The 115,343-nt window shown below is 54.8% G+C and carries 97 protein-coding genes, 9 tRNA genes, 3 rRNA genes and 2 pseudogenes (2 of these 111 running past the window's edge); 70 read left to right on the top strand and 41 right to left on the bottom strand.

Going from position 1 to position 115,343, the window contains the following annotated elements:
- The 5 genes in view from AC4PCC_RS21560 to cysE are tightly spaced (at most 50 nt apart) and all read left to right on the top strand, a layout consistent with a single transcriptional unit that may run on beyond the window.
- Positions 1 to 341, top strand: partial view of a rhodanese-like domain-containing protein gene (locus AC4PCC_RS21560; RefSeq protein ID WP_067709328.1) — the 3' portion only. It extends 91 nt beyond the left edge of the window; 341 of the gene's 432 nt are visible here — the last part of the coding sequence; its start codon lies off the left edge, out of view; it ends in the stop codon at positions 339 to 341.
- Positions 342 to 356: 15 nt separating this feature from the next.
- Positions 357 to 608 carry a glutaredoxin 3 gene (gene grxC / locus AC4PCC_RS21555; RefSeq protein WP_067709331.1) on the top strand — a complete coding sequence of 84 codons (252 nt, stop codon included), beginning with the start codon at positions 357 to 359 and terminating at the stop codon, positions 606 to 608.
- Between the two features lie 50 nt (positions 609 to 658).
- Positions 659 to 1,123 carry a protein-export chaperone SecB gene (gene secB, locus AC4PCC_RS21550; protein ID WP_067709333.1) on the top strand — a complete coding sequence of 155 codons (465 nt, stop codon included), beginning with the start codon at positions 659 to 661 and terminating at the stop codon, positions 1,121 to 1,123.
- Complete coding sequence (gene gpsA / locus AC4PCC_RS21545; RefSeq protein WP_492125891.1) at positions 1,123 to 2,163, top strand: NAD(P)H-dependent glycerol-3-phosphate dehydrogenase; 1,041 nt, start codon at positions 1,123 to 1,125, stop codon at positions 2,161 to 2,163. The genes secB and gpsA overlap by 1 nt, the downstream gene beginning before the upstream one ends.
- A 37-nt stretch (positions 2,164 to 2,200) precedes the next feature.
- Positions 2,201 to 3,022 (top strand): serine O-acetyltransferase, encoded by an 822-nt coding sequence (gene cysE, locus AC4PCC_RS21540; RefSeq protein ID WP_345829670.1) that lies wholly within the window; start codon positions 2,201 to 2,203, stop codon positions 3,020 to 3,022.
- Between the two features lie 124 nt (positions 3,023 to 3,146).
- On the opposite strand, the gene trmL is transcribed toward cysE, so the two are convergent.
- The 3 genes from trmL to cpxR are packed head-to-tail and all read right to left on the bottom strand — an operon-like array spanning position 3,147 to position 5,746.
- Positions 3,147 to 3,620 carry a tRNA (uridine(34)/cytosine(34)/5-carboxymethylaminomethyluridine(34)-2'-O)-methyltransferase TrmL gene (trmL, locus tag AC4PCC_RS21535; protein ID WP_345829672.1) on the bottom strand — a complete coding sequence of 158 codons (474 nt, stop codon included), beginning with the start codon at positions 3,618 to 3,620 and terminating at the stop codon, positions 3,147 to 3,149.
- Positions 3,621 to 3,674: 54 nt separating this feature from the next.
- Positions 3,675 to 5,051 (bottom strand): envelope stress sensor histidine kinase CpxA, encoded by a 1,377-nt coding sequence (gene cpxA / locus AC4PCC_RS21530; protein WP_067709337.1) that lies wholly within the window; start codon positions 5,049 to 5,051, stop codon positions 3,675 to 3,677.
- Complete coding sequence (gene cpxR, locus AC4PCC_RS21525) at positions 5,048 to 5,746, bottom strand: envelope stress response regulator transcription factor CpxR (protein ID WP_067709339.1); 699 nt, start codon at positions 5,744 to 5,746, stop codon at positions 5,048 to 5,050. Before cpxR ends, cpxA begins: the two co-directional genes overlap by 4 nt.
- A 151-nt stretch (positions 5,747 to 5,897) precedes the next feature.
- Here cpxR and cpxP point away from each other — a divergent pair, with 151 nt between their 5' ends.
- From cpxP to AC4PCC_RS21480, 9 genes and pseudogenes are all read left to right on the top strand, one after another.
- Complete coding sequence (cpxP, locus tag AC4PCC_RS21520; protein WP_492125890.1) at positions 5,898 to 6,395, top strand: cell-envelope stress modulator CpxP; 498 nt, start codon at positions 5,898 to 5,900, stop codon at positions 6,393 to 6,395.
- 305 nt (positions 6,396 to 6,700) lie between these two features.
- Positions 6,701 to 6,789 (top strand): annotated as a pseudogene (locus AC4PCC_RS21515) (type II toxin-antitoxin system HicA family toxin); the annotation flags it as partial.
- A gap of 26 nt (positions 6,790 to 6,815) precedes the next feature.
- Positions 6,816 to 7,061: pseudogene (locus AC4PCC_RS21510) on the top strand (type II toxin-antitoxin system HicB family antitoxin); the annotation flags it as partial.
- 493 nt (positions 7,062 to 7,554) lie between these two features.
- The gene (gene katB, locus AC4PCC_RS21505; RefSeq protein ID WP_492127591.1) at positions 7,555 to 9,015 is read left to right on the top strand and encodes a catalase KatB; all 1,461 of its coding nucleotides are present in this window, start codon (positions 7,555 to 7,557) and stop codon (positions 9,013 to 9,015) included.
- 65 nt (positions 9,016 to 9,080) lie between these two features.
- Complete coding sequence (locus AC4PCC_RS21500; protein ID WP_492125889.1) at positions 9,081 to 9,632, top strand: ankyrin repeat domain-containing protein; 552 nt, start codon at positions 9,081 to 9,083, stop codon at positions 9,630 to 9,632.
- A 111-nt stretch (positions 9,633 to 9,743) separates the two neighbouring features.
- A complete protein-coding gene (gene fieF / locus AC4PCC_RS21495; RefSeq protein WP_345829679.1) occupies positions 9,744 to 10,646 on the top strand; it encodes a CDF family cation-efflux transporter FieF in 903 nt (300 codons plus the stop codon).
- A 211-nt stretch (positions 10,647 to 10,857) separates the two neighbouring features.
- A complete protein-coding gene (pfkA, locus tag AC4PCC_RS21490; protein ID WP_067709351.1) occupies positions 10,858 to 11,820 on the top strand; it encodes a 6-phosphofructokinase in 963 nt (320 codons plus the stop codon).
- Positions 11,821 to 11,962: 142 nt separating this feature from the next.
- Entirely contained in the window at positions 11,963 to 12,955 is a 993-nt protein-coding gene (locus AC4PCC_RS21485) for a sulfate ABC transporter substrate-binding protein (protein ID WP_492125888.1), read from the top strand.
- Between the two features lie 92 nt (positions 12,956 to 13,047).
- Positions 13,048 to 13,824 carry a CDP-diacylglycerol diphosphatase gene (locus AC4PCC_RS21480; RefSeq protein WP_492125887.1) on the top strand — a complete coding sequence of 259 codons (777 nt, stop codon included), beginning with the start codon at positions 13,048 to 13,050 and terminating at the stop codon, positions 13,822 to 13,824.
- A 70-nt stretch (positions 13,825 to 13,894) separates the two neighbouring features.
- On the opposite strand, the gene yhjD is transcribed toward AC4PCC_RS21480, so the two are convergent.
- Positions 13,895 to 14,899 carry an inner membrane protein YhjD gene (gene yhjD, locus AC4PCC_RS21475; RefSeq protein ID WP_067709358.1) on the bottom strand — a complete coding sequence of 335 codons (1,005 nt, stop codon included), beginning with the start codon at positions 14,897 to 14,899 and terminating at the stop codon, positions 13,895 to 13,897.
- 59 nt (positions 14,900 to 14,958) lie between these two features.
- A complete protein-coding gene (locus tag AC4PCC_RS21470; protein WP_492125886.1) occupies positions 14,959 to 15,858 on the bottom strand; it encodes a LysR family transcriptional regulator in 900 nt (299 codons plus the stop codon).
- Positions 15,859 to 15,973: 115 nt separating this feature from the next.
- On the opposite strand from AC4PCC_RS21470, the gene AC4PCC_RS21465 reads away from it, so the two are divergent.
- Both AC4PCC_RS21465 and AC4PCC_RS21460 read left to right on the top strand, forming a co-directional pair.
- Positions 15,974 to 16,732, top strand: a complete 759-nt coding sequence (locus AC4PCC_RS21465) for an SDR family NAD(P)-dependent oxidoreductase (RefSeq protein WP_492125885.1) — start codon at positions 15,974 to 15,976, stop codon at positions 16,730 to 16,732.
- 97 nt (positions 16,733 to 16,829) lie between these two features.
- Positions 16,830 to 17,453, top strand: a complete 624-nt coding sequence (locus tag AC4PCC_RS21460) for a glutathione S-transferase family protein (protein ID WP_492125884.1) — start codon at positions 16,830 to 16,832, stop codon at positions 17,451 to 17,453.
- A gap of 33 nt (positions 17,454 to 17,486) precedes the next feature.
- On the opposite strand, the gene AC4PCC_RS21455 is transcribed toward AC4PCC_RS21460, so the two are convergent.
- The 3 genes from AC4PCC_RS21455 to AC4PCC_RS21445 form a co-directional block, all read right to left on the bottom strand.
- Complete coding sequence (locus AC4PCC_RS21455) at positions 17,487 to 17,744, bottom strand: bacteriocin immunity protein (RefSeq protein WP_345829695.1); 258 nt, start codon at positions 17,742 to 17,744, stop codon at positions 17,487 to 17,489.
- A gap of 1 nt (position 17,745) precedes the next feature.
- Positions 17,746 to 18,306 (bottom strand): HNH endonuclease signature motif containing protein, encoded by a 561-nt coding sequence (locus AC4PCC_RS21450; RefSeq protein WP_492127590.1) that lies wholly within the window; start codon positions 18,304 to 18,306, stop codon positions 17,746 to 17,748.
- A 162-nt stretch (positions 18,307 to 18,468) separates the two neighbouring features.
- Entirely contained in the window at positions 18,469 to 19,905 is a 1,437-nt protein-coding gene (locus tag AC4PCC_RS21445; RefSeq protein ID WP_492127589.1) for an aminotransferase-like domain-containing protein, read from the bottom strand.
- Positions 19,906 to 20,056: 151 nt separating this feature from the next.
- Here AC4PCC_RS21445 and AC4PCC_RS21440 point away from each other — a divergent pair, with 151 nt between their 5' ends.
- Positions 20,057 to 20,641 carry a LysE family translocator gene (locus AC4PCC_RS21440; RefSeq protein WP_492127588.1) on the top strand — a complete coding sequence of 195 codons (585 nt, stop codon included), beginning with the start codon at positions 20,057 to 20,059 and terminating at the stop codon, positions 20,639 to 20,641.
- Between the two features lie 36 nt (positions 20,642 to 20,677).
- Here the strand turns inward: AC4PCC_RS21440 and AC4PCC_RS21435 are convergent, their stop codons facing one another.
- The 4 genes from AC4PCC_RS21435 to AC4PCC_RS21420 form a co-directional block, all read right to left on the bottom strand.
- Positions 20,678 to 23,077 (bottom strand): phosphoketolase family protein, encoded by a 2,400-nt coding sequence (locus AC4PCC_RS21435; protein ID WP_492125883.1) that lies wholly within the window; start codon positions 23,075 to 23,077, stop codon positions 20,678 to 20,680.
- Positions 23,078 to 23,247: 170 nt separating this feature from the next.
- Positions 23,248 to 24,867 (bottom strand): malate dehydrogenase (quinone), encoded by a 1,620-nt coding sequence (mqo, locus tag AC4PCC_RS21430; protein WP_492125882.1) that lies wholly within the window; start codon positions 24,865 to 24,867, stop codon positions 23,248 to 23,250.
- Between the two features lie 439 nt (positions 24,868 to 25,306).
- Positions 25,307 to 26,074 (bottom strand): triose-phosphate isomerase, encoded by a 768-nt coding sequence (tpiA, locus tag AC4PCC_RS21425; RefSeq protein ID WP_067709380.1) that lies wholly within the window; start codon positions 26,072 to 26,074, stop codon positions 25,307 to 25,309.
- A 115-nt stretch (positions 26,075 to 26,189) separates the two neighbouring features.
- On the bottom strand, positions 26,190 to 26,792 hold the full coding sequence (locus AC4PCC_RS21420; protein WP_492125881.1) for a DUF1454 family protein: 603 nt from the start codon (positions 26,790 to 26,792) through the stop codon (positions 26,190 to 26,192).
- A gap of 81 nt (positions 26,793 to 26,873) precedes the next feature.
- Here AC4PCC_RS21420 and AC4PCC_RS21415 point away from each other — a divergent pair, with 81 nt between their 5' ends.
- Positions 26,874 to 27,317: a DUF805 domain-containing protein gene (locus tag AC4PCC_RS21415; RefSeq protein ID WP_492125880.1), complete on the top strand. Its 444-nt coding sequence runs from the start codon at positions 26,874 to 26,876 to the stop codon at positions 27,315 to 27,317.
- On the opposite strand, the gene fpr is transcribed toward AC4PCC_RS21415, so the two are convergent.
- Positions 27,308 to 28,054 carry a ferredoxin--NADP(+) reductase gene (gene fpr / locus AC4PCC_RS21410; RefSeq protein ID WP_067709386.1) on the bottom strand — a complete coding sequence of 249 codons (747 nt, stop codon included), beginning with the start codon at positions 28,052 to 28,054 and terminating at the stop codon, positions 27,308 to 27,310. The two genes, AC4PCC_RS21415 and fpr, sit on opposite strands and share 10 nt — an antisense overlap.
- 307 nt (positions 28,055 to 28,361) lie before the next feature.
- Here fpr and emrD point away from each other — a divergent pair, with 307 nt between their 5' ends.
- Complete coding sequence (gene emrD, locus AC4PCC_RS21405) at positions 28,362 to 29,546, top strand: multidrug efflux MFS transporter EmrD (RefSeq protein ID WP_067709388.1); 1,185 nt, start codon at positions 28,362 to 28,364, stop codon at positions 29,544 to 29,546.
- A 47-nt stretch (positions 29,547 to 29,593) separates the two neighbouring features.
- Here the strand turns inward: emrD and glpX are convergent, their stop codons facing one another.
- From glpX to AC4PCC_RS21390, 3 genes are all read right to left on the bottom strand, one after another.
- Positions 29,594 to 30,604: a class II fructose-bisphosphatase gene (gene glpX, locus AC4PCC_RS21400; protein WP_492125879.1), complete on the bottom strand. Its 1,011-nt coding sequence runs from the start codon at positions 30,602 to 30,604 to the stop codon at positions 29,594 to 29,596.
- 106 nt (positions 30,605 to 30,710) lie between these two features.
- Positions 30,711 to 32,225, bottom strand: coding sequence for a glycerol kinase GlpK (gene glpK / locus AC4PCC_RS21395; protein ID WP_067709393.1), 1,515 nt, complete (start codon positions 32,223 to 32,225; stop codon positions 30,711 to 30,713).
- 32 nt (positions 32,226 to 32,257) lie between these two features.
- Positions 32,258 to 33,103, bottom strand: a complete 846-nt coding sequence (locus tag AC4PCC_RS21390) for an MIP/aquaporin family protein (protein WP_492125878.1) — start codon at positions 33,101 to 33,103, stop codon at positions 32,258 to 32,260.
- A 448-nt stretch (positions 33,104 to 33,551) separates the two neighbouring features.
- On the opposite strand from AC4PCC_RS21390, the gene zapB reads away from it, so the two are divergent.
- The gene (gene zapB, locus AC4PCC_RS21385) at positions 33,552 to 33,791 is read left to right on the top strand and encodes a cell division protein ZapB (RefSeq protein WP_067709398.1); all 240 of its coding nucleotides are present in this window, start codon (positions 33,552 to 33,554) and stop codon (positions 33,789 to 33,791) included.
- Positions 33,792 to 33,866: 75 nt separating this feature from the next.
- On the opposite strand, the gene rraA is transcribed toward zapB, so the two are convergent.
- The 7 genes from rraA to priA form a co-directional block, all read right to left on the bottom strand.
- Positions 33,867 to 34,352: a ribonuclease E activity regulator RraA gene (rraA, locus tag AC4PCC_RS21380; protein ID WP_067709461.1), complete on the bottom strand. Its 486-nt coding sequence runs from the start codon at positions 34,350 to 34,352 to the stop codon at positions 33,867 to 33,869.
- A gap of 106 nt (positions 34,353 to 34,458) precedes the next feature.
- On the bottom strand, positions 34,459 to 35,388 hold the full coding sequence (locus AC4PCC_RS21375) for a 1,4-dihydroxy-2-naphthoate polyprenyltransferase (protein ID WP_492125877.1): 930 nt from the start codon (positions 35,386 to 35,388) through the stop codon (positions 34,459 to 34,461).
- A gap of 199 nt (positions 35,389 to 35,587) precedes the next feature.
- A complete protein-coding gene (gene hslU / locus AC4PCC_RS21370) occupies positions 35,588 to 36,919 on the bottom strand; it encodes an ATP-dependent protease ATPase subunit HslU (protein ID WP_492125876.1) in 1,332 nt (443 codons plus the stop codon).
- A gap of 12 nt (positions 36,920 to 36,931) precedes the next feature.
- Entirely contained in the window at positions 36,932 to 37,462 is a 531-nt protein-coding gene (gene hslV / locus AC4PCC_RS21365; RefSeq protein ID WP_067709404.1) for an ATP-dependent protease subunit HslV, read from the bottom strand.
- A gap of 89 nt (positions 37,463 to 37,551) precedes the next feature.
- Positions 37,552 to 38,586 (bottom strand): cell division protein FtsN, encoded by a 1,035-nt coding sequence (gene ftsN, locus AC4PCC_RS21360; RefSeq protein ID WP_492125875.1) that lies wholly within the window; start codon positions 38,584 to 38,586, stop codon positions 37,552 to 37,554.
- 167 nt (positions 38,587 to 38,753) lie between these two features.
- Complete coding sequence (gene cytR, locus AC4PCC_RS21355) at positions 38,754 to 39,758, bottom strand: DNA-binding transcriptional regulator CytR (protein ID WP_492127587.1); 1,005 nt, start codon at positions 39,756 to 39,758, stop codon at positions 38,754 to 38,756.
- Positions 39,759 to 39,983: 225 nt separating this feature from the next.
- The gene (gene priA / locus AC4PCC_RS21350) at positions 39,984 to 42,182 is read right to left on the bottom strand and encodes a primosomal protein N' (protein ID WP_492125874.1); all 2,199 of its coding nucleotides are present in this window, start codon (positions 42,180 to 42,182) and stop codon (positions 39,984 to 39,986) included.
- A 213-nt stretch (positions 42,183 to 42,395) separates the two neighbouring features.
- On the opposite strand from priA, the gene rpmE reads away from it, so the two are divergent.
- On the top strand, positions 42,396 to 42,608 hold the full coding sequence (gene rpmE / locus AC4PCC_RS21345) for a 50S ribosomal protein L31 (RefSeq protein ID WP_024966154.1): 213 nt from the start codon (positions 42,396 to 42,398) through the stop codon (positions 42,606 to 42,608).
- Between the two features lie 126 nt (positions 42,609 to 42,734).
- On the opposite strand, the gene AC4PCC_RS21340 is transcribed toward rpmE, so the two are convergent.
- From AC4PCC_RS21340 to metJ, 3 genes are all read right to left on the bottom strand, one after another.
- Complete coding sequence (locus AC4PCC_RS21340; protein ID WP_492125873.1) at positions 42,735 to 44,222, bottom strand: filamentous hemagglutinin N-terminal domain-containing protein; 1,488 nt, start codon at positions 44,220 to 44,222, stop codon at positions 42,735 to 42,737.
- A gap of 88 nt (positions 44,223 to 44,310) precedes the next feature.
- Positions 44,311 to 46,026, bottom strand: coding sequence for a ShlB/FhaC/HecB family hemolysin secretion/activation protein (locus AC4PCC_RS21335; protein ID WP_492125872.1), 1,716 nt, complete (start codon positions 46,024 to 46,026; stop codon positions 44,311 to 44,313).
- Between the two features lie 686 nt (positions 46,027 to 46,712).
- Positions 46,713 to 47,030, bottom strand: a complete 318-nt coding sequence (gene metJ, locus AC4PCC_RS21330) for a met regulon transcriptional regulator MetJ (RefSeq protein WP_067709414.1) — start codon at positions 47,028 to 47,030, stop codon at positions 46,713 to 46,715.
- A 248-nt stretch (positions 47,031 to 47,278) separates the two neighbouring features.
- Here metJ and metB point away from each other — a divergent pair, with 248 nt between their 5' ends.
- From metB to metF, 3 genes are all read left to right on the top strand, one after another.
- Entirely contained in the window at positions 47,279 to 48,439 is a 1,161-nt protein-coding gene (gene metB, locus AC4PCC_RS21325) for a cystathionine gamma-synthase (protein WP_492125871.1), read from the top strand.
- A gap of 2 nt (positions 48,440 to 48,441) precedes the next feature.
- Positions 48,442 to 50,871: a bifunctional aspartate kinase/homoserine dehydrogenase II gene (locus AC4PCC_RS21320; RefSeq protein ID WP_492125870.1), complete on the top strand. Its 2,430-nt coding sequence runs from the start codon at positions 48,442 to 48,444 to the stop codon at positions 50,869 to 50,871.
- 306 nt (positions 50,872 to 51,177) lie between these two features.
- Positions 51,178 to 52,077, top strand: coding sequence for a methylenetetrahydrofolate reductase (gene metF / locus AC4PCC_RS21315; protein ID WP_492125869.1), 900 nt, complete (start codon positions 51,178 to 51,180; stop codon positions 52,075 to 52,077).
- A 4-nt stretch (positions 52,078 to 52,081) separates the two neighbouring features.
- Here metF and ppc read toward each other — a convergent pair whose 3' ends face one another.
- Both ppc and argE read right to left on the bottom strand, forming a co-directional pair.
- Positions 52,082 to 54,733: a phosphoenolpyruvate carboxylase gene (ppc, locus tag AC4PCC_RS21310; protein ID WP_492125868.1), complete on the bottom strand. Its 2,652-nt coding sequence runs from the start codon at positions 54,731 to 54,733 to the stop codon at positions 52,082 to 52,084.
- Positions 54,734 to 54,878: 145 nt separating this feature from the next.
- The gene (argE, locus tag AC4PCC_RS21305) at positions 54,879 to 56,033 is read right to left on the bottom strand and encodes an acetylornithine deacetylase (protein ID WP_492125867.1); all 1,155 of its coding nucleotides are present in this window, start codon (positions 56,031 to 56,033) and stop codon (positions 54,879 to 54,881) included.
- Positions 56,034 to 56,213: 180 nt separating this feature from the next.
- Between argE and argC the strand changes: the two genes are divergently transcribed.
- The 6 genes from argC (at position 56,214) to AC4PCC_RS21275 (ending at position 61,749) form a co-directional block, all read left to right on the top strand.
- Entirely contained in the window at positions 56,214 to 57,218 is a 1,005-nt protein-coding gene (gene argC, locus AC4PCC_RS21300; RefSeq protein ID WP_492125866.1) for an N-acetyl-gamma-glutamyl-phosphate reductase, read from the top strand.
- Positions 57,219 to 57,233: 15 nt separating this feature from the next.
- Positions 57,234 to 58,010 (top strand): acetylglutamate kinase, encoded by a 777-nt coding sequence (argB, locus tag AC4PCC_RS21295; protein WP_492125865.1) that lies wholly within the window; start codon positions 57,234 to 57,236, stop codon positions 58,008 to 58,010.
- A 22-nt stretch (positions 58,011 to 58,032) separates the two neighbouring features.
- A complete protein-coding gene (locus tag AC4PCC_RS21290; protein WP_345829744.1) occupies positions 58,033 to 59,247 on the top strand; it encodes an argininosuccinate synthase in 1,215 nt (404 codons plus the stop codon).
- 102 nt (positions 59,248 to 59,349) lie between these two features.
- Positions 59,350 to 60,723, top strand: coding sequence for an argininosuccinate lyase (argH, locus tag AC4PCC_RS21285; protein WP_492125864.1), 1,374 nt, complete (start codon positions 59,350 to 59,352; stop codon positions 60,721 to 60,723).
- Between the two features lie 320 nt (positions 60,724 to 61,043).
- On the top strand, positions 61,044 to 61,373 hold the full coding sequence (locus tag AC4PCC_RS21280) for a hypothetical protein (protein WP_492125863.1): 330 nt from the start codon (positions 61,044 to 61,046) through the stop codon (positions 61,371 to 61,373).
- A 46-nt stretch (positions 61,374 to 61,419) separates the two neighbouring features.
- A complete protein-coding gene (locus tag AC4PCC_RS21275) occupies positions 61,420 to 61,749 on the top strand; it encodes a hypothetical protein (protein WP_492125862.1) in 330 nt (109 codons plus the stop codon).
- A 115-nt stretch (positions 61,750 to 61,864) separates the two neighbouring features.
- Here the strand turns inward: AC4PCC_RS21275 and AC4PCC_RS21270 are convergent, their stop codons facing one another.
- Positions 61,865 to 62,599 carry a glutathione peroxidase gene (locus tag AC4PCC_RS21270; RefSeq protein WP_492125861.1) on the bottom strand — a complete coding sequence of 245 codons (735 nt, stop codon included), beginning with the start codon at positions 62,597 to 62,599 and terminating at the stop codon, positions 61,865 to 61,867.
- 135 nt (positions 62,600 to 62,734) lie between these two features.
- Between AC4PCC_RS21270 and oxyR the strand changes: the two genes are divergently transcribed.
- The gene (gene oxyR, locus AC4PCC_RS21265) at positions 62,735 to 63,652 is read left to right on the top strand and encodes a DNA-binding transcriptional regulator OxyR (protein WP_492127586.1); all 918 of its coding nucleotides are present in this window, start codon (positions 62,735 to 62,737) and stop codon (positions 63,650 to 63,652) included.
- Here oxyR and sthA read toward each other — a convergent pair.
- On the bottom strand, positions 63,635 to 65,035 hold the full coding sequence (gene sthA, locus AC4PCC_RS21260) for a Si-specific NAD(P)(+) transhydrogenase (protein WP_067709468.1): 1,401 nt from the start codon (positions 65,033 to 65,035) through the stop codon (positions 63,635 to 63,637). The genes oxyR and sthA overlap by 18 nt on opposite strands.
- A gap of 193 nt (positions 65,036 to 65,228) precedes the next feature.
- On the opposite strand from sthA, the gene fabR reads away from it, so the two are divergent.
- The 3 genes from fabR (at position 65,229) to AC4PCC_RS21245 (ending at position 66,961) form a co-directional block, all read left to right on the top strand.
- The gene (gene fabR, locus AC4PCC_RS21255) at positions 65,229 to 65,870 is read left to right on the top strand and encodes an HTH-type transcriptional repressor FabR (protein WP_067709437.1); all 642 of its coding nucleotides are present in this window, start codon (positions 65,229 to 65,231) and stop codon (positions 65,868 to 65,870) included.
- A 10-nt stretch (positions 65,871 to 65,880) separates the two neighbouring features.
- Complete coding sequence (locus AC4PCC_RS21250; RefSeq protein WP_492125860.1) at positions 65,881 to 66,228, top strand: YijD family membrane protein; 348 nt, start codon at positions 65,881 to 65,883, stop codon at positions 66,226 to 66,228.
- Between the two features lie 136 nt (positions 66,229 to 66,364).
- Entirely contained in the window at positions 66,365 to 66,961 is a 597-nt protein-coding gene (locus AC4PCC_RS21245; protein ID WP_492125859.1) for a DUF2975 domain-containing protein, read from the top strand.
- 155 nt (positions 66,962 to 67,116) lie between these two features.
- Here AC4PCC_RS21245 and trmA read toward each other — a convergent pair whose 3' ends face one another.
- Complete coding sequence (gene trmA, locus AC4PCC_RS21240) at positions 67,117 to 68,223, bottom strand: tRNA (uridine(54)-C5)-methyltransferase TrmA (protein WP_067709441.1); 1,107 nt, start codon at positions 68,221 to 68,223, stop codon at positions 67,117 to 67,119.
- A gap of 223 nt (positions 68,224 to 68,446) precedes the next feature.
- Here trmA and btuB point away from each other — a divergent pair, with 223 nt between their 5' ends.
- The 9 genes from btuB (at position 68,447) to AC4PCC_RS21195 (ending at position 77,314) form a co-directional block, all read left to right on the top strand.
- Positions 68,447 to 70,321, top strand: a complete 1,875-nt coding sequence (btuB, locus tag AC4PCC_RS21235) for a TonB-dependent vitamin B12 receptor BtuB (protein ID WP_492125858.1) — start codon at positions 68,447 to 68,449, stop codon at positions 70,319 to 70,321.
- On the top strand, positions 70,266 to 71,132 hold the full coding sequence (murI, locus tag AC4PCC_RS21230) for a glutamate racemase (RefSeq protein ID WP_492125857.1): 867 nt from the start codon (positions 70,266 to 70,268) through the stop codon (positions 71,130 to 71,132). Before btuB ends, murI begins: the two co-directional genes overlap by 56 nt.
- 359 nt (positions 71,133 to 71,491) lie before the next feature.
- Positions 71,492 to 73,033: ribosomal RNA gene (locus AC4PCC_RS21225) — 16S ribosomal RNA — on the top strand.
- A gap of 74 nt (positions 73,034 to 73,107) precedes the next feature.
- Positions 73,108 to 73,184, top strand: a tRNA-Ile gene (locus tag AC4PCC_RS21220).
- A 155-nt stretch (positions 73,185 to 73,339) separates the two neighbouring features.
- A tRNA-Ala gene (locus tag AC4PCC_RS21215) sits at positions 73,340 to 73,415 on the top strand.
- A 319-nt stretch (positions 73,416 to 73,734) separates the two neighbouring features.
- Positions 73,735 to 76,639 (top strand): 23S ribosomal RNA (locus AC4PCC_RS21210).
- 296 nt (positions 76,640 to 76,935) lie between these two features.
- A 5S ribosomal RNA gene (rrf, locus tag AC4PCC_RS21205) occupies positions 76,936 to 77,051 on the top strand.
- Together the 16S, 23S and 5S rRNA genes with 4 tRNA genes alongside form the textbook arrangement of a ribosomal RNA operon.
- Before the next feature lie 102 nt (positions 77,052 to 77,153).
- Positions 77,154 to 77,230: transfer RNA gene (locus AC4PCC_RS21200), tRNA-Asp, on the top strand.
- An 8-nt stretch (positions 77,231 to 77,238) separates the two neighbouring features.
- Positions 77,239 to 77,314 (top strand) — tRNA-Trp (locus AC4PCC_RS21195).
- 398 nt (positions 77,315 to 77,712) lie between these two features.
- On the opposite strand, the gene hdfR is transcribed toward AC4PCC_RS21195, so the two are convergent.
- Positions 77,713 to 78,537 carry an HTH-type transcriptional regulator HdfR gene (gene hdfR / locus AC4PCC_RS21190; protein ID WP_492125856.1) on the bottom strand — a complete coding sequence of 275 codons (825 nt, stop codon included), beginning with the start codon at positions 78,535 to 78,537 and terminating at the stop codon, positions 77,713 to 77,715.
- 121 nt (positions 78,538 to 78,658) lie between these two features.
- On the opposite strand from hdfR, the gene AC4PCC_RS21185 reads away from it, so the two are divergent.
- Positions 78,659 to 78,997, top strand: a complete 339-nt coding sequence (locus tag AC4PCC_RS21185; protein ID WP_067709670.1) for a MaoP family protein — start codon at positions 78,659 to 78,661, stop codon at positions 78,995 to 78,997.
- 149 nt (positions 78,998 to 79,146) lie between these two features.
- On the opposite strand, the gene AC4PCC_RS21180 is transcribed toward AC4PCC_RS21185, so the two are convergent.
- Positions 79,147 to 80,667 (bottom strand): YifB family Mg chelatase-like AAA ATPase, encoded by a 1,521-nt coding sequence (locus tag AC4PCC_RS21180; RefSeq protein WP_492125855.1) that lies wholly within the window; start codon positions 80,665 to 80,667, stop codon positions 79,147 to 79,149.
- Between the two features lie 347 nt (positions 80,668 to 81,014).
- On the opposite strand from AC4PCC_RS21180, the gene AC4PCC_RS21175 reads away from it, so the two are divergent.
- From AC4PCC_RS21175 to ilvA, 6 genes are all read left to right on the top strand, one after another.
- Positions 81,015 to 81,113: an IlvGEDA operon leader peptide gene (locus AC4PCC_RS21175; RefSeq protein WP_125290746.1), complete on the top strand. Its 99-nt coding sequence runs from the start codon at positions 81,015 to 81,017 to the stop codon at positions 81,111 to 81,113.
- Positions 81,114 to 81,253: 140 nt separating this feature from the next.
- Positions 81,254 to 82,900 (top strand): acetolactate synthase 2 catalytic subunit, encoded by a 1,647-nt coding sequence (ilvG, locus tag AC4PCC_RS21170; RefSeq protein ID WP_492125854.1) that lies wholly within the window; start codon positions 81,254 to 81,256, stop codon positions 82,898 to 82,900.
- Positions 82,897 to 83,154, top strand: coding sequence for an acetolactate synthase 2 small subunit (gene ilvM / locus AC4PCC_RS21165; RefSeq protein ID WP_492125853.1), 258 nt, complete (start codon positions 82,897 to 82,899; stop codon positions 83,152 to 83,154). The genes ilvG and ilvM overlap by 4 nt, the downstream gene beginning before the upstream one ends.
- Before the next feature lie 17 nt (positions 83,155 to 83,171).
- Positions 83,172 to 84,098: a branched-chain amino acid transaminase gene (locus AC4PCC_RS21160; protein ID WP_067709679.1), complete on the top strand. Its 927-nt coding sequence runs from the start codon at positions 83,172 to 83,174 to the stop codon at positions 84,096 to 84,098.
- 63 nt (positions 84,099 to 84,161) lie between these two features.
- Positions 84,162 to 86,012: a dihydroxy-acid dehydratase gene (ilvD, locus tag AC4PCC_RS21155; protein ID WP_492125852.1), complete on the top strand. Its 1,851-nt coding sequence runs from the start codon at positions 84,162 to 84,164 to the stop codon at positions 86,010 to 86,012.
- A gap of 5 nt (positions 86,013 to 86,017) precedes the next feature.
- On the top strand, positions 86,018 to 87,562 hold the full coding sequence (gene ilvA / locus AC4PCC_RS21150) for a threonine ammonia-lyase, biosynthetic (RefSeq protein ID WP_492125851.1): 1,545 nt from the start codon (positions 86,018 to 86,020) through the stop codon (positions 87,560 to 87,562).
- A gap of 2 nt (positions 87,563 to 87,564) precedes the next feature.
- Here the strand turns inward: ilvA and ilvY are convergent, their stop codons facing one another.
- The gene (gene ilvY, locus AC4PCC_RS21145) at positions 87,565 to 88,446 is read right to left on the bottom strand and encodes an HTH-type transcriptional activator IlvY (protein WP_492125850.1); all 882 of its coding nucleotides are present in this window, start codon (positions 88,444 to 88,446) and stop codon (positions 87,565 to 87,567) included.
- Positions 88,447 to 88,612: 166 nt separating this feature from the next.
- Here ilvY and ilvC point away from each other — a divergent pair, with 166 nt between their 5' ends.
- Positions 88,613 to 90,091 carry a ketol-acid reductoisomerase gene (gene ilvC / locus AC4PCC_RS21140; RefSeq protein ID WP_345829765.1) on the top strand — a complete coding sequence of 493 codons (1,479 nt, stop codon included), beginning with the start codon at positions 88,613 to 88,615 and terminating at the stop codon, positions 90,089 to 90,091.
- A 160-nt stretch (positions 90,092 to 90,251) separates the two neighbouring features.
- Here ilvC and ppiC read toward each other — a convergent pair whose 3' ends face one another.
- On the bottom strand, positions 90,252 to 90,533 hold the full coding sequence (gene ppiC / locus AC4PCC_RS21135; protein WP_034938966.1) for a peptidylprolyl isomerase PpiC: 282 nt from the start codon (positions 90,531 to 90,533) through the stop codon (positions 90,252 to 90,254).
- Positions 90,534 to 90,621: 88 nt separating this feature from the next.
- Between ppiC and rep the strand changes: the two genes are divergently transcribed.
- Positions 90,622 to 92,652, top strand: coding sequence for a DNA helicase Rep (gene rep / locus AC4PCC_RS21130; RefSeq protein WP_492125849.1), 2,031 nt, complete (start codon positions 90,622 to 90,624; stop codon positions 92,650 to 92,652).
- A 5-nt stretch (positions 92,653 to 92,657) separates the two neighbouring features.
- Here the strand turns inward: rep and gppA are convergent, their stop codons facing one another.
- Both gppA and rhlB read right to left on the bottom strand, forming a co-directional pair.
- Positions 92,658 to 94,142, bottom strand: a complete 1,485-nt coding sequence (gppA, locus tag AC4PCC_RS21125) for a guanosine-5'-triphosphate,3'-diphosphate diphosphatase (protein ID WP_492125848.1) — start codon at positions 94,140 to 94,142, stop codon at positions 92,658 to 92,660.
- A 7-nt stretch (positions 94,143 to 94,149) separates the two neighbouring features.
- The gene (gene rhlB, locus AC4PCC_RS21120) at positions 94,150 to 95,442 is read right to left on the bottom strand and encodes an ATP-dependent RNA helicase RhlB (RefSeq protein WP_492125847.1); all 1,293 of its coding nucleotides are present in this window, start codon (positions 95,440 to 95,442) and stop codon (positions 94,150 to 94,152) included.
- 117 nt (positions 95,443 to 95,559) lie between these two features.
- On the opposite strand from rhlB, the gene trxA reads away from it, so the two are divergent.
- From trxA to AC4PCC_RS21035, 17 genes are all read left to right on the top strand, one after another.
- Complete coding sequence (trxA, locus tag AC4PCC_RS21115) at positions 95,560 to 95,892, top strand: thioredoxin TrxA (protein ID WP_067709696.1); 333 nt, start codon at positions 95,560 to 95,562, stop codon at positions 95,890 to 95,892.
- Between the two features lie 356 nt (positions 95,893 to 96,248).
- Positions 96,249 to 97,508: a transcription termination factor Rho gene (gene rho / locus AC4PCC_RS21110; RefSeq protein ID WP_067709698.1), complete on the top strand. Its 1,260-nt coding sequence runs from the start codon at positions 96,249 to 96,251 to the stop codon at positions 97,506 to 97,508.
- A 307-nt stretch (positions 97,509 to 97,815) separates the two neighbouring features.
- Entirely contained in the window at positions 97,816 to 98,895 is a 1,080-nt protein-coding gene (wecA, locus tag AC4PCC_RS21105; RefSeq protein ID WP_492125846.1) for a UDP-N-acetylglucosamine--undecaprenyl-phosphate N-acetylglucosaminephosphotransferase, read from the top strand.
- A 58-nt stretch (positions 98,896 to 98,953) separates the two neighbouring features.
- Positions 98,954 to 100,009, top strand: a complete 1,056-nt coding sequence (gene wzzE, locus AC4PCC_RS21100) for an ECA polysaccharide chain length modulation protein (protein WP_492125845.1) — start codon at positions 98,954 to 98,956, stop codon at positions 100,007 to 100,009.
- A gap of 22 nt (positions 100,010 to 100,031) precedes the next feature.
- Positions 100,032 to 101,162, top strand: coding sequence for a non-hydrolyzing UDP-N-acetylglucosamine 2-epimerase (wecB, locus tag AC4PCC_RS21095; protein ID WP_156485040.1), 1,131 nt, complete (start codon positions 100,032 to 100,034; stop codon positions 101,160 to 101,162).
- Complete coding sequence (gene wecC / locus AC4PCC_RS21090; protein WP_492125844.1) at positions 101,159 to 102,421, top strand: UDP-N-acetyl-D-mannosamine dehydrogenase; 1,263 nt, start codon at positions 101,159 to 101,161, stop codon at positions 102,419 to 102,421. Before wecB ends, wecC begins: the two co-directional genes overlap by 4 nt.
- Positions 102,418 to 103,119: a dTDP-4-amino-4,6-dideoxy-D-galactose acyltransferase gene (gene rffC / locus AC4PCC_RS21085; protein WP_492125843.1), complete on the top strand. Its 702-nt coding sequence runs from the start codon at positions 102,418 to 102,420 to the stop codon at positions 103,117 to 103,119. Before wecC ends, rffC begins: the two co-directional genes overlap by 4 nt.
- Before the next feature lie 50 nt (positions 103,120 to 103,169).
- Positions 103,170 to 104,300 (top strand): dTDP-4-amino-4,6-dideoxygalactose transaminase, encoded by a 1,131-nt coding sequence (gene rffA / locus AC4PCC_RS21080; RefSeq protein ID WP_492127585.1) that lies wholly within the window; start codon positions 103,170 to 103,172, stop codon positions 104,298 to 104,300.
- A gap of 1 nt (position 104,301) precedes the next feature.
- A complete protein-coding gene (gene wzxE / locus AC4PCC_RS21075) occupies positions 104,302 to 105,552 on the top strand; it encodes a lipid III flippase WzxE (RefSeq protein ID WP_492125842.1) in 1,251 nt (416 codons plus the stop codon).
- Positions 105,549 to 106,625 carry a TDP-N-acetylfucosamine:lipid II N-acetylfucosaminyltransferase gene (locus tag AC4PCC_RS21070; RefSeq protein WP_492125841.1) on the top strand — a complete coding sequence of 359 codons (1,077 nt, stop codon included), beginning with the start codon at positions 105,549 to 105,551 and terminating at the stop codon, positions 106,623 to 106,625. Before wzxE ends, AC4PCC_RS21070 begins: the two co-directional genes overlap by 4 nt.
- A complete protein-coding gene (gene wzyE, locus AC4PCC_RS21065; protein ID WP_492125840.1) occupies positions 106,622 to 107,965 on the top strand; it encodes an ECA oligosaccharide polymerase in 1,344 nt (447 codons plus the stop codon). The genes AC4PCC_RS21070 and wzyE overlap by 4 nt, the downstream gene beginning before the upstream one ends.
- 53 nt (positions 107,966 to 108,018) lie before the next feature.
- Complete coding sequence (gene wecG / locus AC4PCC_RS21060; protein ID WP_492125839.1) at positions 108,019 to 108,759, top strand: lipopolysaccharide N-acetylmannosaminouronosyltransferase; 741 nt, start codon at positions 108,019 to 108,021, stop codon at positions 108,757 to 108,759.
- Positions 108,760 to 108,936: 177 nt separating this feature from the next.
- Positions 108,937 to 109,013, top strand: a tRNA-Arg gene (locus AC4PCC_RS21055).
- A gap of 80 nt (positions 109,014 to 109,093) precedes the next feature.
- Positions 109,094 to 109,169, top strand: a tRNA-His gene (locus AC4PCC_RS21050).
- Positions 109,170 to 109,184: 15 nt separating this feature from the next.
- Positions 109,185 to 109,271 (top strand) — tRNA-Leu (locus tag AC4PCC_RS21045).
- A gap of 34 nt (positions 109,272 to 109,305) precedes the next feature.
- Positions 109,306 to 109,382, top strand: a tRNA-Pro gene (locus tag AC4PCC_RS21040).
- Between the two features lie 75 nt (positions 109,383 to 109,457).
- A tRNA-Pro gene (locus AC4PCC_RS21035) sits at positions 109,458 to 109,534 on the top strand.
- A 799-nt stretch (positions 109,535 to 110,333) separates the two neighbouring features.
- Here the strand turns inward: AC4PCC_RS21035 and hemY are convergent.
- The 4 genes from hemY to hemC are packed head-to-tail and all read right to left on the bottom strand — an operon-like array spanning position 110,334 to position 114,358.
- Complete coding sequence (gene hemY, locus AC4PCC_RS21030) at positions 110,334 to 111,524, bottom strand: protoheme IX biogenesis protein HemY (protein WP_492125838.1); 1,191 nt, start codon at positions 111,522 to 111,524, stop codon at positions 110,334 to 110,336.
- Positions 111,525 to 111,526: 2 nt separating this feature from the next.
- On the bottom strand, positions 111,527 to 112,657 hold the full coding sequence (gene hemX / locus AC4PCC_RS21025; protein WP_492125837.1) for a uroporphyrinogen-III C-methyltransferase: 1,131 nt from the start codon (positions 112,655 to 112,657) through the stop codon (positions 111,527 to 111,529).
- Between the two features lie 22 nt (positions 112,658 to 112,679).
- On the bottom strand, positions 112,680 to 113,420 hold the full coding sequence (gene hemD / locus AC4PCC_RS21020; RefSeq protein WP_492125836.1) for a uroporphyrinogen-III synthase: 741 nt from the start codon (positions 113,418 to 113,420) through the stop codon (positions 112,680 to 112,682).
- Positions 113,417 to 114,358, bottom strand: coding sequence for a hydroxymethylbilane synthase (gene hemC / locus AC4PCC_RS21015; protein ID WP_492125835.1), 942 nt, complete (start codon positions 114,356 to 114,358; stop codon positions 113,417 to 113,419). The genes hemD and hemC overlap by 4 nt, the downstream gene beginning before the upstream one ends.
- Positions 114,359 to 114,647: 289 nt before the next feature.
- Between hemC and AC4PCC_RS21010 the strand changes: the two genes are divergently transcribed.
- Positions 114,648 to 115,343, top strand: partial view of a class I adenylate cyclase gene (locus AC4PCC_RS21010; RefSeq protein ID WP_492125834.1) — the 5' end (the start) only. The gene runs 1,860 nt beyond the window's last position; the window shows 696 of its 2,556 coding nt (coding positions 1-696); the start codon lies at positions 114,648 to 114,650; the stop codon falls past the right edge of the window.

Genomic DNA, 115,343 nt, shown 5'->3' with positions numbered 1-115,343 from the left:
AGGGCATGTTCTCCAAGGTAAAAACAGTTAGCCGTGGTGAAGCAACCCGATTAATCAATAAAGAAGAAGCCGTTGTCATTGATGTCCGTTCTCGCGATGACTACCGTAAAGGCCATATTTCTAACGCAATTAACATCCTGGCGGCCGATATCAAAAAAGGCAGCTTTGGCGAACTGGAAAAACATAAAGCGCAGCCGATTATTGTCGTCTGTGCTAATGGCACCACTGCGGCCGAGCCGGCTTCTCAGCTCAATGCCGCGGGTTTTGAACGGGTCTTCGTACTGAAAGATGGCGTTTCCGGCTGGAGTGGTGAAAACCTGCCGCTGGTTCGCGGTAAATAATATTTGGAGAGTGGTATGGCGAACGTAGAGATCTACACCAAAGCAACCTGTCCTTTCTGCCATCGCGCAAAAGCGCTGTTAAGCCAGAAGGGCGTGAATTATCAGGAAATTGCCATTGATGGGGATGCCGATAAGCGCGAAGAGATGATCAAACGTAGCGGTCGTACCACCGTTCCACAGATTTTCATTGATGCGCAGCACATCGGCGGCTGCGACGACCTGTTTGCGCTCGATGGCCGCCACGGCCTCGACCCGCTGATAAAGTAAGACGGGCGAGTGGCGCAATAACGGATTATTAACCCATAGGATCACGTACCATGTCAGAACAAAACAACACCGAGATGTCATTCCAGATCCAGCGTATTTATACCAAGGATATTTCTTTTGAAGCGCCAAACGCGCCACAGGTTTTCCAGAAAGAGTGGGAGCCAGACGTAAAGCTGGACCTGGATACCGCCTCCAGCCAGCTGGCTGACGACGTTTACGAAGTCGTGCTGCGCGTCACCGTGACGGCAACTGTGGGTGAAGAGTCGGCGTTTCTGTGTGAAGTGCAGCAGGCGGGTATTTTCTCTATCTCCGGTATTGATGGTAACCAGATGGCTCACTGCCTTGGCGCCTACTGCCCTAACATTCTGTTCCCGTATGCGCGCGAATGCATCACCAGCCTGGTTTCCCGCGGTACGTTCCCGCAGCTTAACCTTGCACCGGTCAACTTTGATGCGCTGTTTATGAACTACCTGCAGCAGTCAAATGAAGGTGCCGCTCCTCAGCAGGACGCATAATGCCTCAAGCAAATGCTTCTATGAGCGTTATCGGTGCCGGTTCGTACGGCACCGCTTTAGCCATTACCCTGGCCCGTAATGGCCACCCGGTTGTAATGTGGGGCCATAACGCCGCGCATCAGGCACAGCTTCAGGCCGATCGCTGCAATGCGGCTTTTCTGCCTGACGTCCCTTTTCCCGACACCCTCAGCCTTGAAAGTGATTTAGCCGCAGCGATTGCGGCCAGCCGCGATCTGCTGGTGGTGGTCCCAAGCCACGTATTTGGCGATGTCCTTAAGCAAATCAAACCCCACCTTCGCACAGATTCCCGCATTGTCTGGGCGACCAAAGGTCTCGAAAAAGAGACCGGCAGGCTGCTACAGGATGTCGCACGGGAAATAGTGGGTGACGAGGTCCCTCTGGCGGTCATTTCCGGGCCAACCTTCGCTAAAGAGCTGGCAGCTGGCTTGCCCACGGCCATTGCGCTGGCGGCAACGGAGGCGGAATTTGCTGACGATCTGCAACGCCTGCTGCACTGTGGTAAAAGCTTTCGCGTCTATAACAACCCGGATTTTATCGGGGTTCAGCTTGGCGGGGCGGTAAAAAACGTGATTGCCATCGGTGCGGGGATCTCAGACGGCATTGGCTTTGGTGCGAATGCGCGTACGGCGCTGATTACGCGTGGACTGGCCGAAATGACCCGCCTGGGAACGGCGCTGGGCGCCGATCCCACCACCTTTATGGGCATGGCCGGGCTGGGCGATTTAGTTCTCACCTGCACCGATAATCAGTCGCGTAACCGTCGCTTTGGCATGATGCTCGGGCAGGGTAGTGATGTGGAGACAGCGCAAAATACCATCGGTCAGGTGGTAGAAGGATTCCGAAATACAAAAGAAGTAAAGGCGCTGGCCGCGCGCTGTGGTGTGGAAATGCCAATAACTGAGCAAATTTATCAGGTACTGTATTGTGAAAAGAGTGCGCGCGAGGCAGCATTAAGTCTGCTAGGGCGAACAAGGAAGGATGAGAACAGTCCAGCTGAAAAGGGAAGCTCAGCGCATTAACGTCCTGCCGGACGTTATATTCGATGGGGAGAGAGCAATGCCGAGCGCAGAACCTGAACAGGTGTGGGACTTTATCAGAGCAGAAGCGCGGGCGCTGGCCGAATGCGAACCAATGCTGGCCAGCTTTTATCACGCTACGCTGCTAAAGCACGACGATCTCGGCAGTGCGCTGAGCTATATGCTGGCTAACAAGCTGGCAAATCCGATTATGCCTGCGATGGCCATCCGTGAAATCGTGCAGGAAGGCTACAAGCAGGATCCCTCGATGATTCAGTCCGCTGCCTGCGATATACGGGCGGTGCGCCAGCGGGATCCGGCGATTGATAAATACTCCACGCCATTGCTTTACCTCAAAGGCTTCCATGCTCTCCAGGCCTACCGTATCGGACACTGGTTATGGAATCAGGGGCGGCGGGCACTGGCCATTTACCTGCAAAATGAGGTCTCCGTTTCTTTCGCCGTGGACATACATCCTGCGGCGAAAATTGGGCGCGGTATCATGCTGGACCATGCAACGGGCATTGTTGTCGGGGAGACGGCGGTAATCGAAGATGATGTGTCGATTCTGCAGTCCGTTACGCTAGGCGGGACGGGTAAAACCAGCGGCGATCGTCATCCCAAAATCCGTGAAGGGGTGATGATAGGGGCGGGTGCAAAAATTCTTGGTAATATCGAAGTGGGGCGCGGAGCCAAAATCGGTGCCGGTTCGGTCGTCCTGCAGCCTGTGCCCCCCCACACCACAGCCGCTGGCGTGCCTGCGCGTATCGTGGGTAAACCCAGCAGTGACAAGCCGTCGATGGAGATGGATCAGCACTTCAACGGTATGGTGCCGGGCTTTGAATTTGGCGACGGCATCTGACGAGCAGGTAGCCGGTCTTGAAGTTAGTGACGGCATCTGACGCAGCAGGTGCCCGATTTTGAAGTTGCTGACGGCATTCCCTGCATCAGGGCGCTGCATAGTTCATGCGCCCATCCCCCATCCCCTATGCTTTAATCACGGCACCGCAGTAGTCCAGCTGCCGCCAGGCCTCATACACGACTACCGACACAGCGTTTGAAAGGTTCATGCTGCGGCTGTCGGGCTGCATAGGGATACGGATCTTTTGCTGGGCCGGTAGCGCATCCAGGATATCAGCGGGCAGGCCGCGCGTTTCGGGGCCGAAAAGCAGATAGTCGCCCGCCTGATAGCTGACCGCACTGTGCGCTGGGGTACCTTTGGTGGTCAGTGCAAACAGGCGCGCAGGCGCTTCAGCGGCCAGAAAAGCCGCATAGCTGCCGTGACGTTTCACTGCGGTGAATTCATGGTAGTCCAGACCAGCGCGACGTAAACGCTTGTCATCCCAGGCGAAGCCCAGAGGTTCAATCAGATGCAGGCGAAAGCCGGTATTAGCACAAAGCCGGATAATATTGCCCGTATTGGGCGGGATCTCAGGTTCAAATAAAACGATATTCAGCATCGGCTTCGGCCCCATTAAACGAGGGCCGAAGCATAGCAAATTATTCCGGGACGATCAGGTTTTGCTGCTATAAAGCGGCAGCCAGAGGGTAAGGCGCAGGCCGCCTAACGGGCTGTCATCGGCCTTAACCCAACCACGATGCTGCTGGATAGCCGTGTCAACAATTGCCAGCCCCAGTCCCGTTCCGCCTGACTCCCTGTCGCGCGCCTCGTCAGTACGATAGAAGGGCCGGAAAATCTGCTCGCGATCGCCCTCGCTGACGCCCGGCCCATCATCGTCTACGTTAACGGTAATCCCCTGTTTATCAACGGAAAAACCCACGCAGATTTTGGAGTGAGAGTAGCGCAGCGCGTTACGAACAATATTCTCCAGAGCGCTTTCCAGTGCGTTCGGATTGCCATACAGAGGCCAGGGACCCGGTGGATAAGGTACCTCAAGCGTTTTCCCCATCTGTTCGGCTTCAAATTTGGCATCATCCAGTACGCCAGCCCAAAGATGGTTAGCCTTCATCGCCTCGCTGACCAGCGCATTTTTATGCTGAGTACGGGATAACACCAGCAGATCGTTGATCATGCCGTCCAGTCGCTGGGCTTCCATTTCAATACGCTGTAGCTCTTTGCTCTCTCCCTGCCGACGGCGCATCAGCGCAGTACCCAGCTGTAAACGGGTAAGCGGCGTCCTAAGCTCATGCGAAATATCTGACAGCAGACGCTGCTGCCCGGTCATCATCCTTTCCAGCGCGCTGACCATCTGGTTAAAACTGGCGCCGGCCGCCAGGAACTCCTGCGGGCCCGCCTCCAGTTCAGGGCGTTGACGCAGATTACCGGCGGCGACATCATCGGCCGCATGTTTCAGCTTACGTGCGGGTTTCGCCAGGCTCCAGGCCAGCCAGAGCAGCAGCGGTGTGCTGATTAACATCGTCACCATCAGCAGCAGCAGGGGACGGTCAAACAGCAGGTTGATAAAGTCCAGCTGCGAGCTGCCAGCGGGACGGATCAGGTAGAGCTGGTAGCTATCCTCGCCGTCGCGGACGGTGAAGGGACCAACCATCTCCACCCGACCATATTTTTTCTTCTGTGGACGGTTTGCATTATCGGACTGGCCGATAAAATTACGGATAACCTGCATTTCGTTATGCTGCGCGCCGATCACCCGCCCTTCGCTGGTAACCAGCAGCAGCCGCTGTCCGGGCGGTGCCCACTTGTCCGTTGCGCGAAACAGCCTTCTCCACCACATCAGATCGTTAGGGGGATCCTGCATCAGCTCCGCTTCGACGTGCTGCTCAATCATGGTTCCCTGCCGCTGCTCACTGTCGAGCAGCGGGGTCATCTGGCGGGTATCAAGCTTGGGCACCATCAGTACCAGCATCAACACCAGCGCCAGCGTCAGCCAGAAAATGGCGAAGATACGGGTAGTCAGGCTGGATATCATGTCGCGGAAACCATCAGATAACCGCGGCCACGCAGGGTTTTGAACCAGGGGTGACCATCTTTGCGGTCCGGCAGCTTCCTGCGCAGGTTTGAGATATGCATATCAATCGCGCGGTCAAACGGGGTGAGGCGTTTACCCAGAACCTCCTGGCTCAGGTGCTCACGGGAAACGACCTGCCCCAGATGCTGCGCGAGTAAATAGAGCAGGGTGAACTCTGTTCCGGTCAGGTCGAGCGCCTCGCTGTCGAAGCGGGCCTCCTGGCGGCCTGGATTCAGGCGCAGGTGGTCCACTTCCAGCGTCGGGGAGCTGCTGTCGTGCTGCTGTTGCTGTTCGCTCCAGACGGAACGGCGCAGGATTGCACGTATACGGGCCACCAGTTCCCGATCGTTAAAGGGCTTAGGAAGATAGTCATCCGCGCCCAGTTCCAGCCCCAGAACGCGGTCAAGCTCGCTACCGCGTGCGGTTAGCATAATGACCGGCGTCTGGTGCTGCTGGCGCAGCTCTTTAAGGGTATCAATGCCGTTTTTCCTTGGCATCATCACATCAAGCAAAAGCAGATCGATAGAGTTATCCAACAGGGCCAGTGCCTGTTCGCCATCACCGGCGACCACCACTTCGAACCCTTCCATCTCAAGTAATTCTTTCAGCAGCGAAGTCAATTCGCGGTCATCGTCAACTAACAGGATCTTATTCATTTTTATTGCCCTCCGCAGGCAAAATACCGTGAACGAATGCAGTCATTCCATGACTTTACTTAGTTTTACAACCTCTGACGCATGTTTGCAGCTGGCCCCGTAGACTGAATTTTATCGAATCGAGACAGGCAAACCAATCTGGGAGTTAACGATGCGCAATGTTACCGCCGTCGTTGCGGTTCCGGCGCTGATACTCAGCTTCTCCGCCGCGTGGGCTGCAGATGTGACGACGACTGACGAGATGCATCAGGAAGACGCGGCGCCACGTAGTATGACGCAGGTTCCGCAGACTCACATGTTTGATGGCATCAATCTTACAGAGCAGCAACGCCAGCAGATGCGGGATTTAATGCAGCAGGCGCGTCACGAGCGTTCTCCCATAAGTATTAACGATTTAGAGCAGCTGCACGAACTGATTATTGCAGAAAAATTTGATGAAACGGCCTATAGGGCAAAGCTGGACAGTATTGCGCAGGCGGAAGTCGCGCGGCAGGTTGATATGGCGAGAGTGCGCAACCAGATGTATCACCTGTTAACCCCAGGCCAGCAGGGCGTTTTAAACCAGAAACATCAGCAGCGTATGAACCAAATGCGCCAGCTAACGGATATGCAGCCATCTTCATCGTTGCATGCTGTAAGCAGTAAATGAAGTGAGTAACACCCTGGGCGCATGCGTTGTACCTTACCCAGAGTAAGTTTTACCCGAAGTAAGCTTTATCGTCAGTATCAGTACCCGTAGTAAGAGTAATCAGTAACGTAGTAACCCGCATCAAACGCAGTAACCAGTATCATAGTACCCCTGTTTTCCTTGCCATAGACACCATCCCTGTCTTCCCCCTCATGATGAGGGGGTTTTTTTTATCAATTCCTTTTAATTTAATAAAAACTCTAATGATATCTAACAGTTGAGAGCCCTTTGAGCGTATAAATATTATTACGTGGAGCTGCTTGAGTTCAAAGCCGGGGTTGGTGACGATACCTCATCCTAAAAAAGATTTACCGGTTGGTACGGTAAAAGAATCAGAAAACAGGCGGGCATTTAACCCCGCTTTCTCGAAGAGGGTTAAATATGTTTTATCCAATTGCGATCGAGCCAGGCGACGACCAGCACGCTTATGGCGTGACAGTGCCTGATTTACCAGGCTGTTTTTCCGCAGGCGATACCCTGGACGAAGCGATAGCAAAAGCAAAAGAGGCCATCACAGGCCATATTGAATTAATGGTCGAGCTGGGGCAGGACATTCCGGCTGTGTCTACGGTGGGGGCGCTGGCTGAAAAGTCCGGGTTTGCAGGTTACACGTGGGCACTGGTTGATGCGGTCAATGCGTAAGGCTGTAAAAAGCGCTGAATATCAAGAGCGTAGACAACTTTTTCATAATGATGATCCACCGCCCAGCGGGAAGAACATCACCCTTCATTACCAACCGGTAATACCCTGGCGATAAAACCGCCTGTCATCCCCATTTTCTTTTCCATAATGCTGAAAGTCGCGTAAGTGTGATCGGGATCGCATATTGGTAATGTATTTTCACATCATGTAACAGGCTTCTAACTGCGTTAAAGCGCGACCTGACTGTCTTTTTGAGTGGTACTAATTTGAGTTATAAGCCCCAGCCTATTAATGCAATAGCGGCGCGACCCTCATCATTTAACGCTATGAAGGTTAGAGTCATTTCCCACGGTTACTTTGCGGGTTAGCGACATATGATGAGGAAGAGATGATGAGACGAAAGAGTCATTCAGGTTTTTGTAGCCAGCGTAAGGCACTCTGCGTGGTGATTTCTTCGCTGCTGGTAAGCTCAGCTGCGATGGCAGAGACTCTGACGCGGGATAACGGTGCGCCAGTAGGCGATAACCAAAATTCACAAACCGCGGGAGCATCCGGGCCGGTGTTATTACAGGACGTTCAGCTGCTGCAAAAATTACAGCGTTTCGACCGCGAGCGTATTCCTGAACGTGTCGTCCATGCCCGGGGAACCGGGGCCTTTGGTGAATTTAGCGCAACGGCAGATATTTCTGACCTGACCACGGCTGCGGTATTTACTAAAGGCGAACAGACTCCAGTGTTTGTCCGTTTTTCCAGTGTGGTTCACGGCAATCATTCGCCCGAAACGCTGCGTGACCCGCATGGCTTCGCCACTAAGTTTTATACCAAAGAGGGTAACTGGGACCTGGTTGGCAACAACTTCCCGACGTTCTTTATACGCGATGCGATTAAATTCCCCGATATGGTCCATGCGTTCAAGCCCGATCCACGCACCAACCTTGATGATGATTCACGTCGTTTTGATTTCTTCTCCCACGTTCCCGAAGCAACCCGTACGCTAACGGAGCTCTATTCCAATGAAGGAACGCCAGCCTCTTTCCGCAACATGGACGGGAACAGCGTTCATGCCTACAAATTCGTGAATGCGAAGGGTGAAATCCACTACGTTAAATTCCACTGGAAAACGCTACAGGGCATCAAAAATCTCGACCCGAAACAGGTTGAGGCGGTACAGGGTAAAGATTACAGCCACCTGACACACGATCTGGTCTCAGCCATTAATCGCGGTGATTTTCCCAGGTGGGATCTCTATATCCAGGTGCTGAAGCCTGAGGATCTGAAGAAGTTTGACTTCGATCCTCTCGACGCCACCAAGATCTGGCCTGACGTGCCCGAACGTAAAATTGGTCAGCTGGTGTTGAATAAAAACCCCGATAACGTCTTCCAGCAAACGGAGCAGGTAGCGATGGCCCCCTCTAACCTGGTACCGGGTATCGAAGCATCAGAGGATAAACTGTTGCAGGGCAGACTCTTTGCTTACGCCGACACGCAGATGTACCGCATCGGCGCGAACGGTTTTAGCCTGCCCATCAACCAGGCCCGGACGCCGGTGAATAACGCCAGTCAGGATGGCAGCCTTAACGCCGGACACACTCAGGATAAGGGCGTTAATTACCAGCCCAGCCGACTTTACCCGCGTGAGGAGCTCTCTTCTGCGCGCTACAGCCGGCTGCCGGTGGAAGGCACCACGCAGCAGACTAAGATCCAGCGCGAGCAGAATTTTGAGCAGGCCGGCGATCTCTACCGCTCTTACAGCAAAAAAGATCGGGATGACCTGATCGCCAGCCTGGGCAGCGCGCTGGCGATCACCGATACGGAGAGCAAAAACATCATGCTTTCCTATTTCTACAAGGCAGACAAAGAGTACGGTACCCGTCTGACAACGGTCGCTAAAGGTGATTTAGCCACGGTGCAGAAGCTGGCGGATAAATTATCTGACTGACAGCGTCTTTTCCCCTGCCCGGTTAAACCTGCCCGGGCAGGAGAAGCCCTGAAGGAGATCGCGAAATGAAAGCATTAAGCGTCCAGCTATGGCTGATAGCGTTTTTGCTGCTGTCCGTGACGGCAAAAGCGGCAACGACGCATACCGATGATCGTCAGGTAAGAGCAGAGCTGAATAATTATCTTTGGGATGCGGCACGACGCGGAGATAACACCCTGATCAAAACGCTCGTTGAGGCGAAATACAATCTCAATGCGGCCGATGAAAAAGGGTACACCGCCATTATCCTTGCGGCCTATCACGGCCATGATGATACGGTGAAAATGCTGATTGATGGCGGTGCCGACCCCTGCCAGCGCGATCGGCGCGGCAACAGTGCGCTGATGGGGGCCATCTTTAAGGGTGAACTAAAGGTGGCGCGCCGTTTGATCGACGCCCATTGCCAGCCCGATATGCGTAACAATGCCGGTCAGACCGCGGCAATGTATGCTTCGCTGTTTCAGCGACAGTCACTGCTCCAGGCGCTGCGTGAAAAAGGGGCCGATATGCACGCCGTCGACGCCAAAGGAAACTCCGCCGAAAGCCTGGCATCAGGGAGAATTAACGGCATCCCGTAACGCCCGGAAACGCGCAATTAACCGGCCGATCTCAGCCCCGCTATTACTGGCGGGGCTTTTTTTTGCTCAGGATCCAGTATACTTACGCCACTAACCTGAACGGAGTAAGGCATGGAACATCACTACGCCCGGCTGGTAAACTCTGCTGCGCTGGCGGCAACTTCACTGGCTTCGATTCTGCTGTTGGTGAAGATTTTTGCCTGGTGGTACACCGGATCGGTAAGCCTGCTGGCTGCCCTGGTCGACTCGCTGGTGGATATTGCCGCCTCGCTCACTAACCTCTTCGTTGTCCGCTACTCCCTACAACCTGCTGATGCTGAACACACGTTTGGACATGGCAAAGCAGAGTCACTGGCCGCGCTGGCGCAAAGTATGTTTATCTCAGGATCCGCGCTGTTTCTTTTTCTGACGGGTTTACAACATCTTGCTTCGCCAAACGACATGCGCGCCCCGCTGGTAGGGATCGTGGTGACGCTGGTTGCACTGGTGTCTACGCTGGTGCTGGTTACGTTCCAGCGATGGGTTGTGCGGCGAACCCGCAGCCTGGCGATTCGTGCCGATATGCTTCACTACCAGTCTGATGTGGTAATGAACGGTGCCATTCTGCTGGCGCTGGGCCTGAGCTGGTATGGTTTTAAGCGCGCCGATGCGCTTTTTGCCCTCGGGATAGGCGTGTGGATCCTTTATAGTGCATTACGGATGGGCTATGAAGCGGTCCAGGCGTTGCTTGACCGTGCACTGCCCGATGAGGATCGCCAGGCGATTGTTGATATTGCCTCCCGCTGGCCCGGGGTGAGTGGGGCGCATGATATTCGTACCCGACAGTCGGGGCCGACCCGTTTTATACAGCTCCATCTTGAGATGGACGACAATCTGCCGTTATATGAGGCACACCGGGTCGCCGATCAGGTTGAACAGGCGCTGTTAAAAAAATTCCCGGGTTCTGACGTCATTATTCATCAGGATCCCTGTTCGGCAGTGCCTTCATCAGACAGAAGCAGCAGTGAACGATGATTCTTGTGTTAAATAAATTACTTAGCCCTCTTAACCGCCAAAACGTGACGCCGCTCAAAAAAATTAGCGGGACGATGACTGACCTGAATCAATTCAGCTCACAGGCTTTGATATACTATGGCGATTATCAGTTGGCAGATACGCCCGCGTTCGTCGAGTCATCCCGGCGTTAAGAGTTTAAAAATTTGCATTAACAAGTTCAGAGGTTGTCATGATCAAAAAAATCGGTGTACTGACAAGTGGCGGAGATGCGCCGGGTATGAACGCGGCCATCCGGGGCGTTGTGCGCGCTGCCCTGAGTGAAGGACTGGAAGTAGCGGGGATTTATGATGGCTACCTGGGCTTGTATGAAGATCGTATGGTCAATCTGGACCGCTACAGCGTATCCGACATGATTAACCGCGGCGGCACCTTTCTTGGCTCAGCGCGTTTCCCTGAGTTCCGTGAAGAGTCCGTGCGGACTGTCGCTATCGAAAATATGAAAAAACGCGGGATTGACGCGCTGGTGGTTATCGGGGGCGATGGCTCTTACATGGGGGCTAAGCGTCTGACCGAAATGGGATTCCCCTGCATTGGCTTGCCGGGCACCATTGATAACGATGTGGCGGGCACCGACTATACCATCGGCTACTTCACCGCGCTCGAAACGGTGGTGGAGGCGATTGACCGCCTGCGCGATACCTCATCGTCTCACCAGCGTATCTCTATTGTCGAAGTGATGGGCCGCTACTGTGGCGACCTGACACTGGCGGCGGCCATTGCCGGCGGCTGCGAGTTTATCGTGCTGCCGGAAATTCCCTATACGCGTGAAGAGCTGGTAGAAGAGATTAAAGCCGGTATTGCTAAAGGGAAAAAGCATGCCATTGTGGCGATCACCGAGCATATCTGCGATATCGACGAACTGGCGAAATACATCGAGTCTGAAACGAAGCGTGAAACCCGCTCAACGGTGCTGGGACATATTCAGCGTGGTGGCGCGCCGGTCGCCTATGACCGTATTCTCGCTTCGCGCATGGGCGCTTACTCTATCGAACTGCTGTTACAGGGCTACGGTGGACGCTGCGTCGGTATTCAGAATGAGAAGATGGTCCATCACGATATTATTGATGCGATTGAAAATATGAAGCGTCCCTTCAAGGGCGACTGGCTGGAAACGGCGAAAAAACTTTACTGAGATAAATCAAGGCGCTGATCGACAGCGCCTTTTTTATGCAGAGCCATATTCCATCCAGTTATTAAGGCTTCATTTTAATTCTTTAATTCAACCTGTGCTTTGTGTCACGCTCTCTGCGATAAAACCTTTGGGAGAGCATAGAATGAATAAGTGGAGTATTGGGTTTACCCTGCTGCTGGCCTCGACCAGCGTGCTGGCGAAAGATATCCAGCTGCTGAACGTTTCCTATGATCCAACGCGTGAATTATACGAACAGTATAATAAAGCCTTTAGCGCGCACTATAAGCAGGAAACCGGCGACAACGTGGTGATCCGTCAGTCGCACGGCGGCTCAGGCAAGCAGGCGACCTCTGTGATTAATGGTATTCGTGCCGACGTCGTGACCCTGGCGCTGGCTTCCGATGTGGATGCCATCGCCGATCGTGGCCGTATTGATAAAAACTGGATCAAGCGCCTGCCGGATAACTCCGCTCCCTATACCTCCACCATCGTTTTCCTGGTGCGCAAAGGCAATCCTAAGAAAATCCACGACTGGCAGGATTTAACCAAACCTGGCGTCTCGGTGATTACCCCTAACCCTAAAACGTCCGGCGGGGCGCGCTGGAACTATCTGGCGGCCTGGGGCTGGGCGTTAGACCATAACAACGGTGATAAGGCAAAAGCACAGGACTACATCAAAGCACTGTTTAAAAACGTTGAGGTGCAGGATTCCGGTGCGCGCGGTGCCACCAATACTTTCGTTGAACGCGGCATTGGTGACGTGCTGATTGCGTGGGAAAACGAAGCTTACCTGGCCGTGAATAAACTGGGCAAAGACCAGTTTGAAATCGTGACCCCCGGCGAGTCTATTCTTGCAGAACCCACGGTTTCCGTCGTTGATAAAGTGGTGGATGAGCGCGGCACCCGCAAGGTCGCCGAAGATTATCTGAAATACCTCTATTCGCCGGAAGGTCAGGAAATCGCTGCGCAAAATTACTATCGTCCACGCGATCCCGCCGTGGCGAAAAAGTATGCTGATAAGTTCGCACCGGTGAAACTTTTCACCATTGACGATGCAAAATTCGGCGGTTGGGCGGCTGCTCAGAAGACTCACTTCGCCGATGGCGGCACTTACGATCAAGCCATGAAGCGTTGAAAGAAAAATAGTTAAGTAGGTGAATTATTTAACATGATCTTTGTCGCCTGTTCGTTTACATTATGAACAGGCGATAATCAGAGGTTTAGATCATGAAGGGGCGAAAGCGACTCCTGACAGGCGTTGTAGTAGCAGGGGTAGTTTCGACGGCTGGTTTCGCCTCTATTGCATTTAAATATAAGCATAATTCTGCCGTGCTCTGGGCAATTGTCAGCCAGAAATGCGTGCCCGGAGAGCGGGAAAATAACGATCCCACGCCCTGCCGACAGGTGGATGTCCATAATGGCTTTGTGGTACTAAAAGATCGCAATGGCCCGCTGCAATTTTTACTTCTTCCAACCAAAAAAATCGCCGGTATCGAAAGTCCTGAGCTGCTCAATCCCGCGACCCCCAATTTTTTTGCTGAAGCCTGGCACTCCCGCCACTTTATGGACGAGCGCTACGGCGCACACGTCGATGACAGCGCTATCGCGCTCAGCATTAATTCCCCCACGGGCAGAACGCAAAATCAGCTTCACATTCATATCTCCTGTCTGAGGCCGGATATCCGACAGAAGCTGAACGCGCTGGATGCCACGCTGACTCCCCGCTGGCAGTCGCTACAGCTGGTAGGGCATGATTATCAGGTGCGCACCGTCACGCGGGACGAATTCAAGAGAACCAGTCCCTTTATTCGCCTTGCGGCCGACCTGCCGGGTGCACGGGAAGAAATGGGTAAATACAGCATCGCCGTGGCGGCGCTATCGGATGGACGTCGCGCGTTGCTGGTGGTTAAGCGTAATCTGTTGGTACTGAATCGGGCCTCTGCCGAGGAGCTACAGGATCACAGCTGCCAGATACTGCATTCCCGGGGCGCTGTTAAGTCGTGATCCTGAAATCGGTTGTCAGTCACTACAGGCGCAACGCTGGGGCTACGGGCGCGGCCCCAGCGCAGGTTCATTACGGCTTAACCGGTTTCGTCCCGACCGGCTCATCATCCTTATACTTCGCCGTGGCTATCCACGCCGCGCAGAACAGCGTCAGTCGGGCAAAGAAGTAGAAAAACGCCATCAGCCCCAGTACGGAACCAAAGGCAGCGCCTGACGGGGAGGACGCCAGCTTAGGCAGCGTCAGGGTCATAATAAATTTAATCACTTCAAAACCTATCGCGGCTAAAAGCGTACCGCGAAACAGCGCCTTTTTGCGTGGTTTATGGCGGGGCAAAATCCAGAAAATCCACAGAAAGAGCAGATAGTTAGCCATGATTGAAATGGAAAGCGCAATCAGCGTCATGGCCGGACGAAGCCAGTCGATCCCATCCAGGCCTAACGCATGCACGATGGCTTCCTGTGCCGAACCGGCAATGGAGGTGAGGGACAGGGTGATAATCAGCGCGACCACCAGACCCATCAGAGAGATAAAGTCACGCGTGTACTTGAACCAGATCTTCTCTTTATCCTGTTTGTTACGCTCCCAGACGTCTCTCGACTGGGCCAGAATCGCTTCACGCAGGTTCCCCATCCAGCTAATCCCGGAATAGAGGGCGATCAGTAATCCCGTCAGGCCGACGGTAGTGCGCTGCTGGACGGCGGTGTTGACCGTATTTTGCAGGGTTGATGCCAGGGTGGCATCGCTGATATTACTCACAATTTTATTAATAAGCTGGGTAAGCAGATCCTGGTTGGACGCGAGCACGAATCCGATGGCGGCAAAAGAGACCATCAAAATAGGGATCAGGGAAAGGAACGAAAAGTAGGTGATTGCCGCGCCAAACTGGCTGCCCAATCGGTCATTAAAGCGTTCCCCGGCTCTTAAGAAGTGTGCGACGGCTGGAATGGCCTGAAACCAGCTGACAAAGCGCGACACGCGCGTAATGGAGTGATCAACGGTCGCGTTGCCGGTTTTGATGTTGATCAGCGGCTTTTCTTCGTCATGCTGACGCTCTGATGAGTGATTTTCCTTCATGAAATGTTCTTCTGTTGCCCTTAAAAGTGAGTTATCTGTATGAAATTATAGACGGTCGATCAGCTAACGTAGTTTTTCATTGTCCGCGTCAGCCACTCCATAAAGACGTGCACCCGACGCGCCAGGTGACGTCGATGTGGATACAGCAGCGATATCGGCATCGGCTTCGCGCGGTAATACGGCAGAATTTCTACCAGCTTCTTCGCCTTCAGCGCCGGCCGCATGGCGCATTCGGGTGCCTGGATAATGCCCAGTCCGTTCAGGCAGGCGGCACGGTAGGTTACCGTGCTGTTGACCGTCAGCGCCCCGCCCGTTTTGATAAACCGGCTATTTTCGCCGTCAAAAAACTCAAAGCCTGGGGTCTGCGTGCCCAACTGCTGGCCGTAATGCACCATGGCATGTTGGGAGAGTTCTTCCAGCGTCTGCGGCGTACCAAATCGCGCCAGGTAGTCGGGGCTGGCGCAGTTGATCAGGGTCAGCGCGCCCAGCGGGCGGGCGATCAGCCCGGAGTCTTCCAGCGCGCCGACGCGCACCACACAGTCAAACCCCTCGCGAATCACGTCAACCCGACGGTCATTGCTGCTCAGTTCCAGCTCAATGGCGGGATACTGTTGAAGAAATTCCGGGAGCCGGGGCAGAACATAGTCGCTGGCGAGGTTGACGGGCATATCCACTCGCAGGCGACCGCTCAGGGTCGCGGGATCGTTCTGAAATAGCCCATCCATTTCTTCCAGCGTGGCCAGCACATCCTGACAGCGATCGAAGTAGACCAGGCCATCCTGAGTCAGCTGCACCCGCCGCGTGGTGCGGTGCAGAAGACGGGTGCCAAGGGTATTCTCCAGCGCCTGTAACTGTCGTGAAAGGCTGCCTTTCGGGACGCCCAGACTCTCTGCGGCGCGGGTAAAGCTGCGAAGCTCTGCTACTCTGACAAAAGCCCGCATTGTGTGAATTTTGTCCATAGGATATGCCGATTGTTGTTTTCTGTGAAACAGTAAAGCGCATTTGAGATTATTTATAGTTCAGGATTTACATAATATCCTGCAAATATCCATGACAGATGAACCGGAGAAGAAAATGAACGCTAAAATCGCACTGATTACCGGCGGAAGCCGGGGATTAGGTAGAAATGCTGCCTTAAAACTCGCTAAAAAGGGTGTTGATATCATCCTGACCTGGCGGAGCGGTGAACAGGACGCGCAGCGGGTGGTGGATGAAATCACCGCGCTGGGTGGGCGTGCAGCGGCTATCCAGCTGGATGTGGCCGACAGCAGTCGCTTCGACGACTTCACAGAGAGTGTACAAAATAAACTCAGCGAGGTGTGGCAGCGCGTAACCTTTGATTATTTAATCAACAACGCCGGAACGGGCCTGCATGTAGCCTTTGTTGAAACCAGCGAAGCGCAGTTCGATGAGATGGTTAACGTCCATTTCAAAGGCCCATTCTTTCTCACGCAGAAGCTGCTGCCGCTTATTGCGGACGGCGGACGTATTTTGAATATCTCCAGCGGTTTGGCCCGTTTCAGTCAGCCCGGTTCCAGCGCCTACGCGGCAGTTAAAGGCGCCATGGAGGTCCTGACCCGCTATCAGGCGAAAGAGCTGGGTGTACGCGGCATTACTGTGAATATCCTGGCCCCTGGGGCGATTGAAACGGATTTCGGCGGCGGCAGGGTACGTGATAATCCTGAGGTTAACGGCTTTATCGCGGCACAGACGGCTCTGGGCAGGGTGGGACTGCCGGATGATATTGGCAATGCAATAGCACACATTCTGAGCGACGAATGTGGCTGGATCAACGGACAGCGTATTGAAGCTTCCGGCGGCATGTTTCTCTGATACAGCAACGTCGCCTTACAGCCCGATTTGGTTAAATGCCCGGGTTTGCGCCATAGTAAAAGTTCTTTGGGATGTCATAACCTGGGAGTATCACACTATGTTGAAAATACTGGGGCGCGCCTCATCGATTAACGTCAGAAAAGTGCTGTGGGTTTGCGATGAGCTGGATATCGCTTTTAATCGCGAGGAGTGGGGCGACGGTTTTAAGTCGCTTCAGGACCCGGCATTCAGAAAGATGAATCCTAATGGGCTGATCCCGGTGATTCAGGAAGGGGATTTGATTATGTGGGAGTCCAACGCCATAATTCGCTACCTGGCTAACAGCCGGGGCGGTGACTGGCTCTATCCGCAGGATCCCCGCGCGCGCGCGCCAGTCGACCAGTGGATCGACTGGCAGGCCACCGAACTCAGTACCGCCTGGCGATACGCATTTATGTCGCTGGTTCGTCACTCTCCGGCACATCAGGATGCGCGCTTGCTTGCCGCCGCCTGTAAGGGCTGGTCGCATACCATGGGGATCCTGAATCAGCAGCTGGAACGTACCCAGGCCTGGGTGGCCGGCAGCGCATTTTCACTGGCCGATATACCGGTTGGGCTATCCGTCAACCGCTGGTATGAAACCCCGTTAGACCACCCAGAACTGCCCGCCGTTAGGGCCTATTATGAGCGGCTGACTCAGCGAAAAGGCTATGCCAAATGGGGACGTAACGGCACGCCTTAACGTGAGGGCTGCACTTTTGAAACCCTGGCGGAGTCAGCCTGGTTTAAATCCCGGTTTGCCGTTAGCTGCACGCCATTCCTTCACCTCTTTTACGATACCTTCGGGACTATCTTCCCTGCTATCATCAGGGTAATAGATTAGGTCAGATCCCGAAGGGTGCTCGCTTAACCGCTTAAACTCCAGGATATTGTTTATATCTTCTCCTTCTGTCGTATTCTGGACGTTAATTATTTTTTCCACAAAAGCCAAAAACTCGGCTTCGGTGTAGTCAGATAACGTTTTCTTTTCCATCTTATTTACTCCCTTTATGGTTCTCAATATGACACTTCGGAGTCGTTACACGAATATTGTCAATATTATATATCTCACCATTATCTTTAATCGGTTTTACATGGTGTAACTCATATTTAACACGCCGCCCCTTTTGTTCACTCTCTTTAGGTGCGGGTGCTTTGCCAGCCCGGATATTACCCAGGTTACCTGCCTTGAACTGTTTACTTAACTCAGGATCTTTCCCTACTTCCAGCCAGAAGGCCTTACGGAACGCATCAAAGCTGCTGAATTCTCGCCCCAGCAATCTCTCCGCTATCTGGCCTGGGATTGGTGCGCCAGGCCCCTGCCCGGCTTTATTCAGCCAATCTGTGCCGACATTTTCTCCTTTCCCACTGACCCGGCCTGGCCTGTCGCGGGGGCTACTTATTACGACATAAATGGGCACGACGCCCGTACCGGACGCATCTGGCCGCCAATAAATAAAGTCCTGCAGCTGCTGCGTATTTCCCACAGGCGGTGACAGGGTGATATTACCCACCGGTTTCACATCCGTGCCAGTGTGCACCGGTGTGCCCGGCATTGCCGGAAGTCTGATGATATCCAGCCCGCTCACCGCATCGCGCACCGCATTTAGCACCGGCACCGCGGCGGGTACATTATCCCCGGTTTTCAGCAGCTCCAGGACTCAGCGAAAAGGCTATGCCAAATGGGGACGTAACGGCACGCCTTAGCGTAAGGCCGGCTACGGTGGGGCAATGCCGCTCATTTCACAGGCCAGCGCGCCGGTCCGCTTCAACGCATAGGTGTAGCGCTCATCAAAGGGGTAACAGCAGGAGAGACGCAGCGCACTGTTGCAGCGATCGCTCAGGGTGTAGAGCGCGCCGGGGGTCAGGCATATTTTCTCCTGTAGAAGCCGGTGAAACAGCTGCACGCTATCGACGTGACCCGGCAGCTCAACCCAGAAGACAAAGCCGCCGCTGGGCAGCGTTGCCCGCGTTCCCTGCGGAAAGTGCCGGGCGATGATGCCCCGAGCCTCATCAAGCTGTGCGGCATAGCGGCGGCGCAGCGTGCGCAGATGGTGGTCGTAGCCACCTGATTCCAGAAAATGGCCCAGCGTTTCTGAAAGCAGGCGCGATTCCGTCAGGGAAGATACCGATTTCAGCCGGGCCAGCTTTCCGGTAAAGCGTCCTGCGGCAATCCATCCAACGTGGAAATCGGGTGCAACCGTTTTAGTGAAGCTGGTGCAGTAGAGAACCCACCCCTCCCGATCGAAGGCTTTTACCGCGGGTGATAGCGGCCAGCAGAATTGCAGTTCGCCGTAAAGGCCATCCTCAATCAGCGGCACCTGATAGCGGTTGACCATCTCCGCCAGACGCTTTTTCTCCTCCAGTTTCATGCTGCATCCCAGCGGATTTTGCACGGTCGGCATGGCGACGATAGCCTGAATGCGCCGCTCCTGGAGTAGCAGCTCCAGTGCATCCAGCGACAGGCCGAACTGGGGGTCAGTGGGGATCTCGATGACCCTCAGACCCAGGCTGGCCAGCAGGGGAAAGAGATAAAAATAGGTGGGGGTTTCAATGCCCACGCAGTCGCCGGGCTGAGTGACCGTTCGTAATGCCAGCTGGAGGGCTTCCATGCAGCCATGCGTCAGCGTGATATCTTCCAGGGTAAGGCGGATACCCAGATCCATCGATCGGCGTGCCACTTCGCGCCTCAGGCGCTCGCTTCCGGGCGGCAGCGCGTAGCGCCCAATCAGCGCCGGTTCGCGACGTAGCAGCGAGGCCATGATGCGGCTGATTTTTGCCGTAGGAAAAAAATCGCTGTTTTGCGGGCAGGCGAGCGAGATGTTGGTGTAGTCCGGGTGGTTTTGCGCGGCAAAAACGGCATCAATCAGATCCAGTTTCTCACTGCTGGGAGAGCGCACCTGTGCCTGGCGGTCACCCGAGGATTTTACTGACGGTAGTACGCTACGGACGTAATAGCCTGACTGAGGACGCGCTTCGATAAGTCCGCGATCTTCCAGAATCCGGTAGGCAGCCAATACGGTATTCACGCTGAGCTGGTGATTGCTGGCACAGCGGCGAATAGCGGGCAGACGGCTGCCAGGGGGATAGGTGCCAACGTGGATCGCTTCCGCCAGCGTCTGCGCCAGCTGCTGATACAGCGTACTTTCCTGCATATCAATAATGGACACAGTTAATGCTCCCTCAAAGGGGTACAGATGGGATAATTTACAGATTGTACTCATTACAATAGTGTAATTGTGAGTCTGTTACCATTAGCGTGCGACTTTTACTATGGTCATCTCATTCATCTGTCGGATAGCCACTATGCTCGATCCCTCCTTTTTCAGCTATGTTACCGTGATGTCGATTACCCCAGGGCCGAATAACCTTCTGCTCGCCACCTCCGGCGTCAATTTTGGCATACGACGTACCCTGCCGATGATGCTGGGCATTATGGTCGGATGCGCAATCCAGACGGCGATCACCGGGCTGCTGCTGGAGGGACTCCTTCAGTGGATGGGAACTGTCAGAATGCCACTGACGCTGATAGGGTGTGCCTACCTGTTCTGGCTGTCATGGAAGATATTTCGCGCAGGTGTGCCTGAACTGCACGAAAAGGCCCGTCCGATGACGCTACTGGGCGGTGCGCTTTTTCAGGCGGTCAATCCCAAAGCCTGGCTGATGGCGACGAACGTCGCCCTGATGTATACCGCCAACAGCGGCATACTGGTGGTCATGATTGGGTTTATGGCGCTGAATCTGCCCTGTATTCTGGTGTGGGCCGCGCTGGGCGACAGGCTGGGAAAACACTTACAGGTGGCGTGGAAGCTGCGGTTATTCAATACCATTATGGGGCTGTCGCTGGTGATCACCACGCTGTGGATGCTGACCGAAGTCATTCATCTCTGAGCATCAGCAGGGGCGGCACACTCGCCGCCCCTGTTATTAATCGGGCGCGCCGCCCTTATCTTCGTGCGAAGGCCACTTCCAGTTGTGCACCTCCGGGATATCCTCGCCATACTCCCTTACCCAGGCATGGTGTGCCGCGAGTTTTTCCTGTAGCGCATCCAGTACGCTCCCCGCTTCTTCCTGCAATCCTGGTACGCGCAGAATGGCGTTTTGCGCCAGATGATAGCGATCCAGCTCGTTTAACACCGTCATATCGAAAGGCGTGGTGGTGGTGCCTTCCTCATTAAAGCCGTGAACGTGAATATTACGATGATTATTTCGTTGCCAGGTCAGGCGGTGGATCAGCGCCGGATAACCGTGGAAGGCGAAAATCACCGGCTTATCCGCGGTGAAGATAGTCTCCCATTCCTGCTCATCCAGCCCGTGCGGATGCTGCTCTTTCGTCTGCATCGCCAGCAGATCCACGACATTCACCACTCTGACGCGCAGGCCGGGAAGGTACTGGCGCAGCAAATCTACGGCGGCAAGCGTTTCGAGGGTGGGAACGTCACCTGCGCAGGCCATCACGACGTCGGCAGGCTCGTCCACCGTTTCATTACCGGCCCAGGGCCAGATACCCATGCCTTTTTCACAGTGTCTGATGGCCTGATCCATGGTCAGCCACTGCGGCTCAGGCTGCTTTCCGGCAACGATCACGTTGATCCTGTCCCAGGTGCGCAGACAGTGATCCCCCACCCACAGCAGCGTATTGGCATCCGGCGGCAGATAGATGCGGGCGATATCGGCCTTCTTATTGGCAACATGGTCCATAAAGCCCGGATCCTGATGGCTATAGCCATTGTGGTCCTGACGCCAGACATGGGATGAGAGCAGATAGTTGAGCGAGGAGATCGGTTTGCGCCAGGGCAGCTTACGGGAAACTTTTAGCCATTTCGCATGCTGATTAAACATTGAGTCGATAATGTGAATAAAGGCTTCGTAGCAGTTAAACAGGCCGTGCCTGCCCGTCAGCAAATAGCCTTCAAGCCAGCCCTGACACTGGTGTTCACTGAGGATTTCCATGACTCGTCCATCCTGCGCCAGCTGTTCGTCCCAGGGAAGGATCGCCTCCATCCAGCTGCGATTGGTCACATCAAACACCTTACCCAGCCGGTTAGAGGCCGTCTCATCCGGGCCAAACAGGCGGAAATTGTCCGGGTTGCGGGTAAAAATCTCGCTCAGGTAGCTGGCCAGCACCGCGGTTGACTGCGCCAGCGTCTCACCCGGCCTGTTAACCTCCACCGCATACTGACGGATATCAGGCACCTCCAACAGGTTGCGCAGTCGTCCACCGTTGGCATAAGGGGTGGAACCCATACGTTTATCCCCGGTTGGCGCCAGCGCCTGCAACTCCGGCATCAACCGGCCCGCATCGTCGAACAGCTCATCAGGACGATAGCCTGCCATCCACTGCTGGAGGATCTCCCGGTGCGCCTCGTTTTCCCGACATTCTGCCACCGGCACCTGGTGCGCACGCCAGAACCCCTCTACTTTTTTGCCGTCCACGGTTTTTGGCCCGGTCCAGCCTTTTGGGCTGCGCAAAATAATCATCGGCCAGCGGGGGACGCGCTTCTGTGCTTCACCGCGGCGTGCCGACTGCTGAATCTGCTGAATGCGGTCGAAAGCGTTATCCAACACGTCGGCCATATGACGATGCATCAGCTGGGGATCATCGCCGACTACGAACAGAGGTTCATATCCGTAACCGTTGAAAAGCTGTGCCAAATCGCCGTCGTCGGTGCGGCCCAGAATTGTGGGGTTGGCGATTTTATACCCGTTGAGGTGCAGAATGGGTAATACGGCCCCGTCACGAACGGGATTGAGGAATTTCGTGCCGTGCCAGCTGGCGGCCAGCGGCCCGGTTTCCGCCTCGCCGTCGCCGATAACGCAGGGGACGATCAGATTGGGATTGTCGAAGGCGGCACCAAAAGCATGAACCAGTGAATAACCCAGTTCGCCCCCTTCATGAATCGATCCCGGCGTTTCAGGCGCAGCATGGCTGGGAATGCCGCCGGGGAACGAAAACTGCCGGAATAGCTTACGCATACCTTCAGCATCCTGGCTGATATCAGGGTAAATTTCGCTGTAGCTCCCCTCCAGCCAGGTGTTCGCTACCATGCCGGGGCCACCGTGTCCCGGGCCACAGATGTAGAGCAGGTCGGTATCCCGCTGGCGAATAATTCGGTTCAGGTGAGCGTAAATGAAATTCAGGCCGGGCGTGGTTCCCCAGTGGCCCAGCAGGCGAGACTTTATATGGTCCGCCTCCAGGGGCTGCCGCAACAGCGGGTTGTCCAGCAGATAGATCTGCCCGACCGACAGGTAGTTAGCGGCGCGCCAGTAGCGATCCAGAAGCGTTAAATCAGGGTCTGAGACTGGCGGGTGTAAAGGCGTATCCATTTGTTTTCTCCTCGTTAGCGCATCAGATCAAAGCATAGACGCCTGCGTCGGCCATGCAGAGAAAGGGCGCAGAAGCGGGAGCGTTATGACATAAACAGGCCGGGTGTGGCAGAGGAGAGGGGGATTATGCTGCCCGGCGGGCACATGTTGCCACCGGGCGTTTCGGGGAATTACTTACCCATTGCCGTCGAGCCGGCCTGCTGCGCTTCATCGTTGGCCGCCACGGGTGGCGTATAGGCCAGCTGAAGAATCCGGCTGGTTTCTGCCAGCACCTTCTCCGTTGCAGCGACGTTACCGTTCAGGCTCTGCCCGAGGGACGGGATCATCGTTTTCAGCGTCGACTGCCATGCCGGGGTAGCCATCTTTTCTGCGAAGACCTTTTTCATCAGCTCCAGCATAATATGCGCCGCCGTTGAAGCGCCCGGCGATGCACCCAGCAGGGCAGAAATCGTACCATCCTGCGAAGTCACCACCTCGGTACCCAGTTTAAGTACGCCGCCTTTACCCGCCTCTTTTTTGATGATTTGCACGCGCTGCCCCGCTTTTACGCGACGCCAGTCCTCTTTTTTCGCCTGCGGTAAATAGGCCTGTAGCGCCCGATGGCGATCGTCATCGGTCAGCATCACCTGGCCTACCAGGTATTTCACCAGATTGAAGTTATTCAGCCCAACCTGCGCCATCGGTAAAACGTTCGATGAGGTCATTGAACCAAACATATCCCATAGCGAACCCTGCTTCAGATACCGCGTAGAAAACGAGGCGAAGGGGCCAAATAGCAGAACCTGCTTACCATCCAGCGTCCGGGTATCCAGATGCGGCACGGACATCGGCGGCGCGCCCACCTCGGCTTTACCATAAACTTTGGCCAGGTGGCGGTTCACCACCTCTGGATTATCAGTGACGAGGAATTCACCGCCCACCGGAAATCCCGCATAATCTTTCGCTTCCGGGATGCCGGAGGCCTGTAGCAGCGTCAGCGCCGCCCCGCCCGCACCGATAAAGATGTACCTGGCGCGAAGGGTTTGTTTACGTCCGCTGTTTTTCAGATCGGACAGGGTAACGCGCCACATTCCGTCCCGGTCGCGCTTGATATCGCGCACCTCATGGTGATTTTGCAGGCTGAATCCGGCGCTTTTTTTTAGCGAGGCAATCAGCTGGCGCGTGATTTCACCGAAGTTAACGTCGGTCCCCATCTCGCTGCGGGTTGCGGCAACGCGCTGATGTGCATCACGCCCTTCCATAATCAACGGGATCCATTTCTTGATCTGTTCAGGGTTTTCCGAGTATTCCATATCGCGAAACAGCGTATTTTTTTGCAGCGCGGCATAGCGTTTTTTCAGAAAGTTAACGTGTTCTTCCCCCCAAACGAAGCTCATATGAGGCACGCTGGTGATAAAGCTGCGGGGCTGACTCAGCACGCCCCGCTGAACCTGATAAGCCCAGAACTGTCGGGAGATCTGAAATGCCTCGTTGATCTCAACCGCCTTCCCGATAGCCACCGTACCGTCGCTGTTCATCGGGGTGTAGTTCATCTCAGCAAGCGCAGCATGTCCCGTGCCCGCATTATTCCAGCCATTTGAACTCTCTTCCGCGACGTCATCCAGGCGCTCGACCATGCCGATGTGCCAGTCTGGCTCAAGCTGCTGGAGGTAGGTGCCCAGCGTCGCGCTCATAATGCCGCCGCCAATCATTAATACATCGACGTCGCCCCTATTTTTCTCATCAGAGGTCGCATTTGATTTGCCTGGGGCAGTATGACAAATAGACTGGCGTTGTGCTGATTTCCGCATGATGCGACATCTCCATATGCTGAATTTTCAACATGTTATGCAGGTAATACAGGGCTGTTTCCCGGCTCAGTCTGGTCATCTGGCTGGATCCGGGGGGACGTCTTATAAAACCCACATGAATAAAATGGATTATTTAACAAGCAGTTAATGCTCTGGAAATATACCATTGTTACGAGGGAATTAAAAAATTGTTTAAAGATTAAAAGTGATAATGAAAATTCAAACAAAATTAGTAACATTTATGGGCGTTGAGAGTGTGGGCCTTGGGGACCGCCAGCAGGCGTCCAGGGGAGTGGGGATAGCGCATCGGGAAACCAGGATAACCCAGGGGAGCAGAAGAGGGCCGCGGGTGATGTGTGGCTAAAGCATGAACAGGGAGACAAAACCGGGGGACAGAAAATCAGGCACCCTGCTCCGTGGCCGGAGCAGGGGACGGTTATCAGGCGTTTTTCGCCGCTGCCGCTGCTTTCACAATGGCCGCAAAGGCATCTGCCTTCAGCGATGCGCCGCCAACCAGCGCGCCGTCAATATCCGGCTGGGCAAACAGCTCGGCCGCATTTTTATCATTCACGGAGCCGCCGTACTGGAGGATGACCTGGGCCGCTACAGCATGGTTTTCTTTTGCAATATGATCGCGGATAAATTTGTGTACTGCCTGAGCCTGCGCAGGCGTAGCAGATTTGCCCGTGCCGATAGCCCAGACTGGCTCGTAGGCAATGACCACGCCGTTGAACGCTTCAGCACCCTGGGTTTTTAACACCGCGTCAATCTGACGTGCGCACACTTCTTCGGTTTTGCCTGCTTCATTTTCGGCTTCGGTTTCGCCGATACACAGTACCGGGATCAGACCTGCCGCTTTCAGTAAGGCGAACTTCTTCGCGATAAGCTCATCGCTCTCTTTATGGTAGGTACGACGCTCAGAGTGACCGATGATAATGTACTGTGCACCGACGTCTTTCAGCATGTCCGCGGAGACTTCACCCGTGAAAGCACCGGAAAGGTTAACGTCCACGTTCTGCGCGCCGAGCACAATCTGGCTGCCAGAAAGGGCGTGTTTAGCCTGATCCAGATACATCACTGGCGGGGCGATAGCGACACCGCAACCGTCAACGCTGCTCAGCTCGTTTCGCAGGCCTGCAATCAGCTCTTTAACCACTGTTTTGCTGCCGTTCAGTTTCCAGTTACCCATAACTAATGGATGTCGCATCATATCCTCCGCGTCGCGAAATACGTTAAATTACCCTGCCGGAGCAGCGTTGTCTGCCAGACAGTATAGAGATGAAAACTATGAAAGGCTTTGCTTTTCGTCATCTTTGCCCGCGTCAGTTGGGGGTCATGGCCAGTTTTATTGGCTCGATAGCAAAGGTCAGCCCCTTATCACCGTTATCCGCAATAACATAGCGTAATGCCCCTTCGCTCTGTTCAAAGTAGCGCGATCCTTTACCCCTGTTTAGCAGGTCATCCAGACGTTTCAGGCTCAGCGCTTCGGTCAGCGTGGGCTCAAAAAAGCGCGCCAGGGCGGCCATATAAGCGCGGGCTTTATCACGTGCCGCCTTCTCATCAGGGCCTGGCACCGGCAGCCAGGTAATTTGCAGGGTTTTGACCTTACCCGTGCCCTGTTCAATGGCGGTAGAGCTATAGAGATTTTCATTGATCTTGCTGGCGGCACGGGTCAAATTACTTTTGTCCCCGCGATTGTCGATTGCCCGATACTCCGGGATCGTTAATGCTGGATTAATCGCATTATACTTTTCCCGAAACTGGCCGATAGTAAAATCAAATGTTGGCGCCCCCGCCATAAGATAGGGAGCAGTCGGCATATGCTCGGTACGATCCTGTGGCACAGGATCAGCCCAAAGCGGAGGCGTCGCCAGCGTAACGAAAAGTGTAATGCTCGTGATGAGCGCTTTATTCATGTTGTCCATCCTGAACCTTTCATTCAGACAAGATTAGAACGGACAATGGTCGGCAAAGTCAAAGCCTGACGCTGTTCCAGGGGATTAAAAATGACCTTACAAGCGTGGTGTTTCTCCTGGCGGGGAAGGCTGGGACGGCGGGACTTCTGGATCTGGCTGACGCTCTGGCTGGCGATGATGGTGCTACTGTTTACCCTGACGGCCCGGAACTGGTTAAGTTCGCAAACCGCTGCCTTTTGTCTGGTATGCCTGCTGTGGCCGACCAGCGCGGTGGTGGTTAAGCGTCTGCATGACCGCAATAAGCCGGGATACTGGGGACTGTTGTTGATCCTGGCCTGGATGCTGCTGGCCGGAAACTGGGAATCACTGCCCGCCAGCGGGCAGTGGGTGCTGAGCCGCTTTATTCCGACGCTGATCCTGGTGACCATGACGCTGGAGCTGGGGAGCTTTCGCGGCAGCGCTGGCGCAAACCGCTTCGGAAAAGCGGCGTTGCCGGTTAACTACAGAGGACGCCGTGCGGCCAATTACCAGTAGTGTTCGCTGGTAATATGGCCAGGCTTGCGCTTCAGATGCTTGCGCATATCCCGGCTATCTTTCAGCAGCTGCTGAGTATCACGTACCATTTGCGGGTTACCGCACAGCATAATATGGCTGCTTTCAGCATCCATCTGAATGCCGACGGCGGCCTCAAGCTCGCCGTTATTAATCAGCGCCGGTACGCGGCCAGTAAGCGAACCCGCTACCGCTTCGCGGCTGACCACGGTCTGTATCTGTAGCTGGCCGCTGTAGCGTTGCTGAAGCTGCTGCATCAGCGGGAGATAGCTCAGGTCCTGCGCATAGCGCACGGCATGGACCAGGACGATATTTTTAAATCGTTCCAGACCCTGGCCTTCCTGCAATATTGACAGATAAGGGCCAAGGGCGGTTCCCGTCGCCAGCATCCACAGCGTCTCGCAGGGCGGGATCTCATCCACCACAAAGAAACCCGCTGACTCTTTGGTGATCATCACCTCCTGACCCGGCTCAAGCGCGTGCAGGCGAGGACTGAGTTTGCCCTCTGGCACTGTCACCAGATAAAACTCCAGGTTTTTATCGCTGGGTGCATTCACAAAGGAATAGGCGCGCTGAACGCGTTCGCCGTCAATTTCCAGCGCCAGTTTGGCAAACTGACCGGCGATAAAGGGGTCGATGGGGGCGGTCACGGTGATACTGAATAAGCTATCTGTCCAGTCAGTCACCTTTTCGATACTGGCGTTTACCCATTCGGCCATAAAACAGCTCCTTAGTCGGTGTGGGGCACATTAGCCCTTTAGCCAATATCTTCGCTACTGAGCGGCCATTTTTCCAGTGGCAACGGCTGGCAAAGCTCATATCGACAAATTGAGAGGCGGCGCAGAGGGCAATAACGTACCGTTTATTTTACACTTCCGCGCGGATTCACTGACAGCTGCCGTCCAGCCATTTGCGCCACTCCGCTCGCTTTATTATGAAATCCTGATATTTTCCACGCCAATACCTTCTTAATCCTGATGAATACCCTTTTTACACTGGGTTATTCCGATAATCGTCCTGACTAAAATGAAAAAAATTGAAAACAGACAGCTGCTGATCATGCTGATTGCGCTGGTTGCCGTCGGTCAGATGGCACAAACAATTTATGTCCCCGCGATGGTCAACATTGCGGAGGCGTTTAATGTGCGTGACGGCGCGGTGCAGCGCGTCATGGCGGGCTATCTGATGACCTATGGCGGATCGCAGCTGCTGTACGGGCCGCTTTCTGACAAAATTGGTCGCCGTCCGGTGATTCTGGCAGGTCTGTGCATCTTTATTATGGGTACGCTGGTGGCGCTGACGGCAGCAAACCTGACAATGCTGATAGCAGGCAGCGCCATTCAGGGAATGGGGACCGGCGTGGCGGGCGTGATGGCCAGAACGATGCCGCGCGATCTCTACGCCGGCAGTGCGCTACGTTATGCTAACAGCCTGCTGAATATGGGCATTCTGGTCAGTCCGCTGGTCGCGCCCGTGATTGGAGCAGTACTGACTCACTGGCTGGGCTGGCATGCCTGTTTTGCGTTTCTGCTGCTGCTTTGTATCGCTGTGGGCTTCGCGATGCTGCGCTGGCTACCGGAAACGCGCCCGCTGCCGGTTGAAACGCGCAGGCTCTTTTCACGCTATCGTCCCTTGCTGGCTGACGGCACCTTTATCCGCTATCTGATCATGCTTATGGGCGCGCTGGGTGGGATAGCCGTGTTCGAGGCCAGCTGTGGCGTACTGATGGGCGGGGTGCTGGGGCTGAATACGCTGATGGTCAGCCTGCTGTTCATTGTGCCTTTGCCCGCGGCATTTTTTGGCGCATGGTTTGCAGGCCGTGACAACCGCCCCTTTACCCAGCTGATGTGGTGGGCGGTTAACAGCTGTCTGCTTGCCGGTGCGATGATGTGGATCCCCGCCTGGTTCGGCATTATGACTATCTGGACGCTGGTGGTGCCCGCCGCGCTGTTTTTCTTTGGTGCGGGTATGCTCTTTCCGCTGGCGACAACCGGAGCCATGGAGCCCTGGCCCTATATGGCCGGGACGGCAGGTGCGCTACTGGGAGGATTACAGAATCTGGGATCGGGACTGACCGCGTGGCTGTCAGCCCTGCTGCCGCAGAACGGCCAGTTTAGCCTGGGCATGCTGATGTTCGCCATGGCGCTGCTGATCCTGCTGTGCTGGCTCCCGCTCTCCAGGAGGCCAGAAGGTCAGGCCGTAGCGCAATGATGGTTCAGGGGCGGGCAGATGTCCGCCCCTGGCAAGCGGCGAGGGGGCTAAAGGATGTACGGATGCAGGCTCTCATCTTTTCGATCCAGATAGTGAATCGACTGGATGCGCCGGATGGTACGGGATTTGCCGCGCACCAGCAGCGTTTCGCTGGTTGCCATATTCCCCTGACGGGTAATGCCTTTCAGCAGGTCACCGCTGGTGATACCGGTTGCGGAGAAGATCACGTTATCATTACGCGCCATCTCAGCCAGCTGTAGCACCCTGCCAGCCTCAATGCCCATATCGCGACAGCGCGCCAGTTCCTGCTCACCTATCCGACGGTTTTCCGGCGTGTCACCCTTGACGGTGTGGCGGGGCAGCAGCCGCGCCTGCATGTCCCCATCCATCGCGCGGATCACCGCAGCGGAAACGACGCCTTCCGGTGCGCCGCCGATACCGTACAGCACGTCAACTTCGCTATCGGGCAGGCAGGTAAGAATGGACGCGGCAACATCGCCGTCGGGAATGGAGAATACGCGAACCCCAAGCTCTTGCAGAGAGGCAACCACCGCGTCGTGGCGTGGCTTAGCCAGAATCGTCACGGTCAGCGCGCTGAGCGGTTTACCCAGCGCCTGCGCTACACGATTAAGGTTCTCTGCCAGCGGCGCGTTAAGGTCTATTACGCCTTTTGCACCCGGCCCGACGATCAGCTTTTCCATATACATATCGGGCGCGTTAAGGAAGGTGCCTTTATCCCCGACGGCCAGCACTGCCAGCGCATTGGCCTGGCCCATTGCCGTCATGCGGGTGCCTTCGATAGGATCGACGGCGATATCGACGGCATCGCCGTGACCGGTGCCCACCTTCTCGCCGATATAAAGCATTGGGGCTTCATCAATCTCCCCCTCGCCAATCACGATTTCACCCGCAATGTTCACCTTATTGAGCATGATACGCATCGCATGAACTGCTGCGCCATCGGCCGCATTTTTGTCACCGCGTCCCAGCCATTTATAGCCTGCCAGCGCGGCTGCTTCGGTTACGCGTGAAAATTCTATGGCGAGTTCTCGTTTCATGATTTGCCCCGGGAAGAAAAAGAGGCGAAAAGTTTATCACAGGCGGGGGAAAGGCGGGAAATACCCGCGATTACAGCAATCGCGGGCAGCAGAGGCGGGCTGGGGGTTATGAATCGTCCTGGTCTTCCCACGCCTGGGCGCGGGCAACCGCTTTTTTCCAGCCTGCGTAGCGATAGTTACGCTCGGAGGTTTCAATACCGGGGCGGAACTCGCGCTCAATAACCGACTTGGCGCGAACCTCGTCCAGATCCTTCCAGAAGCCTACCGCCAGCCCAGCCAGATAGGCCGATCCCAGCGCGGTGACTTCCCGCACCTCAGGCCGCTCAACGCGTGCGCCAAGAATATCGGACTGGAACTGCATCAGGAAGTTGTTCGCCACGGCACCGCCGTCCACCCGCAAGGACTGCAGGCGAGTATTGGCATCCTGCTGCATCGCTTCCAGTACGTCACGCGTCTGGTAAGCGATAGATTCCAGCGTGGCGCGAATAATGTGGTTGGCATTCGCCCCACGGGTCAGGCCGAAAATCGCGCCGCGGGCATAGGGGTCCCAGTAGGGCGCGCCTAAACCGGTAAAGGCCGGCACCATATAGACGCCGTTGCTGTCTTTTACCTTGGTGGCAAAGTATTCCGAGTCGGTGGCGTCGCCAATGAGTTTCATCTCATCGCGCAGCCACTGAATGGAGGCACCGCCGATAAACACGGCCCCTTCGAGCGCGTAGTTCACCTCGCCACGTGGACCGCAGGCGATGGTCGTCAGCAGGCCATGGGTGGAGGTAACCGCTTCGGTACCGGTATTCATCAGCATAAAGCAGCCGGTGCCATAGGTGTTTTTAGCCATCCCCGGCTGTACGCAAAGCTGACCGTAGAGCGCAGCCTGCTGGTCACCGGCAATACCGGCGATAGGAATACGCGTCCCGCCTTTACCACCGATATTGGTCTGGCCGTAAACCTCCGAGGATGATTTCACCTCAGGCAGCATTTCACGCGGAATATCCAGGATGTCCAGCATGCGCTGGTCCCATTCCAGCTTGTGAATGTCGAACATCATGGTACGGGAGGCGTTGGTGTAATCGGTAATATGCACCCGTCCCTGCGTCATTTTCCATACCAGCCAGGCATCGACGTTACCAAACAGCAGCTCGCCGCGCTTCGCACGCTCACGCGAGCCCTCTACGTGATCGAGGATCCACTTAACCTTGGTTCCCGAGAAGTAGGGGTTAATCACCAGACCGGTGGTATGCTGGATGTACTCTTCCAGCCCCTCTCTTTTCAGCTTTGCACAATAGTCCGCGGTGCGGGGATCCTGCCAGACAATAGCATTGTAAATCGGCTTGCCGGTCTCTTTATCCCAGACAATAGCCGTTTCACGCTGGTTAGTGATGCCGATAGCGGCAATCTCATCGGAGCGAATATCAGCATGAGCCAGCACTTCGACCAGCGTTGAGCTTTGTGACGCCCAGATATCCATCGGGTCGTGTTCAACCCAGCCCGGTTTGGGGTATATCTGCTGAAACTCGCGCTGGGATACCGCCACAATATTGGCATCGTGATCGAGAATAACGGCGCGGGAGCTGGTGGTCCCCTGGTCGAGGGCGACAATATATTTTTTATCAGTGGTCATAATTCATTCCTGATGTGTAAAGGGTTAACAACTTACGCTTTACGCTGCTCAGCACGCGCTATCGGCTTATCTTGTTTTTTTTCCACCGCCTTCCCAGGCAGGTTACAGGCGATCAACGAGCGATAGCCAAATGCACCGATAATGGCACCCACAATCGGACCGAAAATCGGCACCAGGAAGTAAGGAATATCGCGGCCGCCGGTAAAGGCAACGTTACCCCAGCCGGCCAGCCAGGCAAAGAGCTTAGGTCCGAAATCACGAGCCGGGTTCAGGGCGAAGCCGGTCAGTGGGCCCATCGCTCCGCCAATCACCGCAATCAGCAGACCAATCAGTAAAGGTGCCATCGGGCCGCGAGGCAGGCCGTTGCCATCGTCGGTCAGCGCCATAATCAGCCCCATCATCACGGCGGTAATTACGGCTTCAACAAGGAAAGCCTGGCCAACGCTGATATGCGGGTTTGGATAGGTGGAAAAGACGCCTGCGAGGTCGAGGCTGGCAACCGTGCCGCGCACCATATGGTGCGTTTGCTCAAAGTCCAGGAACAGGTTGTAATAAAGGCCGTAGACCAGCGCCGCTGAGCAAAAGGCGCCAGCGATTTGCGCAAGAATGTAGGGTGCAACCTTACGACGGTCAAAGCTGGCAAACAGACAGAGGGCGATAGTGACCGCCGGATTAAGGTGCGCACCGGAGATCGCGGCGCTCAGGTAGACCGCCATGGCTACGGCGATACCCCAGATGATACTGATTTCCCACTGGCCAAAACTGGCACCGGCAAGCTTCATGGCGGCGACACAGCCTGCACCAAAGAAAATAATGGTGGCCACACCAAGAAATTCTGCGATGCACTGTCCTTTGAGCGTGCTTGTTGAATGACTCATAATGGTATTTCCTGAAGGCGAGGTTAAATGTTGTACAGCTCAATTTTTCTCATTCCCTGAGGCACCCAAATCTAATGTAGGGCTGATGTGAATTTATCGTTAACGCGCATAAACGAGAAATAGCGAAATCAAAACTTGTGCTCCAGGTCAAAAAAATGAGCGTTTTCGCGTGTTCCTGCTTTCCCTGCGCACTATTGCAATAGCGATATTCTGTTTTTTTTTCGCAATTTGTTAACGAGCGTCTTACTTTAAACGTCGCTTATGTTGTTAACGCCAGGTATAGACTGAAAATTGTTACATACTTCGCCCTGCGCGGGTTCGCTGCTGGACTTGACGGACCTGTCTACTTACAATCAGAACAACGTTGTTATCCGCGGGAATTCTGGCTTAACCATATGAGCTGCGGCTGGCAACTTCAACGCCCTGCGATTAGGAGAGGTCATTTACAATGTCATTTGAAGTGTTCGAGAAACTGGAAGCGAAAGTACAGCAGGCGATTGATACTATCACCCTGCTGCAAATGGAAATTGAAGAGTTAAAAGATCAGAATAACAACCTGAATCAGCAGGTTCAGCAGGCAGCTGGCAACAGCGACTCGCTGGTACGGGAAAATCAGCACCTTAAGGAAGAGCAGCTGGTCTGGCAGGAGCGTCTGCGCGCCCTGCTTGGCAAAATGGAAGAAGTCTGAGGTTACGGCCTGAAAAAGAGAAGGGTGCCACAGGCACCCTTTTTGCTGTCCGGGGTATGACAGAACCCGAAAGGGTCACTCGATATCGAGCGGGTCTTCGGAGAGGATGATACCGGTGTTGTCGGCATAAAGATGATCGCCGGAGAAGAAGGTCACGCCACCGAAATTGACGCGGATGTCGCTTTCACCGATACCTTCGCCAGCCGCACCTACCGGGATGGCGGCAATAGCCTGAATGCCGATATCCAGCTCTTCAAGGTCATCTACCTGACGAACTGAACCGTAGACCACGATGCCTTCCCATTCATTCTGTAGGGCCAGTCGCGCCAGCGCGGCGTCCACCAGGGCACGGCGCACCGAGCCGCCACCGTCTACCAGCAGTACGCGACCCCGGCCATTTTCCTCGAGCAAATCATAGAGTAGCCCGTTGTCTTCGAAACATTTTACCGTGATGATTTGCCCGCCAAACGAGGAGCGACCCCCGAAGTTGGAGAAAAGCGGTTCAACGACGTTCACATCTTCATGATAGATGTCGCAGAGTTCAGAAGTATCATATTTCATAAGGGTTTCGTCTGTTTGCCACAGGGAGCGTAAGTATATCGCTTTCTCACCGCCATTGGCAAAATCATCAGTGGATAAAAATTGCGCCAGGTCAGGCACATCGCAGTTAATTCAGGGCCAGGCCCAGCGAGAAAAGCACGTTGATCAGCAGGGACATTTTCACCGTTTTTTCAAGCTGAGGCCTCATGGCGAGGGCCGACGTCTGGGTTATAATTGCCCGCGCCTGCCTGAACAGTAGCGGTGCGGCGAGCAGAAAGAGCCATGCGGCCGCACCGGGCGCGGAAATAATATTGAACAGCGCGAAGCACAGCAGGGCACCAGCCAGCAGAACGGCATGATAGCGGCGAGCGTTAATGGCGCCCAGCCGCACCGCAAGGGTAAACTTCCCCTGCTGGCGGTCGGTGTCGATATCGCGCATATTATTGACGTTAAGCACCGCGACCGCCAGCAGGCCACAGGCCGTAGCGGGCAGAAACAGTACGCTGTGAAAGCTGTGTGCCTGTAGGTAATAGCTGCCGATAACGCCCAGCCAGCCGAAGAAAATCAGCACGGAGGCATCGCCAAGCCCCAGATAGCCATAGGGTTTTTTACCCACCGTATAGGCAATAGCCGCGACGATGGCGAGCGCGCCCAGCACGATAAACCCCAGAATATCGCTCACCGACTGGCAGGATGTCACGACCAGCGCGACCCCTGCAATAATGGTCATACCCACCGTTATCGCCAGCGCCCTGCGCATCTGCCGTGGGGTTATCACACCTTTTTGCATACCGCGCAGCGGCCCAATGCGCTCTGGCGTGTCGCTGCCCTTCACGGCATCGCCATAGTCGTTCGCCAGATTAGAGAGTATCTGTAGCAGCGCGGTGGTGAGGAGGGCAAGGCAGGCAATCAACAGATTAAACTGCCCGTGCCACCATGCCAGGGCTGAACCGGTGATGATCGAGGCGCACGCCAGCGGTAACGTTCGTAAACGCAGGCTCTCCAGCCATGCATGCGTGTGATTGTAGCCAGGAGCCGGATGAATATTTTCCGTCATAGGAGGAAACCTCTGCTGGGCAGAACGGTACGAGTCGTTAGTATGGTCAGTTTACCGTCAGCCAGCCGCGTGGGACTTAATCCTTATCAAGGATATCGCCTGTATTGCCCTTATTTCTGCGCTTTTCCCTGGTGTATCGGCCAGTACCAGCCATAAAAAAAGGAGGCCGGAGCCTCCCTCTGTTTTCTATCAACCCTTCTCAGAGAATAAAGCGGCTGAGATCTTCATCGGCCACCAGCTCATCCAGGTGCTTACCAACGTAGTCGGCATCAATGGTAAAGGATTGTCCGTTCAGGTCGCTTGCCTCAAAGGAGATATCCTCCATCAGACGTTCCAGCACGGTATGCAGACGGCGTGCGCCGATGTTTTCGGCGGTTTCGTTAACCTGCCAGGCCGCGGCAGCAATGCGACTGATCCCGTCGTCGGTGAAGTGAATATCCACACCTTCGGTATTCATCAGTGCCTTATATTGCACCGTCACGGAGGCGCTCGGCTCGGTGAGGATCCGCTCGAAATCGTGGGTGGTCAGCGCCTGTAGCTCAACGCGAATCGGCAGACGGCCCTGTAGTTCAGGGATCAGATCCGACGGGCTGGCTACCTGGAAGGCCCCTGACGCGATAAAGAGGATATGATCGGTTTTCACCATGCCGTGCTTCGTCGAGACGGTACAGCCTTCGACCAGCGGCAGCAGATCGCGCTGAACCCCTTCGCGTGAGACGTCCGGGCCGGAGCTTTCTCCACGCTTACAGACCTTGTCGATCTCATCAATAAACACGATGCCATGCTGCTCAACGGCGTCAATCGCTTCCTGCTTCAGCTCTTCCGGATTGACGAGCTTGGCGGCTTCTTCTTCCACCAGCAGCTTCATGGCGTCTTTGATTTTCAGCTTACGCGGCTTCTGCTTCTGACCGCCGATATTCTGGAACATCGACTGTAGCTGGCTGGTCATCTCTTCCATGCCTGGAGGGGCCATAATTTCCACGCCCGCCGAAGAGGCCGCCAGATCAATTTCTATTTCTTTGTCGTCAAGCTCGCCTTCACGCAGTTTTTTACGGAAAGACTGGCGTGCAGCAGAGGGCTCAGCGGCCGATTCAGACTGCCCCCAGTTATTCTTCGCCGGGGGGATCAGCACATCGAGGATGCGGTCTTCCGCCATCTCTTCCGCACGATAGCGGTTTTTCTCAATCGACTGAGATCGCACCATCTTAATCGCAGAATCGGTCAGATCGCGGATAATCGAGTCAACCTCTTTACCCACATAGCCCACTTCGGTGAATTTGGTCGCTTCTACCTTGATGAAAGGCGCATTAGCCAGCTTAGCAAGACGACGGGCAATTTCCGTTTTCCCGACGCCAGTCGGGCCAATCATCAGGATATTTTTGGGCGTGACTTCATGACGCAGCTCTTCGTTAAGCTGCATACGGCGCCAGCGATTACGCAGGGCGATGGCGACAGCGCGTTTAGCGTCGTCCTGGCCAATGATAAATCTGTTCAGTTCGCTGACGATTTCGCGTGGGGTCATTTCAGACATAGTTGGGGGTCCTTACGCTTTAGACGCTAATTCTTCGATGGTGTGATTGTGGTTGGTATAGATGCAGATATCCCCTGCAATACCCAGCGCTTTTTCCACGATATCGCGCGCACCGATGTCGGTGTTTTCTAACAGGGCGCGAGCCGCCGCCTGCGCATAAGGACCGCCGGAACCAATCGCAATCAAATCGTTTTCGGGCTGAATGACGTCGCCGTTACCCGTAATAATCAGCGAGGCATTCTCGTCAGCCACGGCCAGAAGCGCTTCCAGCTTGCGCAGCATTCTGTCGGTGCGCCAGTCTTTGGCCAGTTCCACGGCCGCCTTCACCAGATGACCCTGATGCAGTTCAAGTTTGCGTTCAAAGAGTTCAAACAGGGTAAAGGCGTCTGCGGTACCGCCAGCAAAACCGGCAATGACTTTGTCATTATAAAGACGGCGCACTTTTTTGACGTTGCCTTTCATAACGGTGTTGCCGAGAGTAGCCTGGCCATCACCGCCAATCACTACCTGGCCGTTGCGTCGTACACTTACAATTGTTGTCACGGGCAGACCCCTTGTTGCAGTAAAAGATAACCCCGCAGCTCAACTGCGGGGCATTGATGCAATCAGATATGGGGTGGCTTTAAGCGCTTTCAACCCCCCAGAGCGAGAGGGATACAATTTGTATGGCCTGAACTACGCAGGCTTTTCAGCGTGCTGTCAGCGCCTGAACGGCTGTTATAAGGGCCAATAACCACGCGATTCCAACCGCCGCCGGTGGTAACGCGACTTTCGAAACCTTCAAAAGCGAGCTGCGCGCGGATAGACTCAGCCTGATCGCTGCCTTTAAACGATCCGCACTGTACCATCCAGCGCTGAGTTTTCGCTTTCTCAACCTCTTTCGGCTTAGTTTCTGCCTTTGGCTGCTGCGCCGTCTGAACCGGGGCCTGATGGGTCGGCTCGTGGCTTACTGGCGCGGCGGGCTGGGTATGATGCGGGGCAGACTGCGGTAACATATGCGTCTGCTGCTGCTGAACCTGCTGCTGAGTGTGAGGCTGCTGCTGATTTTGCTGCTGCTGGGCGCGGATCTGTTGCTGCTGTTGGATCTGCGACTGCTGCGTTTTTATCTGCTGCTGTGCGCGAGCCTGCTGCTGCTGAATTTGCTGCTCCTGCTGCATTCGCGACTGCTGCTGCAACTGCGTCTGCTGCCGCTGTAGCGTTTGCTGGCGCTGTGCAGGCGTCTGTTCATTCCATGGTACTTCATTCAGCTGCGTGGGCTGCTGGCGCATGTCGGCCTGCATCTGCTCCAGTAGCTGACGCTGCTCATCGGTTAGCTGAGTCTGAGAGTGGACTTCGCCTCCTGCGGTAGGCTCGGTAGGCGTGGGAACGCTCATCTGGCGATTCTCCAGCTCCTTGATATAGCGCCAGCGCTCCTCGGGCTTGGGCGGCAGGCCATTACCCACGGCTTTACGGTCGGGAATAATAGGCGTTTCATCTTTTTTATGATGGGCGATAAACCAGAGCCCGCCAGCAAAAGTCACCAGTACCGCGACGGCAAGTCCGACCATTATCTTCGATACGCCTGAACCACCACTACGCTTTTTACTACTACGGCTGTTACGGCTGTTGGTCTTCTTGCGACGCGTCCCTGTCGAACGCCCGCGGCCTACATAATCTTTTTGTGCCACTATCGTTCCACTAATTTTCAATAAAAGGTGTGGTCGGGCGAAGTCGTTGCAGGTGCGCCCGGCTATTAGCCCGTCATGTTACTTAAGGGCCGCAAGTTTGACCAGCGTCGATACTGTTTTGAGCCCGCCGATCGCTGATTAAAGGCGGATAATGTGCTTTTTCCAGATTATTCTTTCTCCCTCAACGAGGGCGCGGTACTACCCCGTATTTTTAACTCAAAATCCAGCAGCCTGGAGCCGCTGTTAACGGGCTTACCCTTTAGCTGGGCAAGAAGCAGATTCATGGCTTCACGGCCAATATTAAAGCGCGGCTGTGCAACCGTTGTGAGCTGTGGGTCGCTGTAGCGGGACAATTCGATATCATCAAAACCAATTAGTGAGATCTCCTGCGGCACGCGCAGCCCCAGGATTTTTGCCTCGGACATGGCACCCAGCGCCATAATGTCGCTGTGGCAAAATATCGCGTCAGGGCGCCTGGGCAGTGCCATCAAATATTTCATTGCCCGGCTGCCTGCATCGAAGGTGAAATCACCTGGAACAATATAGTGGGGATCAACAGCAATGTCGTTACGCTTTAGCGCCTGAATATAGCCCTGTAACCGATACTGGCACAGCGGCATATCCTGAGGCCCGGTGATACAGGCAATGCGGCTGTGCCCCAGCTTCAGCAGATGGCTGACCGCTTCAAAGGCGGCCGTCAGGTTATCAATGTGTACGGTAGGCAGTTCCCGCGCGGGCGCAAACTCGTTGGCCATCACCATCGGCGGCAGGTTAGGCTGTTCCTCCACGCTGATATCAAAGGGAAGCTGGGAACCCAGCAGCACCATCCCGTCAATCTGACGGGTTAGCATCAGGTTAAGAAAGGATTTCTCCTGCTGGCTTTGATGCGCGCAGTCGCCGATCAGCACCAAATAGCCCTGGGCGGCTGCCACCACTTCCACGCCGCGAATGATTTCGCTGAAAAAGGGGTCACAGATATCCGGCACGATAACCAAAATGGTGTGGGATTCACTGCGCTTACTGCTGCGGGCCATAGTATGAGGGGAGTAGCCCGTGGCGACCACCGCCTCTTCAACCTTCAGGCGCGTGGCGGCCGAGACTTTTTCAGGGTTCATCAGGGCGCGCGAAACCGTCGCCGTGGATACGCCAGCTTTTTCAGCGACATCCTTCATCGTCGCCCCCGCTGCCTCTTTCGTGTGTTCCAACGCTATTCTCCTTGCCCGAGTCGGCCTGTCGCGGGTCGCACCGACCTGTAAGGTAAATTAATGAGTCCCTCTGACCCTTGCCACATTTCTAACAGATGTTAGCGGACGCCGTTACCTAATTTGCATAAAAAATGTGACATAGTCGGCTTTTTTCGAGCCTGCTCGCAAAGCAGACGAAAAGCAGCCTGTATTTCAACCTTCCGTTGGATCAATATCCAGCGTCCATTTGACTTTACGCGCCTGGGGTAGCGTGCCGATCAGCGGGAGCGTGTTCTTTATCAACCGCTGCAGGAGCCCCCGGGAAGGGTGTTGCAGCAAAAGCTGCCAGCGATAGCGCCCACCACGTTTGGGTTGCAGCGCCGGTACCGGACCCATCACCCAGAACGCCTCATCCTTTAACGGACTGGCTTCCAGAAGATTACGTAGCTGCTGTAAAAATAGCGCGGACTGCTGGTTATCATGATCGTCTGACCGAAACAGCGCATGGCTGGTGAAGGGTGGCAGGAAGACGGTTTTGCGCTCATTCAGGGCACGAAACGCAAAGGCATCGTAGCCTTCATGCAGAAGCGTTTGCAGTAAAGGGTGCTCGGGATGGTGAGTCTGTAAAACGACCTCTCCCTGCTTACCGGCGCGCCCGGCGCGTCCGGCCACCTGAGTGTACAGCTGGGCGAAACGCTCGGCAGAGCGAAAATCTGCTGAGAACAGTGCCCCGTCCACGTCCAGCAGCGAAACCAGCGTGACGTCGGGGAAGTGGTGGCCTTTCGCCAGCATCTGTGTACCGACCAGAATACGGGCACCGCCGCGATGAACGTCGGCGAGGTGCTGTTCCAGCGCACCTTTTCGGCTGGTGGTATCGCGATCGATACGGGACAACGGCACGTTGGGGAAAAGAGCGGTGAGATTATGCTCGAGCTGCTCTGTACCCAGCCCCACGGGAACCAACTGCGTTGAACCACATTGTGGACACTGATTAGGCACCGGGCGCTGGCTGTCACAGTGGTGGCAGCGGAGCTGGTGATGATGCTGATGTAGCGTGTAGTAACGGTCACAGCGCTGACATTCAGCAATCCAGCCGCATTCATGGCAGAGCATGGCAGGTGAGAATCCCCGGCGGTTCAGGAACAGCAGTACCTGGTTATCGGCGCTGAGATGCTGACCTATTTTCTTAATCAGCATCGGGGAGAGTCCCCCCTCCAGTCTGACCCCTTTCAGGTCCAGCAGCTGCTGGGTGGCCTGTCTGGCATTTCCCGCGCGTTTGCTGAGATTGAGCTGGCGATATTTGCCCATTTGCACATTATGTAGCGTTTCCAGCGCCGGGGTAGCGGAGCCCATCACTACGGGAATATCTTCCTGTCGGGCGCGAAAGACAGCCATATCGCGCGCCTGGTAGCGCCAGCCTTCCTGCTGCTTGTAAGAGCTGTCGTGCTCTTCATCAATGATGATGACGCCGAGGCGGGCAAACGGGGTGAACAGGGCAGAGCGTGTGCCGATCACGATTGCCGTCTCACCGCTGCGCGCGCGCAGCCATACCGCCAGCCGCTCACTGTCATTCAAGCCGGAGTGGAGAACGTCTACCGGCGCGTTAAAGCGCTCGCGGAAGCGGGCGATCGTTTGCGGCGTCAGGCCAATTTCGGGTACCAGCACCAGCGCCTGGGCACCGCTTGCCAGGATGTTTTCCAGTATGCTCAGGTAGACTTCAGTTTTGCCCGAGCCGGTGATCCCGGCCAGCAGCCAGGCAACGAAATGGTCATCTTCGCCACGTATAGCACCCACTGCCATAGCCTGTTCGGTATTAAGGCGTAACCGCTCACCAATCACCGCATAACCGCTGCGCCAGTCTTCCCGCTGGCGGATTAGCGACTGCAAATCGCAGAGGCCTTTTGCCCGCAGCGCCTGTAGCGTGGCATCGGTAATGTCATGCTGACTGATTTCATGGCGGTAAAGGCTGCGCTGTCGCAGGGCGGAAAGGGCCTGCTGCTGCTTCGGGGCGCGTTTCAATGCTTCCGGAGGCGTTGCGCGACCGGTTTCGCTAATGACCCACTGGAAAAGCGGGGCCTCGGCGGCCATTTTCCCCTGACGCAGCAAAACGGGCATCGCATGAAACAGCACTTCACCGAGCGGATAATGGTAATAATCCGCCGCCCACAGGAGGATATGCCACAGCGAAGGCGGGTAAAGTGAAACGTCGTCCAGCACCTCGTTGACCGCTTTGAGCTGATCGAGAGGAAAATCGCTGGTTTCGCTCAGCCCCACCACCACGCCCACGGCTTTCCGCTTGCCGAAGGGGACGCTGACGCGACCACCAACCACTGCCGCAGGCAGGTGTGAAGGCAACAGATAATCAAAGTTACGGGCAAGGGGAACGGGAAGCGCGACCTGAACAACGGGCATGAATTCATCCGGATGAAATTATCAGCGGGATAGTGTACACTGTGTCTTCTGAAATGTGCGGATCCGATTGCAGCGGGTGGTTAATTTCTGTATAGTCCGCCGCCGTGATACGGCATTTTGGTATCATAACACCTGAATTTTTAATCTTCGTGTGGTGCCGGTGCAGGATAATCCTGGCACGGGAGAGCGACACGGCCTTAACTGAGGTTTCCCATGAAAAAAGGTATTCACCCAAATTACGCTGAAGTTACTGCTAAATGCTCTTGCGGTAACGAAATCAAAACCCGCTCAACCGTGGGTCACGACCTGAACCTGGACGTGTGTGGTAAATGCCACCCGTTCTACACCGGTAAGCAGCGTGACGTTGCCAGCGGTGGTCGTGTTGACCGCTTCAACAAGCGTTTCAGCATCCCAGGTAGCAAATAAGCTATCTGAACGAAACGGTTTCCGTTTCGGATGCGACAAAAAGCCTGGCAACGCCAGGCTTTTTAAACGCTCATTAACACCCTGTCGGGCGGTTTGCTGGCAGGGTGTTTTTTTTGTAGTTAAGAATTACTTTCTGATAGGGTTAACCGGGACATTAAACGAAATTTGTGAAGCAGAAATATTGCCACCAATTTGATTAATACTGGTGAGTTTAGGAGCCTGGATGATCAGATTACTTGCAGCAAGCGTACCTTTTCCGGTGAAAGGGATCAGTGAACACTTGCTATTCACCAGCGAGCCACTGGTGCTCAACGCCAGCGTGTCAGCCGTTAGGGTACCATAATTAGCAATGCTGTTCTGGCCAATAATGCCCATCTGTGCGGAAGCCTGCATTACGCCTGTATTTTCAAAAGCCTTTGAAATAACATTTATTTGCTTCCCCTTAATAGCGGTCGCATTATTGACGCTATCACTCGCAATATAGACAAGATTACCCGCATTAAGCGTTCCCTTATTCAGCTTCACTTTTTTGGTAGAAGAGAGCTGGATATTTTTCCCGCTACTTAATGTACCACTGTTAGTAATATTGCCAGATGAGATGAAGAGGTTAGATATGAGCCCGCTCAGGGTATTGTCACTCGATGAGGAACCCGATTTCATATCAATAGTCCCAGATTGTGAACTCATGGAGCCCTTATTAGTAATATCGGTCGCTGAGCCAACAATCATATTCGCATTACTGATTATCTTCCCGCTTGTATCATTAGTGAAATCGCCTGAACTATTGAATAAGGCGGAGGAAGCTGATTCCATTGTGCCAGAGTTGGTAATTTTACCGTTGCTGTTGATTTGGAGCGTCTGTGCATTCAACGTTCCCTTATTGTTAACGCCTGCGCCCGTGTTGGTGGAGGCCAGGAAGATCGTTCCTGCGGTAATCCCGCCCAGCGCACTCACATCTATGCCCTTTGAGGCAGATTTAGTAATGACTTCCAGCTCTTCGTTGGTCGGATTATAAATGTAATTTCCTGCTATAGCGTACACGGAGTTTGCTTGTATTTTACCATTAATATTCATTGAGTCAGCGAGTAATGTCGTATAATCTGCCGTCAAGGATTTGTTAATGGTGATGTTACCTTTGGTGACTTTAAAACCCGATAGTACACCATCCCTGTCCATCACCGGGATCCCTGTCGTCAGCGTGGTGCGGTTAGTGTTGATAAAGCTACAGCCTGAGCAGGTAATGCCGTTAGGGTTGGAAATAATCACATCTGCCTTAAGACCACCCACTTCAATAAATCCGTTCAGGGCACTCGATTTCTTTGAAATGACTTCGTTCAGTATCACTTTAGCTGATGAGGTAAGGTTACCATTTTTAGCAATGTCACCTTTTTCCCGAATGAGATCGGTCATGCTGTTATTCAGAATCATGCCTTTATGGCTCACATTAAAATCTTTCCACATATTATGAGAAAGCCCATTGCGGTCAGCATTGTTGATGTCTACAACGGTAGCCCCACTGGCGTGTATGTAACTGGAAGGGTCTGCGTATACTGACTGCGCAAAGAGAGCAAGAGAGGTAGCCAGAAAAATCGTTTTAAATTTATAGTTTTTCATTTTATTAGTCCGTTAATGAATGCTGCTGAGATAATGACAGGTCGTGTTACAGATAGCGTATTTCATCGTTCTTTATAGGGTCCTGATTTTAATACCTCCATTGAATTGAAAAACCGAGAGTGAGTGAATCCGTATGAAAGCCATCTGGACGTGCAAGAGGCATACCGGCAAAAAGATCGAAACCGGTATTCCACTGCCATCCACGCAGTCCAACGACGCTGCCGGCAAGCATTTTTCCTGAGTAGTTGGCACGCTCTCCTCCGCCAATACCCTGGCCTATGTCTAATCCCGCATAAGGCTGGAAAGCCATGCCTGGTATTATCCAGCTGAGATCGTTGCGCCAGTACCATCCCTGGTTTTGCTGTAGGTTTAACTCGCCATCAAAACCGCGTACGGTCCATCGATTGCCGATAGCGAAGCGATCTAATGTAGAAAGTCTGTCTGGTGTGAGCTGTAGATTAAAATGGGGGGAATAGTTAAAGTAATGCCCCTGGAGGATAAAGTTGGTCGATGACTGAAGGTCTATTCCTACGATTCTTCCCTGCTTGTCGATCAGATCAATTTGCCTGTCCGGGGTATTGCTACTGCCGAACCAGGGCATTTTATGCTGGTAGCTCAGGCGGGTGTTGATCGTAGTATTATTAAACTTGTACTGATTCTCTAAAATAGCTTTCCAGCCAGAATTTTTTTTATTCATGCTTTCCAGTTCTATTTCATTAAAAGCGTAGCTTGCCCCCATATTGAAGATTTGCAGTCCAAAGGTATATTTTTGACTAACCGTTTGGGAGATAAGGTAGTTAAGCTGCGCGCTGAGATAATGGTTCTTGTTATTTAACATCCAGCTAGACCAGTTTCCCTGAACGTGCTGCTGGTAGCTGCTCTGGCTGGCGTATAAGTCCAGCCACCAAAAGCCCCATGGAACCGAATAGCCTACCGAGCGGTTAGTGTTCCCCTGGGCCTTATGACTGAAATCAATATCGCGACCATAAGAGAAATAGAGCGTATCGCTTAACGACGTAATATTGTTCAGATAGAGCGTCGCACCTCCCTGATAGCGGCCGCTGGTCGCGCTACCTGCGTCGTTCATCCACGCGCCGAGCTGCCAGTATTTATCCTGTCGCCGTTGAATATAGAGATCGCTCTCACCTTGACTCTTGCCGGGCACCAGGTTGATTTTTACAGATGAACCCGGCACGCGCTGTAGGTTTGCGCTTCCCTGTTCCAGCTCTCTCAGACTAAGGATGTCTCCCGCGCTAAAAGGCAGGGTGCTTTTGAGATTAATAAAGTTTGCTCCCCCCTTCTCCAGCTTTATGTCACCCACCTTTCCTGCGAGGATCGCAAAGTGAAGTTTTCCCTCATTAATATCCTGTTCCGGAAGGTTAATACGGGTAGTGATATACCCCATACGAATGATTTCATTTTGCAGCGTTCGGGCTAATAATCGAATACCCTCAATACCGAGACATTTCCCCTCGGCCTGCTGTGTTATCCAGGAAACTTCACCAATATTAAGTCTTTTGTCGTCCTGTATAAGATTTATTTCACTGATATTAAAACAGTTTTTCTCATTGGGAAAAGTAATCTTCTCCCTGATGAGGTTCTGTTTCTCCGAACGGACCGATTTTGTTTCAGGTACAACGGCCTCTCTCCTGGCTTTATCTTGTTCAATTGGGTTGATCGTTTTATTACTGATTTGTTTTTCAATGCCTGCTTGCTGATAAATTCCAGTATCTGCTGATGCAGGGGCCACTGAAATTATAAGCAAAAGGGATAGAGGATGAATATAACGTAAAGGAAAAAGCATGAGGTCCATTATTTTTAACTAATAATCCATTATTAAATATAATCTTATTTTTTTAGACATGTTAAGGCAATAGTAAAAGTTTTGGTTTTATCAGGCAGAGTGGACGGCGCCCCACAAGAGGAAGGTTTTTACGTTATCAGGGCGTGTTCTATATTTAAACTAAGTGTGGCATATGTAAACAACCACAGGGTTTTCCTATGAATGTATTCATCACGAAACTGAATTTAATATCAACGTAATCATAAGTCATATTAAATATAATTAAGACTTAATCTACATCTTAAGGTGATGTTTGGTTATTGTAAAAAGCATGATGAAATAAGGATAAATCATGCAGAAAAAGACAAAAATAGATCCATTTCAGGCAGGAATATGAATGTGGATGCGACTCATTTTACGGTGGCGGCTTTACAATTATAACTTAATGCAGAGGCAGAGGTAATTTCGGAAACAGGTGCCGAATTATCCGTGATCCTTCTGAGTCGGATGTGAACTAGCAGGTGTGGCTGAACGCGACTCTGACCGACGAGTTCGCCCAAGACCCAGGTACCCTAAGGACAGAGGTAAAAAGAACGTGTTTTAAGGAGATATCGGGCGCACAGGTAAGCGGGCTGGGTTATCAGAAGAGCAGGCAGATCCCTCTTACAAAGGATCTGCCTGCGTTGCAGGGGAGCGTAAATGCTGGGTTAGTATTCCCAGGTGTCTGGATCAACGCCCATTTCCCGCATGATCGCTTTCGCGTCTTCCGGGATCTCATCACTGCGTTCCTTACGAAGATCAACATCATCCGGTAAAGGCTGGCCGGTGAAAGCATGTAAAAAAGCTTCACACAGCAACTCGCTGTTAGTGGCATGACGCAAGTTGTTGACCTGGCGGCGGGTACGTTCATCGGTCAGAATTTTCAGAACTTTTAACGGAATTGAGACCGTTATTTTTTTTACCTGCTCGCTCTTTTTACCGTGTTCAGCGTAAGGGCTGATATATTCGCCGTTCCATTCAGCCATGGGGTACCTTAGTCATCATTAAAATTTTTTGAAAGTGCCGAAATTCGGCTAATTATGCCCGAAGTTGGTGCCCACCACACTGCTACCAAGCAATTTTTATGCAGGCTATAACGACATAATCTTAACGGGTATTGGCATTTTGCTCAATCTATACGCAAAGACATTTAGATGTCCAGATGTATTGACGTCTAAATATGCGCTGTTATGCTAGGCACTCTTCTTATTCTCCTTTCAGGAATTTATGCACCATGACGCGTAAACAGGCAACCATCGCAGTGCGTAGCGGTTTGAATGATGATGAGCAATATGGCTGCGTTGTGCCCCCCATCCATCTTTCCAGCACCTATAACTTTACGGATTTCAATCAGCCAAGAGCCCACGACTATTCGCGTCGCGGTAATCCCACGCGGGACGTGGTTCAGCGTGCGTTGGCCGAACTGGAGGGTGGAGCCGGGGCGGTGATGACTAATACCGGCATGTCTGCTATTTTTCTGGTTTGTACCGTTTTCCTGAAACCCGGCGACCTGCTGATTGCCCCTCACGACTGTTACGGCGGCAGCTACAGGCTTTTTGACAGCCTGAGTAAGCGTGGTGCCTGGCGCGTGAAGTTTGTCGATCAGGGTGACGAGGTGGCGCTAAAGGCTGCTCTGGCAGAGCAACCTAAGCTGGTACTGATAGAAAGCCCCAGCAACCCGCTGCTGCGCGTGGTCGATATCGCCGCTATTGCAAAAGCGGCGCGTGAGGCGGGCGCCGTCAGCGTGGTTGATAACACCTTCCTCAGCCCCGCACTGCAAAACCCGCTGGCGCTGGGCGCCGATCTGGTCCTTCATTCGTGTACCAAATATTTAAATGGCCACTCCGATGTTGTCGCCGGCGTGGTGATTGCCAAAGATCCGGCCCTGGTGACCGAACTGGCCTGGTGGGCCAACAATATTGGCGTCACCGGCGCGGCTTTTGACAGCTATCTGCTGCTGCGTGGGTTACGCACGCTGGCACCGCGCATGGCGGCGGCGCAGCGTAATGCGCAGGCCATCGTTGACTATCTGAAACAACAACCGCTGGTTAAAAAGTTGTATCATCCATCCCTGCCGGAAAACGCAGGCCATCAGATTGCGGTAAAACAGCAAAAAGGCTTTGGCGCTATGTTAAGTTTTGAGCTGGATGGTGACGAGAATACCCTGCGTACTTTCCTTAAAGCGCTAGAACTTTTTACCCTGGCAGAGTCGCTGGGCGGCGTGGAAAGCCTTATTTCCCACACCGCTACCATGACCCATGCAGGAATGTCCGCTGAGGCTCGTGCGGCAGCAGGTATTTCTGAGACGCTGCTCCGCGTGTCAGTCGGTATTGAAGACCACGAAGATTTAATCGCCGATTTGGATAATGCCTTCCAGATAGCGGCCAAGAGGTAAGCATGAGTCAGTCAGCAGTGGCAGCCGGCACGCGCCAGTTGCACAAATTTGGTGGCAGCAGTCTCGCCGACGCCAGGTGTTATCAGCGAGTGGCCGGGATAATGGCTGAATACGGCTCTGCCGGGGATGTAATGGTGGTATCTGCCGCGGGCAGTACAACCAATCAGCTAATCAGCTGGCTTAAGCTGAGTCATACCGACCGGCTTTCTGCCCATCAGGTACAGCAGGCCCTGCGTCGCTATCAGAGTGAGCTGATAAACGGGTTGCTCCCTCCCGAGCAGGCCGAGCCGCTGTTGAACGATTTTATTCACGATCTTGAAAAACTTGCCGGGCTGCTTGACGGAAAAATTACCGAGGCGATTTATGCCGAAGTCGTCGGGCACGGTGAAATCTGGTCTGCCCGTTTGATGGCTGCCGTTCTCAACCAGCGCGATATTGACGCCGACTGGCTGGATGCCCGTGATTTTCTTCGCGCTGAACGCGCGGCTCAGCCGCAGGTCGATGAGGGCAAATCATGGCCGCTATTGCAGCAGCTGCTGGCGCAGCACCCACATCAAAGGCTGGTGATTACCGGGTTTATCAGCCGCAACGATGCAGGCGAAACCGTACTGCTTGGCCGTAACGGCAGCGACTATTCCGCGACCCAAATCGGCGCACTGGCTGGGGTTTCACGCGTGACCATCTGGAGCGACGTAGCCGGGGTGTACAGTGCTGACCCGCGTAAGGTGAAGGATGCCTGCCTGCTGCCGCTGCTGCGGCTTGATGAAGCCAGCGAGCTGGCGCGCCTGGCGGCACCCGTTCTGCATACCCGCACGCTGCAACCCGTTTCCGCCAGCGATATTGACCTTCAATTGCGCTGTAGCTATCAGCCAGAGCAGGGGTCCACGCGGATTGAGCGGGTGCTGGCCTCAGGTACGGGCGCACGTATTGTGACCAGCCATGATGACGTGTGTCTGATTGAGTTCCAGATCCCGCCACAGCATGATTTTGCCTCGCAGTATAAAGAGATCGATCACCTGCTGAAACGCGCACAGCTTCGTCCCCTGGCAACGGGTATTCATCCCGATCGCAATCTTATACAGCTTTGCTACACGTCTGAAGTGGTGAGCAGCGCCCTGGCACTTTTACAGGATGCCGCGATACCGGGACGCCTGCAGCTGCGTGAGGGGATGGCGCTGGTTGCGCTGGTCGGGGCTGGCGTTTGTCGTAATCCGCTGCACAGCCACCGCTTCTGGCAGGAGCTGAAGGACCAGCCCGTCGAGTTTATCTGGCAGTCGGAAGAGGGGATCAGCCTGGTTGCGGTCTTGCGCGTCGGCCCCACCGAAAATCTGATCCGCGGTCTGCATCAGTCGCTTTTCCGCGCTGAAAAGCAGGTGGGTCTGATGCTGTTTGGCAAGGGTAATATCGGCTCCCGCTGGCTGGAGCTGTTTGGCCGTGAGCAGGAGACGCTGTCGGCCCGTACGGGCTTCGAGTTCGTGCTGGCCGGTGTGGTAGATAGCCGCCGCAGCCTGCTGAACTATGGCGGACTGGATGCCCGCCGCGCGCTGGCCTTTTTCGAAGATGAAGCAGTCGAGCAGGATGAGGAGTCGCTGTTTTTGTGGATGCGCGCTCACCCGTATGACGATCTGGTTGTGCTGGATGTCACCGCCAGCGAGCCGCTTGCTGAACAGTATCTGGACTTTGCCAGCCACGGCTTTCACGTTATCAGCGCCAATAAGGTCGCCGGAGCCTCAAGCAGCGACCGCTATCGTCAGATACGCGATGCGTTTGCCAAAACTGGCCGGCACTGGCTGTACAACGCCACGGTCGGCGCGGGCCTGCCGGTTAACCATACCGTGCGCGACCTGCGAGAGAGCGGCGACAGCATTCTTTCCATCAGCGGTATTTTCTCCGGCACGCTCTCATGGCTGTTTCTGCAGTATGACGGTACGGTGCCCTTTACCGATCTGGTCGATCAGGCCTGGCAGCAGGGGCTGACCGAACCCGACCCCCGGGTTGATCTGTCAGGCCAGGACGTCAGGCGCAAGCTGGTTATTCTGGCGCGTGAAGCGGGATATGACATCGAACCCGATCAGGTGCGCGTCGAGTCACTGGTGCCAAAAAGCTGTGAGGACGAATCCGTTGACCATTTCTTTGAGAATGGCGAGGTGCTGAACGACCAGATGAAGCAGCGACTTGAAGCTGCCCAGGAACTGGGGCTGGTGCTACGCTATGTGGCGCGCTTTGACGCGAACGGTAAAGCCCGCGTGGGCGTGGAAGCCGTCAGGGACGATCATCCTCTTGCCTCGCTGCTGCCCTGCGATAACGTCTTCGCCATTGAAAGCCGCTGGTATCGCGATAATCCGCTGGTGATCCGTGGTCCGGGTGCAGGACGCGACGTGACAGCCGGTGCGATTCAGTCCGATATCAACAGGCTGGCGCAGCTGCTATAAACGCCCAGAGCCAGACATTTTGTCTGGCTCTGGGCTGTTTTACGGCCTGGCTCCGGCCTGTTCAGCCGTTTTATTCCTGTTTGCTCAGCACCGTTTTTCCTGTCCCTTCAGCCGTCTCCTTACGCGCTCCTGCCTTTTTTCCGCAACGTGAATTTTCCTCAATTTTGGTGAGAATTTGTCACGGCCAAAATCCCTTTATCTGTTGACGAAATAGCCAGTTTGATTCAATTTGAATGTCTGGACGTCTAAACGTATGGATGTTCAACCGGGCGATTCATTCATCAGCAGCGATCGAAGAGGTAAGCCATGAGCTTTTTCCACGCCAATCAGCGCGAGGCGCTGAACCAGAGTCTGGCCGAGATAAACGGGAAAATTAACGTCTCCTTTGAGTTTTTCCCGCCGCGCACCAGTGAAATGGAAGAGACGTTGTGGAGCTCCATCGATCGCCTGAGCAGCCTGAAACCTAAGTTTGTGTCAGTGACCTACGGCGCAAACTCCGGTGAACGTGACCGTACCCATAGCATTATCAAAGGGATTAAAGATCGCACCGGGCTGGAGGCCGCGCCGCATCTCACCTGCGTAGATGCAAGCCGTGCCGACCTGCGCGCCATCGCCGAGGATTACTGGAATAACGGCATTCGTCATATCGTCGCTCTGCGCGGCGACCTTCCGCCCGGCGGCGGCAAGCCGGAGATGTACGGCGCCGATCTGGTTGGGCTCCTCAGAGAGGTGGGGGATTTCGATATTTCTGTTGCGGCCTATCCGGAGGTGCACCCGGAAGCGAAAAGCGCGCAGGCCGATCTGATTAACCTGAAGCGCAAAATAGAGGCCGGTGCGAACAGTGCCATCACGCAGTTTTTCTTTGATGTGGAAAGCTATCTGCGCTTTCGCGATCGCTGCGCCGCAGCCGGTATTGACGTGGAGATTGTGCCGGGCATCCTGCCGGTCTCGAACTTTAAGCAGCTGCAGCGTTTTGCGGCCATAACCAACGTGCGCGTGCCGGGCTGGATGACCCGCATGTTTGAAGGGCTGGAAGACGATCCCGAAACGCGCAAAATGGTCGGTGCCAACGTGGCCATGGATATGGTTAAAATCCTCAGCCACGAAGGGGTGAAAGACTTCCATTTCTACACGCTGAATCGTGCGGAAATGAGCTACGCCATCTGCCATACGCTCGGGGTTCGCCCGGCGCTGGCAGCGGTCTGATGGCTTAACCGGTATTACGCATTCCCGCCGCAACGCCGGCAATGGTCACCATCAGCGCCTGCTCGACGCGCGCATCCGGTTCCTGACCGAGTTCTTCCTGCTGACGTGAACGATGAAGCAGTTCGGCCTGTAGCACATTGAGCGGATCGGTATAGACGTTACGCAGCGCAATCGACTCGGCAATCCATGGCTGATCGGCCATCAGGTGCGCATCGTTGGCAATGGTGAGAATAGTTTTGATATCGGCAGCAAGCTGTTCGCGCAGCTGTTGACCCAATGGCCAGAGCGATGCGGTGACCAGACGCTGATCGTAATACTCCGCCAGCCACAGGTCAGCCTTAGAAAATACCATCTCCAGCATTCCCAGGCGGGTCGAGAAGAACGGCCAGTCGCGGCACATCGCTTCCAGCTGATCCTGATTACCGGCCTCCATCGCTTTCTGTAATGCAGCACCTGCGCCCAGCCAGGCGGGCAGCATCAGGCGGTTCTGCGTCCAGGCAAAAATCCACGGGATCGCGCGGAGTGATTCGACGCCGCCGGTAGGACGGCGTTTCGCCGGGCGGGAGCCCAGCGGCAGCTTGCCCAGTTCCTGCTCAGGAGTAGCCTGGCGGAAGTAGGGGACGAAGTCCTCGTTTTCACGCACATAGCCCCGGTACATGGAACAGGAGTCGGCGGAGAGCTGGTCCATAATATCGCGCCATTTGGGCTCCGGCTCCGGTGGGGGCATCAGGTTAGCCTCCAGAATGGCACCGGTATAGAGAGAAAGGCTGCTAATGGTGACTTCCGGCAGGCCGTATTTGAAGCGAATCATTTCGCCCTGTTCCGTTACGCGCAGGCCGCCTTTCAGGCTGCCAGGCGGCTGGGAGAGCAGTGCAGCGTGAGCCGGCGCGCCGCCGCGGCCAATGGTGCCGCCGCGTCCGTGGAACAGCGTCAGGGCAATACCGGCTTTTTCACAGGTTTTGATCAGTGCATCCTGCGCCTGATACTGCGCCCAGCTTGCCGCCATGACACCGGCATCTTTCGCCGAGTCGGAGTAACCGATCATCACCATCTGCCTGCCCTGAATAAAGCCGCGATACCAGTCGATGCTGAGTAGCTGGCTCATCACGTCGTTGGCATTATTCAGGTCATCGAGCGTTTCAAACAGCGGTGCTACCGGCATTGCAAACGGGATGCCCGCTTCTTTCAGCAGCAGATGGACGGCCAGCACGTCAGACGGCGTTTTCGCCATCGAAATCACGTAGGCGGCAATAGAGCCTTTCGGCGCTTCGGCGGCGACGCGGCAGGTATCCAGCACTTCGCGGGTCTCGTCGCCAGGCGCCCAGTTACGCGGCAGCAGCGGGCGTTTGGAGTTGAGCTCGCGGATCAAAAAGGCCTGCTTGTCAGCCTCAGACCAACTTTCATAATCCCCCAGGCCCAGGTAACGGGTGATTTCCGCAATCGCTTCGGTGTGGCGGGTGCTTTCCTGACGGATGTCGATACGCACCAGCGGCACGCCGAAACATTTCACGCGGCGTAGCGTATCCAGCAGCTGTCCATTGGCGATAATGCCCATACCGCATGCCTGGAGCGATTGATAGCAGGTATAAAGCGGGTCCCATAGCTGCTCGTTGGCGATCAGCAGGTCGGCAGGGCGCGGCGGCTCTTCACCCTTCAGACGCCGTTCCAGCCACTCCTGGGTGCTCATCAGCTGGCCGCGCAGCTTTTTCATGATTTCGCGATAGGGTTCAAGCGCCTCAGGATTGCCGCACAGGGTACGGACCTCCGACGAGCACTCGGACATCGACAGCTCAGAAACCAGTACTGCGATATCGCGCAGGAACAGGTCGGTGGCTTTCCAGCGGCTGAGTAGCAACACGTGTCGGGTAATATCCGCGGTGACGTTAGGGTTACCGTCGCGGTCGCCGCCCATCCATGAGGTAAACTGCACGGGAACGAAGTCCACTGGTAGCCGGACGCCGAAGGAGGCTTCCACCTGTTCGTTCAGCTCGCGCAGGAAGTGGGGAACGCCCTCCCACAGGCTGTTCTCGACCACCGCGAAGCCCCATTTCGCCTCATCCACCGGGGAGGGACGATATTTTCGGATCTCATCGGTATGCCAGGCCTGCGCAACCAGCTGGCGCAGACGGCGCATAATCTGTGCGCGGTCATAATCGGATAAATCGTTATGATCCAGCTGTTTCAGGCAGTTGTTGACCTCCACCAGCTTATGGATCAGGGTGCGGCGGGTAATTTCCGTTGGATGTGCGGTAAGCACCAGCTCCAGCGACAGGGATTCAATGGCTTCACGAATGGCGGCATCGGTCAGGTCGGGCTGCTGCTTGAGGCGATCGAAGACCTTTGCCAGCATCTCCGGGTGATTAGCTCCTTCGCCCTGCGGGGAGATGGTGTGATATTGCTCGGCAACGTTGGTTAAATTCAAAAACTGGCTGAAGGCGCGGGCGACGGGCAGCAATTCATCATTAGAGAGGTTTTGCAGCGTGGAAAGCAGCGCCTGGCGGTGGGCATCATTGCCCGCACGTGATGACTTAGAGAGCTTACGGATGGTTTCCACCCGTTCAAGGATGTTTTCGCCCAGCGCATCCTTAATGGTATCGCCGAGCAGTTTGCCGAGCATACTGACATTACTTCGCATTGCGGAATATTGTTCGTTCATATCACCCCTGACGCCCTTCTGGTTTTTGTCATTATCTTTCACCGTTGCCGGCATAACGTTGATGTTTATCTAGCCACGTTCGCTGCCATTCGTCAATTGGCTTAAAAATGTCCTGTGGTGGCTAAATCACAGGAATTTATGAATTTTATTGCGGGTGGCAGAAATGCTGCACCACCTGAGCAATCAGCTCCCGGGTTGGCTTGATAAAGGCGGTATCAATATATTCATCCGGCTGATGTGCCTGATTGATAGAGCCAGGCCCCAGCACCAGCGTCGGGCATATTTCCTGAATAAACGGCGCTTCTGTACAGTAGTTGACCACTTCCGTTTCCGTCCCCAGCAGTTTTTCTACCACCTGAACCAGCTGATGATCGCGTGGGCATTCGTATCCCGGAATAGGAGGGTGCAGTTCACTTACCGTTACCCGACCAGGCCAGCGCTCGCTCACGGGTGCCAGGGCTTCATTGAGCAATCCGTCAAGCTCCTTCAGCGACAGGCCAGGCAGCGGGCGGATATCCATATGCAGTTCGCAGCAGGCGCAGATACGGTTTGCCGCATCGCCGCCGTTAATATGGCCAAAGTTCATGGTCGGATAAGGGATAGCGAAACCGTCATGATGGTAGCGCGCCTTCAGCGTCTTACGCAGTCCCATCAGGTGGGTAATGGACTCATGCATCAGTTCAATCGCATTGACGCCGCGTGCGGGATCGCTGGAGTGGCCTGACTGTCCCTGAATGCGGATCGCCTGGGAGAGATGGCCCTTGTGGGCGCGCACCGGCTTCAGCGAGGTTGGCTCGCCGATAATTGCGCAGTCAGGGCGGATCGCGGTGGTTTCCGAGAAGTATTTCGCGCCAGCCATGGTGGTTTCTTCATCCGCCGTCGCCAGGATATAGAGCGGTTTTTCCAGCGTGTTGAGATCAATGTCGCGCAGCGCATCTAAAATGAAAGCAAAGAAGCCTTTCATATCGGCGGTTCCCAGTCCGTACAGCTTATTGTCGTGTTCGGTCAGGGTGAAGGGATCGCGGGTCCAGCGGCCATCATCAAAGGGAACGGTGTCGGTATGGCCCGCTAACAGCAGGCCGCCCGCACCGCTACCGGTTTTTGCCAGCATATTGAATTTGTGACGCGTACCGGGAACGGGCTGGACCTCCACGCTGAAGCCCAGATCCCGGAACCAGCCCGCGAGCAAACTGATTAAAGTTTCATTACTCTGATCGATGGCGATATCGGTTGCGCTGATGGAGGGGGTGGCAATCAACTCGCGGTAAAGCTCGATAAAAGGCGGTAATTTTGTCTTCACTGTTGACAGTCCTTGCGTTAGGATAGTATCAATATTCATGCAGTATTAGTGAATAAAAATACATTAATGGCGTGCGGATGGAAACCGATTAATCTTCCCTGTCCTGCGCCGATCGCCTGGGAATACAGCGGCAGGCCGCTGCAGCCCGGAATTTTCTGACCAGGAAAAGGTGTCAGTCTGATGTTGAATACGTTGATTGTGGGTGCCAGTGGCTATGCTGGCGTTGAGCTGGTGACGTATCTGAACCGTCACCCCCAGGTGAACATAACCGCTTTAGCGGTTTCAGCGCAAAGCCCCGACGCAGGAAAATTGCTTTCTGAGCTTCATCCACAGCTGAAAGGCATCGTCGATTTGCCGCTACAGCCGATGAGCCGGGCAGAGGAGTTTGCTGATAAGGTCGACGTGGTTTTTCTTGCCACCGCCCATGAAGTCAGCCACGACCTTGCGCCAGCCTTTCTGGCGGCGGGCTGCGTGGTGTTCGATCTCTCGGGTGCCTTCCGCGTCAACGATCAGAGCTTTTACAGCCGTTACTACGGCTTTGCCCATCAGCACCAGTCGTGGCTGGATAAAGCTGCCTATGGCCTGGCAGAGTGGCAGCATAACAGCATTAAAGAGGCCCAGCTGATCGCCGTACCGGGCTGCTACCCGACGGCGGCGCAGCTGGCGTTGAAGCCGCTGGTGGAAGCCGGTCTGCTCAACGACGCCCAGTGGCCAGTGATCAATGCCACCAGCGGCGTCAGCGGTGCCGGGCGTAAAGCGTCCGTCAGTACCAGCTTCTGCGAAGTCAGCCTGCAGCCCTATGGCCTGTTCAATCATCGTCATCACCCTGAAATCACCGCCCATCTCGGGATCCCGGTGATCTTCACCCCACATCTGGGCAATTTCCCACGCGGCATTCTGGCAACCATTACCTGCCGTCTGAAAGCGGGCATCAGCGCTGAGGATGTGGCTGAGGCGTTTCATAACGCCTACCACGATAAGCCGCTGGTACGACTGTACGATAAAGGCGTACCGTCTGTTAAAGCGGTAGCCGGGCTGCCGTTCTGTGATATCGGTTTTGTCGTGCAGGGTGAGCATCTGATCGTGGTAGCGGCAGAGGATAACCTGCTCAAAGGTGCCTCTTCCCAGGCGGTGCAGTGCCTGAATATTCGTTTCGGTTTCCCGGAAACTGAGTCACTTATTTAATCAGCGAGTAGCGAAATGACGAATCCTCTTATTATCAAACTCGGTGGCGTACTGCTGGACAGTGAAGAAGCGCTGGAAAAACTCTTCTCTGCGCTGGTGAGCTGGCGTGAATCGCATCAGCGTCCGTTGCTTATCGTCCACGGTGGCGGCTGTCTGGTGGATGAACTGATGAAAAAGCTCTCTCTGCCGGTGCAAAAGAAAAACGGGCTGCGCGTCACGCCTGCCGATCAGATCGACATCATTACCGGTGCGCTGGCCGGCACCGCAAATAAAACCCTGCTGGCCTGGTCGAAGAAACACGGTATTGACGCCGTTGGCCTCTGCCTGGCCGACGGCGGTATCGTGGAGGTTGAACAGTTCGACCCACAGCTGGGCCACGTGGGTCAGGCGGCGCCCGGTTCGCCTAAGCTTATTACAACGCTGCTGACCGCGGGTTTTCTGCCGGTTATCAGCTCCATCGGCATCACCCAGCAGGGTGAGCTAATGAACGTTAATGCTGACCAGGCGGCAACGGCCCTGGCCGCGACCCTGGGAGCGGACCTGATCCTGCTGTCTGACGTGAGCGGTATTCTGGACGGCAAAGGCCAGCGCATTGAAGAGATGACGGCGGCGAAGGCCGAAGCGCTGATCGCCCAGGGGATCATCACCGATGGCATGGTCGTCAAAGTGAATGCCGCGCTGGACGCCGCCCGCACGCTGGGGCGTCCGGTGGATATTGCCAGCTGGCGTCATGCAGAACAGCTGCAAAACCTCTTTAACGGCGTGTCAATTGGCACCCGGATCCTCGCTTAACAGAATGTTCAAGGATAAGACAATGCAAGATAAGAGCATAAAAAAAATCGTTCTGGCTTACTCCGGTGGTCTGGATACCTCTGCCATTATTCCATGGCTGAAAGAGAACTACGGCGGCTGTGAAGTCGTGGCCTTTGTTGCGGATATCGGCCAGGAGCGTGGCGATCTGGAAGGCGTTGAGCAGAAGGCAATCCAGTCTGGTGCCTCTGAGTGCCACGTGGTTGACCTGCGCGAAGCCTTTATCAGCGACTACGTTTACCCCGTGTTGCAGACCGGCGCCCTGTATGAAGGTACCTATCTGCTGGGCACCTCAATGGCCAGACCTATCATCGCCAAAGCCCAGGTTGAGCTGGCGCTGAAAGTGGGTGCGGATGCGCTGTGCCACGGCGCAACCGGTAAAGGCAACGACCAGGTGCGCTTTGAAACCACCTACACCGCGCTGGCTCCCCAGCTTGCCGTCGTTGCGCCATGGCGCGAGTGGAACCTGCGTTCCCGTGAAGCGCTGCTGGACTATCTGAAGGAGCGCAACATTCCGACCACGGCTTCGCTGGAAAAAATCTACAGCCGTGATGAGAACGCGTGGCATATCTCTACCGAAGGTGGCGTACTGGAAAGCCCGTGGAACGCGCCGAATAAAGATTGCTGGGTATGGACAGTCGACCCGCTGGAAGCGCCGGACCAGCCCGAGCAGGTCACCGTTTCCGTCGAAAAAGGGCGCGTGGTTGCGGTTAACGGCGAGGCACTCAGCCCGTACAAGTGTCTGGAAAAGCTGAACGTGCTGGGTGCTAAGCATGGCGTAGGCCGTATTGATATCGTAGAAAACCGTCTGGTCGGCATTAAGTCGCGCGGCTGCTATGAAACCCCCGGCGGCACTATTATGGTTAATGCGCTCCGCGCCGTTGAGCAGCTGGTATTAGATCGCGATAGCTTTAAATGGCGCGAGCAGCTGGGCCTTGAGATGTCCTACGTGGTTTACGATGGCCGCTGGTTTGCGCCGCTGCGTAAGTCTATCCAGGCCTCCGCTGAGGCACTGGCCGAAGAAGTAAATGGCGAAGTGGTCCTTCAGCTGTACAAGGGGCAGGTGACGGCGATTCAGAAGAAATCCGCCAATAGCCTCTACTCTGAAGAGTTTGCTACCTTCGGCGAAGATGAGGTTTACGATCATCGTCACGCGGGTGGGTTTATCCGGCTGTTCTCACTTTCTTCACGTATTCGCGCGCTGAACGAAAAAAAATAGGTATCCGGATTGCCGGTACGCACAGGCGTTGGGGACGGATAACGTCCGTTCCCCTTACCGGCATCAGTGACAACGACTTAACGAATTTAAGGGAGCACTGACATGGCACTTTGGGGTGGACGGTTTACACAGGCAGCGGATCAACGCTTTAAGCTGTTTAACGACTCGCTGCGCTTTGACTATCGTCTGGCAGAACAGGACATTGTGGGATCCATTGCCTGGTCCAAAGCGCTGGTAACGGTCAATGTTCTGACGTCGGAAGAGCAGCAGCAGCTGGAGAGTGCACTGACCGTGCTGCTGGAAGAGGTGCGGGCTAACCCGCAGCAGATCCTGGAAAGTGATGCGGAAGATATTCACAGCTACGTGGAAAGCCGCCTGATTGACAAAGTGGGGGCGCTGGGTAAAAAACTGCATACGGGCCGCAGCCGCAACGATCAGGTTGCCACCGATCTCAAGCTGTGGTGCAAAGCTCAGGTGAATGAGCTGCTGACGGCGACCCGACAGCTCCAGCAGGCCCTGCTCACCACCGCTGAGGCTAATCAGGACGCGGTAATGCCCGGCTACACGCATCTTCAGCGTGCGCAGCCCGTCACCTTTGCCCACTGGTGTCTGGCCTACGTCGAGATGCTGGCGCGTGACGAGAGCCGCCTGCAGGACACCCTGAAGCGTCTGGACGTCAGCCCGCTGGGCTGTGGCGCGCTGGCGGGCACGGCCTACGAAATCGACCGTGACCAGCTGGCCGGTTGGTTAGGCTTTGCCTCCGCCACGCGTAACAGCCTGGATACGGTATCTGACCGCGATCACGTGCTTGAACTGCTCTCTGACGCTTCCATCGGCATGGTTCACCTGTCGCGCTTTGCTGAAGATCTGATCTTCTTCAATACCGGTGAGTCCGGCTTTGTTGAGCTGTCAGACAAAGTGACGTCCGGCTCTTCCCTGATGCCGCAGAAGAAAAACCCGGATGCACTGGAGCTGATACGGGGTAAGTGTGGTCGCGTGCAGGGTGCGCTCACGGCGATGACCATGACGCTGAAAGGGCTGCCGCTGGCCTATAACAAGGATATGCAGGAAGATAAAGAGGGGCTGTTCGACGCGCTGGATACCTGGTCAGACTGCCTGCATATGGCCGCGCTGGTGCTGGATGGCATTCAGGTGAAGCGTCCACGCTGTCAGGAAGCGGCCGAGCAGGGCTATGCCAACGCCACCGAACTGGCGGACTACCTGGTGGCAAAAGGTGTTCCTTTCCGCGAGGCGCACCATATCGTCGGCGAAGTGGTGGTGGTCGCCATCACGCAGGGCGTGGCGCTGGAGGCACTGCCGCTTTCTGATCTACAGGCATTCAGCAGCGTCATTGCAGAGGATGTTTACCCGATTTTGTCGCTGCAATCCTGTCTTGATAAACGCAATGCGAAGGGGGGCGTTTCACCTCATCAGGTTTCGCTCGCCATCACTGATGCGAAAAATCGGCTGCGATAGCGGCCTGGCGTCTTATTTTCTGTAGCCGGTGACGGCATACTGGCTATCTTTTCAGGGGGGCTGGCCCCCCCTTATTTATCTCTAAAGAAATCCCCCCAAAATATCTCCGGTTTATCCTCTGAAATTTAATATCTGTGACACCTTAAGGCCTCCATATTGCGGGTTTAATTATTTCCCGTGGGCATATACCCCCTGAGAATAAAGTTTTTATTATTGTTACTGGTAACGCATTTACATAATATCCTGGTCGCAAGAAGATACCGGCGTAATGCAATTATTCTGCCTGCCCCATAATCTGGAAATTTAAAAAGGGATAAGATATGCGTGAGTTAACGTTAAGTGAAATGTCTGACGTGTCAGGGAGCGGCATCATCGCCGATATCGGAGGGTTCGTTGTAGACCGTACGCTGAGCTCCGTGCTTGGCGGCGTAACAGCGGCAGTGAATGGCGGTGCCATTGGTTTTCTGCACGGTGGCGACGCCACCGGCATTTGGGGGCTAAGTATCATTGGTCAGCTGGTAGGGGCCGTTGGTGGTGGAGTGATTGGTGGCGTGGGCGGATTTATTGGGGGTTTTATGGTCCCGCTTTCTTATACTTATCCTTTGGTAATTGAAGCAGCCCAGAACCTTATTGCTGGTGGAATAAAATAAACCCTAATTTATGTAAATTTTTCGAAAAAAATTAAAGGATTTAATCATGCGTGAGTTAACAGTACATGAAGTGAATGGTGTTTCAGGTGCCTATGGAAATAACATCATTATCAATATTGTCGAAGGGGCTACCTGCTCAATTATGGGGGGCGTGGTGGGATCGTGGGTAATGGCCACGTTAGGCGGCCGCGGCGCATTTTCGGGCGATCTCGTTGGCATCGGCGGGGGACTGACTGCGCTGATCGGCATGATCGGGGGAGCTGCGGTGGGCGCAGTCGCTGGCGCGGTTATCGGGCCCTATGCTGGATATAACAATTCGTTAGAAATTGGGAAGGATTTGCTTCGTGATTTAATGAAAGGTATGCCTGGTAGTTAATGTTTTTCAGTAAATTATTGAAGTATAAACGTATCTGCAAGGCATAGCTAAAGCCGCGGAAACCTGACCGCGGCCTCTGCCTGTACGATTTACCGCTTATTGACTTAGATCAGAATCAATGACCCAGCATGTACTTCTCTAAATCGTCGCTGCCACCAATGTGGCGTCCACCGATAAAGACCTGTGGCACCGTGGCCCGACCGGTCATCGCGCGCAGGCTGACCGTGGTCGCATCCTGGCCCAGCACGATTTCTTCGTACTGAATACCGCGGTCCAGCAGCATCTGCTTCGCTTTTGCGCAGAATGAGCAGCCCGGCTTAGTGAACAATGAAACCGATTCCTGCACTTTAAATTCCGGTGCCAGATAACGCAGCATGGTGTCCGCATCTGACACTTCGAACGGGTCGCCCGGCTTGTTCGGCTCTATAAACATTTTTTCAACGACGCCATTGCGCACCAGCATCGAATAACGCCATGAGCGTGGACCGAAGCCCAGGTCGGCTTTCTCGACCAGCTGGCCCATACCGCGGGTAAACTCACCGTTACCGTCTGGAATAAACGTGATATTTTCTGCGTGCTGATCGGCTTTCCAGGCATTCATCACGAAGGTGTCGTTGACTGAAACGCACAGAATATTGTCGACGCCGTGCTTTTTGAACACGTCTGACAGCTCGTTATAGCGTGGCAAGTGGCTTGACGAGCACGTCGGGGTAAAGGCACCCGGCAGTGAAAACACGATGACAGTTTTATCTTTAAACAGCTCGTCAGTTGTGACGTCGACCCATTGGTCGCCCTGGCGTGTGTGGAAAGTGACCTGTGGGACTGACTTACCTTCCTGACTTGCGAACATAAACTACCTCATCAATGGGGGTAAAATTGATTCAAATCTCGAACGGGCGACATTATTACTTTTAAGACTTGATAGGGATAATCGTTGATTGCTATTCTATCTATCGCCACGGTCTATCGTGGCCCGGAGGATAAGATGAATATTCGCGATCTTGAATACCTTGTAGCGCTGGCGGAACACCGCCATTTTCGTCGTGCTGCGGATGCATGCCACGTGAGTCAGCCCACCCTCAGCGGTCAAATCCGCAAGCTTGAGGACGAGTTGGGTGTGATGCTTCTGGAGCGAACCAGCCGTAAAGTCCTGTTCACTCAGTCTGGATTGCTGCTGGTGGACCAGGCACGCACCGTACTGCGGGAAGTCAAGGTGCTAAAGGAGATGGCCAGCCAGCAGGGCGATGCCATGTCCGGGCCGCTGCACATTGGACTGATCCCAACCGTAGGCCCTTATCTGCTGCCGCAGATCATCCCTACGCTGCACAAAACGTTCCCTAAACTTGAAATGTATCTGCATGAAGCGCAGACGCAGCAGCTGCTGGCGCAGCTCGACAGCGGTAAACTGGATTGTGCCATTCTGGCGCTGGTGAAAGAGTCTGAGGCCTTTATCGAAGTGCCCCTGTTCGATGAACCCATGAAGCTGGCTATTTACCAGGACCACCCGTGGCATGACCGCGATCGCGTGCCAATGTCCGATTTGGCGGGTGAAAAGCTGCTGATGCTGGAAGACGGGCACTGCCTGCGTGACCAGGCAATGGGCTTTTGTTTCCAGGCCGGAGCTGATGAAGATACGCATTTTCGCGCGACCAGCCTCGAAACGCTGCGCAACATGGTTGCAGCAGGAAGCGGCATAACGCTACTGCCCGCCCTGGCCGTGCCGAAAGAACGCATGCGCGATGGCGTCTGCTATCTGCCCTGTTACAAGCCGGAGCCGCAGCGCACCATTGCGCTGGTGTATCGGCCGGGTTCACCGCTGCGCAGCCGCTATGAGCAGCTGGCAGAGGAGATCCGTACGCATATGCAGGGCTACCTGGGCAGTGCGTTAAAACAGGCGGTTTAGGCCGTTTAACGCCGCCACGCGATAGGCCTCAGCCATGGTGGGGTAGTTAAAGGTGGTATTCACGAAGTACTCTATCGTGTTGCCACCGTTCTTCTGCTCCATAATGGCCTGGCCGATATGAATAATCTCGGCCGCGCGTTCACCAAAGCAGTGGATCCCAAGGATCTCTTTAGTTTCGCGGTGGAAAAGAATCTTCAAACTTCCGACGTTCATCCCCACAATTTGCGCGCGAGCCAGATGCTTAAACTGCGCACGACCCACCTCGTAAGGCACCTTCAGCGCCGTGAGCTGCTGCTCGGTTTTCCCCACGGAGCTGATTTCAGGAATGGTATAAATCCCCGTTGGGATATCCTCAATCAGATGCGCGTTGGCCTCACCCTTAATCAGCGCCTGTGCGGCAATACGTCCCTGATCGTAGGCTGCTGAGGCGAGGCTTGGATACCCAATGACATCGCCCACCGCGTAAATATGCGGCTGTGCGGTCTGATACATGCTGTTGACCTTTAGCAGGCCCCGTCCATCCGCTTCCAGGCCGACGTTTTCCAGGGAGAGTGAATCGGTGTTACCCGTACGGCCGTTGGCATACAGCAGGCAGTCGGCCTTCACTTTCTTGCCCGACTTCAGGTGCATAATCACGCCATCGCTGGTCCCCTCAATCTTCTCAAACTCCTCGTTGTGGCGAATCACCACGCCATTGTTCCAAAAGTGATAAGAGAGCGAGTCAGAAATCTCCTGATCGAGAAAGGCCAGCAGATGATCGCGGGTATTGATCAGATCGACCTTCACGTTCAACCCACGGAAGATTGAAGCGTATTCACAACCGATCACTCCGGCACCATAAATAATGACGTGGCCCGGCTCATGGTGCAGATTGAGGATAGAGTCGCTGTCGTAAATGCGCGGATGGGTAAAGTCGACGTCGACCGGGTGATAAGGTCGCGAACCACAGGCAATAACAAATTTCTCTGCGGTAAGGCGTTCGACCGTACCGTCGTGGGTCTGAATTTCAATCGTATTGGCATCAAGAAAGCGTGCATCACCCTGGTACAGCTCACAGCGGTTTCGCTCATAAAATCCCTGACGCATACGCGTTTGCTGACTTATCACGTTTTCTGTGTGATTCAGGATATCGGCAAAGGAAGAGCGAAGCAGGCGGGTATGATCGCTGTAAAGCGGGTTTTGATTGAACTCAATGATGCGGCTAACGGCGTGGCGCAGGGCCTTGGAGGGGATCGTTCCCCAGTGCGTGCAGCCGCCGCCAATATTGTGATAACGCTCAATGACTGCGATCTTTGCGCCCTGTTTGACCAGGCCCATCGCGGCACCCTCGCCGCCGGGACCTGAACCAATAACGATGGCATCATAATCATAAGACTGTTGCATACTGATACGTCCTATATTTTTATACAATTTTTCAACGATATTCTAACATCCTGACGGCCACTTCCCAATTCTAACCGCTAATTTTGCCATCATTTGACAAAGCGTTGAGTTAACAGGCGATAACAAAGTTGATGCAACTGTACGCTGAAATTTTTGTTATAGTGCCAGCCTGGCAGGTAAAACAGGCATAGATATGGGCGTCAGAGCACAGCAAAAAGAACGAACACGTCGTTCGCTGATTGAGGCGGCATTTAGCCAGCTCAGCGCCGAGCGAAGCTTTGCCAGCCTCAGCCTGCGGGAGGTTGCCCGGGAAGCGGGTATTGCTCCTACCTCATTCTATCGTCACTTTCGTGACGTTGATGAGCTTGGCTTAACCATGGTCGACGAGAGTGGACTGATGCTGCGCCAGCTAATGCGTCAGGCGCGTCAGCGCATCGCCAAGGGCGGCAGCGTGATACGCACGTCCGTCTCTACCTTTATGGAATTCATCGGTAATAATCCCAATGCTTTCCGTCTGCTTTTACGGGAACGGTCAGGCACATCGTCGGCCTTCCGCGCGGCGGTTGCGCGTGAGATCCAGCATTTTATTGCCGAACTGGCGGACTACCTCGAACTCGAGAACCGTATGCCGCGCAGTTTCACCGAGGCGCAGGCCGAGGCAATGGTGATTATAGTCTTTAACGCCGGAGCCGAGGCGTTGGATATTGATATTGAACAACGCCGTCAGCTTGAAGAGAGGCTGGTGCTTCAGTTGCGAATGATTTCGAAGGGCGCTTATTACTGGTATCGACGTGAACAGGAGAAGCTGGCGGTAACGCTTGAATCTCATGGTTAAGGAGAGTGATATGAGTTTACCTACAGGTCGGGACAGAGGCACGCTGTTGCTGGCATTTCTCAGCGGTCTTGCGATCAACGGAATGTTTTCGGTGTTATTCAGTTCCCTGGTGCCGTTCTCAATTTTCCCGCTTATTACGCTGGGGCTGTCCGCCTGGTGCCTGCACCATCGCTATTTGAACCGATCCATGCCGGATGGAATGCCACCGCTTGCCGCCGGTTTTTTTCTGTTAGGCATTCTGCTTTACAGCGCTATCGTTCGCGCAGAATATCCTGCTATTGGTTCAAACTTCATTCCAACCGTTCTAATGGTTGCGCTGGTATTCTGGCTTGTGTTAAGACTCAAACGAAATCGTTAGAGATATAATATCTTTCTGTTTGTCGGATATTTAGCTGCTGTTTATCCGGTGCGGGGATTTACAGGTTATTATAAACTAAAGTCAATGTCGCTGAGATAAAGGTCTGAGAGCTTAATTTTGCATGGAGAGCAAAATAATGATGGATGAGGATGAAGTTCCTTTTACCCGGCTTACCCCAGGGTTACGTATTATCTGTATCCTGACGATATTCCTGCTTGTCGCCTCCGCCCTTGGAGAAACGATAATGATTTTATACAGCTGGTTTTTCGACGAGGCATACAGTCAATTAGTCCAGGGTTATATCTCTTATTATCCCTTTCTTGAGGAGTATACTATCCCCACCCGGGGCTATGTTTATCTGGGAACCTTCCTTTTAGACTGCCTGAATCAGCTACCCTACTACGCGGCTATGTTCTGTGCTGCTTTCCTCTTTCTCAACTTTTATAAGGGTAAAGTATGGTGGTATGGTAATGTCGTTCTGCTGCGCAGTGTGGCGATTTTACTCATTGTGGACGGTGTCTCACCCTATATACTTTCTCCGCTACAGATTCTGCTTTTTACCTTTTCGCAACACCCCATGATTAGCATATATGTTGGTTTCACGTCAGACGCTGTACGGGTTTTCATTATAGGATTTACATTGCTGGTTTTTTGCTGGGTGTTAGCAGAAGCGAGATATTTATTTGAGGAAAATGAATATATTTTAAAGAAGGGCAGTCAACGTAAAACCTAATATAAGACTGACGACACTATCTCTCTTTCCGGCTTTCCATCTTTTTTTGTGAAGGCCTTACGAAAGAATGATTTTTTGAACCAGGCGTAAAGATTATTAATGCCACTCTCTCAATGAGATTACGCCTGGCTTTCGCTTATCGTTCTACAGATGCGTTATTTTTTTCGCGCGGTTAGCAGTACGCCACACTCCATATGGTGGGTATAGGGGAACTGATCGAACAGCGCCAGACGCGTCACCTCATGCGTTTCCGACAGCACGGCCAGATTTTCGCAAAGCGTCTGTGGATTGCAGGAAATATAGAGGATGTGTGGATAAGCCTGCACCATTTTCACCGTATCCTCATCTAAGCCGCTGCGAGGGGGATCGACAAAAATCGTCTCGCATTCGTAGCCCGTCAGATCTATTCCCTCCAGCCGACGGAATTCACGCGTACCCTTCATGGCCTGGGTAAATTCCTCAGCCGACATGCGTATAATCTGCACGTTTTCAATCTGGTTCACGGCAATGTTGTACTGTGCTGAAGCGACCGAGGGTTTTGCAATTTCTGTTGCCAGCACGCGCCTGAAGTTACGCGCCAGCGCCAGCGAAAAGTTGCCGTTACCACAATACAGCTCCAGCAAATCACCCCGGGCATTCTTTGTGACTTCCAGCGCCCATTCCAGCATCTGAATATTCATCGCGGCATTCGGCTGGGTAAAGCTATTTTCAACCTGCCGGTAGACAATATCCTTTCCGGCAACCGGCAGACACTCATCGACGAAATCACGATCCAGACAGATCTTTGTTCGGGTGGCACGGCCTATCAGCTGCAGATCGAAGCCTTCTGACCGCAGGCTGTCACGCAGTTCAGCGGCGGCCTGCTGCCATTCGTCGGTTAGCTTACGATGATAAAGCATCGACACGACAATCTGGTTGCTCATCGTCGACAGATAATCAAGCTGGAACAGCTTATAGCGCAGTACTTTGTTATCACGCAGCGCTTCAATCAGCCTGGGCATCAGATCGTTGATTATCTGGCTGGCGGCGGGAAAGCTATCTACGCGAATGCGCTGGCGCGTCTGCTGGTCGAAAATGATGTGATAAAGGTCATCCCCCTCGTGCCAGATACGAAATTCCGCGCGCATCCTGTAATGGCTGACCGGCGAACGAAAAACTTCGACATCCATAGCGGTGAAAGGCGTCATCAGCGTCTTCAGACGGCTGACCTTCTCTTCAAGTTGGGCATCATAGTGTTCTGTCGGCAGCTTTTCGGGCGTCATGGTATTTCCTGAGTTAATGGAGCTTTATTGCCCGGCGATTGTAGGGATTCGCCACTCAATGTCCAGCATTGTGCGCCATGCTGCTAATTCAGGCTTGTGAGTCATGGATCTCTGCTAAATTTGAACATAAGATGCGCATTCTGGCCCATAGCCAACCGATCCTCGTGCGTAAAGGATGGATTTTACGCGGCAACCTTCATGATTTTTGGATCTCTTTTCATTAATGACAAAGAAAATGCCAATACCGTTGGCCGTTGTTGCCACGGCGATTTCTCTCTGGGCGCAGGATAGTGTGGCAGAGGGGGCCGAAGGCACGCTGGTGACCACCGCGAACCGCTTTGCCCAGCCCATATCTTCGGTTTTAGCCCCGACCTCTGTCGTCACGCGCGAAGAGATTGATCGCTGGCAGGCGAAGAGTGTGGCTGACGTGATGCGTCGTTTACCCGGGGTGGATATTGCGCAAAGCGGGGGGTTAGGCCAGCAAAGTTCGCTGTTTATTCGCGGCACAGAATCCCGACATGTGCTGGTGCTGATTGACGGTATTCGCCTGAATCAGGCGGGCATCAGCGGTTCTTCCGACCTCAGCCAAATTCCCCTTTCGCTGGTACAGCGTATCGAATACGTCCGCGGCGCACGATCGGCCGTGTACGGTTCCGATGCTATCGGCGGCGTGATGAATATCATCACCCTGCGCGACAGGCCTGGGACTTCGCTGACCGCAGGTATCGGTTCTAACGGCTATCAGTCTTACGACGCGTCTATCCAGCAGATGCTGGATAGCGCCACCCGCATCACCCTGGCCGGCAACTATACCTATACCAAAGGCTACGACGTTGTCGCGGGCTATCCTGATATCTACGGCGATCCGGCACAGAAAGATCGCGACTGCTTCATGAGTAAAACGCTGTATGGCTCAGTGGAACATCAGTTTGATGATGAAATCAGCGGGTTTATTCGGGGCTATGGCTTTGATAACCGTACGGCCTATGACGGGAGCCTGAGCTATAGCGTACCGGGTGCGCGGGTCGATACGCGCCAGCTTTATAACCAGACCTGGGACACCGGCCTGCGCTTCAACCGTGACGGCTACGCCACCCAGCTTATCGCCAGCTACGGCCACACGAAAGACTATAACTACGATCCGCGTCGTGGCCGATACGCTGAACCCGCGACGCTGGATGACGTTGAGCAGTACAATCTGCAATGGGGCAATACGCTGGCCCTGGGCAAGGGCACCGTCAGCGCAGGCGTGGACTGGCAACAGCAAATTTCACAGCCGAATACCAATTACGTGAGTAAAGGAGAGCAGCAGCGTAATACCGGTATTTACGCCACGACTCAGCAGAAGCTGGGAAGCGTGACGCTGGAGGGGGCAGTGCGTGGTGATGATAACAACACGTTTGGCTGGCATAACACCTGGCAGAGCAGCGCCTCATGGGAATTTAGTGAGGGCTACAGCGTTTTCGCTTCATATGGAACAGCCTTCAAAGCGCCTAATCTGAGTCAGGTTTATAGCGCTATTTACGGCAATCGCGATCTTAATCCGGAAGAAAGTAAGCAGTGGGAAGGGGGCTTTGAAGGCCTGGCCGGCTCGGTGAACTGGCGGTTGTCAGGCTACCGTAATGATATTGACAGTCTTATCGACAGCGATCCAGCGACTTTCCGCTATTACAATATTAACAAGGCAAAGATCAAAGGCATTGAGGCAACGGCCTCTTTCAATACCGGCCCGGTCAGTCACTCCGTCTCTTACGACTATGTGGACCCCCGTAACGGTACGACGAATGAAATCCTTGCTCGCCGTGCTAAGCAGCAGGTGAAGTATCAGCTGGACTATACGCTGTATGACGTGGGCTGGTCGGTAAGCTATCAGTATCTGGGGGAGCGTTATGACAAAGACTATAACGCTTCAACCACACCCCGTACCGTTAAGCTGGGTGGCGTCAGCCTGTGGGATCTTGCTGCGTCGTATCCTGTCACCTCTCAGCTAACCGTTCGTGGTAGAATAGCCAACCTGTTTGATAAAGATTACGAGACAGTCTATGGCTATCAAACCCCGGGAAGAGAGTATTACCTCAGCGGTAGCTACACTTTCTGACCCGCGTCCCAGCGTGCTGGTTTTTGACTCCGGCGTTGGGGGGCTTTCAGTCTACGATGAGATCCGACAGCTGCTGCCGGATCTGCACTATATATATGTCTTCGATAACGTCGCTTTTCCCTACGGTGAAAAATCAGAGGCGTTTATTGTGGAGCGGGTGGTTGAAATCGTTAGCGCAGTCACCAGACGTTATCCCCTCGCACTGGCCGTTATCGCCTGTAACTCAGCCAGTACCGTCACGCTGCCCGCCCTGCGCGAGCGCTTTGCGTTCCCCGTCGTCGGCGTTGTTCCTGCTATCAAACCTGCTGCTCGCCTCACCCGTAACGGGGTTGTTGGCCTGTTGGCTACGCGCGGCACCGTTAAGCGTCCTTATACACACGAACTGGTTGAGCGCTTCGCCAGTGAGTGTAAAACGGAGATGCTGGGCTCGGCCGAACTGGTTGAACTGGCGGAAGCTAAACTTCACGGTCACCCTGTAGCGCTGGATGACGTGCGGCGCATCCTGCAACCCTGGCTGAGAATGAAAGAGCCGCCGGATACGGTCGTACTGGGCTGCACGCACTTTCCTTTGCTTAATGAAGAGCTGCAACAGGTTCTTCCCGAGGGCACCCGGTTAGTGAATTCCGGTGCTGCCATTGCCCGCAGAACGGCCTGGCTATTAGAAAACGAATCGCCAGTGGCAAAGTCTGCCGATGACAATATTGCTTTTTGTCTGGAAATTACCGACCGCGCTGTACAGTTATTGCCCGTTTTAAAGCGATATGGCTTTGAAAAGCTCGAAAAACTCTCTCTCAATGAGGGTTGTGGGTAAAAAACAGCCGGTTAGAATCTTTTTTGCATTTAGGGCTTGTCACCCGTCAGGAACTCCCTATAATGCGCCTCCACTGACACGGAACAACGGCTTAACGGTCACCGGGTCAGGAAGAGAAAAGTGAGAAATTCCTTGACTCTTCAGCGGGAAAGCGTAATATCTGCACCCCGCGCCACACGAGATTATGTGGCACTGCTCTTTAACAATTTATCAGACAATCTGTGTGGGCACTCGCAGGATTGATATCAGCGCCGCAAGGCGCAAAAAATATCAAGTCTTAAGAGTGAACACATAATGAAATTCATTATGACGTTTTACACTTGAGCATCGCTTCACTTGTTGAAGCAAATCGAACTTTTAAATTGAAGAGTTTGATCATGGCTCAGATTGAACGCTGGCGGCAGGCCTAACACATGCAAGTCGAACGGTAGCACAGGAGAGCTTGCTCTTTGGGTGACGAGTGGCGGACGGGTGAGTAATGTCTGGGAAACTGCCCGATGGAGGGGGATAACTACTGGAAACGGTAGCTAATACCGCATAACGTCTACGGACCAAAGTGGGGGACCTTCGGGCCTCACACCATCGGATGTGCCCAGATGGGATTAGCTTGTTGGTGAGGTAATGGCTCACCAAGGCAACGATCCCTAGCTGGTCTGAGAGGATGACCAGCCACACTGGAACTGAGACACGGTCCAGACTCCTACGGGAGGCAGCAGTGGGGAATATTGCACAATGGGCGCAAGCCTGATGCAGCCATGCCGCGTGTATGAAGAAGGCCTTCGGGTTGTAAAGTACTTTCAGCGGGGAGGAAGGGAGTGAGGTTAATAACCTCACTCATTGACGTTACCCGCAGAAGAAGCACCGGCTAACTCCGTGCCAGCAGCCGCGGTAATACGGAGGGTGCAAGCGTTAATCGGAATTACTGGGCGTAAAGCGCACGCAGGCGGTCTGTCAAGTCGGATGTGAAATCCCCGGGCTCAACCCGGGAACTGCATTCGAAACTGGCAGGCTAGAGTCTTGTAGAGGGGGGTAGAATTCCAGGTGTAGCGGTGAAATGCGTAGAGATCTGGAGGAATACCGGTGGCGAAGGCGGCCCCCTGGACAAAGACTGACGCTCAGGTGCGAAAGCGTGGGGAGCAAACAGGATTAGATACCCTGGTAGTCCACGCCGTAAACGATGTCGACTTGGAGGTTGTTCCCTTGAGGAGTGGCTTCCGGAGCTAACGCGTTAAGTCGACCGCCTGGGGAGTACGGCCGCAAGGTTAAAACTCAAATGAATTGACGGGGGCCCGCACAAGCGGTGGAGCATGTGGTTTAATTCGATGCAACGCGAAGAACCTTACCTGCTCTTGACATCCACGGAATTTGGCAGAGATGCCTTAGTGCCTTCGGGAACCGTGAGACAGGTGCTGCATGGCTGTCGTCAGCTCGTGTTGTGAAATGTTGGGTTAAGTCCCGCAACGAGCGCAACCCTTATCCTTTGTTGCCAGCGATTCGGTCGGGAACTCAAAGGAGACTGCCGGTGATAAACCGGAGGAAGGTGGGGATGACGTCAAGTCATCATGGCCCTTACGAGCAGGGCTACACACGTGCTACAATGGCGCATACAAAGAGAAGCGACCTCGCGAGAGCAAGCGGACCTCACAAAGTGCGTCGTAGTCCGGATCGGAGTCTGCAACTCGACTCCGTGAAGTCGGAATCGCTAGTAATCGTGGATCAGAATGCCACGGTGAATACGTTCCCGGGCCTTGTACACACCGCCCGTCACACCATGGGAGTGGGTTGCAAAAGAAGTAGGTAGCTTAACCTTCGGGAGGGCGCTTACCACTTTGTGATTCATGACTGGGGTGAAGTCGTAACAAGGTAACCGTAGGGGAACCTGCGGTTGGATCACCTCCTTACCTGAAGATACTTTCCCGCGTAGTGTCCACAACAGATTGTCTGATGAAAAAGTAACGAGCAGAAAAACCTCTACAGGCTTGTAGCTCAGGTGGTTAGAGCGCACCCCTGATAAGGGTGAGGTCGGTGGTTCAAGTCCACTCAGGCCTACCAAATTTTCACTCATGCTGCGTTATGCGCGCGGTGGTTTACCTCAGGTAAACTTCCCATTCGCACGGCCTGCCTGAGCAAAAATTAACATTTGCCGCCTCACAGCGACAGGTGAACTCACGTTGAGTGGTAGTGGAAGGTCTCTGCAGTAACTGTATGGGGCTATAGCTCAGCTGGGAGAGCGCCTGCCTTGCACGCAGGAGGTCAGCGGTTCGATCCCGCTTAGCTCCACCATGCAGTTTTCTGACAATACTTCAGAGCGTACCGGCAACGGTGTGCTGCGAAGTATTATGCTCTTTAATAATCCGGAACAAGCTGAAAATTGAAACGACGTATCGTTTTCATTCTCCGTAATAAGAATGAAATAACACGATATGGTCGGGTCTCTCAAATGCTTACTCCTCAGAAAGCTGAGGGCTGAGTGAACGGCTGAAATGCAAGGCGCCCGGCGCACAGCAACGCGGAGTGGACTTTATGTCCATGAGCAGTTGCGAGCACCGGAGCAACGCCGCAGTTCAGACGGGTCACGCAGCCAGAATCTTCTGGGTTGTGAGGTTAAGTGACTAAGCGTACACGGTGGATGCCCTGGCAGTCAGAGGCGATGAAGGGCGTGCTAATCTGCGATAAGCGCCGGTAAGGTGATATGAACCGCAACAACCGGCGATACCCGAATGGGGAAACCCAGTGTGTTTCGACACACTATCGCAACATGAATACATAGTGTTGCGAGGCGAACCGGGGGAACTGAAACATCTAAGTACCCCGAGGAAAAGAAATCAACCGAGATTCCCCCAGTAGCGGCGAGCGAACGGGGAGGAGCCCAGAACCTGAATCAGTTTGTGCATCAGTGGAAGCGTCTGGAAAGTCGCAGGGTACAGGGTGACACTCCCGTACACAAAGATGCATTTGCTGTGAGTTCGAAGAGTAGGGCGGGACACGTGATATCCTGTCTGAATATGGGGGGACCATCCTCCAAGGCTAAATACTCCTGACTGACCGATAGTGAACCAGTACCGTGAGGGAAAGGCGAAAAGAACCCCGGCGAGGGGAGTGAAACAGAACCTGAAACCGTGTACGTACAAGCAGTGGGAGCACCTTCGTGGTGTGACTGCGTACCTTTTGTATAATGGGTCAGCGACTTATATTCTGTAGCAAGGTTAACCGTATAGGGGAGCCGCAGGGAAACCGAGTCTTAACTGGGCGTTAAGTTGCAGGGTATAGACCCGAAACCCGGTGATCTAGCCATGGGCAGGTTGAAGGTTGGGTAACACTAACTGGAGGACCGAACCGACTAATGTTGAAAAATTAGCGGATGACCTGTGGCTGGGGGTGAAAGGCCAATCAAACCGGGAGATAGCTGGTTCTCCCCGAAAGCTATTTAGGTAGCGCCTCGTGAATTCATCTCCGGGGGTAGAGCACTGTTTCGGCTAGGGGGCCATCCCGGCTTACCAACCCGATGCAAACTGCGAATACCGGAGAATGTTATCACGGGAGACACACGGCGGGTGCTAACGTCCGTCGTGAAGAGGGAAACAACCCAGACCGCCAGCTAAGGTCCCAAAGTCATGGTTAAGTGGGAAACGATGTGGGAAGGCACAGACAGCCAGGATGTTGGCTTAGAAGCAGCCATCATTTAAAGAAAGCGTAATAGCTCACTGGTCGAGTCGGCCTGCGCGGAAGATGTAACGGGGCTAAACCATGCACCGAAGCTGCGGCAGCGACACTTATGTGTTGTTGGGTAGGGGAGCGTTCTGTAAGCCGTTGAAGGTGGACTGTGAGGTCTGCTGGAGGTATCAGAAGTGCGAATGCTGACATGAGTAACGATAAAGCGGGTGAAAAGCCCGCTCGCCGGAAGACCAAGGGTTCCTGTCCAACGTTAATCGGGGCAGGGTGAGTCGACCCCTAAGGCGAGGCCGAAAGGCGTAGTCGATGGGAAACAGGTTAATATTCCTGTACTCGGTGTTACTGCGAAGGGGGGACGGAGAAGGCTATGTTAGCCGGGCGACGGTTGTCCCGGTTTAAGCGTGTAGGCTGGTGTTCCAGGTAAATCCGGAATGCCTTAAGGCTGAGGCGTGATGACGAGGCACCACGGTGCTGAAGTAACAAATGCCCTGCTTCCAGGAAAAGCCTCTAAGCATCAGGTAACAACGAATCGTACCCCAAACCGACACAGGTGGTCAGGTAGAGAATACCAAGGCGCTTGAGAGAACTCGGGTGAAGGAACTAGGCAAAATGGTGCCGTAACTTCGGGAGAAGGCACGCTGGTGTGTAGGTGAAGCGACTTGCTCGCGGAGCTGAAGCCAGTCGAAGATACCAGCTGGCTGCAACTGTTTATTAAAAACACAGCACTGTGCAAACACGAAAGTGGACGTATACGGTGTGACGCCTGCCCGGTGCCGGAAGGTTAATTGATGGGGTTATCGCAAGAGAAGCTCCTGATCGAAGCCCCGGTAAACGGCGGCCGTAACTATAACGGTCCTAAGGTAGCGAAATTCCTTGTCGGGTAAGTTCCGACCTGCACGAATGGCGTAATGATGGCCAGGCTGTCTCCACCCGAGACTCAGTGAAATTGAACTCGCTGTGAAGATGCAGTGTACCCGCGGCAAGACGGAAAGACCCCGTGAACCTTTACTACAGCTTGACACTGAACATTGAGCCTTGATGTGTAGGATAGGTGGGAGGCTTTGAAGCGTGGACGCCAGTCTGCGTGGAGCCAACCTTGAAATACCACCCTTTAACGTTTGATGTTCTAACCTGGCGCCATAATCTGGCGTGGGGACAGTGTCTGGTGGGTAGTTTGACTGGGGCGGTCTCCTCCTAAAGAGTAACGGAGGAGCACGAAGGTCAGCTAATCACGGTCGGACATCGTGAGGTTAGTGCAATGGCATAAGCTGGCTTGACTGCGAGAGTGACGGCTCGGGCAGGTGCGAAAGCAGGTCATAGTGATCCGGTGGTTCTGAATGGAAGGGCCATCGCTCAACGGATAAAAGGTACTCCGGGGATAACAGGCTGATACCGCCCAAGAGTTCATATCGACGGCGGTGTTTGGCACCTCGATGTCGGCTCATCACATCCTGGGGCTGAAGTAGGTCCCAAGGGTACGGCTGTTCGCCGTTTAAAGTGGTACGCGAGCTGGGTTTAGAACGTCGTGAGACAGTTCGGTCCCTATCTGCCGTGGGCGCTGGAAGATTGAGAGGGGTTGCTCCTAGTACGAGAGGACCGGAGTGAACGCACCACTGGTGTTCGGGTTGTCATGCCAATGGCATTGCCCGGTAGCTAAGTGCGGAAAAGATAAGCGCTGAAAGCATCTAAGCGCGAAACTTGCCTCGAGATGAATCTTCCCTGACCCTTTAAGGGTCCTGAAGGGACGTTGAAGACTACGACGTTGATAGGCCGGGTGTGTAAGCGCAGCGATGCGTTGAGCTAACCGGTACTAATGACCCGTGAGGCTTAACCTTACAACACCAGAAGCGTTCTGGTGAGCGTTGAGAGACAGAAAGACAATTTTCAGCTTATCCGGAAAGAATTAAGCTGTTCTGCATATTACGCATGCGGGACAGAGCAGGAGATTTTATCTGCCCTGCGGACCTTATTCCGCGGAGTGTGATTTAAAAGATTAGCGGGAACGAAAGAGTTTGTGCTGAAGCAGTGCGGCAAACGCAGCGAAGGAAGGAGCATACTGAAGTATGTGACTGAGTTTGCAGGTGCGGCCAGTGCAGCAGCGCAAAATATTCGTTCCGTGCACCAAGATTTGCCTGGCGGCTGTAGCGCGGTGGTCCCACCTGACCCCATGCCGAACTCAGAAGTGAAACGCCGTAGCGCCGATGGTAGTGTGGGGTCTCCCCATGCGAGAGTAGGGAACTGCCAGGCATCAATTTAGACCAGTACGCTGGTCATGACCACTCCAGTGACGTGGATTGGGCGAAATACCTGATATCAGAAGCATTATTCTGAATTCAGTACAGAATCGGTGGAGCGGTAGTTCAGTTGGTTAGAATACCTGCCTGTCACGCAGGGGGTCGCGGGTTCGAGCCCCGTCCGTTCCGCCACCCTATTTAGGGGCGTAGTTCAATTGGTAGAGCACCGGTCTCCAAAACCGGGTGTTGGGGGTTCGAGTCCCTCCGCCCCTGCCAGAAAATAATCCTTTGCATATGCGAAGGATTTTTTTTGCGTTAAATAAAGCACTTCCAACACATTTACCCGATCATACTCTTCACTCTTCACTCTTCACTCTTCACTCTTCACTCTTCACTCTTCACTCTTCACTCTTCACTCTTCACTCTTCACTCTTCACTCCCTTACTTTCTATCTTCATTCCCTCTATATATGTTGTATCCTTCTACCTTCTACCTTCTACCTTCTACCTTCTACCTTCTACCTTCTACCTTCTACCTTCTACCTTCTACCTTCTACCTGCTACCTGCTACCTGCTACCTGCTACCTGCTACCTGCTACCTGCGATTGAGTTCCTGTTCTCCGTAACAATGACCAGTATTACTGGCCATCAATAATTAAATCTATTATTCACGCATCATTCCGTGTTTACCGGGCAGGCCAACAGCTGATGGATGTGTGATTGCTGGTCGCTATTTTGTAACCAAACGGCATACAGTGGCCTGACTACGACGGGCGTATCTGGAATGACTGTGAGATCGGCATATTCGTTCTGCCAGAAATCGGGTAAGAAGGCACAGGCTCCAGTAGTGTGCAGAAGCTGGCGCGTCAGGTGGGCTGAGGTAGTCGTTAAAACTGGAACATCATCCGCACCGGCCATATAGCTTTGATGCTGGTGAAAATCTGCCCCCCATTCCAGCTTGATATAATCATATTTCTCCCGTTTGCCAGATTGTTGTGAACAAAACAGCGTGAGCGAGATATGACCAATTTGCTGACTGGTTAGCTCGTCCATTTTGGGCGCTTCAGTGGTTATCAACAGGTCTAGCTGGCGTTCATGAAGCTGCTTAACCAATAAATGGCGCTGTGCCACACGCGCCTCCAGGTGAAGGCTCTCACGGCTTTCATAAAGCGTCTGTAGCCAGGGCGTAAGATAGGCTTCCCACAGCGAGGCGCTGGCTCCAATCGACAGTTCATGATGCTGCGGCGTATGCGACACCTCTTTCTTCGCCATCATCCAGGTGCTCATCAGGCTTTCGGCGTAGGGAAGAAGGCGCTCGCCTGCCGATGTCAGCCGGATATTATTACGGTGACGGGTGAAGAGATCCACGCCCAGCTGGGTTTCAAGCTGCCTGATGCGAAAGCTAACGGCAGATTGAGTGAGATAGAGCGCTTCAGCGGCACGTCCAAAGTGGCGGGTTCTGCTCACTTCAAGAAAGGTCTTTAATAATTCCGTATCCACGGCCATCTCCTAAAAAACATTTGTCGTTATGATTTAAATGTTTTGTTTTACACTCTGTCAAGCGTATCTAATACTCCGCGCCATAAATAGCACGGCCATAAAAGAGTTAGGAGCGTGTAAAATGGCGGAAAGCTTCGCAACAACAAATCGTTTTTTTGATAACAAACATTATCCACGCGGTTTTTCCCGTCACGGTGATTTCACAATCAAAGAGGCCCAGCTGCTTGAGCGTTATGGTTACGCTTTTAACGAGCTGGATCTGGTAAAGCGTGAACCTGTGACGGAAGAAGAGCGTCTGTTCATTGAAGTGTGTCGCGGTATTCGCGAGCCACAAACCGAAGCAGAGCGCGTCTGGTCGAAATACATGTCGCGTATCAAGCGTCCTAAACGTTTTCATACCCTTTCAGGCGGTAAGCCTCAAGCGGAAGGGGCTGAGGATTATACGGACAGCGACGATTAAGAGAAAGGGCCTGAAAAGGCCTTTTTTTTCGCCTGAGCTTAGGTCTGTATCGCTTAACCCACTGCGCTAAAGTCCGAGAGCGTCCTGCTGATCTGGCCGGGCGCAGCAGAGGGTTCGACTTCAGGTTAGCATTAAGAGAGTGGATGGTGCTACTCCAGACTTTTATGCAGGTGTATAAGCAACCGGTCAATGCCCCGATAACTTACCGCTTCCTGCAGATGTTCGCGCTGAAGCTGTTCATCTCCCGCGAGATCGGCAATGGTTCGGGCCACTTTTAAGATGCGCTGCCACGCCCGCACGGACAGTCCCAGCTGATTAAGTACCTCCTCCAGCCATAATGCATCCTGTCGCTCCAGCTGACAGTATTGATGAATCTCAGGGGGATTAAGATGCGCATTGATTTTTCCCCCCCTCATCATCTGCTTTTCCCGCGCCGCCAGCACCCTCAGACGAACGACTTCGCTTCCCTCGCGCGCGATATGCGGATTACTCAGGGTGCCTGAGGGAAGCAGTGGAACCTCCAGTGACAGATCAAAGCGATCGAGGAAAGGGCCGGACAGACGATTCAGATAGCGTAACGTTTGCTGGGGGGTGCAGAGATTATGAGGGCCGTGATAATGCCCCCCGGGGCTGGGGTTCATTGCGGCGACCAGTTGAAAGCGGGCGGGGTAAGTGACCCGGGCGCGGGCACGCGAAATACAGATCTCGCCCGACTCGAGGGGCTCTCTCAGTGCTTCAAGCGTCTTTCGGTCAAATTCGGGAAGCTCATCCAGAAAAAGTACGCCGTGATGGGCCAGTGAAATCTCTCCGGGCTTGGGGATTGAGCCGCCACCCACCAGGGCATAGCGTGATGAAGTATGATGAGGGGAGCGGAAAGGGCGCTGGCGCCACTGTCGCCGCATTGCGCCGATGCTGGAAAGGCTGGTGATCGCAGCGCTTTCAAGTGCTTCTGCGTCGCTCAGCGGAGGCATTAACCCGTTGAGTCTGGTTGCAAGCATGGTCTTTCCCGTGCCGGGTGGCCCTATCAGCAGCAGGTTATGTCCACCCGCAGCGGTGATTTCAAGCGCCCTTTTAGCCTGCTGCTGACCAATAATGTCCTGCAAATCTTCGCTCTGAGGCAGAGCATCCTGTTGGGTATATTGTGCTTCCCGAAGTGGTGACTGCCCATGGAGGAAGGCACATACCTCAAGCAGGTGCCCGGCGGTTAAGCTATTGCCGTTTTTGATTAATCCCACCTCGCTCTGGTTATCAGTAGAGAGAATAAGCTGGCGCTGGGCGGCGGAAGCCGCCAGAGCGGCGGGGATTGCGCCCTGTACGCCCCGCAGAGCGCCTGTAAGCGCCAGTTCACCCAGGAATTCATATTGGCTCAGTTTGTCCGCAGGAATCTGTTCAGAGGCGCCCAGGATGGCAATAGCAATGGGGAGATCGTAACGTCCGCCCTCTTTAGGCAGGTCAGCCGGTGCCAGGTTGACGGTGATACGCCGGGCAGGGAAGGTGAAGCCACAATTAAGGATTGCACTTCGCACACGCTCGCGCGCTTCTTTGACCGTGGTTTCGGGCAGGCCAACCAGCACCAGCGCGGGTAAACCGTTACTCAGATGAACTTCTACGGATACCAGAGGGGCATCAACGCCGATTGCGGCACGGGTACAGGCTATGGATAGCGACATATCATCTCCTTATGACGCCATACCCTGCACCCATGCTGTACGTAAAACGAGCGCAAAGATCTGTTTCACCGAGCGGTGCCGAAAAATTTATATATTTTTTTCGCATCATTACATGACGATCTTCAAAACAGATCCCGTTATTCAATCCACCCAAACGCCGCACAACTCATTACGGCGTGTGGGTAATGAATAATTCTCACTGTCTCCTTATTTCCTGAAAAATAGGGTTTTTTCTGGAAATCTCTCATGAGTGGCAAAAATTAAAACGTAAAAAAAGTTGAAAGAGCCGCAGAAACTGTGATAACTCTGTAGGCATTACTTCGAACAAGCGAATATACAGAATATAAATGAAAGCCCTCCTACGCGTCCTAAGCCTGGTCATCATTAACGTCGTCGTGATTATTATCACGCCGTGCGGGGCTACGCTCGGAGGAAGAAAGGCTTAAAAATCAAGCCTGATTTCGAAAGAACCCCCGCACCGAAAGGTCCGGGGGTTTTTTTTTGGCAACTCATCAACGACAGAGGAACAGAAGATGAACAGTAGAATAAAATGCTGTTGTTCCCCACAAGAGGCGGGGAAATAACTATGAATGGTGCTCAGTGGGTGGTTCAAGCGTTGCGTACGCAGGGTGTCGAAACAGTTTTCGGCTATCCCGGTGGTGCGATTATGCCGGTCTATGACGCGCTCTATGATGGTGGCGTCGAACACCTACTTTGCCGCCATGAACAGGGTGCTGCGATGGCTGCCATTGGCTATGCCCGGGCGACCGGTAAAGTGGGCGTTTGTATCGCAACGTCGGGTCCCGGTGCCACTAACCTGATTACCGGCCTGGCGGATGCGATGCTGGACTCAGTCCCACTGGTTGCCATCACGGGTCAGGTTTCAACCGGCGTGATCGGAACCGATGCCTTTCAGGAAATCGACGTGCTGGGCATGTCCCTCTCCTGCACGAAGCACAGCTTTCTGGTTCAGTCACTCAATGAGCTGCCGGAAATCATGGCTGAGGCATTTGCTATCGCCGCCTCCGGCCGCCCCGGCCCTGTACTGATCGACATTCCTAAAGATATCCAGCTGGCCAGCGGCGACCTTACCGCCCATCTTGTTCCGGTTGAAGCTGAGGCCGAACATCCTCATCAGGCATTACAGCAGGCGCGCACTCTGCTGGCCCAGGCGGAAAAGCCGGTACTGTACGTCGGCGGTGGTGTGGGAATGGCGGGTGCCGTAGATGCCCTGCGCGCCTTTGCCGAAGAGAGCGGCATTCCTGTTGTCGCCACGCTTAAGGGCCTGGGGTCGCCGGACAGTGACGATCCCTGCTATCTGGGCATGTTAGGGATGCACGGAACGAAAGCGGCCAACCTGGCGGTGCAGCAGTGCGATCTGCTGATCGCCGTAGGCGCACGCTTTGATGACCGCGTAACGGGTAAACTCAACGCGTTCGCCCCCCATGCTCGCGTAATCCATATGGATGTCGATCCTGCCGAACTGAACAAGCTGCGCAGGGCGCATATCGCCCTGCGCGGTGACCTCAATAAGCTGTTGCCGGATCTCTACCACCCGGTTGAAATCGACGCCTGGCGTGAGCATGTGCAGGCCCTGAAGGCTGAGCATGGCTGGCGCTACGATCATCCGGGGGATGCCATCTTCGCCCCGCTGTTCCTCAGGCAGCTTTCCGACCGAAAACCCCGCAGCGCGGTGGTGACCACCGACGTTGGCCAGCATCAGATGTGGGCCGCCCAGCATATAAACCACACCCGTCCCGAAAACTTCATCACCTCCAGCGGGTTGGGAACCATGGGCTTTGGCCTGCCCGCAGCCGTTGGCGCACAGGTTGCGCGTCCAGATGATACGGTTATCTGCGTCTCTGGCGACGGCTCGTTCATGATGAACGTGCAGGAGCTGGGTACGATTAAGCGAAAAAAACTGCCGGTGAAGATCGTCCTGCTGGATAACCAACGCTTAGGGATGGTCCGCCAGTGGCAGGAGCTGTTCTTCTCCGAGCGCTACAGCGAAACGAATTTATCTGACAATCCCGATTTTCTGACCCTGGCCAGCGCCTTCGATATTCCCGGCCAGCGGATTACCCGTAAAGATGAGGTCGATGCGGCATTAGACGCTTTGCTACAGAGTGAAGGGCCTTATCTGCTCCATGTCGCCATAGACGAACATGAAAACGTCTGGCCCCTGGTGCCGCCAGGCGCCAGCAACGAACATATGATGGAGAAAACCTCATGATGCAGCATCAATTGTCTATCGAAGCGCGTTTCCGACCCGAAATACTGGAACGCATTCTCCGCGTGATCCGCCACCGTGGCTTTCAAATCTGCACCATGAATATGGCGGCAGGAACGGGCAGCGACAATATTAATATTGAAATGACCGTTGCCAGCCTCCGCCCGGTCGATTTACTGTCAACCCAGTTAACTAAATTGATGGATGTCGCGAGCGTCCAGATCCAACAACAGACAACACAACAAATCAGCGCCTGAGCGCAAAGGAAATAAGAATGACGAAGAAAGCTGACTTTATCTGGTTCAATGGCGAGATGGTTAAGTGGGAAGAGGCGAAAGTCAGCGTTATGTCCCACGCGCTGCATTACGGTACGTCGGTGTTTGAAGGTGTTCGCTGCTACGACTCGCACAAAGGCCCGGTCGTCTTCCGCCACCGGGAACATATGCAGCGCCTGCACGATTCGGCAAAAATCTATCGTTTCCCGGTCAGCCAGAGCGTGGATGAGCTGATGGAAGCCTGTCGCGAGGTGCTGCGCGTCAACAAACTGAAAAGCGCCTATATCCGTCCGCTGGTGTTCGTCGGTGATGTGGGTCTGGGCGTGAACCCGCCGGATGGCTACGAAACTGACGTGATCATTGCCGCCTTCCCGTGGGGCGCTTATCTGGGTGCTGAAGCGCTGGAACAGGGAATTGATGCGATGGTCTCTTCGTGGAACCGCGTGGCACCTAACACCCTGCCAACGGCGGCAAAAGCGGGCGGTAACTACCTCTCCTCACTGCTGGTCGGCAGTGAAGCGCGTCGTCACGGTTATCAGGAAGGCATTGCGCTGGATACACAGGGTTATATCTCTGAAGGTGCGGGCGAAAACCTGTTTGAAGTGAAAGACGGCATTCTGTTTACGCCTCCGTTCACCTCTTCAGCGCTGCCGGGCATCACCCGCGACGCCATTATCAAACTGGCAAAAGATATGGGCATCGAAGTGCGCGAGCAGGTGCTGTCACGCGAATCTCTCTACCTGGCCGATGAAGTCTTTATGTCAGGTACGGCTGCTGAAATTACCCCGGTACGTAGCGTGGATGGTATCCAGGTTGGTGAAGGCAAGCGCGGTCCGGTTACTGCCCGCATTCAGTCTGCCTTCTTCGGCCTGTTCACTGGCGAAACAGAAGACAAATGGGGCTGGCTGGATTCGGTTAACCCATAATAAAAAAATACCTGAGCGGGCGTCATATGACGCCCGCGCACTATCTGATTTTGGAGTATGAGCATGCCTAAGTTACGTTCCGCTACCACCACACATGGCCGCAATATGGCCGGTGCCCGTGCCCTCTGGCGCGCTACTGGAATGACCGACGATGATTTCGGTAAGCCAATCATTGCGGTAGTTAACTCCTTTACCCAGTTCGTACCGGGCCACGTTCACCTGCGCGACATGGGTAAACTGGTCGCAGAGCAGATTGAAGCGTCCGGCGGCGTGGCAAAAGAGTTCAACACTATTGCGGTGGATGATGGGATCGCGATGGGGCATGGCGGCATGCTTTACTCCCTGCCGTCGCGTGAATTGATTGCCGACTCGGTCGAGTACATGGTGAATGCGCACTGTGCCGATGCGATGGTCTGTATCTCCAACTGCGACAAAATCACCCCGGGAATGCTGATGGCTTCCCTGCGTCTGAATATTCCAGTGATCTTCGTTTCTGGCGGCCCGATGGAAGCCGGTAAAACTAAGCTCTCTGACAAAATCATCAAGCTGGATCTGGTTGATGCGATGATCCAGGGCGCTAACCCGAACGTTAGCGATGCCGACAGCGAGCAGATCGAACGCTCCGCGTGCCCGACCTGTGGTTCCTGTTCCGGTATGTTTACCGCCAACTCGATGAACTGCCTGACCGAAGCGCTGGGCCTTTCCCAACCGGGTAACGGTTCGCTTCTGGCGACTCACGCCGACCGTAAAGATCTGTTCCTGAATGCCGGCAAGCGCATTGTTGAACTGAGCAAACGCTGGTATCAGCAGGATGATGAAAGCGCGCTGCCGCGTAACATCGCCAATAAAGCGGCTTTCGAGAACGCCATGACGCTGGATATCGCCATGGGCGGTTCCACTAACACCGTTCTGCACCTGCTGGCCGCTGCGCTGGAAGGTGATATCGACTTCAATATGTCAGACATCGACCGTCTGTCACGCAAAGTGCCGCACCTGTGTAAAGTGGCGCCGAGCACCCCGAAATACCATATGGAAGACGTGCACCGCGCAGGTGGCGTATTCGGTATCCTCGGCGAATTAAGCCGTGCCGGCCTGATGGATCAAAGCGTTCGTAACGTGCTGGGTCTGACTCTGCAGGAAACGCTGGACCAGTACGACATCATGTTGACCAAAGATGAAGACGTGAAGAAAATGTTCCGTGCCGGCCCGGCCGGTATCCGCACCACTCAGGCGTTCTCTCAGGATTGCCGTTGGGAAACGCTGGATGACGATCGTAAAGAAGGCTGTATTCGCACACGTGAATTCGCCTTCAGCCAGGACGGTGGTCTGGCCGTGCTGTACGGTAACCTCGCTGAAGATGGCTGCATCGTTAAAACTGCGGGCGTGGAAAAAGAGAGCCACACTTTCCGTGGTCCGGCCAAAGTTTACGAAAGCCAGGATGATGCTGTTGTGGCGATCCTGGGTGGCAAAGTGGTTGCCGGTGATGTGGTTGTAATCCGTTACGAAGGGCCTAAAGGCGGACCGGGCATGCAGGAAATGCTTTACCCGACCACCTATCTGAAATCGATGGGCCTGGGTAAAAGCTGTGCGCTGATCACCGATGGACGCTTCTCCGGCGGGACCTCCGGCCTGTCAATTGGCCATGCTTCACCAGAAGCGGCCAGCGGCGGTACCATCGCGCTGGTGAGAGACGGCGACATCATTGATATCAATATTCCTAATCGCGGCATCAAGGTTGATGTGCCAGATAACGAGCTGCATGCCCGTCGTGAAGAGGAAGAAGCGCGCGGAGACGCTGCCTATACCCCTCACGGTCGTGAGCGTGAAGTCTCCTTCGCCCTGCGCGCTTATGCCTTACTGGCAACCAGCGCGGATAAAGGCGCTGTCCGTGATAAGAGCAAGCTGGGAGGCTAAAAACGATGGCTGAGTCTCAACCGCTATCCGCTCAGCCCTGTGGGGCTGAGTATCTGCGCGCGGTTCTGCGTTCCCCCGTCTATGAGGTGGCGCAGGTCACCCCGTTGCAGAAAATGGAGAAGATCTCTTCCCGGCTGGGCAATACGATTCTGGTGAAGCGTGAAGACAGGCAGCCGGTGCACAGCTTCAAACTGCGCGGCGCGTATGCCATGATCGCCTCACTCAATGCGCAGCAGCGGGCGGCCGGTGTTGTCACCGCGTCGGCGGGCAACCATGCCCAGGGCGTGGCGCTGTCGGCAACGCGTCTGGGGATAAAATCGCTGATCGTAATGCCGGTGACTACCGCCGATATCAAAGTTGAGGCGGTAAGGGCATTTGGCGGTGAGGCTTATCTGTTTGGGGCCAACTTCGACGAGGCGAGGGCGAAAGCCCTCGAAATGGCGGAACAGAGCGGCTACACCTTTATCCCGCCGTTCGATCACCCAATGGTCATAGCCGGTCAGGGCACGCTGGCAATGGAGCTGCTCCAGCAGGATGCGCATATCGATCGCGTATTTGTGCCGGTGGGCGGTGGCGGCCTGGCAGCGGGCGTGGCGGTACTGATCAAACAGCTGATGCCGCAGATCAAAGTGATCGGCGTCGAGGCGGAAGATTCTGCCTGCCTGAAGGCGGCGCTTGAAGCCGGTGAACCAGTCGATCTGTCCCGCGTCGGGCTGTTTGCCGAGGGCGTAGCGGTCAGGCGTATCGGCAGCGAAACCTTCCGGCTCTGTCAGCAGTACCTGGACGACATCGTCACCGTTGACAGCGATGCGATCTGCGCGGCGGTGAAGGATCTGTTTGAGGATACGCGGGCCATAGCGGAACCCTCAGGGGCGCTGGCGCTGGCGGGAATGAAGAAATATATCCAGCAGCACCAGATCACAGGTGAGCGGCTGGCCCACGTGCTGTCCGGGGCTAACGTTAACTTCCATGCTTTACGTTATGTATCAGAACGCTGCGAGCTGGGTGAACAGCGCGAAGCGCTGCTGGCGGTCACCATCCCTGAGCAGCAAGGGAGCTTCCTGCGATTTTGCCAGATCCTCGGCGGTCGCGCGGTCACTGAGTTCAACTATCGCTATGCCAGCCCGGATAGCGCCTGCATTTTTGTCGGCGTACGGCTGTCGCGTGGCCTGGAAGAGCGCAGCGAAATCCTGCATCAGCTTGAGGCGGGTGGTTACAAGGTGGTCGATCTCTCCGATGATGAGATGGCCAAGCTTCACGTCCGCTATATGGTGGGTGGGCGGCCTGGAAAACCCCTGCGGGAGAAGCTGTTCAGCTTTGAATTTCCCGAAGCGCCTGGCGCGCTTCTGCGCTTCCTGCAAACGCTGGGGACACACTGGAATATTTCGCTGTTCCACTATCGCAGCCACGGCACCGACTATGGTCGCGTACTGGCGGCCTTTGAACTGAGCGACAATGAACCACAGTTTGCGGAGCATCTGGCGGCACTGGGTTACGATTTCCATGATGAAACCAGTAACCCTGCGTTTCGCTTCTTCCTGGCGGGTTAGAGTTACATCAGGCTCCAGAACGCGTCGATAAGTGGTTCGTTGAGCCGCTTCTTCTGCACGCAGATGCCCAGCTCAAAGGGGGCGACCATCTCGACGTTGTCCAGCTCGAGAATGCGATTGCGTATCGGCTCCGGGCTGTTTTCCAGCACCACATCCGGCAGCAGCGCGATGCCACAGCCCAGTGCCACCATCGAAACAATGGCTTCGTGGCCGGAGACGGTGGCGTAAATCAGCGGATTAGGAATGCGCTGGCGGCGGAACCACAGGTCGATGCGCTGCCGGGCAGGCCCCTGGTCGGGCAGGATAAACGGAATTTGCGACCAGTCCGGGTCAGGCTGGGTGGCCTGGCTGCGTACCGGACAGGGTAGCGCGGGCGCTATCAGGATCAGCGGGATAAGCCCCAGCGGCATAAAGCCGATGCTGGCAGGCAGGGTTGCCGGGCGACCAGCAATAGCAATGTCCGCCCCGGTGCCCTGCACCTTATCCACGGCATCCGCCGCATCGCCGGTGGTGAGTTTGATTTCAACAAGCGGATGTTCGGCACGGAAGCGATCGAGGATCGGCGGCAGATGGCTGTAGGCTGCCGTCACCGAACAGAACAGCCTTAGCTCGCCGCTGAGCGACGGCCCATGCTGGCCGATGGTATGGCGAAGCTGTTGATATTGCAGCAGCGTCTGCTGGGCGAACTGGCGCAGTTCCTCACCCGCATCGGTCAGCGTAACGGTGCGGTTATCACGCAGGAAAAGCGGCTGGCCGAGATCTTCTTCCAGCCGCTGGATCTGCCGCGACAGCGTGGACGGGCTGACGTGCATGGCGCGGGCGCTGCGGCCAAAGTGACGGCTTTCAGCAAGGTGGAGAAACAGTTTAAGGTCACGCAGATCCATAGGCTTCAGGTCTCGTCTTAACGTTGCATTTTATGCAACATGATATTGTTAATATATCAATTTCAGCAATGCTTTTCCTGTCATATGATGGGGAACAGACAGGGTGAGCCGGGTTGCGGCGACACCGATAAATAAAATGCGAAACACAACCTCATACGGAGTACCCATGGCTAACTATTTCAACACACTGAACCTGCGCAATCAGCTGGCGCAATTAGGCAAATGCCGCTTTATGATGCGCGATGAATTTGCGGATGAAGCCAGCTACCTGAAAGGCAAAAAAGTGGTTATCGTTGGCTGCGGCGCTCAGGGCCTGAACCAGGGTCTTAACATGCGCGATTCCGGCCTGGATATCGCCTATGCGCTGCGGGCGGAAGCCATCGCTGAAAAACGTGCCTCCTGGCGCAAAGCGACCGAAAACGGTTTCAAAGTGGGTACTTACGAAGAGCTGATCCCCCAGGCTGACCTGGTGGTTAACCTGACGCCAGACAAACAGCACACCTCCGTGGTGCGCGCCGTTCAGCCGCTGATGAAAGATGGCGCGGCGCTGGGCTACTCCCACGGTTTCAACATCGTTGAAGTCGGCGAGCAGGTGCGTAAAGACATCACCGTGGTGATGGTTGCGCCGAAATGCCCGGGCACTGAAGTGCGTGAAGAGTACAAGCGTGGTTTCGGCGTTCCAACGCTGATTGCTGTTCACCCGGAAAACGATCCGAAAGGCGAAGGCATGGCGATCGCCAAAGCCTGGGCTGCGGCGACCGGCGGCCATCGTGCGGGCGTGCTGGAATCCTCCTTCGTTGCCGAAGTGAAGTCCGACCTGATGGGCGAGCAGACCATCCTGTGCGGCATGCTGCAGGCCGGCTCTCTGCTCTGCTTTGACAAGCTGGTGGCTGAAGGCACCGACGCGGCCTACGCCGAGAAACTGATTCAGTTTGGCTGGGAAACCGTCACTGAAGCGCTGAAGCAGGGCGGGATCACCCTGATGATGGATCGCCTGTCTAATCCCGCTAAGCTGCGCGCGTTTGCGCTCTCTGAACAGCTGAAAACCATTATGGCCCCGCTGTTCCAGAAGCATATGGATGACATCATCTCTGGTGAGTTCTCTTCCGGCATGATGGCCGACTGGGCGAACGATGACAAAAAGCTGCTGGGCTGGCGTGAAGAGACCGGTAAAACCGCGTTCGAAACGGCACCGCAGTTCGAAGGTAAGATTGCCGAGCAGGATTACTTCGATGAAGGCGTGGTCATGATTGCGATGGTGAAAGCGGGCGTTGAGCTGGCGTTTGAGACCATGGTTGATGCGGGGATCATTGAAGAGTCTGCCTACTACGAGTCGCTGCACGAACTGCCGCTGATCGCCAACACCATTGCCCGTAAGCGCCTGTACGAAATGAACGTGGTTATCTCAGACACTGCCGAATACGGCAACTATCTGTTCTCCTATGCTGCGGTGCCGCTGCTGAAAGAGTTTATGACCACCCTCCAGGCGGGCGATTTAGGTAAATCTGCGGCGGCTTCCGCCACCGTGGACAACGCTCAGCTGCGCGATGTGAACGAAGCCATCCGCCAGCACCCTATTGAAGCCGTAGGACGCAAGCTGCGTGGCTACATGACGGATATGAAGCGCATTGCCGTGGCCGGTTAATGGAGCGGCCTGAGCGGTTGCGTGCGGCGGGCTGAAAACAAAGAAAGCGCGGAGCTCCGCGCTTTTAATGATGACCCGATGATGCCGCTCTGTCAGCTGACCCATCCTGCGATCAAACCACCTTTTCAGTGGTTTTTTTGCCAACGGCATCGCGAACCGGTTAGTTACGGTACAGCACCTTGATGATGTGATAACCGAACTGAGTATGCAGCGGGCCATAAGGGGTGATAAGCGGGCAGGAGAACACCACTTTATCGAAAGCGGGGACCATTGCGCCCTGTTTAAACTCGCCCAGATGTCCACCCTTTTTGCCCGATGGACAGATGGAGTGCTTCTTTGCCAGCTTTTCAAAATCGGCGCCCTGTTCCAGCTGAGCCAGAATGTCCTGCGCTTGTTTTTCTTCCTTTACAAGGATATGCAGTGCTGCTGCGGTTTTTGCCATGATCGTACCTTGAGTCGTATGGATGCTGCTGGCTATACTACCACGCTGTGATTTCTTTCCCTCTGTCATTTCATCGAGCGACTTCCTTATGCGTCTTAATCCTGGCCAGCAACACGCCGTCGAATTCGTTACCGGACCCTGTCTGGTATTAGCCGGGGCGGGATCGGGGAAAACGCGCGTTATCACCAACAAAATCGCCCACCTGATCCGCGAATGCGGCTATCAGGCCAGACACATTGCTGCGGTAACCTTTACCAACAAGGCCTCGCGCGAAATGAAAGAGCGCGTGGCGCAGACGCTCGGACGTAAAGAGGCGCGCGGCCTGACCATCTCCACCTTCCATACGCTGGGCCTGGAAATTATCAAGCGTGAATACGCCGCCCTGGGAATGAAATCGAACTTCTCACTGTTTGATGACCAGGACCAGCTTGCCCTGCTGAAGGATTTGACGGAAGAGTGGCTGGAGAACGATAAAAACCTTTTGCAGCAGTTGATTTCGACGATCGGTAACTGGAAAAACGATCTGATGGATCCCTCACGCGCTGCGGCCGCCGCGGTCACCGATCGCGACCGCCTGTTTGCGCACTGCTACGGCCTGTACGATCGGCATCTTAAGTCCTGTAACGTGCTGGATTTTGACGATTTAATCCTGCTGCCCACGCTGCTGTTCCAGCGTAATACCGAGGTGCTTGAGCGCTGGCAGCAGCGCATTCGCTATCTGCTGGTGGATGAATATCAGGACACCAATACCAGCCAGTATGAACTGGTAAAACTGCTGGTGGGCGCGCGAGCCCGCTTTACCGTGGTGGGCGATGATGACCAGTCAATCTACTCCTGGCGCGGGGCCAGGCCGCAAAACCTGGTGCTGCTGAAGGAGGATTTCCCGGCGCTACAGGTGATCAAACTGGAGCAGAACTATCGCTCCTCTGAACGGATCCTGAAAGCGGCCAACATTCTGATTGCCAATAATCCTCACGTCTTTGAAAAGCGTCTTTTTTCCGAGCTGGGCTACGGTGCGGAACTGAAAGTGGTGACGGCCAATCAGGAAGATCACGAGGCAGAACGGGTGATCGGCGAGCTGATCGCCCACCACTTCGTCAATAAAACCCAGTATAAGGATTACGCAATTCTCTATCGCGGCAACCATCAGTCCCGCGTCTTTGAAAAGATGCTGATGCAGAATCGTATCCCGTACCATATTTCCGGCGGTACCTCCTTTTTCTCCCGTCCGGAGATCAAGGATCTGCTGGCCTATCTGCGGGTGCTGACCAACGCCGACGACGACAGCGCATTTATGCGCATTGTTAACACGCCGAGACGTGAAATTGGCTCGGCAACGCTCCAGAAGCTGGGCGAGTGGGCGATGCAGCGTAACAAAAGCCTGTTTAGCGCCAGCTTTGATATCGGGCTTGAGCAGACGCTATCGGGAAGGGGACTGGAATCGTTGCAGCGCTTTACCGGCTGGCTACGGGAGATCGCTCAGCTGGCGGAACGTGAGCCGGTGAACGCCGTGCGCGATTTGATTCGCGGTGTTGATTACGAAAGCTGGCTGTTTGAAACCTCCGCCAGCCCGAAAGCCGCTGAAATGCGGATGAAAAACGTCAACACGCTGTTCCAGTGGATGTCCGAAATGCTGGAAGGCAGCGATATTGATGAGCCGATGACGTTAACCCAGGTGGTTACCCGTTTTACGCTGCGCGATATGATGGAGCGGGGCGAAAGCGATGAAGAGTCCGACCAGGTACAGCTAATGACGCTGCATGCCTCTAAGGGGCTGGAATTCCCCTATGTCTATCTGGTAGGGATGGAAGAAGGGCTGCTGCCGCATCAGAGCAGTATTGACGAGAACAACGTCGAAGAGGAGCGCCGGCTGGCCTACGTGGGTATCACCCGCGCGCAGAAGGAGCTGACCTTTACGCTCTGTCGCGAACGGCGACAGTACGGTGAGCTGATTCGTCCTGAACCCAGTCGTTTTCTGCTTGAGCTTCCGCAGGATGATCTGAACTGGGAAACCGAGCGGAAGGTGGTCAGTCCGCAACAGCGAATGCAGACTGGACAGAGCCGCGTAGCCGGTCTGAAAGCGATGCTGGAAAAAGCGAAGGGGAGCGCGGGTTCCTGATCCTGTCAGTGAATGGTCAGGGACCAGTGCGCGTAGCTCTGCCAGTGGCACTCCTGCTCCAGCAGCTCAGCGCGAAGCGGGTGCGCCTCCAGCCAGCCGTCAGGCAGCGTTACGATCAGATTGTCCTCATCGGCCTCCAGTGTGATCGCTGGCAGCATATTATCACGGCGTCGGCTGGCAAAAATAATTGCCAGCCGCAGCAGACGACACAGGCGCTCCGCCATGCGCGGTGGCAACGCATTTTGCTGGCTCAGTAGCGCCAGATCGATGCTGTTTGCCTGGTTTTTTAGCAGCGTGGCGATAAGTTTCTTCTGGGCGGGCGTGAAGCCTGGCAGGTCGAGATGGCGGATCAGATAGGCGGCATGCTGAGGGGACTGTTTAAAATCTACGCTCAGTCCGATTTCATGGATCTGACTGGCGCTGTCGAGCAGTTCCCGACATCGTTCATCCAGCTTCCAGCGCTCACCAACCTGCCGGGCAAAACTATCGGCAAGGTGGCGTACGCGTTCGGCCTGCTCGGCATCAATGGCAAACCGGCGCTGGATAGTGCGCAGCGTACGGCTGCGAATATCGCGATCGACCGGCAGATGCAGCATGCCGTATACCAGGCCTTCACGCAGTGCGCCACCGGCCAGCGTCATGCTGCTGATGTTCAGCTCATTGAAAATCGCAATCAGGATCGACAGCCCGCTGGGAAACACCAGCGCCCGCTCGAGGGTCAGGCCTTCAATCTCCAGCTCCTCCAGCTTGCCGCACTGAATGGCGCGCTGTCTGAGCTGTTGCAGTTTACCCAGCGTGATGTGCTCATCCATGCCCTGCGCCATCATGATCTCCTGCAACGCCTGAACGGTGCCGGACGCCCCCACGCATACCTGCCACCCCTGTTCGCGAAGCGAATGGGCGACAGGGCGGATCATATCGCGCGCCGCCCGTTCCGCCTGCTCGAAATTTTCTTTACCCAAATGGCGATCGGCAAAGTAGCGCTCCAGCCAGGTGACGCAGCCCATCGACAGGCTAAACAAAGAGGTCGTTTGCGATCCGCTGCCCGTGACCAGTTCGGTGCTGCCGCCGCCGATATCCACCACCAGGCGCTTATCCGGGCCGCCGGTGGTATGGGCAACCCCCTGATAAATCAGACGGGCTTCCTCTTCACCACTGATAACGTTTATCGGGCAGCCAAGAATTTCCTGCGCCCTGTGCAAAAAGGTGCCCGCGTTAGCGGCAAGACGCAGCGTGGCGGTTGCCACTACGCGGATTTGCGGCGGGGGAATATCCTGCAGCTGCTCTGAAAAGAGCCGCAGGCAGTGCCAGCCGCGGGCCATGGCCTCGTCGGAGAGATGACTGTCACTGTCGAGGCCAGCGGCCAGACGCACTTTGCGCTTAATGCGCGCCACCGTCTGGATGCCTCCGGCAACCTCGCGCACCACCAGCATATGGAAGCTGTTCGATCCCAGATCTATTGCTGCATAAAGTGATGATGCGCTCAGCATGGCAGGATTATCCCGATCGTTTACGGTTACTATTACGCGGCGCGCCGCTGCGACGGTTGTTATTGCCACCGCGACGAGGCCCATTACCCGAGCGGTGACGCGTCAGTCGCTTAGGTGGCGGAAGATCGGTCATTAGCGCGTCGCTGTTATAGCGGCTGACGGTAATGCTGTGGCCAATATACTCTTCAATCGCGGGCAGATTCAGCGCGTACTCTTCACAGGCCAGGCTGATGGAGTGCCCGTTGGCCCCTGCGCGACCGGTGCGTCCAATACGGTGCACGTAGTCTTCGCGATCGTCCGGCAGGTCATAGTTAAAGACGTGGGTAACGGCGGGAATATGCAGGCCACGCGCGGCAACGTCGGTGGCGACCAGAATATCCACATCACCTTTGGTAAAGTCATCCAGAATGCGCAGACGCTTTTTCTGAGCCACATCGCCGGTTAGCAGGCCAACGCGATGGCCATCGGCGGCCAGATGGCCCCAGATATCTTCACAGCGGTGCTTGGTATTGGCGAAAATAATCGCCCGATCGGGCCACTCTTCTTCCAGCAGCGTTTGCAGAAGACGCATTTTTTCTTCGTTAGACGGATAGAAAAGTTCTTCTTTGATACGGTGTCCGGTTTTCTGCTCCGGTTCAACTTCGACGTACTCGGCGTTGTTCATATTTTCGAACGCCAGCTCGCGGACGCGGAAGGAGAGGGTTGCGGAAAAGAGCATGTTCAGCCGCTGGTTAGCCGCAGGCATGCGGCGGAACAGCCAGCGAATATCTTTGATAAAGCCGAGGTCGAACATGCGATCGGCTTCGTCGAGCACAACAACCTGAATAGCACCTAAATTAACGTGATTCTGTTTGGCGTAATCAATCAGCCGACCGGTCGTGCCAATCAGGATATCAACGCCGCTTTCCAGCACCTTAAGCTGTTTGTCGTAGCCGTCGCCGCCGTAGGCCAGCCCCAGCTTCAGGCCGGTAGCCTGGGTCAGCGGTTCAGCATCTGCATGAATTTGCACGGCTAATTCGCGCGTTGGCGCCAGGATCAGCGCGCGTGGCTGATTAATCTGTCGACCAACCGGTGCAGGGTGAGAAAGAAGATGATGGAACGTTGACGTCAGAAACGCCATCGTTTTGCCGGTACCGGTTTGCGCCTGTCCCGCTACATCACGCCCCTGAAGGGTGAAAGGTAGTGCGAGCGCCTGTATAGGCGTGCAGTTATGAAAGCCTTTAGTTTCAAGGGCTTCAATGACCTGAGGGTGCAGGGCGAAGTCGGAAAACTTCTGTTCAGTTAAGTGTGTTTTGCTCATAGTGTGGTAGAATATCAGCTTACTATTGCTTTACGAAAGCGTATCCGGTGAAATAAAGTCAACCTAAGTTGGCAGATTTTACGCCAACCAGCCAGGCATAATCTTTTGGAGTAAGACATGAGCAGCGATAAAATTGTTCACCTGACCGATGACAGCTTCGAAACCGACGTATTAAAAGCAGAAGGTTTGACGCTGGTCGACTTCTGGGCAGAGTGGTGTGGCCCTTGCAAAATGATCGCCCCCATTCTCGATGAAGTCGCCGAAGAGTACGACGGCAAGCTGACAATCGCCAAACTGAATATCGACGATAATCCGGGCACGGCACCAAAGTATGGTATTCGCGGCATTCCTACTTTGCTGCTGTTTAAGGATGGTGAAGTGGCCGCGACCAAGGTTGGCGCACTGTCTAAAGGTCAGCTCAAAGAATTCCTGAACGCGAATCTGGGCTGACAACCTGGCTGCGTCCGGCAGAGAGCGAAATTTCAGCTCCGCGCTGGACGCAGGCCATTAAGCGTGCTAACTTACTTTTACTGCACTATGTACTTACCTGTACTAAGACTCTAAGTTTTACTCCTTGTTGAACACTGTTTTCATCTAAATCTTACAGATATTCAGCAATCTGACGGTTAGCATCATCAGCATTTCCGGCGTCTTGTCCTTACCGTCCCTCGTCTCAGATTTGCGTTATCCTGCACGTAATCATCGAGCGGACCCAGACAAGAGTGCCATTAACAGGCATGGATTTTTCGCCATTCCACTTACGACAAACATTTCGAGATTTACCCCGAGTTTAAGAACCCACCATTATGAATCTTACCGAACTAAAAAATACGCCGGTTTCTGACCTGATAATACTCGGCGAAAATATGGGGCTGGAAAACCTGGCGCGTCTGCGTAAGCAGGACATCATTTTTTCCATCCTTAAGCAACATGCAAAAAGCGGCGAAGATATCTTCGGCGATGGCGTACTGGAGATATTGCAGGATGGATTTGGTTTCCTCCGTTCTGGAGACAGCTCCTACCTTGCCGGCCCTGATGATATTTACGTTTCCCCCAGCCAGATCCGCCGCTTTAACCTCCGCACAGGTGACACCATTTCCGGCAAGATCCGTCCGCCGAAAGAAGGTGAGCGTTATTTTGCCCTGCTGAAAGTTAACGAAGTTAACTACGATAAGCCGGAAAATGCGCGTAACAAGATCCTGTTCGAAAACTTAACCCCACTGCATGCGAATTCACGTCTGCGCATGGAGCGCGGTAACGGTTCGACTGAAGATTTAACCGCTCGCGTACTGGATCTGGCGTCGCCAATCGGTCGCGGACAGCGCGGTCTGATCGTCGCACCGCCTAAAGCCGGTAAAACCATGCTGCTGCAAAATATCGCGCAGAGCATCGCCTATAATCACCCAGACTGCGTACTGATGGTGCTGCTGATTGACGAGCGTCCGGAAGAAGTGACCGAGATGCAGCGTCTGGTTAAGGGTGAAGTGATTGCTTCTACCTTTGACGAACCCGCATCCCGTCACGTTCAGGTTGCGGAGATGGTAATTGAGAAGGCCAAGCGCCTGGTTGAGCACAAAAAAGATGTGATCATCCTGCTAGACTCCATCACCCGTCTGGCCCGTGCCTACAACACCGTCGTACCGGCTTCCGGTAAAGTACTGACCGGTGGTGTGGACGCGAACGCCCTGCATCGTCCAAAACGCTTCTTCGGCGCGGCACGTAACGTTGAGGAGGGCGGAAGCCTGACCATCATCGCGACAGCGCTGGTTGATACCGGTTCAAAAATGGACGAAGTCATTTACGAAGAATTCAAGGGTACCGGTAATATGGAACTGCATCTGGCGCGTAAAATCGCCGAGAAGCGTGTGTTCCCAGCGATTGATTACAATCGTTCCGGTACGCGTAAAGAAGAGCTGCTGACCAGCTCGGAAGAACTGCAGAAAATGTGGATCCTGCGCAAAATCATTCACCCAATGGGTGAAATTGACGCCATGGAGTTCCTCATCAACAAACTGGCTATGACGAAAACTAACGATGAGTTCTTCGATATGATGAAACGCTCATAACGCGTTTCGCCTGTACGGCGGCCTCAGGCCGCTGACAGGTGCCATTATGACCGCTTTGAACTTTATGAGCGGTCAACGGGCAAAAAGAAAACTCGGGCAACGCCACGTTCAAACGTGGCGTTTTTCGTTTGTGGGCTATACGATATTCAGCTACCGGAGAATTAAATAAAGGTGCCTTTCAGGATAAAATTTCAGCGCATGACGGAGTTTTGAATGGAAGCACAATGGAAATCAGAAATCTGCGGATGTTTAATGGCACAATAGTTGCTTATAACACTGCGAGATTCTTTGCTGAGAGCTGTTTAATGTGAATTTACTCAATATGAGTACAGAGCTTGCCTTAATATTTTTGTTTTCACTGGTATTTCTCTTTTTTGCCCGTAAAGCAGCTAAAAAGGTGGGGCTGGTTGATAAGCCTAACTATCGCAAACGTCATCAGGGCGTCGTCCCCCTGGTTGGCGGCATCTCTGTTTTTGCAGGAATCTGTTTTAGCTACACCATCAGTAATTACTATCTCCCTCATTTTGTTCTTTATCTGGGCTGCGCGGGCATGCTGGTGCTGGTCGGTGCGCTTGACGATCGTTTTGATATCAGCGTGAAATTCCGTGCCATCGTCCAGGCGGCAATCGCCGTGATAATGATGACCTTTGGTAAGCTCTACCTGCTGAGCCTGGGGTATATCTTTGGCCCCTGGGAACTGATCGTCGGGCCGTTTGGCTATGTGCTGACGCTGTTTGCCGTCTGGGCCGCCATCAACGCCTTCAATATGGTCGATGGCATTGACGGGCTGCTGGGTGGTCTCTCCTGCGTCACCTTCCTGGCGATGGGCATTATTCTCCTGCTTGACGGACAGCAAAGCCTGGCGATGTGGTGCTTTGCGATGATCGCGGCCATCGTGCCCTATATTTTGCTGAATCTCGGCGTATTTGGTCGCCGGTATAAGGTGTTTATGGGCGATGCAGGCAGCACGCTAATCGGCTTTACCATTATCTGGATCCTGCTGGAAGCGACGCAGGGCCAGTCTCATCCGATTACGCCGGTCACGGCGCTGTGGCTGATTGCTATCCCGCTAATGGATATGGTGGCCATTATGTATCGCCGCCTGAGTAAGGGCATGAGTCCGTTCTCCGCTGACCGTCAGCATATTCATCATCTGATTATGCGGGCGGGTTTCTCCTCGCGGCAGGCCTGCCTGTTAATTACGCTTGCCGCCGCGCTGCTGGCCGGTGTCGGCGTGTTGGGCGAATCCCTCTCTTTTGTCCCGGACTGGGCCATGCTGCTGCTGTTTTTACTGGCGTTTATGCTTTACGGCTACTGCATCAAGCGGGCGTGGCGCGTGGCGCGGCTGATAAAAAGAGTAAAAAGACGCCTGCGCAGGGCGCAGTAATCACCCGCTGAGTCTCAATTGCACGATTCCGATACGCTGATTAAAAGGAAAATTATGTATGACGCATCCTGATGCTGCCGATAACGAACTGGATATTCGCGGCCTTTGCTGCGCCCTGTGGAGGGGGAAGCTGTGGATTATCGGCGGTGCGCTGGCGCTGGCGCTGCTGGCCTTTCTCGGCTCGCTGCTGATGACGCCACAGTGGAGCACGACTGCCATTACCGATCGCCCAACGGTTACTCTGCTGGGCGGCTACTACTCGCAGCAGCAGTTTTTGAATAATCTGGATACTCATGCCAGCAATGTCAGCGTCACGCCGCCGTCCGTGATGGATCAGGCCTATCAGGAATTCGTCAGGCAGCTTTCGGCCTGGGATACGCGGCGGGACTTCTGGCTGCAATCCCAGTATTACAAACAGCGGCAAACCGGAAACGCGCATGACGACGCGACGAAACTGGATGAGATGATAAACAATATACAGTTTCAGCCCGCGGATATGGCCAAAAATGTCAATGACACGGTCAGGCTGGTGGCAGAAACCTCTGCGGATGCCAATACGCTGCTGCGCCAGTACGTGGCCTTCGCCAATCAGCGGGCGGCTACGCATCTGAATGACGACGTCACCGGTGCCTGGGCAGCGCGCACTATTCAGCTGAAGGCACAGGTGAAGCGGCAGGAGGCGGTCGCCAACGCGATATACCAGCGTCAGGTGAACAGCGTAGAGCAGGCATTAAAAATTGCCCGCCAGCAGGGTTTTGAGCAGGCGAAGACCTCTACGCCGGTCGAGCAGCTGCCTGACTCTGAACTCTTCCTGCTGGGACGCCCTCTGCTACAGGGGCGGCTGGAGAATTTGCAGGCCACCGGCCCCGGCTACGAGCTGGACTACCTGCAAAACAGAGCGATGTTGTCCACCCTCAACGTGGGTCCCACCCTGGTGGAGTCTTTCCAGACTTATCGCTATCTGCGTACGCCAGAGGAGCCAGTGAAACGCGACAGCCCCCGTCGCCTGTTTTTAATGATTATGTGGGGTGCAGTAGGCGGTTTAGCCGGGGCAGGGACTGCTCTGGTACGCCGCCCTCGTGGTCGGGCGCGTAATGCGCATTCAGCGACCTAACAGACGAACGAAGAGAGTCACAGTGAAAGTACTAACTGTTTTTGGCACGCGCCCGGAAGCGATTAAAATGGCTCCGCTGGTTCATGCACTCGCACAGGATAGCGAGATAGAAGCGCGTCTGTGCGTCACTGCGCAGCATCGTGAGATGCTGGATCAGGTTCTGAAACTTTTTGCGATCGTGCCGGATTACGATCTCAATATTATGCGTCCCGGCCAGGCGCTAAGCGAAATTACCAGCCGTATTCTGGAGGGGCTGAAAGGCGTCTTTGACGAATTTACCCCTGATGTCGTATTGGTTCACGGCGATACCACCACCACCTTTGCCGCCAGCCTGGCGGCCTTCTATCACCGTATTCCCGTGGGTCACGTCGAGGCCGGGCTGCGGACGGGCGATCTCTATTCCCCCTGGCCGGAAGAAGCGAACCGCACGCTGACCGGCCATCTGGCTTCGTATCACTTCACGCCGACGGAAACCGCGCGTAACAACCTGCTGCGTGAGAATCTGCGCGGTGACCGCATGTTTGTTACCGGCAATACGGTTATTGATGCCCTTTTCTGGGTTCGCGATCGGGTGCTGAGCGATGAGACGCTCAGAAACAGTCTGACCGCGCGCTATCCCTTCCTGGAAGCCGGTAAGAAGATGATTCTGGTTACCGGCCACCGGCGGGAGAGCTTCGGCGGCGGATTCGAGCGAATTTGTAGCGCGCTGGCCGAGATCGCCCGGCTTCATCCCGACGTACTCATCGTCTATCCGGTGCACCTGAACCCCAACGTCAGCGAGCCGGTCAATCGCATTCTGCGCGGCATTGATAATATCGTGCTAATCGAGCCGCAGGAGTACCTGCCCTTTGTGTGGCTGATGGTTCATGCCTGGCTTATCCTCACGGACTCAGGCGGCATCCAGGAAGAAGCCCCCTCGCTGGGTAAACCGGTTCTGGTGATGCGCGACACCACCGAGCGTCCGGAAGCGGTAGAGGCGGGCACGGTCAGACTGGTGGGAACTGACGTGCAGAAGATTGTCAGTGAAGTATCGCGTTTACTCACGGATGAGCTGGCATACCATTCAATGAGTCGTGCCCACAACCCTTATGGGGACGGCCAGGCCTGCCAGCGTATTGTGCAGGCGCTAAAAAATAATCGGGTTTATTTATGACGTTCAATACCATCTCAATTATCGGGCTGGGCTACATTGGCCTGCCTACCGCTGCTGCCTTTGCTTCACGGGGCCACACCGTGGTTGGCATTGATATCAATGCTGATGCCGTAGAAACCATCAATCGTGGCGAAATCCATATAGTGGAACCCGAACTCGACCAGGTGGTGAAAACCGCCGTCGGGCAGGGCTACCTGCGTGCTGCCACCAAACCGGTAGCGGCTGATGCCTTTCTGATCGCCGTCCCAACGCCGTTTCAGGATGAACATCAGCCGGATATGTCATGGGTTAAGGCTGCGGCACTGTCGATTGCTCCGGTGCTGAAGCGCGGGGATTTAGTGATCCTCGAGTCCACTTCCCCGGTGGGTGCCACCGAGCAAATGGCCGAGTGGCTGGCCACGGAACGTCCCGATCTCCGCTTTCCACAGCAGGCCGGTGAGGCAGCCGATATTCAGATTGCCTACTGCCCCGAGCGCGTGCTGCCCGGGAAGATTATGCTTGAGCTGTTCAAGAACGATCGGGTTATCGGTGGCATGACGCCAGCCTGTTCCGAGCGGGCAAAAGCGCTTTATATGCTCTTCGTGGAAGGCGAATGCGTGATCACCAATTCACGTACGGCGGAGATGTGTAAGCTCACCGAGAACAGCTTTCGCGATGTGAATATCGCTTTCGCCAATGAGCTGTCGCTGATCTGCGCCGATCAGGGGATTAACGTCTGGGAACTGATCCGGCTGGCCAATCGACATCCCCGGGTCAACATCCTCCAGCCAGGCCCGGGCGTCGGCGGCCACTGCATCGCCGTCGATCCCTGGTTTATCGTGGCACAGAACCCGGTCCAGGCGCGTCTCATTCGTACTGCGCGTGAAGTCAACGACAGTAAGCCTCGCTGGGTACTGGAGCAGGTGAAAAAGGCGCTGGCAGAGTGTCTGACGGCCAGCGACAAACGCGCCAGCGAAGTGACTATCGCCTGCTTTGGACTGGCGTTTAAGCCGGACATTGACGATCTGCGCGAAAGCCCGGCCATGGAGGTGGCAGAGATGATCGCTAACTGGCATTTCGGCGCCACGCTGGTGGTCGAGCCGCATATTCGTCAGTTGCCTGCGCGGCTGGCCGGGAAAGCCGAACTGTCGCCGCTGGATGAGGCCCTTCGCCAGGCTGACGTGCTGGTGATGCTGGTTGACCATGCCGCTTTTAAAACGGCAGACGTTGCTCAGTCCGGACTGCACTGGATTGTCGATACCAAAGGCGTCTGGCAGTGAGTGCAACCGTGCTGGGCCGCATTGAGCCCCTGAGATGGGAAAATGACTTTTTTGCGGTAAACAGCGCCCTGTTGAGCCTGGACGCCCGGGGAACCGTGCTTGATAGTGACGGATTGCAGGGCTTTGATATTGTCCAGTGCCGGGTGCTTTCGCAGCAGGCCGCCGAGCTGGATGCACTGGGCGAGATGGGATTTCGCCTGGTTGAAGGTGAAGTGGACTGCGTGCTGGGCGTGTCCGCGACGTCGCGCCCGGACGGCATACGCATTGCCCGCGCTGAGCATATTCCCCTGCTGCGTGAGGCCGCCAGCGCTGCGTTTGCCTTCAGTCGCTTTCGCGCACCCTGGTATCAGCCCGCCGACAGCGGCCGGTTTTATGCACAGTGGATAGAAAACGCCGTACGCGGGACGTTTGACCACCAGTGCCTGCTTGCCGTCAATGAGCAGGGCGATATGCAGGGGTTTATTTCATTGCGTGAGCTGCCGGACGGCAGCGGCAGAGTCGGCCTGCTGGCCACGCTGCCGGAAGCGCAGGGGCTAGGCGTCGGCCAGCGAATGATTGCTGCCGCTACAGACTGGTGTCGGGTTCGCCGACTCTCGCGTTTACATATCGCCACCCAGCTGAGCAATCTTCCCGCTCTCCGGCTCTATCATCGTTGCGGTGGCGTGGTTGAACGCACCGCCTACTGGCTTTACAGGTAACAACCATGAATCCGTTTAACGCTTCACCTACTGGTATGACAGGTAACATGATGATCCCCTTCAATTCGCCACCGATTGTAGGTACTGAACTGGCGTATATGCAGTCGGCCATGGGGAGCGGAAAGCTCAGCGGCGACGGCGGCTTTACGCGGCGCTGTCAGCAGTGGATGGAGCATCGCTTTGGCTGTAAAAAGGTCCTGATGACCCCCTCCTGCACCGCCTCGCTGGAGATGGCGGCCCTGCTAATCAATATTCAGCCCGGCGATGAAGTCATTATGCCGAGCTATACCTTCGTCTCTACCGCCAATGCCTTTGTACTGCGCGGGGCGGTAATCGTGTTTGTGGATATCCGTCCCGACACGCTGAACATTGATGAAACCCTGATTGAAGCGGCGATCACGCCGAAAACCAAAGCCATTGTGCCCGTTCACTATGCCGGTGTAGCCTGCGAAATGGATGCCATCATGGACCTCGCCAGCCGTTACAAGCTGTTTGTGATTGAAGATGCCGCGCAGGGGATCATGTCCACCTACAAAGGCAGGCCGCTGGGCACCATTGGCGACATCGGCTGCTTCAGCTTTCATGAGACCAAAAATTACACCGCCGGAGGCGAGGGCGGCGCGACGCTGATCAACGACGCGGCTCTTATCGAACGTGCGGAGATCATCCGGGAGAAAGGTACTAACCGCAGCCAGTTTTTCCGTGGGCAGGTCGATAAATACACCTGGCGGGATATAGGTTCCAGCTACCTGATGTCGGATCTTCAGGCCGCCTGGCTCTGGGCGCAGCTTGAAGCGGCAGAACAGATTAATGCCCGTCGTCTTGCGCTCTGGCAGCGCTACTATGATGCGCTCGAGCCGATTGCACAGACGGGCCGCATTACGCTGCCCTCCATGCCGCCTGAGTGCCAGCATAACGCGCATATGTTTTATATTAAACTGCACAATAACGAGGATCGCAGTGCGCTGATTGACTGGCTGAATGAGGCCGAGATCCTGGCGGTGTTCCATTACATTCCGCTCCATTCCTCACCGGCCGGCCAGCGTTTTGGCCGCTTCCACGGGGATGACCATCATACGCAGTTTGAAAGCGAACGCCTGCTCCGCCTGCCGCTGTTTTATAACCTTTCTGATAATAATCAGAAAACGGTGATCAACTCGCTGCTCAGCTTCTTTTCCTGATATGTCACTGGCTAAAGCATCGATATGGACGGCGGCCTCTACGCTGGTCAAGATTACGGCGGGACTGCTGGTAGTGAAGATGCTGGCGGTGTCGTTCGGCCCGGCTGGCGTGGGGCAGGCGGGTAATTTCCGGCAGCTTATTACCGTGCTGGGCGTGCTGGCGGGCGCCGGGATTTTTAATGGCGTGACCAAATACGTTGCGGAACAGTCGCAGCCGACGCCGGCATTACGCGCCATTACCGGAACGGCTTCGGCAATGGTGCTGGGCTTCTCCACGCTGCTGGCGGTAGGCTTTTTACTCTTCGCCGCACCGATTAGCACCGCCCTGTTTGGGCACGACCATTATCAGAACGTGGTGCGGATCGTCGCCTTTTTGCAGGTGGGTATCGCCTGGGCCAACCTGACGCTGGCGGTGTTGAAAGGCTTCCGCGATGCGCGGGGGAACGCGCTGGCCCTTATCCTGGGCAGCCTGGTGGGCGTGGTAGCCTGGTTTATCTGCTACTGGCTGGGCGGCTACAGCGGTGCGCTGGCAGGGCTGGCGATGGTTCCCGCGCTGGTGGTCTTTCCTGCGGCGATAATACTGGCCCGTCGGGATCATCTGCCCCTGCGCTTTCTGCTCCCTTGTTGGGATCCGACGATAGCCGCGAACCTGAGCAAATTTACGCTTATGGCGCTGATCACCGCGGTTACGCTGCCGATCGCGTGGGTGATGATGCGTAATCTGCTGGCGGCGCACAGCGGCTGGGATCAGGTTGGGCTCTGGCAGGGCGTGACCAGTATTTCGGATGCCTATCTGCAATTTATTACCGCCTCTTTCAGCGTTTATCTGCTGCCCACGCTCTCCCGCCTCACCAGCCGGCAGGCGATCTCCCGCGAGATCGTTCGCTCGCTCAGCTTTGTGCTGCCGATGGTGGCTGCGGTTAGCCTGACCGTCTGGCTGCTGCGGGATGTGGCTATCTGGCTGCTGTTTTCCAGCCAGTTTCACGCCATGCGCGACCTGTTTATCTGGCAGCTGACGGGCGATATTTTTAAGGTTGGCTCCTATGTGTTTGGCTATCTGGTGATTGCTAAAGCGTCGCTACGATTTTACATTCTGACAGAGGTCAGCCAGTTTCTGTTGCTGACGTTGTTTGCTCGCTGGCTTATCCCTTTGCACGGTGCAACAGGTGCCGCCCAGGCCTATATGGCCAGCTACATCGTCTATTTTGCGCTCTGCACCAGCGCCTTTCTTCTCTATCGTAGAAAAGTATGACCACATTGATTTACGTTCTCGGCTCACCCATTCCCCATCATAATCAGACCGTGCTGCGTTTTTTTAACGACGTACTCTCCGTACGGATGCCCGGCGCGGCGCCGCGTCATTTCTGGGTAGTGGGTGATGCGCCCGTGCCGTCTGAGTTCAGCCAGCTGGACATTCGCTACTTCGCGGATAAACGCGCGATCGCCCAGGCGATTGTCGCCAGGGCCAGGGCGTCGCGGCAAACCCGCTTCTTCTTCCTCGGACAGTTCAATGCCGCGTTATGGCTGGCGCTGCTGGTGGGGAAAATCAAAGCCGCGCAGTTTTACTGGCATATCTGGGGGGCCGATCTCTACGAACAGGGACAAGGCTGGCGATTCCGACTGTTTTACCTGCTGCGTCGTCTGGCGCAGAAGCGTGTGGGACGGGTGTTCGCAACGCGTGGCGACATCACCTGGTTTCAGCAGCGCTGTCCGCGGGTGCCCGCCTCGCTGCTCTATTTCCCTACCCGGATGGCACAGACGATCCTGCCCGCCGGAGAGAAAAAAGCGGATGAGCTGACGATTCTGGTGGGTAACTCCGGGGATAGCAGCAATCGTCACGTTCAGGCGCTACAGGAGATTGCTCAGCAGTTTGGCGACAGGGCCTCGGTCATCGTGCCGCTCGGGTATCCTGAGAATAACGACGCCTGGATCCAGCAGGTACGGGAGGCAGGCGAGCGGCTGTTTAGCGCGGATAAGCTCCATATCCTTACTGAAAAACTCGATTTTACCGCTTACCTTGAGCTGATTTCGCGCTGCGATTTAGGCTACTTTATTTTTGAGCGTCAGCAGGGGATTGGCACCCTGTGCCTGCTGATCCAGGCCAATATTCCCGTTGTGGTGAACCGTAAAAACCCGTTCTGGCAGGACCTGGTTGAGCAAAACATCCCGGTACTGTTCGCCGGTGATACGCTGGATGGGCCACGGGTTAAGGAAGCTCAGCGGCAAATGGCGCTGCTGGATAAGTCGGCCATCGCCTTTTTTGACCCGGCATATATCGAAGGCTGGTGTCATGCGCTTACGCTGGCGGAAGAGGAACAGGTATGACGCTGTCGCAGTTTGCTGGCCTGCTGGTGGTCTGGCTGTTATCGCTCGGCGTGGTGCTGACGCTGACGTGGCGTGAGTTTCGCCGGGTACGTTTTAATTTTAACGTCCTCTTCTCACTGCTGTTCCTGCTGACCTTCTATTTCGGCTTCCCGCTGACCTGCCTGCTGGTATTCAGATTCAACGTGCAGGTGGTGCCGCCTGAAAATCTGCTTGAGGCGCTGCTCTCGGCGACGTGCTTTTACGCAATTTACTACGTGAGCTATAAAACGCGCCTGAGGGCGGCATCAGCGCGGCCCTCCAGGCCTGTTTTTACCATGAATCGCGTTGAGACGCATTTGACCTGGGGGATTCTGGCCTTGATTGCGCTGGGCACGGTGCTGGTGTTCTTCCTGCATAACGGCTTTCTGTTATTCAGACTGCACAGCTACAGCCAGATTTTCTCCAGCGACGTCTCTGGCGTGGCGCTTAAGCGCTTTTTCTACTTTTTTATCCCCGCCATGCTGGTGGTCTATTTTCTCGATCAGCGAATGCGAAACTGGCTGCTGTTTCTGGTGGCGACGGTGGGATTCGGCCTGTTGACCTACGTCATAGTGGGCGGTACGCGCGCTAACATCATCATCGCCTTTGCCCTGTTTCTGTTTATCGGCATTATTCGCGGCTGGATCACGCTGTGGATGCTGGCGATGGCGGGCGTGGCCGGGGTGGTGGCGATGTTCTGGCTGGCGCTGAAACGTTATAACCTTGACGTCAGCGGTGCGGAGGCTTTCTATACCTTCCTCTATCTGACGCGCGATACCTTCTCGCCCTGGGAGAACCTGGGGCTGCTGTTGCAGAACTACGATAAGATCGACTTTCAGGGGCTGGCACCGATGGTGCGGGATTTCTACGTATTTATCCCGAGCTGGCTGTGGCCGGACAGGCCGACAATGGTGCTGAACAGCGCTAACTACTTCACCTGGGAAGTGCTTAATAACCACTCAGGCCTGGCGATTTCACCCACGCTCATCGGCTCACTGGTGGTGATGGGGGGAGTAGGGTTTATTCTGCCCGGCGCCATCGCAGTCGGGATGGTTATAAAATGGTTTGACTGGCTGTATCAGAAAGGCCAGCAGGAGAGTAATCGCTATAAAGCTGCGATATTACAAAGCTTCTGCTTTGGTGCTGTTTTCAATATGATTGTGCTTGCCAGAGAGGGCCTGGATGCGTTTGCATCCCGGGTCGTCTTCTTTTGCCTGATTTTTGTCGCGGCGGTCGTGGTGGCAAAGCTGCTCTACTGGCTGCTGGATAGTGCAGGTGTGGTCCGGGCGAAAAAGGCCTCGGTTCAGCCCCAGTCGCATTAAGCCCAAGCGGACACGTCTGTCCGCCAGGCTATTTTTACCTTAAGGAAACGCTCATGGATGCCCCTTCTTCTGTACCGCACTACCAGATCCGCGGCTTTTCGCTGCTGGGTTTTCGCGATATGGCTGGCTTCCTTGACTACCTCTATCAGGGAAGCACCCTGAAGACCGGAACGCTGGTGGCGATAAATGCCGAAAAAGTCCTGACGGCAGAGAGTCAGCCGATGGTTCGCGAATTGATTGAGGCAGCGGAATACAAATATGCTGACGGCATCAGTATTGTCCGCTCGGTACGCAAAAAATATCCCGAGGCGCAGATTGCCCGCATCGCCGGTGCCGACCTGTGGGAAGCGTTGATGGAGCGTGCAGGCCGTGAAGGTACGCCCGTTTTCCTGATCGGCGGCAAGCCTGAAGTGCTTGAGCAGACGCAGGCTAAACTGCGACGCCAGTGGAATGTGAATATTGTGGGTGCGCAGGATGGCTATTTCGCGCCCGCGGATCGCGATGCGCTGTTTGCCCGCGTTGCCGCCAGCGGTGCCCGAATTGTGACGGTAGCCATGGGTTCTCCCCGGCAGGAAGTGCTGATGCGCGACTGTAAGATGATTAATCCTGATGCCCTGTATATGGGCGTAGGCGGTACCTATGACGTGTTCACCGGTCGGGTGAAGCGTGCGCCCCTGTTCTGGCAGAAGATGGGTCTGGAATGGCTGTACCGGCTTCTTATACAACCTTCCCGGCTGCGCAGGCAGTTAAAACTGCTTAAATACCTGAAGTATCATTTACGCGGCGATCTTTAAGATACTTTTTGTCTTGCGGTAATCGTTGGAATGCAAACATTTTTCGTCCGTTTTCTATACATTCCGTATGTGCTTTAGACAGAACGCACAAAGCGTAAGCAAACGCGATTTTTTATTAAAAAAGCACTGGACAGGATCGGCTCGAATCCGTAGTATGCCCATCCGCAACGGCGCTATGCGCCCGTAGCTCAGCTGGATAGAGCGCTGCCCTCCGGAGGCAGAGGTCTCAGGTTCGAATCCTGTCGGGCGCACCATTAAGTTGTGTGCAAGAGCTGCGGTGGTAATAACCGCGTTAGTAAAGCAGTAAGCAGTACAGAAGTAAGCAGTAGGGGTGGTGGCTATAGCTCAGTTGGTAGAGCCCTGGATTGTGATTCCAGTTGTCGTGGGTTCGAGTCCCATTAGCCACCCCAGATTTTGTTCGGTATGCGAAGGTGGCGGAATTGGTAGACGCGCTAGCTTCAGGTGTTAGTGTCTTAACGGACGTGAGGGTTCAAGTCCCTCTCTTCGCACCACAAAATCAGCAGCAGTAAAGAAGTCGCAGTATTTCGGCGAGTAGCGCAGCTTGGTAGCGCAACTGGTTTGGGACCAGTGGGTCGGAGGTTCGAATCCTCTCTCGCCGACCACTTTTCAAGACCTTGCTGTGGCGAGGTTTTTTGCTTAAGGTCTGAGGATCTGAGCAGGGCAGTACCGCAGTATTTCGGCGAGTAGCGCAGCTTGGTAGCGCAACTGGTTTGGGACCAGTGGGTCGGAGGTTCGAATCCTCTCTCGCCGACCATCTTCAGAAACCCCGCTTCGGCGGGTTTTTTTGTTTTGCATAGTAGCTCATACGGCTAACCCTTTCCGGCAAGGCATCGTTCTCTTGCCCCGGCAAAATATCCTCGCTTCAGCGACATATCTCTCCCTTGATCCCGTGACATGTCCCTCTGACCCCAGCGACAGATCTCCCTCTGATCCCTGTAACATATCCTCACCAGGCTTTACGCTTCGCTACCCGCTACCCGCTACCCGCTACCCGCCATCCGCTATTCGCTATTCGCCATCCGCTATCCGCTGCGCTTGTTCCCGACTGTGCGTTAATGCCCCCGGGCATCTGCAATGGCAACGCGCTCACCCACTGTCGCCCACATGAGACGTATAAGCCGATGTAATACCTGAAATTTAATTAATCATCGGATTGCTGTCGCCGAAAAGGGACAGAAAAGGAGAGGGGTGTCGCACTTTTACGACAATGCCAGGCGAGGAGACGGAAATCAAGGTAAGTAAACGCATAAAAAACAGACAAATAAATGAAAGTTTCCGGTTAATGAGCAGGATGGCATGATGTGTGCAATGTCGCAGGTGTAGATGCTCATTCCACTGCTTATGCTCGCTCAGGCTTCATAAGACCCGGAATGATGCAGAGCCCCTTATGGTACCTGTTGTCCACCTGCCCGTATCGTTGTTGACCTTACGGGAAGCCCGGACACGACGTTGAGTCAGGTATCCGCCAATTGTCTTACCGACCTGATTTCACACCTGCCTGACCGGCAGGTGTTTTTTTTGGCTGCCCGGCTTAACCACCGGGAGAAAGAGGATTACGGGTTATTCTTCAGCGTGAGCAGTAAACCGTCACGACGCATCTGGGCGGCTTCTTCCGGCTTATGCTGATGATCCAGCGTGTCAGCCAGCCAGGCGTAGTCGAAGGCGTCCGGGCGCTGCTTCAGGGCTTCCCTGAACGCCTCGCTGGCCTGCTCCCACTCACCGTGCTGCATCAATAGCTGTCCCAGCGTGCTGTGCAGCAGCGGGGTCGCGCCATGCTGCTTGATCTGGTGACGCAGCGCTTTCTCCAGCTGTTCCGGATTGCCGGTTTTCAGTCGGGGCATTAGCAGTATCAGGCGTTCGTCATAGGCCCGCTTCAACCCGTCCAGCACGATTTGCTGCGCCGTTTCATGATCGTTACAAACAATCAGATGGTCAGCCATCGCAACCTGGAGCGCCGTTTCATGACGCGTTTTACGACTCTGCGACTGCCACCAGCGCTTCAGGCCATCGCTGCCCTGATCCGCCATGGCCTGATTCATCAGTCCCAGCCAGGCCTCCTGTTTGAGCGCCTGACGGTGAACGTCGTCTGAAACCTGCGCTTTTTCCATTGAAGGCAGAATATCAAGCAGGGCGCTCCAGGCACCGGTGCGGACGTAAGCCTGTTCGGCAAGGCGCAGCACTTCCGGATGACGCGGGGCCACCTCGAGCAGGCGGTCTACCCCGTTACGGGCCGCGTGATCTTCATTTCTGGCCAGCTGGATGCGGACGCGGGTGATTTCCACCGGCAGCTGATCGCTTCCCGCCAGTTCAGCAGCACGTTCCAGATGCTGATTGGCGCGCGTATCGTCGTTCCGCTGCTGTGCCGCTTCCGCTGCCAGCAGGTAATTTACCACCGGCTGTTCGGCATGATCGGCATTGCGCGACAGCAGTTTTTCAACCTGGCGATAATCCCCTTCCGCCAGCTTCACCAGCGCGGCATTGGTCTGTTTACGTGCCCGCTTGCCTTTACGTCCAAGGAACCAGCCGCGTGTTCTGACGCCAGTGCGCAACACACGGCGCAGGATCCACTCAACAAACAGAATGATCACCAGCGAAAGCAGCAGAATGATAGCCAAACCGGTGACGCTGGTTTCGATATTCCAGTTATCGGTCTGAATGAGCACGTAACCCTGGTGACCCGCCAGCATCGGGCCAAGCACGACGCCTGCGATGAGTAAAAGGAATAGTATCAGTACCTTAAGCATGCTTATTCTCCCTGCTGCTGTTGCCCGGCACTGGGCTGTGCCAGCAGGTTGCGCACGCGCGTCTGCATCAGTTTATCCAGCATTGGCTGGCTCTGTAGCGACTCAGGAAGATCCATCGAAATGCTTTGCTGGCTAAGATCGTCAAGCTGGCTTAAGAAAGCTTTCGTGGCCGGGTCGCTGGTATCAAACCAGGCCCGCACCCAGGCCGATACGGTATCAATGGACTGCTTATAGATCTCATCCTGATGGCGGGGAACCGCCTGTGCCGCAATCAGCAGACGGGAACGGATGTTTTCGCGCAGATAGATGTCCTGATTCGGGGCCAGCAGAGGCTCTGCTGTAGTATCACGGCGACGCACGGTGATGAAATCATCCATGAAATTGTGCCAGCTTTTCACCAGGTTCTGGCGCCACTCCCGTAGAGAAGAGGTCAGCTCGCCGCTATCGGCATCCATCGGCGTATCGTCGTTATCGTTATCCGCCAGGCGCAGGTTATCCACACCGTTCGACAGCTGGTTAAGCTTGAGGATAATGCCATCGTAGTCCACCTGGCTGACTGACGAGAGGCTGCTGATATCCTGGGTCAGGGCGCGGCGCACCTCAATCAGGCTGGGATCGTTCATATCGGCCAGGCTGGCATCTGCGCTTTTGAGCAGCGCGGCGGCCGTGGTCACATCCCGATCGCTCCACAGTTTACGACCCGCCAGCTTCACCAGATAATCGGCCTGCGCCAGCAGCCAGGTATGGGCATCATTCCCGGAAATGGTCGCCACCTTCTGTTTTAACTCATCAAGCTGCTTGCTCATAACCGCCTGCTGCTGCCTGGCGGCATCCAGCGCAGCGGTTTGCGTTGTCAGCTGCTGTCCCAGCGTTTGTTTATCGCTAACGGCCTGCTGCTGAAGCTGAGAGAGCCGATCGGCCAGCGCTTTGCTTGCGGCCGCCTGCTGCTGCGCCTGATGCTTACCGTTAAAATAGAGGCCACCGCCAACGGCCAGTGCGATAGCAATTGCCACAACGGCCAGCGCCGTGCCGGTATTCTTCGACTTATGGGGCGTTTTACTCTCAGCCAGAGAGGGCTCGACCGCTGGCGTGGTCTCCTCAATGCTGGCCGAGGGATCTTTGTGTTCCGTCATTGTGGCTTTCCCGTTTAAAAGTTTATTGTAACGCGCGGAGCAATGCGTCGTTATCAGCACCATCCGCAACCCTGATCTCGCGCCAACCCAGTTCCCTGGCGCAGGTTGCCAGGCGTTCACTGACGACAATCAGCCGACAGTGGAGAAGCCACTCCTCGCGATCGATTGCGGGGAATAGCGAAAAAAGCTGTTGCAACATCTCGCCGCTGGTCACTACCAGCGTGGTAATCCCCCGGTCCCGCCAGCGTCGTCCCTCTACCGGGCCGTGGTAATATTTCGCACAGCGTTGATAGCACTCGATAAACTGTACATCAGCCCCGCGCTGTTGCAAGGTTTCAGCAAGTAATTCCCTGCCGCCATTGCCGCGCAAAATCAGCGCCCGCTTTCCAGCTACCTGCTGAAGTGCAGGTAATTGTATCAGCACCTCGCTGGTTTCGCGCTCGTGCGGCCAGACCACATTCAGCCCGCTGACGGCGTGCAGGGCCAGCGCGGTAGAGCGGCCTATCGCATAATAGTTGAGATTTGCGGGCCAGCTGCCTCCCGCCTTTACCAGCGCGGGCTGGGCGTAGTGAATTGCGTGCTGCGACAGGATAAACACCAGATCGCCGCCGCGCAGGCTGGCTATCTGTGTCGGGAGACTCTCCAGCTGCGTACCCGGGGTAAATTCAATCAGGGGCATAGCCCAGGCGACCTGACCGGCTTTACGCAAGCGGCTGACCAGCTCATCTGCCGCAGGTGCCGGACGGGTTACCAGGATGCTCATGCGGGTGGATTTCCCTGATAAACCTCAGCGAGGATTTCCCGGCCACCGTTATTTAACAGCTCTTCCGCCAGGGAAATGCCCATTTTCTCTGCATCCTCACGCGGACCGCGCCGCTCACCGCGTACCATGGTTTTACCGTCCGGCGCGCCGATCAGTCCGCGTAGCCAAATCTGGTCATCCACAAGCACGGCGTAGCTGCCAATCGGCACCTGACAGCCCCCTTCAAGGCGAGTATTCATCGCCCGCTCGGCCCGGACGCGTGTCGCGGTATCCTCATCATTGAGCGCCGTCAGCAGCGCGATGGTTTGCGCATCCTCAAGGCGACACTCAATGCCGACCGCGCCCTGGCCAACGGCGGGCAGCGACTCTTCGGCAGGCATGGCGTGACGAATACGCTCACCCAGCCCCAGGCGCTTAAGGCCCGCGACGGCAAGGATAATGGCGTCATAGTTGCCCGCATCCAGCTTCGCTAACCGCGTCCCGACGTTGCCGCGCAGCGAGCGAATAATCAGGTCCGGGCGACGGGCGCTCAGCTGACACTGGCGTCGCAGGCTGGAGGTGCCCACCACCGCGCCGTGCGGCAGATCGTCCACCGAGTCAAACTTATTAGAAACGAAGGCGTCGAGCGGATCTTCGCGCTCGCAGATCGTCACCAGTCCAAGGCCTTCCGGGAAGGCGACCGGCACGTCTTTCATCGAATGCACGGCGATATCCGCGCGATCGGCGAGTATGGCCTGTTCCAGTTCTTTGACGAACAGTCCCTTACCGCCGACCTTCGCCAGCGGCGTATCCAGGATGATGTCGCCCTTCGTCACCATAGGCACCAGTTCGACGTTAAGCCCCGGATGGCATGCCATCAGGCGCTGCTGCACATAATGTGCCTGCCACAGTGCAAGTGGGCTTTGTCTGGTAGCAATTCTTAAAATTTTGTCTAACATGCTTCTTACCGTTTTTATCGTTCAATGATTATCCTATCATTGAACCGTGAAGGCTGTCAGTTTCCGCGGCCTTAAACGGCTGGGAAGAAACGGATTCCGTACGCATGGGCAGGGGATATCGTAAATCGTGCTAAACTGTTGTGTAGCGCAACTTTCTTTACGGTCAAGCTACCAGGTGTTAGATTGATCACGTTTCCAGCAAAAATCCGTACGACTATTTTCAAAAAACACGCGGCGGATGGCGGAAACAGGCTTTTTTATATGCACTGGGACAATCGGGCGAGACGTCTTGTACCTCTATATAGAGACACTGAAACAGAGACTGGATGCCATTAACCAGCTGCGCGTTGATCGCGCGCTGGCTGCAATGGGGCCTGCCTTTCAACAGGTTTACAGTCTGCTGCCAACGTTATTACATTATCATCACCCACTGATGCCGGGTTACCTTGAGGGTAACGTTCCACATGGCATCGGTTTCTACGCGCCTGATGAAAGCCAACGTGCCTGGCTGGCTGACCTCGAGGGCGAGTCCGGTGCCAGTGCCGCGCTACCTCCCGAGGGTGAAATGCCCATTACCGGGGTTTACTCTATGGGCAGCACCTCTTCCGTCGGGCAGAACTTTACCTCGGATCTGGATATCTGGGTGTGCCACCAGTCATGGCTGGATAACGAAGAGCGCCTGTGCTTACAGAAAAAGTGCACCCTGCTGCAAACCTGGTGCGCGGCGATGGGCGTGGAAGTCAGCTTCTTCCTGATTGACGAAAACCGCTTCCGTCATAATGAAAGCGGCAGTCTGGGCGGCGAAGACTGCGGCTCGACGCAGCATATACTGCTGCTGGACGAATTTTATCGTACTGCCGTCCGCATGGCAGGCAAGCGTATTCTGTGGAATATGGTGCCGGGCGAAGAGGAAGAGCACTACGACGACTATGTCATGTCGCTTTATCAGAAAGGCGTACTGACGCCGAACGAGTGGCTGGATCTG

It is taken from the genome of Erwinia sp. L03-1, assembly GCF_058686115.1.
The sequence above is the reverse complement of the archived record's forward strand: the minus strand, read 5'-3'. Positions and strand labels throughout refer to the sequence as shown.

Excerpts from the sequence above, each read along its gene's own strand:
- fabR (WP_067709437.1), top strand. The coding sequence starts at position 65,229 with ATGGGCGTCAGAGCACAGCAAAAAGAACGAACACGTCGTTCGCTGATT.
- AC4PCC_RS21500 (WP_492125889.1), top strand. The coding sequence starts at position 9,081 with ATGAAAGCATTAAGCGTCCAGCTATGGCTGATAGCGTTTTTGCTGCTG.
- trxA (WP_067709696.1), top strand. The coding sequence starts at position 95,560 with ATGAGCAGCGATAAAATTGTTCACCTGACCGATGACAGCTTCGAAACC.
- grxC (WP_067709331.1), top strand. The coding sequence starts at position 357 with ATGGCGAACGTAGAGATCTACACCAAAGCAACCTGTCCTTTCTGCCAT.
- AC4PCC_RS21185 (WP_067709670.1), top strand. The coding sequence starts at position 78,659 with ATGGCGGAAAGCTTCGCAACAACAAATCGTTTTTTTGATAACAAACAT.
- sthA (WP_067709468.1), bottom strand. The coding sequence starts at position 65,035 with ATGCAACAGTCTTATGATTATGATGCCATCGTTATTGGTTCAGGTCCC.
- fpr (WP_067709386.1), bottom strand. The coding sequence starts at position 28,054 with ATGGCCGAATGGGTAAACGCCAGTATCGAAAAGGTGACTGACTGGACA.
- priA (WP_492125874.1), bottom strand. The coding sequence starts at position 42,182 with ATGCCCGTTGTTCAGGTCGCGCTTCCCGTTCCCCTTGCCCGTAACTTT.
- wzyE (WP_492125840.1), top strand. The coding sequence starts at position 106,622 with ATGACGCTGTCGCAGTTTGCTGGCCTGCTGGTGGTCTGGCTGTTATCG.
- metB (WP_492125871.1), top strand. The coding sequence starts at position 47,279 with ATGACGCGTAAACAGGCAACCATCGCAGTGCGTAGCGGTTTGAATGAT.
- rpmE (WP_024966154.1), top strand. The coding sequence starts at position 42,396 with ATGAAAAAAGGTATTCACCCAAATTACGCTGAAGTTACTGCTAAATGC.
- hemX (WP_492125837.1), bottom strand. The coding sequence starts at position 112,657 with ATGACGGAACACAAAGATCCCTCGGCCAGCATTGAGGAGACCACGCCA.
- yhjD (WP_067709358.1), bottom strand. The coding sequence starts at position 14,899 with ATGAAGGAAAATCACTCATCAGAGCGTCAGCATGACGAAGAAAAGCCG.
- AC4PCC_RS21460 (WP_492125884.1), top strand. The coding sequence starts at position 16,830 with ATGTTGAAAATACTGGGGCGCGCCTCATCGATTAACGTCAGAAAAGTG.
- hslU (WP_492125876.1), bottom strand. The coding sequence starts at position 36,919 with ATGTCTGAAATGACCCCACGCGAAATCGTCAGCGAACTGAACAGATTT.
- ilvC (WP_345829765.1), top strand. The coding sequence starts at position 88,613 with ATGGCTAACTATTTCAACACACTGAACCTGCGCAATCAGCTGGCGCAA.
- cysE (WP_345829670.1), top strand. The coding sequence starts at position 2,201 with ATGCCGAGCGCAGAACCTGAACAGGTGTGGGACTTTATCAGAGCAGAA.
- ilvA (WP_492125851.1), top strand. The coding sequence starts at position 86,018 with ATGGCTGAGTCTCAACCGCTATCCGCTCAGCCCTGTGGGGCTGAGTAT.
- AC4PCC_RS21320 (WP_492125870.1), top strand. The coding sequence starts at position 48,442 with ATGAGTCAGTCAGCAGTGGCAGCCGGCACGCGCCAGTTGCACAAATTT.
- rep (WP_492125849.1), top strand. The coding sequence starts at position 90,622 with ATGCGTCTTAATCCTGGCCAGCAACACGCCGTCGAATTCGTTACCGGA.
- AC4PCC_RS21335 (WP_492125872.1), bottom strand. The coding sequence starts at position 46,026 with ATGCTTTTTCCTTTACGTTATATTCATCCTCTATCCCTTTTGCTTATA.
- AC4PCC_RS21415 (WP_492125880.1), top strand. The coding sequence starts at position 26,874 with ATGACCTTACAAGCGTGGTGTTTCTCCTGGCGGGGAAGGCTGGGACGG.
- rraA (WP_067709461.1), bottom strand. The coding sequence starts at position 34,352 with ATGAAATATGATACTTCTGAACTCTGCGACATCTATCATGAAGATGTG.
- AC4PCC_RS21465 (WP_492125885.1), top strand. The coding sequence starts at position 15,974 with ATGAACGCTAAAATCGCACTGATTACCGGCGGAAGCCGGGGATTAGGT.
- hemD (WP_492125836.1), bottom strand. The coding sequence starts at position 113,420 with ATGAGCATCCTGGTAACCCGTCCGGCACCTGCGGCAGATGAGCTGGTC.
- wzzE (WP_492125845.1), top strand. The coding sequence starts at position 98,954 with ATGACGCATCCTGATGCTGCCGATAACGAACTGGATATTCGCGGCCTT.
- btuB (WP_492125858.1), top strand. The coding sequence starts at position 68,447 with ATGACAAAGAAAATGCCAATACCGTTGGCCGTTGTTGCCACGGCGATT.
- ilvD (WP_492125852.1), top strand. The coding sequence starts at position 84,162 with ATGCCTAAGTTACGTTCCGCTACCACCACACATGGCCGCAATATGGCC.
- cpxP (WP_492125890.1), top strand. The coding sequence starts at position 5,898 with ATGCGCAATGTTACCGCCGTCGTTGCGGTTCCGGCGCTGATACTCAGC.
- glpK (WP_067709393.1), bottom strand. The coding sequence starts at position 32,225 with ATGACCACTGATAAAAAATATATTGTCGCCCTCGACCAGGGGACCACC.
- argC (WP_492125866.1), top strand. The coding sequence starts at position 56,214 with ATGTTGAATACGTTGATTGTGGGTGCCAGTGGCTATGCTGGCGTTGAG.
- AC4PCC_RS21455 (WP_345829695.1), bottom strand. The coding sequence starts at position 17,744 with ATGGAAAAGAAAACGTTATCTGACTACACCGAAGCCGAGTTTTTGGCT.
- metJ (WP_067709414.1), bottom strand. The coding sequence starts at position 47,030 with ATGGCTGAATGGAACGGCGAATATATCAGCCCTTACGCTGAACACGGT.
- hemY (WP_492125838.1), bottom strand. The coding sequence starts at position 111,524 with ATGCTTAAGGTACTGATACTATTCCTTTTACTCATCGCAGGCGTCGTG.
- AC4PCC_RS21175 (WP_125290746.1), top strand. The coding sequence starts at position 81,015 with ATGAAAGCCCTCCTACGCGTCCTAAGCCTGGTCATCATTAACGTCGTC.
- trmA (WP_067709441.1), bottom strand. The coding sequence starts at position 68,223 with ATGACGCCCGAAAAGCTGCCGACAGAACACTATGATGCCCAACTTGAA.
- AC4PCC_RS21270 (WP_492125861.1), bottom strand. The coding sequence starts at position 62,599 with ATGTTCGCAAGTCAGGAAGGTAAGTCAGTCCCACAGGTCACTTTCCAC.
- AC4PCC_RS21375 (WP_492125877.1), bottom strand. The coding sequence starts at position 35,388 with ATGACGGAAAATATTCATCCGGCTCCTGGCTACAATCACACGCATGCA.
- wzxE (WP_492125842.1), top strand. The coding sequence starts at position 104,302 with ATGTCACTGGCTAAAGCATCGATATGGACGGCGGCCTCTACGCTGGTC.
- ilvG (WP_492125854.1), top strand. The coding sequence starts at position 81,254 with ATGAATGGTGCTCAGTGGGTGGTTCAAGCGTTGCGTACGCAGGGTGTC.
- AC4PCC_RS21390 (WP_492125878.1), bottom strand. The coding sequence starts at position 33,103 with ATGAGTCATTCAACAAGCACGCTCAAAGGACAGTGCATCGCAGAATTT.
- AC4PCC_RS21290 (WP_345829744.1), top strand. The coding sequence starts at position 58,033 with ATGCAAGATAAGAGCATAAAAAAAATCGTTCTGGCTTACTCCGGTGGT.
- hemC (WP_492125835.1), bottom strand. The coding sequence starts at position 114,358 with ATGTTAGACAAAATTTTAAGAATTGCTACCAGACAAAGCCCACTTGCA.
- cpxA (WP_067709337.1), bottom strand. The coding sequence starts at position 5,051 with ATGATATCCAGCCTGACTACCCGTATCTTCGCCATTTTCTGGCTGACG.
- metF (WP_492125869.1), top strand. The coding sequence starts at position 51,178 with ATGAGCTTTTTCCACGCCAATCAGCGCGAGGCGCTGAACCAGAGTCTG.
- cpxR (WP_067709339.1), bottom strand. The coding sequence starts at position 5,746 with ATGAATAAGATCCTGTTAGTTGACGATGACCGCGAATTGACTTCGCTG.
- secB (WP_067709333.1), top strand. The coding sequence starts at position 659 with ATGTCAGAACAAAACAACACCGAGATGTCATTCCAGATCCAGCGTATT.
- argH (WP_492125864.1), top strand. The coding sequence starts at position 59,350 with ATGGCACTTTGGGGTGGACGGTTTACACAGGCAGCGGATCAACGCTTT.
- wecG (WP_492125839.1), top strand. The coding sequence starts at position 108,019 with ATGGATGCCCCTTCTTCTGTACCGCACTACCAGATCCGCGGCTTTTCG.
- gpsA (WP_492125891.1), top strand. The coding sequence starts at position 1,123 with ATGCCTCAAGCAAATGCTTCTATGAGCGTTATCGGTGCCGGTTCGTAC.
- rffA (WP_492127585.1), top strand. The coding sequence starts at position 103,170 with ATGATCCCCTTCAATTCGCCACCGATTGTAGGTACTGAACTGGCGTAT.
- katB (WP_492127591.1), top strand. The coding sequence starts at position 7,555 with ATGGCAGAGACTCTGACGCGGGATAACGGTGCGCCAGTAGGCGATAAC.
- pfkA (WP_067709351.1), top strand. The coding sequence starts at position 10,858 with ATGATCAAAAAAATCGGTGTACTGACAAGTGGCGGAGATGCGCCGGGT.
- AC4PCC_RS21440 (WP_492127588.1), top strand. The coding sequence starts at position 20,057 with ATGCTCGATCCCTCCTTTTTCAGCTATGTTACCGTGATGTCGATTACC.
- tpiA (WP_067709380.1), bottom strand. The coding sequence starts at position 26,074 with ATGCGACATCCATTAGTTATGGGTAACTGGAAACTGAACGGCAGCAAA.
- AC4PCC_RS21250 (WP_492125860.1), top strand. The coding sequence starts at position 65,881 with ATGAGTTTACCTACAGGTCGGGACAGAGGCACGCTGTTGCTGGCATTT.
- trmL (WP_345829672.1), bottom strand. The coding sequence starts at position 3,620 with ATGCTGAATATCGTTTTATTTGAACCTGAGATCCCGCCCAATACGGGC.
- ppiC (WP_034938966.1), bottom strand. The coding sequence starts at position 90,533 with ATGGCAAAAACCGCAGCAGCACTGCATATCCTTGTAAAGGAAGAAAAA.
- ilvM (WP_492125853.1), top strand. The coding sequence starts at position 82,897 with ATGATGCAGCATCAATTGTCTATCGAAGCGCGTTTCCGACCCGAAATA.
- AC4PCC_RS21450 (WP_492127590.1), bottom strand. The coding sequence starts at position 18,306 with ATGCCGGGCACACCGGTGCACACTGGCACGGATGTGAAACCGGTGGGT.
- rhlB (WP_492125847.1), bottom strand. The coding sequence starts at position 95,442 with ATGAGCAAAACACACTTAACTGAACAGAAGTTTTCCGACTTCGCCCTG.
- AC4PCC_RS21070 (WP_492125841.1), top strand. The coding sequence starts at position 105,549 with ATGACCACATTGATTTACGTTCTCGGCTCACCCATTCCCCATCATAAT.
- AC4PCC_RS21485 (WP_492125888.1), top strand. The coding sequence starts at position 11,963 with ATGAATAAGTGGAGTATTGGGTTTACCCTGCTGCTGGCCTCGACCAGC.
- AC4PCC_RS21470 (WP_492125886.1), bottom strand. The coding sequence starts at position 15,858 with ATGGACAAAATTCACACAATGCGGGCTTTTGTCAGAGTAGCAGAGCTT.
- ppc (WP_492125868.1), bottom strand. The coding sequence starts at position 54,733 with ATGAACGAACAATATTCCGCAATGCGAAGTAATGTCAGTATGCTCGGC.
- fieF (WP_345829679.1), top strand. The coding sequence starts at position 9,744 with ATGGAACATCACTACGCCCGGCTGGTAAACTCTGCTGCGCTGGCGGCA.
- AC4PCC_RS21420 (WP_492125881.1), bottom strand. The coding sequence starts at position 26,792 with ATGGACAACATGAATAAAGCGCTCATCACGAGCATTACACTTTTCGTT.
- AC4PCC_RS21340 (WP_492125873.1), bottom strand. The coding sequence starts at position 44,222 with ATGAAAAACTATAAATTTAAAACGATTTTTCTGGCTACCTCTCTTGCT.
- AC4PCC_RS21180 (WP_492125855.1), bottom strand. The coding sequence starts at position 80,667 with ATGTCGCTATCCATAGCCTGTACCCGTGCCGCAATCGGCGTTGATGCC.
- cytR (WP_492127587.1), bottom strand. The coding sequence starts at position 39,758 with ATGAAGGATGTCGCTGAAAAAGCTGGCGTATCCACGGCGACGGTTTCG.
- argB (WP_492125865.1), top strand. The coding sequence starts at position 57,234 with ATGACGAATCCTCTTATTATCAAACTCGGTGGCGTACTGCTGGACAGT.
- murI (WP_492125857.1), top strand. The coding sequence starts at position 70,266 with ATGGCTATCAAACCCCGGGAAGAGAGTATTACCTCAGCGGTAGCTACA.
- AC4PCC_RS21160 (WP_067709679.1), top strand. The coding sequence starts at position 83,172 with ATGACGAAGAAAGCTGACTTTATCTGGTTCAATGGCGAGATGGTTAAG.
- AC4PCC_RS21245 (WP_492125859.1), top strand. The coding sequence starts at position 66,365 with ATGATGGATGAGGATGAAGTTCCTTTTACCCGGCTTACCCCAGGGTTA.
- emrD (WP_067709388.1), top strand. The coding sequence starts at position 28,362 with ATGAAAAAAATTGAAAACAGACAGCTGCTGATCATGCTGATTGCGCTG.
- AC4PCC_RS21275 (WP_492125862.1), top strand. The coding sequence starts at position 61,420 with ATGCGTGAGTTAACAGTACATGAAGTGAATGGTGTTTCAGGTGCCTAT.
- AC4PCC_RS21435 (WP_492125883.1), bottom strand. The coding sequence starts at position 23,077 with ATGGATACGCCTTTACACCCGCCAGTCTCAGACCCTGATTTAACGCTT.
- ilvY (WP_492125850.1), bottom strand. The coding sequence starts at position 88,446 with ATGGATCTGCGTGACCTTAAACTGTTTCTCCACCTTGCTGAAAGCCGT.
- AC4PCC_RS21480 (WP_492125887.1), top strand. The coding sequence starts at position 13,048 with ATGAAGGGGCGAAAGCGACTCCTGACAGGCGTTGTAGTAGCAGGGGTA.
- gppA (WP_492125848.1), bottom strand. The coding sequence starts at position 94,142 with ATGCTGAGCGCATCATCACTTTATGCAGCAATAGATCTGGGATCGAAC.
- zapB (WP_067709398.1), top strand. The coding sequence starts at position 33,552 with ATGTCATTTGAAGTGTTCGAGAAACTGGAAGCGAAAGTACAGCAGGCG.
- mqo (WP_492125882.1), bottom strand. The coding sequence starts at position 24,867 with ATGCGGAAATCAGCACAACGCCAGTCTATTTGTCATACTGCCCCAGGC.
- AC4PCC_RS21280 (WP_492125863.1), top strand. The coding sequence starts at position 61,044 with ATGCGTGAGTTAACGTTAAGTGAAATGTCTGACGTGTCAGGGAGCGGC.
- glpX (WP_492125879.1), bottom strand. The coding sequence starts at position 30,604 with ATGAAACGAGAACTCGCCATAGAATTTTCACGCGTAACCGAAGCAGCC.
- oxyR (WP_492127586.1), top strand. The coding sequence starts at position 62,735 with ATGAATATTCGCGATCTTGAATACCTTGTAGCGCTGGCGGAACACCGC.
- wecC (WP_492125844.1), top strand. The coding sequence starts at position 101,159 with ATGACGTTCAATACCATCTCAATTATCGGGCTGGGCTACATTGGCCTG.
- AC4PCC_RS21445 (WP_492127589.1), bottom strand. The coding sequence starts at position 19,905 with ATGCAGGAAAGTACGCTGTATCAGCAGCTGGCGCAGACGCTGGCGGAA.
- rho (WP_067709698.1), top strand. The coding sequence starts at position 96,249 with ATGAATCTTACCGAACTAAAAAATACGCCGGTTTCTGACCTGATAATA.